Below are 115,343 nucleotides of genomic sequence, written 5' to 3'. Positions count from 1 at the left end.
AATCAATGTATATACATCCATTTGGTTGAACTTCAGCATAAAAAATTTCTTCGATAGAATGAATGCCTTTTTCTTTCAGTCTTTTCATGAGCCATTCTTTGGTTATATTTAATTCATGCAAATTTTCATTTAATATTTTACCGTCGGATATCACTTCGGTTGGGATGTGATGATGTGACAAAGAATGAATATGTAAATCCTTTTTAGTGGCATTTTGTTGGTCGGCCTTTTTCAATATACTTAGTTTACCGTCCGGTTCTAGGACTGCATAGTGTACATCTTGAGTAGAGAAAATACCTTGTTCTCTTAGCATCATGCTTAAATCATCAATGTTCAAGCGAACCGATTTCATGATATGCTCAAGAATTTTTCCTTCTTTAATTATGATGGTAGGTTCATCATCAATTAAAATTCTAGCTTTCCGAGAGATTAACCCAATATATCCTACAAATATAGTTAAAGAAGACCACCAAATCAAAGAAATTATTCCGTTGAAAAAAGGTGTCTCACTTTCACCGGCAATGTCTGCAGCTATAGATCCGACAGTAATGCCTGTGATGTAGTGAAAAAAAGTAAGCTGACTAAGTTGTTTCTTTCCTAAGAATCGTGCTAATACAAGTAGGATAATGAAGGTTAAGCTTGTTCTCAAAATTATCTCCCAAAAATCTATTTGAGAAAATTCATCTATGTTCATTATAATAAGACCTTCTTTTTATTAATATGATAGCTATATTGATGAACAATTGTTTTTATGGTATCGCATGTCTTCTGTTTCTTTCTTAGACTGCTCTTTTATGCCTATGAATATTCATAGGCATAAAACTCTTCTTTTTAATAAATCAGTTGAAAAATTAAATAAGCCACGTACACGGCCTGTGCGAAAAATAAAAAGCCCCAAAAGCGTGCTGAAAGATGGGTAAGCTGTTTTAAACTCGTAGCGTCACCCGCATCGTTTGGGTATTTGATACTTAACACAAAAATAATAAAAGCAGAAAATAGAGATTCTACGAGTAACAGTGCACCAACAAACATCATGCTGTAGCGCATAAGCTGTGGATCTTGCAGATAATAGATGCCTCCGAGGATTAAACCGATAGAAAATAGCCATACAATTCCGTATCCGTTACGTACCCAAAGCAGTAAATTAATAACAACAACACTTCCTAACCCGTAAAAAAGCCAGTCGTAGTGGTTGTGAACGAGCAGGTAGAAAAACAAATAAGCCATTGCTGAGCTGAACGGGTAGCCGGCTAAGGCAATAATGACGCGCGGCAGCCATCCACGGGATCCCGCGTAGGTGGCAGTCACAGCTACACCTTCATTATTGGTGTAAAGCTCAATGCGATTGACCCCTTTTCCGACAATAAGCCCCATTAACGCATGGCCATCTTCGTGAAACATCGTATTTAAATTTGAAAAATAACGTCCAATATGCCGAAGCAGCTGATTAATGCTAGGAGCAAATGAACCTATAAATGGAATGCCTCTTGTTAGCACAAAAGCTAATAAAATAAATAAGAAAAGCGTAGTAGATTGTTCCATCGCGATAGTCCTTTTCGTAAAATGATATGTTTCTACTTTACTCGCAAACGTGCTAAAAGGGAAATGAAACGGCTAGTTTCTCTAGGAAAAGAGAAGTTGGGAGACTTACATAATATTAGTGTAAACAGACCTGACACATTCATTGACCAACTTATTCCAAATTTTATATTCTAAACAGATATAAGAAATGGGGAGATGGTTGAATGAAAGATACGTGGAACGCATTTGTAGACAGTGACCTTTACGTACCTCCAACGGGAACGGGAATGCTAAATAACTTGAGTTTTGCGTTAAAAGACGTATTTGATGTACAAGGACATATATCAAGTGCAGGAAATCCGGATTGGCTCGCCACGCATCAGCCTGCAAGCGAACATGCAGATGTAGTAGCTGCTCTTTTAAAAGAAGGAGCTGCACTGAAGGGAGTTACGCACACGGACGAGCTTATGTACGGACTAAATGGAGAAAACGCGCATTATGGAACACCGGTAAACCCAAAAGGTGCAGATCGAATTCCGGGAGGTTCTTCGAGCGGATCAGCGGTTGCTGTCGCAGCGGGAATAACTGATTTTGCGATTGGAACAGATACGGGAGGATCGGTTCGAATTCCGTCAAGCTACTGCGGTATTTTTGGGTATCGTCCTTCTCACGGACGCATTTCTACAAACGGTCTAATTCCACTTGCTCCAAGCTTTGATACAGTTGGTGTAATGGCTAGAGACGGCCACACTCTGCAAAAAGTAGGAGCGGTTTTATTGAACTCAACGTCGCGTGCTAGCGGTTTTACAAGACTTTATGTAGCAACAGACGTTATGGAACTTGTGGATGAACAAAGCATGCAAGCTCTTGCACCACCTATTAAGCACGTAATGAAGTCTTTTTCTACTACAGAAGAAATAGTAATTGCCCCCCAGGGTTTTTCTACATATATGGAAACTTTTCGTTTGCTGCAAGGAAAAGAAATTTGGCAAACGCACGGAGAATGGATTCAAAAAGAAAGCCCAACGTTTGGAGACGATATCGGAAGCCGCTTTCAATGGGCGAGCACTCTTACCTTATTAAATATGAATTATATAGAAGAAAAGCGTCGTGAACTTCGCTATTTTATGTACTCACAGCTTGGAGAAGACGGAATATTAGTGCTTCCTACAGCTCCAGGACCCGCGCCTGTAAAAGATGCAAAAGGACCGGAGTTAGAAAACAGAAGATTGCGAACGCTTCAAATGACGTGTATTGCCGGACTAAGCGGACTTCCGCAAGTTACGATACCTGCAGGAGAACTAGACGGTTTGCCAATCGGCTTATCTTTTATTGCAGGATACAACCAAGATGAAAAATTATTAAATTGGGTAAAAGAAAACAGCGATCATATCATTCAAGCATCGGTAAGGAGCGTATCATGAAGTTAGTAAATATAATAGAGCAAGGGAAAGAACAAGCAGCTATTTTAGACAATGACAGCATTCTGCTTATAGAAGATATTAATGCTAAATATTTAACAAACTGGTCTACAACAATTTGGGATCTTATTCAATATAAAGAACTTCGCCACCTTGAAACATGGTACGCCCATAATAAATTTGGTATGAACAGCTCTTTTCCCGCACTGCACTTGCAGGGCAGAAAAACAGCTCCTATCATTAGTAATCCGTCAAAATTGTTAGGCATTGGATTTAATTATGCAGCTTCTGAAGAAAAACTAAAAGACTACGACCGTGCCATTGATCCAGTTAGTTTTTTAAAACCCGCAACCGCCATTATTGGACCAGATGACAGCATTCGTATTCCAAAGCAGTCCTATAAAACGACGGCTGAAGCGGAACTAGCGGTGGTAATCGGCGAAACGTGCAAGGATATAGAGCCAGATGAAGCCATAAACGTAATTGCTGGCTATACGTCAGCCATTGACGTAACCGCAGCTGATATTCACGCGGCGAATCATCGCTACTTAATGCGAGCAAAAAGCTTTGATACATTTTGCAGTATAGGCTCAGAGTTTATCACAAAAGAAAGCATATCAAACGTGAAATCACTTCAAGTACGCACATTGCTAAACGGAGACATGCAGCATGAAAATACCGTGTCTAATATGATTTACGACATCGCATACTGTGTTTCATTTTTCTCAAAAGTCATGACGCTGCACCCGGGAGATATCATCTTAACCGGAACGCCGGGACCCGCTGTTATTGAAGACGGGGACTGTATTGAATGTCATATTGAAGGCATGCTGCCATTAAAAAATAAAGTTAAAGATATGAAGAAAGTGCCTCAGCAAATCTAAGAAAAAAACCCGTTGCCTACACGCACGGGTTTTTGAGCAGAAACGAATATCTTCACACTCAGTTCACAATTAGTAGATATACTAATTAAAAGAGACAGCTGCGTTATCATATATTGAAAAATGAAATATTTACAAATGGAAAAGAAACGGGTACGATATCTGTAGCGACACTTAATAAAAAGGAGCTGACTGACAGTATGATTTTAGTCATCGGAGGAGCAGGCTATATCGGAAGCCACCTAGTAAAAGAATTAGTGAAAACAAATGAAGTTGTGGTACTTGATAATCTATCAACGGGTCATCGCTGGGCAATCGATGAGAAAGCGGTATTCGTAGAAGGAAATCTAGGTAATGAGAAAGATTTAGAAAGCGTATTCACAAATCATAAAATTGATGCTGTCATGCATTTTGCTGCTAATAGTTTAGTAGGGGAGTCAGTAACAGATCCTCTTAAATATTATCAAAACAACGTAGCTGCGACGTTAACCCTTTTACAAACGATGATGAAGCACAATGTGAAAAAGTTTATTTTTTCATCTACTGCTGCTACATACGGGATTCCTTCTGTAGATATCATTACAGAAGATACGGCAACAAACCCAATTAATCCGTACGGACGTTCAAAGTTAATGATCGAACAGATTTTAGCTGACTTTGCAAGTGCTTACGACATGGAATATGTTGTGCTTCGTTACTTCAACGCAGCGGGTGCTTACGAAACAGCAGAAATTGGCGAGTGCCATGATCCTGAAACGCACTTAATTCCAATTATTCTTCAGCACCTGCTCGGTGAACGTGAAAACATCTCTGTATTCGGCTCAGACTACGATACTGAAGACGGAACGTGCATTCGTGACTACATTCACGTAACGGACCTAGCAAATGCTCACATTTCAGCGCTTCAGGCACTGTTAGACGGCACGAAGAAAACAGCAACGTACAACCTTGGAAACGGCCTTGGCTACTCTGTAAAAGAAGTGATTGAAACGTGCGAAAAAGTAACGGGTAAAAAAGCGAATGTCGTAATGGCAGACCGCCGCGCTGGAGATCCGGCACGCTTAGTCGCATCTTCTGATAAAATTCACGCAGAATTAGGCTGGAAAGCGCAAATTTCATTAGAAAAAATCATCGCATCAGCTTGGAAATGGCATCAAAACAGCGCAAAAGTAACAAATTAACAAAAAGGCCTCTTTTTTCTTTGAAAGAGGCTTTTTTGTTACGATTAAGTTGATTTATGTTCTAAATAATCATTTTTAAAAGCCAGTGTTTTAGCCCACGAACAAGCCTTCTTCTTTTCGGACATTTTCCCTAAACAAGCACGACTTTTGTTCTTTTCCATATGATGTAGGTAAATATACCATTCACAACTATCCCCGTTTATAAAATAGCCCGCAAGGAGGTTATGATATGTATTACTGTGTAAGATGCTCCAAATTTCATGACGAACAGGAAAAAGAAAACATCTTTCAAAATGGTTTTTACATTGATCCCTATTTGCTTCAAAAAGTTCATTTAGGCATGTGCGTACACAAATCCCCGTCAATCAAACAAATAAGAGCCGTAGAACGATTCGAAACGAAAAAGATGTAGAATTCACATTCACCAATAAGAAGCTAGATCTAATCAGGTCTAGTTTTTTCAGTGGGAAACAGCTTTCTTCAGCTATCTTTCATGTAATATTAAGAGAAATTTAAGACAAGCCCGCTATACTAGTTAGTAGACGTATACATAGGATATGGTACGTTAAGAAATTGAAACAGCAGTCCGTTTTATAAACTAGAAAGGATGGCGTCAAATGATTTCTGAAAAACGATCTCTTTTGTTGAAAGAACAAGCAAAGCTTCTCGCATTAAAAGAATATAAAGGCATTGTCAAATCCATATCGCTGAGTAAAATACTCACTCTTCCTATTTATATAGTAGACATCCTTACGTTAAACGGAGAAGAGCACAAAGTAAAAATTAACGCCCAAACCGGCAGTGTTTTGAAAGAAAAAACGATTCCTTTAACTAAAAGCCGTGCAAAAGCATATGCATTAAGACAGCATAAAGGTATTATCGAATCGGTTGTTCTTGCTAACAAGCAATATGAAATTGTAATTCTTGGACTTGATGGAAAAAACCACAGCGTGAAGATTGACGCTGAAATAGATGTGCTGGCGCAAGAAGAGCGAAACATTCAGTAAATGACCTATATTATGTAATCAACCTCACTTTGTTGAAAGTGGGGTTTTCTTTATTGAGAGAAATCATTAATAAAGGTAACAATGATAAAAAAAGAAGTGATTATTTCTTTAATAGAAAGGGTAATTGATAGTAAAAAATAACCACTTCCTAATTATGGTTCTTTGATTCGTTCTGCTTATGACTCTCCCATTATAAGTATGATAGTATCGAACATGTATAAAACATAGGTTATAACATAACTAAAAGGGTGTGCGACAATGAAAAAACGTACGAAGACCATTATTGCAGTAATTGCAGGAGCTGCTATTTTAATAGGAGGAATATGGATGATAAACGAAAGCCGATACCCAAACGTCCCTGCTTTTGATGATCACTTTACGCGTGAATTCTTAAACAAAGATAAAAAAGCGGACGATGGATTTTATGAGTTTAAGTCGAAGACAGGGCAGTATACGATGTGGTTTCCGGAGGAGTATCAGTTGATTCATGAAAATAAAGAAGACTATGTTGTTAATGGCAACATGTACGAAAGATGGGTAGCATCTTATACTGAAAAGTATAAAAATGACAGTCAAATCAATTCCATCAGTTTAAAATTATCAGAAGGAAGAGATCCAGAAGATGAGTCTTTTAGTGTAGAAAGTCTTATGAAAAATCGTTTTAATGTGAGTGAACCAAGGTTAATAGAAACTTCTAATACTAGAATATACTATCAATCTGCTTATATTTATTTCAAAGGACCTAAAAAGCATGTGGTAAATGACAATAAAAAACATGCCCCTAGTACATACGTAGCGTATGTGGCTGATAAGAACTCGACAAAAGTAATTCAATTGTCAATAGATCAGGTAGGAGATCTTAGGGAAGATAATGAGCTTGGAAAGAATGCATGGATTTTAAAAATCTTAAAAAGTATTCATTTTAACGAGGGAAAAGCAAATGGCTAAAGCACCTTTATTGGATAACAATTTAAGAAATAAATTAACTCAGCTTGAATATAAAGACTTATCTAGTAGAAGTAAAGAGATTAAGAAAATATATAAAGATACTACGGGAGAAAACCCTCCTAATTTTAAAGTTTATACTAGTAAAGATATGGGTGTAGGAAACAAATCTGGTTTTGATGGAGCAGCTATTCATTTTTATGATAAGGAGCATCACATCAATGAAGTATACTATATTTTTAGGGGAACAGAACCAAATAAAGATTTCGGAGATGTAGTATATGATGCGCTAGGTATAGGTAGCGGAAAAAAAGATACCCAACTTGAAGATGCTTTGACTATGTATGATAAAGTCGAAAAGAAAATCAAAAAATCGGATATAGAAATTAAACGCTACGGAGATGGCCATTCTCTGGGTGGACATCTTATAGTAACACTGGGGTTATTGAAGAAAAATTTTGTAAGTATAAGAGGGTTAAATGATGCACCAGCAAATGTTAAACAATTGTTGAGGGTAGATAATGATTTTCAAAACTATGTACAAACAGAAAAAGGGAAGATTAAGAATGTTTCTTCCTCTGATCTAGTTCAATTAGCTAATTCTTACTACCAAGAACAGAAAGCCACAATTAGCCATACTTGGGTAAAAGGTGAACCTATGCATGCGCAATCTTTCCCTGGCAGTTGGTATGTAGGTAATAAAGTAACCATGCTTGGAGATATGGATACAGAAGAAATGATTAATATTGGAGAATATCCTCTGAAAAGGTTAGCAAAATGGAACTTATTTTTAAAACTTGACGAAGTCAGATATAACTCTGGAGTATCCAATATAATTGGAGGATTATCTTTGGCAAACGCCCATGTAGACGACAGTGTTCTTCTCAATATTCCATCATATGTTGATGACGTTAAGGAAAAGCCGCTTAAGCATCTTCCTGGGATTGTGCTAGGAACAGAAGGCGCATTTTTCTTGACGAAACGGGCGATAAAAAGTCCTGGAGTTTTAGTACAAGGGATTAAAGGAATATCTCAAAGAAATCAAGCAAAACTCCACGGAATTAATTACGTTGTCAAATACACAGAAGCTAATGCTATGAAGACGTATTATCAGGTTTTTGATTCAGGATCTCAGGAAGAAATCTTGCTAGATTATGAACAAATGAAGAAGTTTGTTTATTACTGTGCTAATGCTATTAAAGACAAAGAAGCAAACTTAAATGCGCTAAAGCAGTATTTACATAGTGAAATTAACGAAGTCTTCGAAGCTAAGAAGAAAAAGTTAAAAATGAAAATATCCAGAGAAGAAGCTTCTCCCCAGTCATTTATGGAAAAGGCAGATAAAGACGGCGCTACTCTCGCATGGTTTGGACAAAAGCGTGTGGCTGAAAAAGTGACGTTTGACAAAACGTTTGACCCGCTAGACGATAGTGTATTTACCCCTGTTGAAGAGATTATTTCTTCTATTCAAGAGGAAGTTACATACTATCAAAAGTTTCTTGAAGCGTTCTTCCAAAATTTCGAGAAGATGATGGAAGCAGACGAATCGGTAGCTTCAGATATTAAAAGCATGAAAGAAGTAGTAGGGGGGATTTAATTGTTTGATTTTGATTTTACACACACAGGAACAACGAGCGGTAAATACACGTTTGAATTTGATGGTGATGACTTCAAAGACGAGCAGGCAAAAAGGATTAAAGAGTTAATCAAAAAGGATCAAGAAGTGAATGAAAAGCTCTGGCATGCTAAAAGCTATTTAGAAAACCAAACGGGTGAGTTTGCGGATGCGGTTAAAAGTAAATTAGAAGCAGCTGAGCGGGGATATACGCTAAGGGCTCAGCAGTATGATACTGGAGCATTTCAGCATATTATGAGTTTTATGCATTCTGTTAAAGATATGCATAAGAGAGAGTACGAACTTCGATATAAAGAATCAATGGATGAAAGTGAATTAACATAAGGGATACTGCTATTCCTCAGACAGTGGTCTGAGGGATTTTTATATGTTGAACAATTTACATTAAGTCCCGTTTATTTCAAAAGAGTAATAAAGGGAGTGTAGGACAATGAAAAAACGTACGAAGACCCTTCCCGCAATCATTACAGGAGTCGCTATTTTAATAGGAGGAATATGGCTGATAAACGAAAGCCGCTACCCCAATGCCCCAGCTTTTGATGACCACTTTACACGTAAGTTCTTGAACAAAGATAAAAAAGTGGACGATGGTTTTTATGAGTTTAAGTCAAAGACAGGTCAGTATACGATGTGGTTTCCAGAGGGGTATCAAATGCTGCATGATGCTTCAGAGTATTACTCTGTAAATGGAAAATCATATGAAAATTGGTCTGCTTCATATAGGAAGATTGCTGGAAAAAACAAGTCAATATACTATATAAAAGCTGAGTTTTTAAAGCATGATAAGAAATTTGAGCCTATTTATGTGAAGGAATTGTTCCAAGAGCAATTAAAAGATAGTAATCCTAAAGAAATAGAAACTTCACATACTCGCATATATTATGACTACGCTTATGCATATTTCAAGGGAACTGAAAGGCATGTAGTACATAACAGTAAAGTCCATTTACCTAGTACCTATACAGCATATGTAGCAGATAAAAGTTCTAATAAGGTTATAGAATTTTCATACGACAGTATAGGTAAAGGTACAGAAACTAGCCAAGAAAAAAGGAAGTTATGGTTTTTGACAATATTAAAAAGTATTAATTTTAGCGAGGGTAAAAGTCGTGAGTGAATACCTTTATTAAGTAACTATATAAGAAACAAAATAACTCTGCTTTAGTACAGTGGATTATAGGGATGAAAGTGAATGAATATAAAACTGCTATTGCTCAGACAATGATTTGAGCAATTTTTATATGTTTAATAACTACAAATAGATGAGTAAGCAGTATGTAGCATACATAGCAATAGATTTAAATAAAACTATTCAAATTACATTAAATGTGGTTTATTTCAACCAATGAAGGGAGTGTGTAACAATGAAAAAATGTACCAAGGCCATTATTGCAGTTATTGCAGGAGCCGCTATTTTAATAGGAGCCATATGGCTGATAAACGAAAGCAGCTACCCAAACGCCCCAGCTTTTGATGACCACTTTACACGTAAGTTCTTGAACAAAGATAAAAAAGTGGACGATGGTTTTTATGAGTTTAAGTCAAAGACGGGGCAGTATACGATGTGGTTTCCAGAGGAGTATCAAGTTTTACATAAATATCGCGAAGATTACACTAGAAATGGCGAATCATATGAAAATTGGTCAGCCTCTTATATTAAACCCTACGAAAATGATCAACAAACTTACGCTATCAAGGCTGAATTTTCCGAGAACGACACAAAATCAGAATCAATTTATGTAGAGAGTTTATTTAAAGAACAATTAGACAGTAAAAAACCTAAACAGTTAGAAACCTCTCATACAAGAATTTATTATGATTATGCCTATACATATTTTCGTGGTACTAACCAACATATAGTACATGACAGTAAAGAAAATCCACCCAACCTTTATGTCGCATATGTAGCAGATAAAAACTCTGATAAGGTAATCAAATTAATATACGATAGTGTAGGCGAAAATACAGAAACAAATAAAATGGATAGAAAGAAATGGTTTTTTAAAATGTTGCAAAGTATTAAATTTGTTAAGGGAAATTAATTATAAGCAAAAGCTTTTTTTAGCATAAGGGCAACAAATCAAAATGCTAAAGACTATTCAATATATAAGGATTAAAGTTTGTTCCAAACGATAAAGTAGAGGGGACGCCGATGAAAAAACGTTCGAAAGTTATCATGATAGTTATCACAGGAGCCGCTATTTTAATAGGAGCAATATGGCTGATAAACGAAAGCCGCTACCCCAACGTTCCAGCTTTTGATGATCACTTTACGCGCAAGTTCTTAAACAAAGATAAAAAAGCCGATGATGGGTTTTATGAGTTTAAGTCAAAGACAGGGCAGTATACGATGTGGTTTCCAGAAGAGTATCAAGTTTTACATAAAAAGAGAGAGGATTATGCTGTAAATAATGATTCCTACGAGAGCTGGTGGGCTGTCTACAATGAAGAAGTTGAAGGTAAAACACAAGCGAATTATATAAAAATTGAGTTTTTAACCAGTAATCCTGCAGATGAGAGTATTCACGTTGAGGCTTTATTTAAAAGAAGATTTGGATTAAGTGTTACTAATAAGATTGAAAATTCACAGACGAGGATTTACTATCAATCAGCTTATATTTATTTCAAAGGAACAGAAAAGCGTGTAATAGTAGATAAGAAGAAACATATTCCTAATACATACTTGGCATATGTAGCAGATAAGCATTCTAATAAAATAGTACAGATTTCCTTCGATAGTAGCGATAAATATAAAAGCGGTGATGAAGAAAAAAAGCAAGAATGGTTTTTAAAAATGCTAAAGACTATTCATTTTAACGAGGAGAAATAGTAGAGAATTTATAGAGAAGAAGAGGTAACAAGTTAAATGAAGAAAGTTATAGGATTTGCTTTAGCTATTAGTATATTAGCTGTAGGTATAATGTTTTTTGGTAATGCTGTATATAGGCTATTATCGTTGATTTTCCAACTAGTATCTATTTATCAACATGAGCAATTTGTCTATGATTACAAACTAACGATAAGAGGTTATTGCGCTAAGTATATGGTAAACGTAAATTTCACATATTAGATGCTTCTAGCGATTGATTGGAGGGCAAGGCGAAGACTCCTGCGGGAAAAGCGGAACAGGTGAGACCCCGCAGGAGCGTAAGCGACGAGGAGGCTCAGCGGCCGCCCGCGGAAAGCGAAGCCTTGCATGGAAATCAACCGCGGTGTCACAAGCAGTCCAGCTCCTTTATCCAATTTGTTCGTTTTAGATGAGATTGATTTCGCTCTTTTTTGAAACATCCTTTACAGCCTATCTATCAAAAGCATAAAAGCCTCTAAAACACTTCTTTGTTGCTATCATAAGCCTCCAGCAAGTCCCAAAATACTAAATCGCCTAATGGAATATCTTACTTTTAATGGACAATTATCTGTTTTTAGGATATATTTTTATAAGTTTAGGTTATGGAAGAAATAGTATATTGAAAACGAAAGGTGATTAAACGAAAGAATGGATGCTCATGTTTTAAAGGAACTGACGTATGAAGACTTTCAGTTTGTATATCAGCCTATTTATGCGCTGGATTCGTGGGAGACGCTGGGTTTTGAGGCTTTGCTGCGCACGGCTTTCGCAAAAGGGCAAATTGAAGAGTTGTTTTCACTGGCAAGACGCCATAATTATTTGTACAAGCTTGATACGATGGCAATTGAAGGGGCTATAAAGAACTTTCCGTTTGAGGTATTGAAATCTGAGGATTTATTTATCAATGTGTTTCCCTCTACTCTTCTCCACCCGCATTTCCAACGGTTTTTAACATATCTGTTGAACACCTATAAAAATGCGAAACATCGTATTGTATGGGAGTTAAATGAAACGCTTCATGAAAAGATTTTATGGGAATCACCTGCTCTTTTTGCCCGAGTAATGAGTTTGAAAGAGGCCGGTTTCAAAATTGCGATTGATGATTTTGGAGCAGGAGCCGCGGCGATGAGACAGGTAAGCATGTATGAGCCTCACTATATGAAATTGGACCGAAGCTATGCGGAAGGACTAGCCGACTGCAAGCAAAAGAAAGATCTGATTGATTTGCTTGTTAACTATTATCCGCATACGAATCTCATTTTAGAAGGCGTTGAACGAGATAAAGATTTAGCCGCAGCGATTTCGTTAAACCTACATGCTGCTCAAGGCTATTTGCTGGGCATGCCGCAGTCGATCTCTTCCTACTTAACTTATAATAAGTACCGCAGTTTATTCAGACGAGAAAGGCTGCTGAATTCTTAAACTCTACACTTCACTCAATAGATAATTTATCGTGATATAAAAGCGAGTAATTAGATCTATATGAAACATAGATGCCTTGAATTTTTATAAAATTATGTGATTTTGTACGATTGTTAAAATATTTTAAAGGATAAAGAAGACGTGTTGGTTTGGGAGAATGAGTGAATGGCATATCAAAACAAGACGTTTAGTGAAATTCCAAAGGCAGATGGAGGATATTTAGTATGTATAGTGAAGGGGTATTCCAATTTTATTTTATGAATATGCCGCAGCCTGTTATTTTAATTCAGCAAGAAAAACATCAGCTATATTATAAAGAATGTAACAAAGCAGCTCAGCAATTCTTTGACAAAATGGAAAACGAGATAATCAACAAAGAAGAAAATCTGCTTTTTTACACACTTTGTGAAAAAGCCATTGCCACGAAAGAACCGATTCAATATCAACACATACAGCTTTTTCAGCCCGACCGGCATGCATATGAAGTAACTTTTACTCCTCTTTTTAATCAAGCGACAAACCCTTCACATGTCCTTGTCATGGCTCAAGAAATTCATTATAAAAAAACACAGGAAGAGAGCACGCGTTTACTCGATGCGTTTCTAGAAAACACGGTAGACGCCATTCTAATTGCTGATTGTGATGAGAAGGTCTTAACAGTCAATGGAGCATTTGAAAAGCTATTTCAGTGGAGAAAAGAAGAAGCTATAGGAAAAAGCCGTCAAGAGATGAACATCGTGTCAAAGAAAGAGGAACAAGAAAACCTTAAATTAATAGCAGAATTAAAAAATGGTAAGACGCTGTCTCCTTATGAAACAGTCAGGTACAAAAAAAGCGGCGAAAGCGTGTGTGTATCTGTCAGCTGTTCACCGATTTATGACCATCAAAATCAACTGGTCGCCTATTCAGTGATTTACCGAGATATCACAGCTATTAAAAGATTAGAATTAGAGCTCATAAAAAGCAAACAGTGGTACAAATCGCTATTTACAAACCACCACCACGCAGTTTGTATGCTGAATTTGGACGGTACGATTTTAAATATTAACAGCGCATTCTTAGAAACGCTGCAGCTTTCTGCAAGCGATGTGCTGCACCAAAATTACCGAAATGTTGCTAAAAGACTGGGAGCCTGTAATTACAAACGTTGGAATGTATATGAAGAAATTAGCTATAGTACAGAGATAACATTCCGCAGAAGCCAACATTCTATACAACATGTGTATATTACAACGATTCCTGTTAAAGTAAATAATCAAACGGTTGGCGCCTATGCAATCTTACACGATATTACGCCTCAAAAAGAAGCAGAAGAACAGCTGGCTTATACGCTGAAAGAACTTGAAAATATAAAATATGCGCTTGATGAATCAGCTAGCGTTATGATTATAAATGCAAATGGAACTATTACCTATGTGAATGATATGTATGTACAGTATTCAGGTTATGAAAAAGAAGATTTAGTAGGGAAGTATTATCGAGATGCAGGGCTTAATCATGACCATCATGAGCTGCTTGAAACAATAAAAAGCGGAAAAGTATGGCGAGGACAGCTTGAAATGGGGACGAAGCATCATCAGTCATACTGGGTATCGAAAACAATTGTGCCGTTAAAAGATATAGACGGAAATATTACTCATTATGTATCCATTCATAATGATATTACTGAACAAAAAGCGCTAGAAAATAAACTTCATTTTGAAGCCACTCACGATAGTTTAACAGGTCTTCCCAACCGGGCAATGTTATTAAAAGAGTTAAACAAAGTAATTGAAAAAGGGCAGCAAAAAAGCGATGAGTTTTTTGCGCTTTTGTTTCTTGACTGTGATAATTTTAAGCAGATTAACGATGAATATGGCCATCATATAGGCGACGAATTTCTAAAAGCATACACGAAGAGATTAAAGAGCTGTGTGAGGAAAGGTGATCGTATTTATCGTTTGGGCGGAGACGAGTTTATCATTATTTTAAACGTAACAAATGGACGAGAAATTGAACAAATTGCTAGGCGAATTCACGTATCTCTTCAGCAAAGCTGGAATGTACGGGGCTATTGTTTGCGCACCACAACTACCATCGGCGTCTCTATTTATCCAGAAGACGGGGAATCGGCTGCTTCATTATTAAAAAATGCAGATGATGCGTTATATAAAGGAAAAAGAGAAGGGAAAAATAATTATATCCTCTATCAAACGTAAAAAAAGCCTCCAAAGAGGCTTTTTTATTTTATCCATGTTTTTGCCCACTTGCTGACGGGTCCTAAGATCATACCAAGCTCTGATCCTTTTTTAGTTAAGATATATTCAATACGAACCGGACGTTCAGGAATAACGTGCCGGATTACAATTCCTTCTTCTTCTAACTCTTTCATTCGTTCGGTTAACATTCGTTTACTTAAAGAGGGAATGCTGCTGTGAATTTCACTAAAGCGTTTAGGACCGCTCATCAGGACATAAATAATTAACCCGTTCCATCTTTTTCCTATTATATCAAACGTTTTCCACACTTTTGGACATAACTCATCAAATTCATTCATTCATGCCACCTACTTTATTGTATATAGGATATTAAAAGTAACCCTTATAATGTTATTATATACTAGCATTTGGATAATGAAAAGGCTATCTTTTTTTATTTTCAAAACTTTCAGTAGCTTGGAAACGCTGTATTGTAAAGTTTTAAAAAAAAGTCACAGAATCGACATATTATTATTGACGTATCAAGAAAAAAGGTCTAAGATTGGTTACATAAAGTTACCTAGTTAAATAAAAGGTACTTTAAATTTACAATTACATCAAGAGTTTGAGAAAGAAGGTTAGTATCAAATGGATATCCTTTTGGCTATTCTTCCTGCGATTTTCTGGGGAAGTATTGTCCTGTTCAACGTTAAATTGGGCGGAGGTCCTTACAGTCAAACGCTTGGGACTACAATTGGTGCGCTGATCTTTTCAGCCGTTATTTATTTCGTAGTTCATCCAGTGTTGACGCCGCTTATTTTTATTGTAGGAATCGTTTCAGGATTATTTTGGGCAGTTGGGCAAAGTAATCAGTTGAAAACGATTGATTATATTGGTGTTTCAAAAACCATGCCAATTTCAACTGGTATGCAGCTTGTGACAACATCACTATTTGGTGTTATCGTGTTTCACGAGTGGTCAACAACAACAACCGTTATTTTAGGCGTGTTAGCTCTTATTTTTATTGTTATTGGTATCGTGCTAACATCACTAGAAAGCGAAAAAAACCCAGAGCAATCTGGACAATTCAAAAAAGGGATTATTACCCTTATTGTTTCAACAATTGGATACTTAGTGTATGTAGTTGTCGCTCGTTTATTTAATGTAGACGGCTGGTCGGCACTATTCCCACAAGCAATTGGTATGTTAATTGGTGGACTTATACTTACTTATAAACACAAACCGTTTAATAAATACGCAATTCGCAACATTATTCCAGGCCTCATTTGGGCAGCTGGTAACATGTTCTTATTTATTTCTCAACCTAAAGTAGGGGTTGCAACAAGCTTCTCATTATCACAAATGGGAATCGTTATTTCAACGCTTGGCGGTATCTTCTTACTTGGAGAAAAGAAAACAAAGCGTCAGCTTATTTCAATTACGATTGGTATTGTGCTCATCATTTTAGGTGGCGTATTCCTCGGAATGGCTAAAAGTTAACGTTTACGTAAAAGTTAATGATAGTATGTATGAATAAATGAAAACACTAGGAGGATTTTATTATGTATACAGATTTAAAAGATAAAGTAGTTGTAATTACAGGTGGATCAACAGGTTTAGGTCGCGCAATGGCTGTTCGTTTCGGTCAAGAAGAAGCAAAAGTTGTTATTAACTATTACAACAATGAAGAAGAAGCTTTAGATGCGAAAAAAGAAGTAGAAGAAGCAGGCGGACAAGCAATCATCGTTCAAGGCGACGTAACAAAAGAAGAAGACGTTGTAAATCTTGTTCAAACAGCTATTAAAGAATTCGGTACATTAGACGTTATGATTAACAACGCTGGTGTTGAAAACCCAGTTCCTTCTCATGAGCTATCTTTAGATAACTGGAACAAAGTTATTGATACAAACTTAACAGGTGCATTCTTAGGAAGCCGTGAAGCAATTAAATATTTCGTTGAAAACGACATTAAAGGAAACGTTATTAACATGTCTAGTGTTCACGAAATGATTCCTTGGCCATTATTTGTTCACTACGCAGCAAGTAAAGGCGGTATGAAACTAATGACGGAAACATTGGCTCTTGAATATGCGCCAAAAGGTATCCGCGTAAATAACATTGGACCAGGTGCGATGAACACACCAATCAACGCTGAAAAATTCGCAGATCCTGTACAACGTGCAGACGTAGAAAGCATGATTCCAATGGGTTACATCGGTAAACCAGAAGAAGTAGCATCAGTTGCAGCATTCTTAGCATCATCACAAGCCAGCTATGTAACAGGTATTACATTATTTGCTGATGGCGGTATGACGAAATATCCTTCTTTCCAAGCAGGAAGAGGCTAATATAGTTTAGAATCGATGTAGAAAAAAGAGACATGGCAAAAAGCGCCATGTCTTTTTTTTCTATACCTAAGAGAATTTCACCCCCCTTTCGGGGTTGGTGAAATTCTCCTAGGTAAAAGCTTTTAAGAACTTTTTAAAACCTTTTTGGGAAGGTTCAAGGGAGCTTTTTGTGCTTCCCTTATAAGTTTATTGTATTAGCCAGCCATTTTTTTGTTAGACGATGGCTGGTTTTTGTCTTTTAGTTTGCTGAAGATAAAGGCTAGCACTGAGCCTGAGATGTTGTGCCAGACGCTGAAGATGGCGCTTGGGACAGCGGCTAGTGGCGAAAAGTGAGTGGAAGCAATGGTAACGCCGAGCCCTGAGTTTTGCATGCCCACTTCCATTGCGACCGCTTTTTGTTTGGCTAAATCCATTCCGCATAAGCGGGCAAAGAAGAAGCCAATTGTGAAACCAAGAATGTTGTGAAGCACGACTACGGCAAAAATGATACCGCCTGTTTTAGCAAGCTGCGCTTGGCTTCCTGCCACAACGGCAGATACAATCAAAACAATTGCGACTACTGAAACAAGGGGAAGAGCTTTGGAACTCGCTTCTGCAGCTTTTCCAAAAAACTTTTTGATCGTAAATCCAAGAGCAAGCGGAATGATGACAACTTGTATAATGGAAATAATAAGAGACATGATATCAATATCGACCCACTTGCTTGCAAATAATAAAATGAGAAGCGGTGTAACAATCGGTGCTAAAATGGTTGAAACAGAAGCGATGGCAACTGCGAGCGCAACGTTTCCTCGAGCCAAAAAGACCATTACGTTTGATGATGTGCCGCTGGGACAGCAGCCTACTAAAATAACGCCCACTGCTATTTCTTTTGGTAAATCTAAGCCAATCGCCAAACCGAATGCGAGAAGCGGCATAATGATAAAATGCCCCACCACGCCTAGTGCTACTTCTTTCGGTCTTCGAAATACTTCGCTGAAATCAGACGCTGACAGCGTTAATCCCATTCCAAACATGACAATTCCTAAAAGCGGAACGATATACTTTCCAATCCATACAAAGTGCTCCGGGAATGAATAGGCAATAACGGAAATTAAAATAACCCAAAGCGTAAATGTTTTTCCTGCAAATGTACTGATTTTCTCTATTGTTTTCATCTGTACGATACCTCCTGCGAACTATAAGAAGAAATTATACTATTTATTCAGAAAAATGAAAACAGTATTTTTGTAAAATAGTACAGAATATTTTATCTTTTGGAGATTATTTCAGCTTATATGCAAGCATTCCTTCATTGAATACACAGAATATGTGGTAATATAAAGAAGTTAGTTTTAGAAAGTCGGAGGAGTTTAGTCATGAAATTTATCTATATTTTGTCTGTCCTTCCGTTCGTAGGCATATTAGGTTTTCTCCCTTTTGTTAATCGAGTGACTCCGTTTGTTCTCGGTATGCCGTTCAATATGTTTTGGATGGTGATATGGGTGGTGCTTACGTCCATTATTTTAGGGGTTATGTATAAGCTTGATCCCAGAAATCGGGAAGGGGAAGAAGAATGAATAGTGCACTTGTTATTATTTTACTATTTTTAGTGGCAGCTATTTTTCTTGGCATACGATCAACCAAAGGCAAGGATATGAACTTGGAGCAGTGGACGGTAGGCGGACGCGGTTTCGGGGCTATTTTAGTGTTTGTGCTGATGGCCGGAGAAATCTATACAACGTTTTCGTTTCTAGGCGGAAGCGGATGGGCTTATGGAAAAGGAGCTCCTGCACTTTATGTCTTAATTTATATTAGCTTATCATATGTCTTATCATACTGGCTTCTTCCTGTTATTTGGAAGTATGCAAGAGATCATAAGCTCGTCTCGCAGCCTGATTTTTTTGTAAGCAAATATAAAAGCCCTTACCTTGGTGTGCTTGTAGCTGCTGTAGGAGTGATTGCGGTCATTCCTGTTATTGTTGTGCAGTTAAAAGGATTGGGGATTATTGTATCACAAGCATCATACGGCGCCATTTCAATGCCGGCAGCCATTTGGATGGGAGCTATCAGTTTAACGCTGTATGTGATGATATCCGGTATCCACGGTTCTGCATGGACGGCCGTTATTAAAGACATTATGATGCTTGCGGTGATTGGATTTTTAGGCATTTATATACCTTTTCATTATTACGGAGGATACGGTCCAATGTTTGAAGCGGTGAATACAGCGAAGCCCGGGTTTTTAAAGTTTCCTGAGCAAGGATTAAGCGTCTCGTGGTTTATTTCGACCGTTATTTTACTAGTACTTGGGTTTTATATGTGGCCGCAGGTGTTTAGCTCAAGCTATACAGCGAAAAATGCAAAGGTATTTCGCAAGAATGCAATCATTAGTCCTCTTTATACCTTAATGCTGCTCTTTGTGTTTTTTGTTGGGTTTGCAGCTATTTTAAAAGTTCCTGGTTTAAGCGGAGGAGACGTAGATCTTGCGCTATTAAGGATCTCAATCCAAACGTTTGATCCTTGGTTTATTGGAATTATAGGAGGAGCGGGTTTGCTGACAGCGCTTGTGCCGGGATCGATGCTGTTAATGAGTGCGTCAACGCTGCTGGCGAAAAACATATACAAACCGTTTGCGCCTCAAGCAAGCGAAGCGCGTATTGCTCGTTTAGCGAAAAGCTTTGTACCGGTTGTGGCACTCATTTCCGTTTACTTTACGCTAAACGGGGGAACGACGCTGTCAACAATTATTTTGATGGGCTATAGTCTAATGACACAGCTGTTTCCATCTCTGCTTTTCAGTTTGAAGAAAAATAACTTTGTAACGAAACAAGGAGCAGCGTGGGGGATTGTTGCTGGAATTATTGTAGTGGCCTATATTACAATCAGCGGCTCTACGATTGGTACGTTATTTCCATCCCTGCCTCAGCAAATGAAAGATATCAACGTCGGGTTTATTGCGCTGCTTATCAACTTTATCGTAATGTGGGCAGTCAGTATGCTCACAAAGCAAAACAAAGCTGAGACAAAAGTATATTATACGAAGTGAAAAACGAACCATTGATCAACACGCTTGATTAGTGGTTCGTTTTTTTGTTAGGGTCAACGGTAGACCCTTCTAGCAGTTGATTGGAGGGCAAGACGAAGACTCCTGCGGGAAAAGCGGAACAGGTGAGACCCCACAGGAGCGCAAGCGACGAGGAGGCTCAACGGCCGCCCGCGGAAAGCGACGTCTTGCACGGAAATCAACTGCGGTGTCACAAGCGGTTCAGCTCATGTCTACCGTTTGTTCGTCTTTAGATTAGATTCATCTCATTATGTCTCAGCCTTGTTTTTTCTAATCAAACAGCAAAGAGCCAAAGGAATAGGATCATCCTTTGGCTCTTTACGTGGCTTTTAACCGATAATTTGTAAAATTTCCTACATCAACTGATTTACGCTAAAGCGGGAACTCGGTCGTTATAGTAAATAACTTCCGATAGGATCTTACACCCTTTAATCTCCTGAAATGTCTTTTTCGCCTCTACCTCTGATTCAAATTCAAACATAGTCGGACTTTGGTTTTTCGAGTAAACGGTAATGATCCACATTGTAAAATAAGCTCCCCCTGTAAAATAATAGTTTTCCTTTTTAGTGTAGCTATCAGGTGATGTAATAATAATTGAATAGTTGTGATACAGCCTCACATTTTAAAAGGTACTTCTACTATACAACAAAAATTACAAAATAAAACAAGAAAATCTAAAAAACTACAAAGAATAATGAAAGAGAATAAATAACCGTTTATATATGGGCTATATTTATAAATGGAAGTGGGAGTGTAAAAAATATAGGAAGAGCGATTGTCTTTTAGATTGCTAAACTATATACTTATGTTCAAAAAGTGCAGGACGTGAACGATGAAAGTTGATACGGTAGTAAAAAAAGATGTTTTACTCATTTTGGTGATGATAGTTGTTGTGCCGCTAGCAGGAGAGCTTAAATATTATCCTTTTCATGATACGTATAGAGTCAGCTTTGCTGTGCCCATTTTTTTCTTTTCACTGCTGCTTTTAAGAAAGGTATCTCCTGTAATACCAGGTATTTTAGTTGCGAGTGCTATAGTGGGCTTTCGAATGTACCTTGATTGGTATAATTACGAATCATTTGATTTTCTGCATTCTTTGCAGATCCGGTGCTCAGCAGGGATTTATTATCTTGTTTATGCCATTGCTTTTTCTTGGTTTAAGATTAACGATTTTCATTCAAAGCCGTGGATTATTGGCATATGGAGCATCATCATCGAAACGGTTTCAGGTGGCATGGAACTGCTTTGTATGTATGTGATGGTTCACCATCATATTGTGTTTCCGGAGTTCATGCAAATTTTTATTGTAGGCGTCTTTCGAAGTTTCTTTGTTTTATGTCTGTTTAGCATGATCAAGCTTTACGAAGGGCAGCTGAGAGAACGGCAAATCTCTCAAAAAAATGATCAGCTGCTTGTTGTGCTTTCAAATTTGTATGAAGAATCCATTCATTTGAAAAAAACGCTGCAAGACGCTGAGAGAATTACGAAAAAGTCGTATGATTTATATGAAGAACTACACGAAGCAGATATCCACCAGCTTACTTCGCTGCACGAATTTAGCCAAAAAGCATTACAAATTGCAGGGGAAGTACATGATATTAAAAAAGACAATCAGCGGATATCAGCAGGGTTGTCCAAGGTCATTACAAAAGAAGAATTTTCTGAGTATATGGAAATCGAAAGTCTGCTTCAAATCGTCATGCGCAGCAATGAAAAATATGCGGCGCTGTTAGCAAAAGATATTCATTTTTCATATTCGGTTCTAGGAGAGCATCCTCGCTATCACGTGTACTTGTTTTTATCATTAATTAATAACTTAGTAACGAATGCAGTCGAAGCGATTGAAAAAGAAGGCGCGATTATTATCGACGTATGCCGAGAAGAAGACCGCATTTTACTATATGTAAGAGACAGCGGTCCCGGTGTGAAAAAAAGGCATGAACGTCTCATTTTTAAAGCGGGATTTACATCCAAATACGCAAAGGACGGGACGCCTTCTACAGGTCTTGGGCTTGTCTACGTTAAGCAAATGACCGAGCAGCTGGGCGGGAGTATTCAATTTATTAATCTGTCTCCAAGCCCCGGTGTTCAATTTACTATAGATTTACCTATGTCTACGTTAATGGGGGATAAGGACTAATATGCGATTTTATATCATAGATGATGACGAAGTCTTTCGTTCAATGTTAGCTGAAATTATTGAAGATAATGATTTAGGAGAGGTTATAGGGGAGGCAGAAGACGGAATTGTCTTAAATGATCAATCTTCTCTATTGCAGCAGATCGATATTTTATTTATTGATTTGTTGATGCCCATTCAAGACGGAATCGAAACCGTGCGCAAAATAAAGGATACTTTTAAAGGCAAAATTATTATGATGTCACAGGTAGAAACAAAAGATTTGATTGGAAAAGCCTACTCGCTTGGCATTGAATACTATATCACGAAGCCGCTTAATCGTATGGAAGTGCTCATGGTCATTCAAAAAGTAATTGAACGAATTCATGTTCAACAATCAATGGAGAAAATTCAAGAATCGTTAAATACCGTACTTAATATAGGAAACCAGCAAAAAACGCCTGCTTCTGGTAAAAAAGAAAGCGATCCGGCAGAAGCGTGCAGGTTTCTTTTAAGAGAACTTGGGATTTTAGGAGAAAGCGGAAGTAAAGATTTAATCGAAATCATCAATTACCTGCATCAAACGGAAAAGAGCACGATGTATGAACAGCATTTTCCGTCTCTCAAAGAAATTTTTGAGAAAATTACCGTGAGAAAGCTTGGTTCACCTTTTTCAGAAGACGTGCTGCAAAAAGAAATGAAAGCAGCCGAACAGCGAGTCAGAAGAGCCATTTATCAGTCTTTAAATCATTTGACTTCTCTTGGCATGGTTGACTTCTTTAATCCTAAATTTGAAAATTACGCTTCTAAGTTTTTCGATTTTTCAATGGTGCATCAGCGCATGAGAGATATAGAAAAAGGAACGGGCAAAAGCAGTACGCCAAGTCGTATAAATGTAAAGAAATTTATTCAAATGCTCTATTATGAAGTCAAACAAACGCTGTAGTAAAAAAACTACAGCGTTTTCATTTTGTAATTTTCTAAAAACTTTTTGTTAGTTTCAGTAGGTTTTTGTTAGATTTTGTGATGCCTATGATAATGTAATCTTATGAATAAAAGAACTACTTAATAAACAGTTCTTAATGGAATTGTATCTGTTGAATACATTAAGTGCAAATAAACAGCTTCGAGCTGTTAGAAAAAAGAAGGAAGGTGCAAAGATATGTTCAAAAAGCTTGGATTAGCAGGACAAATTCTAATTGGTTTGATTGCAGGTATTATTGTAGGGGCCATTTTTTACGGAAATCCTAAAGCAGTTGAAGTACTGCAGCCAATTGGAGACGTATTCATTCATTTAATTAAAATGATCGTGGTGCCGATTGTTATATCTAGTATCATTGTGGGCGTTGCGGGTGTTGGTGATATTAAGAAGCTTGGTAAATTAGGCGGAAAAACAATTCTTTACTTTGAAATCATTACAACGGTTGCCATTGTTGTAGGCTTATTAGCAGCTAACTTGCTTCACCCTGGTACTGGTGTGGACCGCAGCGGTCTTGAAAAATCAGATATCAGCAGCTACACATCAACGGCAGAAGCTACAGAGCAAAAAGGATTTGTAGAAACATTTGTTCACATCGTTCCAACGAATGTATTTGAGTCAATTGCTGCAGGCGACATGCTGCCAATTATTTTCTTCTCGGTCCTATTTGGACTTGGAATTGCATCAATCGGTGAAAAAGGAAAGCCGGTTCTAAGATTTTTTGAAGGCACGGCAGAAGCGATGTTTTGGGTAACGAATTTAGTTATGAAGTTTGCACCGTTTGGCGTATTTGCATTAATCGGTGTAACCGTATCAAAATTTGGACTAGCGTCTCTGATTCCGCTTAGTAAGCTTGTAATTGTTGCTTACGGCACAATGATTTTCTTTGTATTAGTGGTACTAGGACTTGTAGCTAAATGGGCAGGCGTTAACATCTTCCATTTATTAAAAGTGCTAAAAGATGAACTGCTATTAGCATTTTCAACTGCAAGTTCAGAAACAGTATTACCGCGTATTATTGCGAAAATGGAAAAGTTCGGATGTCCTAAAGCAATTACATCTTTTGTTATTCCGACGGGGTATTCGTTTAACTTAGATGGATCTACTCTTTATCAAGCGCTTGCTGCGATATTTATTGCGCAAATGTACGGTATTGATATGAGCATCACACAGCAAATTTCACTGATATTAATTTTAATGGTTACATCTAAAGGAATTGCAGGAGTTCCGGGCGTATCGTTTGTTGTACTGCTTGCAACGCTTGGATCTGTAGGACTTCCGGTAGAAGGACTTGCTTTTATCGCTGGAATTGACCGTTTGTTAGATATGGGACGTACAGCGGTAAACGTAATTGGAAACTCACTTGGTGCAATCGTCATTTCAAAGTGGGAAGGTCAATTTAACGATAAAGACAAGGAAGCTTATATTAACGAAGTAACGAAAAAAGTATCGTAATTACAAACGTATTTTAGTTGAAGGAAGATCCGAACGAGTAATCGTTCGGATTTTTTCGTTTGAATTTGCTTTGAAAAGTTGGGAATAGTAACTAAAGATGAAAAACAAATGATTGATACAAGGAGGTCACAACATGGGAAGAGCAAATAATCACAAATCATCACATAACAACAAAGGGTCACTGCCTCAAACACCAAAAGAGTTAAAAATTGCTCCGGATCAAGCAAATGAAGAATTTTCACGCGAGTTAGCGCAGCATCATGATGCTAAAGCGAAACAGGACTTAATTTTGAAACAGCAAAAAGAAAAGTAAAAGAAAAAAAGCTGAGACATAATGAAATGAATCCAGGCTAAAGACGAATAAATGAGATACATGACCTGGACTGCTTGTGACACCGCAGTTGATTTCCGTACAAGGCTTCGCTTTCCGCGGGCGGGCGCTGAGCCTCCTCGTCGCTTGCTCTCCTGCGGGGTCTCACCTGCTCCGCTTTTCCCGCAGGAGTCTTCGCCTTATCCTCCAATCAACTGCTAGAAGGAACGAAACAAATAATACTATGTTCACAATCACAAAAAAACGAATCACTAATCAGACATGCTGATTAGTGGTTCGTTTTTCCCTAAGTGAAAAATGCTTTTGTCCCATCCTCTTTTTGATAAACAACTAAAGATAAAAATTCCTAAGTAACCATTTTGTAACATTATTTAATCATAGCGTAATAGTTTTTGAGGCTTTTTTCATTATAATTAAACCGAACACATTGAAAAATAGGTTCATAGAAACGTAACGTTCGGTTACATAATGGAGGAAAAAAATGAAAAAAGCCATCATTGGGTCTATAACGGCAGCTGCAGTTTTATTTAGCGGAGCCAGTCCGTTTATTGCACCTGCTCAAACAGTAGAAGCAGCGTCATATTCATACAAAGATACGGCTATTGCTACTGGTAAAAAATTAATAGGTGTTCCTTATAAATGGGGAGGCACAACAACAAAAGGTTTTGACTGCTCTGGATTTATTCAATACATTTTCAAAAAAGCTGGAAAAACACTTCCGCGCACAACGGAACAAATGTATCGAGTAGGGACAAGCGTTTCAAAAGCAAAGCTTCAAAAAGGAGATTTAGTTTTCTTTCAAACGTATAAAAAAGGTCCTTCACATGTAGGCGTGTACTTAGGGAACAATCAGTTTCTTCAAGCTTCTACGTCTAAAGGCGTGACGATTACATCTCTTAGCAACAGCTACTGGAAAGCACGTTATATTGGTGCAAAACGGATTTAATCATCCGTCATTTTTTTAGAAAACAACACTACACTATGTAGTGTTGTTTTTGTTTGCATATACATAACGTATTGCCGATATTATTTTTAACGTTTTATACAAAAAAAACCATATTATGTGAGATAATAACGTTAACACATTTTGTACTTTAACATAAGGAATATCCCACTCTATTCGAAAGTTTGGTGAGCGAAGATGAAGCGCTTAGTATGGAGTTATGGAATAGGTATTGTTGCAATAGTAGCAGTACTCTCATTTTTCTTTATGATGAAAGGTCAAACAGAGAAAGCCATCGTTAGCGGAGATGTACCAAAAGCTCATGCGCAGGGAGAAAGAGTGAAGCAGCCCATCTCACAGTTCCAAGCAGTACAGCCTCATGAAGCAGGTAATGAAGTAAAAAATGTAAAAAACAACATGCCTGAAAAAGCCGATCCTCCTCCGTTTTTAGTCTACATTGACCCTGGCCATCAAGCTCAGGCTAACCTAGAGAAAGAGCCAATCGGGCCGGGAGCAGCAGAAACAAAAATAAAAGTTTCCGGAGGTACATCAGGTGTGGTGACCAAGAAGCCGGAATACAAGCTGACGTTGGAAGCCTCTATGATATTAAAACAGCTTCTCGAAGAAAAAGGCATAACCGTAAAGCTTACTCGCAGTTCTCACGATGTGAATATCAGCAACCGGGAACGAGCGGAGCTTGCGAATAATTCAAAAGCTGACTTACACGTACGTATCCATGCAGATGGTTCTGAAAATACTTCTGTAAAAGGGTTTTCTGTGCTCACTCCTGCAGAAGATAATTCCTATACAAAGTCTATTTATCAAAGCAGTTTACAAGCATCTCAAGCTATTCTGACAGAGGTGGAAAAAGATCAGTTTGTCGAAGTGGACGGCATTCGCTATCGCAGTGATCTTTCAGGATTTAACTGGTCGACTGTACCCGTAACGCTAGTTGAACTGGGGTATATGACGAATTCAGAAGAAGACCGGAACCTGTCTGATCAGGCTTACCTTACAAAGCTGATGAATCATGTTGCAGACGGTATCGTGGCATATGAAGGAATGACAAAATAAAAGGTGGAAAGACCTATAAAAGCGTGTGACTAAATCAATTGATTTATGTCACACGTTTTTTTTGTCGTTCATATGATATAAAAAAGCGTTTTTTCGACAAAAAAAATGGACGAGCAGAAAAGAAAACTAGGTAAAATGCTTTAATTTTTATAGAACTGTGTCGATATAACGAGAGATATTAAAATGCGTTAGACAGTACATGAAAATGGGGGAACAAGATGAGAAAGTTAACGGCATTAGCTTTGGTACTAAGCGTACTGCTGTTTCAATTCACGCCGCTTGCTAGCGTGAAAGCTGAAACGGTAGAACCAGTTGTGTCTGTAAAATTAGTAAACTATTTAGGAGATCAGCATGCAATTACAATTAAGCCGTCTTATTTATACACTATTAAAAACTCGGATTTGGTCTTAAATGCAAATACAGAGTATACGGTAACCGCAACAACTCAAGGTGTCACTTTAAAACAAGGAAGCACTGTCTTAGGTGAATTTACAAGCTTTGAAATTACACCGTCTCTTTATAAAAATCCCGTATCTATTAACGGCAGACAGTACTTAGGTGACGTGGCGTTTACAAATGAAAAGGGAACGTATGTCAGACCTGTTAATACGCTCCCGATTGAAGACTATTTAAAAGGCGTTGTGCCAAATGAAGTCTATACATCTTGGAATCTGCAAGCTTTAAAAACTCAGGCGGTAGCAGCAAGAACATACGCAATGAGCTATGCAGGAAAAGTAATCAATGACACGGTAAGCTATCAAGTGTACGGTGGCTATACGTGGTACGACAGTACAAACCAAGCAGTAGATCAGACATTCGGACAAGTCGTCACATACAACAATAAATTAATCAACGCCGTTTTCTCATCAAGCAACGGCGGAAGAACCGAATCAAACAGCAACGCTTGGGGAGGGACTCAGCTTTCTTATTTCCCGGTGAAAGAAGATCCATACGATAAGCAGACGCCGTGGACGTTAGCTATTCAAAAAACGCAAATTGATTTAACAGGAAAAGATTTAGCTAACTATAGCGCTTGGTGGAATACGGTTTCTGAAAAAGATAAAACCGTTACAGATAATTTGAAGTCATGGTTAGTAGCCAATAAGCATCCTGGTAAAACGATTAAAATTACGTCTATTCCAAAGGTGAGTTTTTATGCTCCTTCATCAGGAGGTCGTGTGACTAAAGGTGCAATTACAGTGGACTACCTCGTTAAAGGAGATGTAGACAGTTCGCAAAAACTAGTGGTTCATCATTTGGAATTAAAAGATTTAACATCGACGAAGCTAAAATCAATGTTAAACAGCCGTGCGATGCTTAGTCTGCTTGTAACGGAAACAAATGAAACAAGCACATCAACAACTTTTAATGGTAAAGGAAATGGACACGGTGTTGGAATGAGTCAATACGGTGCTCAAAAAATGGCAAGCCTAGGCAAAGACTATCGTGAAATTTTAGATTTTTATTATCCAACAACTACTCTTTTAAGTTTTTATACAACAAAATATCCGCGAAAAGAGCAGGAGCAAGAACCACCGAAAGATACGGTTGCACCTGATGCACCTTCAGTTAATGCATTAGGAGATAACCAAACATCGCTTACGGGCGTGACAGAACCAAATACTTCTGTTATTGCAAAAGTGGAAAATGAAGTAATTGGAACGGGTCTTGCTGATGAAGCTGGAAAATTTGCAATTACGATTGCCAAGCAGCCAGCAGATACAAAAGTGTCTGTAACGTCTAAAGATGCAGCTGAAAATGAAAGCACGGCTACAGTAGTGAGCGTAACGGATCAAACGCCGCCTTCTGTTCCAATTGTAAATGAAGTAAGTGACCAAGATACGACCGTAACAGGCGTAACAGAAGCAAACGCCGTCGTGACGGTAAAAGCAGGCGATGCAACGTTCTCTGCAGTAGCGGATGGTAACGGTACATTTACTGTTTCAATTCCAGTACAAATAGGCGGAACAACAATAGCGGTAAGTGCAAAAGATAAAGCAGGAAACGAAAGCCAAGCGCCTTCTTTTGCGGTTAAATCTACGTTAAAAGCACCGCTTGCACCCAAAGTAAATGAAGTAAGTGATCAAGACACAATGATCAAAGGAACGGCTGAAGCAAATGCGACGGTCATCGTTAAAAACGGAAGTCTTCAGCTTGCAGCAGGCAACGCAGATGCCAAAGGAAATTACAGCATCTCGATTGCGAAACAAAAAGCAGGAAGCACGCTGTACGTGACGGTTCAAAATGCAGGTGGAACAAGTTCAGCCGCTGCGGTGACCGTACAGGATAAAACGGCACCAGCTGCGCCAAAAGTAAATGCAGTAAGTGATCAAGATACAAAAGTTACAGGTGCAGCAGAAGCAAATTCTACAGTTACGGTAAAAGTAGGAACTACAACTGTGGGAACGGCTAAAGCAGGTGCAAATGGAGCGTTTTCTGTTTCCATTTCTCATCAAAAAGCGAATACAAAGCTAAGCGTACAAGCAAAAGATGCAGCAGGAAATAGCAGTACTGTATCGACTGTAACCGTTACGGCAAAGCAAAAAGCTCCGGTCAAACCAACAGTGAATGAAGTGAGTGATCGAAGTACAGCCGTTACGGGTACCGCAGAAGCAAATGCAACGGTTGTCATTAAAAACGGAAGTCTTCAGCTTGCAGCTGGTAAAGCAGATGCTAAAGGAAATTACAGCATCTCGATTGCGAAACAAAAAGCAGGAAGCAACCTGTCTGTAACGGCTGGAAACACAGCGGGCGTGAGTCCAGCTGTAACTGTAACCGTGCAGGATAAAACAGCACCCGTTACACCAAAAGTGAACGCTGTAAGCAACCAAGATACAGTCTTAACGGGAAGCACGGAAGCGGGCGCGGAAGTGCATGTGAAAATTGATAAAAAAGTAATTGGCAAAGGAACTGCCAAATCGGATGGAACGTTCAGCATCATCATTCCAAAGCAGCCTGCTGCTACAAAATTAGCTGTTATTGCAAAAGATGCAGCTAATAACTATAGCTCCAATGCGTTTGTAACGGTTAGTGCCGTACAGACAAAACCAGCGCTTCCAACCGTTGCTACGCTTACTGAAAAAAGTACAGCTGTAGCGGGAACAGGAGAAAAAAATGCGTCTATTTATATTAAAGTAGGCGGAAAGATTATTGCGAGTGGGAAAATTGATGGGAACGGCAAGTTCAGCGTGAAAATTCCTGCTCAAAAAGCAGGAACAGAAGTGACGGCGGTACTGCAAAATAAAGTAGGATACAGTCCGTATAAAATTGTAAAAGTACAAGACACAACTCCGCCGGCACCTCCGGCAGTTGATGCCGTTACGTCTTTGTCCACATTTATCTCGGGAAAAACAGAAGCAAATGCTGTGATTACGATTAAAAGCGGTACAAAAGTAATCGCGTCAGGCAAAGCAGATACTAAAGGGCAATTTAAAGTAACGATTCCAAAACAAACAGCAGGCGTAAAGCTGGCTGTTACAGCAAAAGATGCAGCTAATAACTACAGCTCCAACACGTTTGTAACGGTTAGTGCCGTACAGACAAAACCAGCGCTTCCAACCGTTGCTACGCTTACTGAAAAAAGTACAGCTGTAACGGGAACAGGAGAAAAAAATGCGTCTATTTATATTAAAGTAGGCGGAAAGATTATTGCGAGTGGGAAAATTGATGGAAACGGCAAGTTCAGCGTAAAAATTCCTGCTCAAAAAGCAGGAACAGAAGTGACGGCAGTTCTGCAAAATAAAGTAGGATACAGTCCGTATAAAATTGTAAAAGTACAAGACACAACTCCGCCGGCACCTCCGGCAGTAAATGCCGTTACGTCTTTGTCCACGTTTCTCTCTGGAAAAACGGAAGCAAATGCTGTGATTACGATTAAAAGCGGTACAAAAGTAATCGGATCAGGCAAAGCAGATAGCAAAGGCCAGTTTAAAGTAACGATTCCAAAACAAAAAGCAGGCGTAAAACTGGCTGTGACGGCAAAAGATGCCGCTGGAAATACAAGTTCAGCAGTCAATATAAATGTTAAATAAAAACAAAAAAGAATTCTCTGCGGAGGATTCTTTTTTTAGTGATTTTTAAGAGGGATAGAAGGTTACTAAAAAGTTACCTTAGAACTTTGAAGTGCCTAACTTACTTTAAAGTGGGTTCTATCTTTTTCTTTTTTTCTGTTTCATAATAACAAATGTAAAGAAATTAGCAGGGGGTTTTTTATAATGAGTAATCATTTGCAAGATACAGTAACACTTCACAACGGAGTCAAAATGCCTTGGCTTGGATTAGGTGTATTTAAAGTAGAAGAAGGGCCTGAATTAGTGAACGCGGTGAAAACAGCTATCGTCAAAGGCTATCGCAGCATCGATACGGCAGCTATTTATGAAAATGAAGAAGGTGTAGGAGAAGGAATTCGCCAAGGTCTGAAAGAAGCAGGTCTTTCACGCGAAGACATTTTTGTTACATCAAAAGTTTGGAACGCGGATTTAGGCTATGAAGAGACGCTAGCTGCTTACGAAACAAGCTTACAAAAGCTTGGCTTAGAATATTTAGATCTATACTTAATTCACTGGCCTGTAGAAGGCAAGTATAAAGCAGCGTGGAAAGCATTAGAAACGCTTTATAAAGAAGAAAAAGTAAGAGCTGTAGGCGTAAGTAATTTTCAAATTCATCATTTAGAAGACTTAATGAAAGATGGAGAGGTTAAGCCTGTTATTAACCAAGTGGAATATCATCCTCGTTTGACGCAAAAAGAGCTGCATGCTTTTTGTCAAAAGCACGATATTCAGCTAGAAGCATGGTCTCCGCTTATGCAAGGAGAATTGCTAGATAACGATGTGTTAAAAGAAATTGCTGAAAAACACGGCAAATCAGTTGCTCAAATTATTCTGCGATGGGATCTGCAAAACGGAGTTGTAACGATTCCAAAATCAACAAAAGAGCATCGTATTGTTGAAAATTCATCGCTATTCGATTTTGAATTGGATACTGAAGACGTAAGTAAAATTAATGAATTAAACCAAAATCACCGAGTAGGTCCAGATCCGGACAACTTTGATTTTTAATAGAAGAACTAAGAGGCTGGGACAAACGTATTTTAGCCCAAGTGAAAAACGAGCCATTGATCAACAAGTTTGATGAGTGGTTCGTTTTTTTTTATGGTGAATACAGCTTCATCTGTTTCGTCCTTCCAGCAGTTGATTGAAGGGCAAGGCGAAGACTCCTGCGGGAAAAGCGGGACAGATGAGACCCGGCAGGAGCGCAAGCGACGAGGAGGCTCAGCGCCCGCCCGCGGAAAGCGAAGGCTTGCATGGAAATCAACGGCGGTGTCATAAGCGGTTCAGCTCATGTATCTCATTTGTTCGTCTTTAGGTTGGATTCAGTTAGTTCTGTCCCGGCCTCTTTTTATGCATTATTACATAAATTTAACATTTTCTTCACAGTAAGCTAAAGGACGGGCCGTATCATAAAGAAAGGTCGTGAAAGATAGAGAAATCATTTCATTTTTAAGCGTAAAATAGGCGGTGTAACGATGACGAAACAAGCTTACTCTCACATACAATGTAAAAAAACATCAATGATTGATTTATTGCTGGATGCAGGGGTTTATAAAAAAGGAAACAAGCAGCTATACGAGCTTACGCTTCAAGAACTAGAATCAGAATACGAAGCTGTTTCACAGCAGCGCATATCTCAATGAAATTTTGATACATTGCTAGAATTTGTTATAATAGAGGAAAGGATAGGAGTTGATTTATATCGAAAAGCACCCGACAGACTCGCAGCCCATCCGTATGGATATCCTCGATTCTATATTTGCTAAAATGGTATTAAATAAGGCTATCCGAGATTTTAGAAGAGACCAAATTTTACGTGAAGTCGATCAAACATTAGAAGAAAGAAACAAAGAAAAATTTTTTCAATTAATTGAAGAATTAAAATCAATTTCGTAAAGGGCGTTCGCGCGATAGAATTTGATTTTATCATTTTAGCATATAAAAACAGGTAAGAAGCGGCATGCTTAGTTACCTGTTTTTTTGTCGTTTTATTGTAAAACAAGGCCTTACATAAGAAGTGCACCTTGCTAGTAAACAGACAAAAAGAGCAAGTCTAATGTACTCACTCTTTTCAGAAAGGTATGGGTGTTAATGAGAAAATGAATGTCACTCTCTAAATGTTGCGTGTGGGGTTTAGAAAGTTCTATGCATCTGCATATTTTCTACTTCATTCGCTCTATGTATTGTTAAAGTAACAATATAACCATATCTTATCACATGAAGGAAATTCGATTCAATATATTTATTGATTTTCTTTTTAAATTGTTCTAAATAATTAGTGAATGTAAAAAAATGTTTTTATTGGGTGAATGTGTATCTATAAAAAACAATAGAAAAATATAGTGGGGTTTTTATGGGAGACATTTGTTTATTTCTGACGGACTGTAAGCTTCAAAAGAGTACAATCCGTCCTGTAAATCAGTATTAAGAAAAAATGAGCTGAACCCAGTAGAATAGGAGGAAAAGAGTAACGATCGTGGTAAGCGGAATAACAATAAGTGATACTTTTAAATAATCTTTCCATTTTATCTTGATATGATTTTCTTTTAAAATATGCATCCAGATAAGAGAAGCTAGTGTTCCAATCGGCAATAAAAGCGAGCCCATATCACTTCCAATAATATTAGCAAGATAAATGGTTTTAAGAGTAATAGGATCGAGCCCCATTTCAGTCAAGGTAATGGTTCCGACCATTAAAGCAGGGTGATTGTTAAACAAGTTAGAGAGAATAGAAACAAGTCCTCCCATGATAAAGCTTGCTTCAAAAAGTCCTCGATTTACGATTGGTTCGCAAACTTTTACAAGCAGCTCCGTCAATCCTACGTTATGCAGTCCGTAAATAATAACGTACATCGAAAAGGCAAAAACGAAAATGTGCCACGGCGTTTTCTTTAAAATATCAATCGGGTTTGTACGTAAGTGATACCATCTCCAAACAAGCAAGATCAGTGAGCCGAGTACAGCAACCAATTCGATTGGTATGCCGAAATAAGAGGCGACAAATAGGAGACAGCGCATAACAAACACAAATAATAAAACTTTCAGCATAAATTGTGTGCGTTTACGTTTTGTTTCAACAGAAATGCTTCCTTTTAAGGGGTGAAACTGTTTCGTAAAGAAACTTTCTTCTATATCTTTTGAAGCATGCGGCAGTTTTTTTGGCAAATGGCGTTTTACGACCGTATACATGAGCCAAGACATAAATAATAAACCAAGTGTCGCCGGTACAAACATCATCGCCGTGTGCATATAAAGCGACATATGAACAATTTTTAAGGCAATCAAATTGACAATATTACTTACACCTATAGGCGCGCTGGAAGCGGTAGCAATAAGCGCTCCACTTAAAAGGTAGGGGATCTGCTGGTGGGGTTTTAGCTGAAGGTTTTTCAAAAGTAGAATTAAAATTGGAGTGGTAATTAAAATACTGCCGTCATTATTAAATAGTAAAGTCATTAAAAAGCAAAGCAGTTGAATGTACCAATATAATCGGTACCCTGAGCCTTTGGATAAACTCACTAGTCGTGCAGCTGCCCAGTGGAAGAATCCAAAACTTTCTAATATGACGGCCATGACAATGGTGGCAATAATGGTGATAGAAGCGCCGCTTATCTTTGCAAAAATATCAACAATGTCTGATTTGGATACAATCCCTGTAAGCAGGATAATGGCTGCTCCTATGGCTGCCGGCCATGCTTCGTTGATGCCGTTTGGCCTCCAAAAAATGACGAGCATTGTCATTGTAAACACGAAAATGGCAATTCCAATTTCAATATTCATCAGTATGCTCCTTTCTTCTAAAATTTGTAATGAATATACCCTTGCATGTCCCTTACACTCTATTTATATTCATTTATTACTAGAAGGATTGTGCATAAGACCATTTTTGCTAATATGTTTGTTTATCTTGCCAAGGCACGTATCATCTCGGGAGAGGAGCCTATAAAAAAGGGGCTGGGACATAACTAAATCCATCCAATCTAAAAAGAAATCAATTGAATAAAGGAGCTAGTATGCGTTGCTTTTTACACCGCTGTTGATTTCCGTGCAAGACTCCGCTTTCCGCGGGCGGTAGAGCCTGGCCCTCCAATCCACAGCTAGAAGCCACTACATACATGAAACCTACGTTCACGTTTATCGTCACAATGAAAAGATCCGAACGGTGTACCGTTCGGATTTTCCTTCAACTAACATACTTTTGTTCCAGCCTGTTTAAGATTAGCAAGTATAGGTTTTTTCGTGTAAAGTTAGCGCTTTTATCTGATCGTGATCAGGTTCATAGCCAATGCCTGGTGTATCGGGAACGGAAATAATACCGTTGTCGACCGTGATTTCCGGATGAACAATATCACGCGGCCAGTATTTAGAGGATGCGGCCGTATCTCCGGGAAGTGTAAAATTAGCAAGTGTGGTAATGGCAATATTATGTGCTCGCCCTACACCTGATTCGAGCATACCGCCGCACCATACGGGAATACCGTGAGTTTGACAAAGATCATGAATTTTTTTGGCTTCGGTTAGTCCGCCTACCCGGCCAATTTTAATGTTAATAATTTGCGTGCTTCCAAGTTTAATAGCTTTTCGAACGTCTTCAGCTGAATGAATGCTTTCATCCAAGCAAATAGGCGTGCGCATGCGGGCCTGCAGTTCAGCGTGATCAATTAAATCATCATGAGCCAACGGCTGTTCAATCATCATTAAATCAAACTCATCAAGCTGAGCAAGGTGATTAGCATCTGCAAGCGTATAAGCAGAGTTCGCATCAACCATCAGCGGAATAGAAGGGAACGCGTTTCGAACCGCGCGCGTCAAGTTAAGATCCCAGCTCGGCTTAATCTTAATTTTGATCCGCTTATATCCTTCATTCAAGCCGGCTTCAATTTTGCGAAGCGTTTCGTCAATCGTAGGCTGAATGCCAACGCTGAGCCCAACTTCAATTTGATTTTTACTGCCTCCTAGCGCTTTAGATAGAGAGAGGTTTTGCCTGCGCGCATACAAATCCCAAACTGAGCCTTCTAACGCCGCTTTTGCCATGTAATTGCCTCGAATATGAGCAAAGCGTTGGGATACTTCGTCAGGATGCTGAATTTCTTTCTGTTGAAGCAAAGGAATTAAAAAATCCTCCATAATGTGCCAGTTTGTTTTAAGCGTTTCTTCTTTATAAAAAGGATCTGCGCAAGCTACGGATTCGGCCCAGCCGGATCGTCCGTCTTCGTCTTGAATTTCTACTAAAATAAAATCTCGATCCACTTCTTTTCCAAGACTTGTCGTAAACGGATGAAGTAAATCCATTTTTAAATGCCGTAAAATGACGCGTTTGATCTTCATTTTTGCACCTCTTTTTTCGTTAAAATGTAAAAATGAACGGGCGCGCTGCTTTCTGGATGCTTCATAAAACCTGTTACTTGGAATCCTTTTGCAAAACACGTTTGAAATACGCGTCTTGTTCGCATACGCCAGTCCAATGCAAGAGAAGGAGAGCCTTCTTTCATTTGCTGAAAAGCAGCTGGAATAGCTACAGCTACAACCTCATCATTTAACAGTTTTTCATCAATATTTGTAACAGAAGGAAACCCTTCATCCGTTAACGTCCATTGAGTAAGCGATGCCTCCATTATTTGATCTGGCGTATAGGGAGGCTGAGCTTGTTTTGTATCCTCTGCAGATGCCCATTCTACAACGAATCGATCAGAAGGCAAGTCAGCATTTAACGGATCATTCATATCTCCGTAGCAGTTTTCAATATATGTAGAACAAACGGCTCCAAGCTTTCCAATATTTAAATACCCGTTGGCGCTTTCTAACGGATCATACGTCCAGCTGATATATGAATAGCCCTTTTTTTTACTTTCCTGTCTCTGCGCATGCTTAAGTTTGGCACCGATACCCATGCTGCGATAGGCAGGGTCGACTGCTAGTATATGAGAACATAAGTAGACGCAAGTTCCATCAAACCCTGGAAAGCTATATTGAAAGCCAATCAGCTTTTCATCTAGAAACGCACCGAGCACAAGACCTCCGTTTTTAACAGCGGTCAAAGTTTGGTGAACAGGCGTTGCTTCTTCTTCTCCCCAGACGCGGCTTTCTAATGCGCGTACGTCTTCTAGTTCATTGGTTGTTGTAAGTGAACGAATCGTTAAAGCTTCAGTCATATGTTTACTTCCTTTCTTTTAATCATTTATTCTAAAAAGATGCCTTGCTCGGCATAGAGCTTTTCCAAGCGTTCCTGCCTTTTTCCAGCCGTTTTTTCATCTCTTTTTTGCATGCTGCTAATGACAACTTGTGATAGGGCAAGAAGTGATAAAATATGTTCGGTTGTGCCGGCTAAAAGCGTGATATCAGCGATTTGGCCTACCGGAGACAGACGGCGGTCTGTAATGGCAATGACTTTTGCTCCTTGTTTTTTAGCCTGCTGAGCTACTTCAAGCGCTTCTTTTGTATAGCGCGGCAGTGAAAATACAACAACAGCAGATTCACTAGTTAGATTGCATAGCGTTTCAAGCAAAAATCCAGTTGGAAAAGATAAAAGAACATGATTGCGAAGCTGATTCATTTTATAATACAGCCAGTAGGCTGCCGTATGAGATTCACGGAAACCCGCAATATACACTTGATCACTTTTGATAAGCGCATCTACAGCTTGAGATAAATCCTTTTCGTCAACAGGGGAAAGCCATTCACTAAAAGGTTTCTTTTCTTCCGCTGCAGAATCAGCTGCAGTCTTGTTAGCTGCTTCTTTTGATTCGGCAGAAGAAAGCCATTCTTTTCGCATTAGCTCCTGCAGATCTGAAAAACCATTTAACCCAAGTGCGTAAGCTAGACGAATAACGGTTGTTTCACTGACACCTGCTTCTTTACCAATTTGCCCAGCCGTGTACAGCGAGCCTTTTTCCATAAAATTAACGAGAAACTCCGCTACTTTTTTTTGACCGCGAGAAAGGTCAGGGAATTTATGTTTAATTAATTCTTGAAATGATGGATTCATATAGCCTCCTAAAAAAAGAAGTTATAACTTCATAAAAATATATTAATGCATTTTTAACTTCATTTCAATTACTGTTTCAAAATAAAAAGAAGCCCTCGTGATATAATAAATTGATTATTCAAAAATAAATGCCATTATTCAAAAACGAATTGTATTTTATTCAAAAATGAATAGAAAGCGGGGAGCATACATGAATTCAGAATGGAATGAAAATCAGTGGATCCTTCATTCATTAAAAGATGATTTGCTTGTGACGGATGAAAAAGGCATCATTGTCCGAATACATGAAGGAACGGGAAACATTTACGATGTAAAAGCTGAAAAACTGCTCGGAAAGTCTGTGTATGAACTTGAAAAACAAGGACTGTTTACCCCAATCGTTACCCCAATTGTGCTTGAAACAAAGAAGAAAATTACGCTTGTACAAACAACTAAACAAGGCAAGCAAGTGCTCGTTACGGGCATTCCGGTCAAAGATGAAAAAGGCGAGATTAAAAGAATCGTCAGCTATTCTCACGATGTGACGGAGCTGATGGAAATGAAAACATATCTTGATGCGATGGAAGGCGAAATGCAGCGCGTAAAGAGCGAGCTTATGCTGCTGCGGAACCAAAATCTATCAACAGAAGGAATTGTATGCAACAGCGATAAGATGCAGCACGTTCTTCGTACGGCCGTTCACGTTTCGAACGTAGACGTAAATATTTTGCTTTTAGGGCAGTCCGGAGTAGGAAAAACGCATTTAGCCAAGCTGATACATAACAAAAGTACAAGAAGCAAAGGGCCGTTTATTGAAGTGAACTGCGGGGCGATTCCAGATCATTTATTTGAAGCGGAACTGTTCGGATATGAAGCAGGGGCTTTTACCGGTGCATCTAAAAATGGAAAGGTGGGGCTGGTCGAATTAGCAGACGGGGGCACGCTTTTTTTAGATGAAGTGGGAGAGCTGTCACCGGCGCATCAAGTGAAAATTTTAAAGCTCATTCAAGAAAAACAGTTTTATTCCGTTGGAGGAAGAAAGCCCAAAACCGTGGACTTTCGCTTAATTGCAGCGACGAACAAAGATTTAGAAAAAGCCGTTGCTGAAAAAGAATTTCGAGAAGATTTGTATTTTCGTTTAAGCGTTGTACCGATTACCATTCCATCTTTGAACGAGCGTCCTGAAGATATTTTTCCGCTGCTCACACATTTTGCCGAGCAGTTTGAAAAGAAATACAACCGAAAAAGAACGTTTGATAATGCGGTTATTCACGCACTGCTTGCACACGAGTGGAAAGGAAACGTACGAGAGTTAATCAATGTGATTGAACACGCGGTGGTTGTGTCTTCACAAACGCTGATTACAATGGAGCATTTGCCGCATTCTCTGCATAGGAAAAAACGGGTTCAGCACGTTGAAGAACATGGGGAAATGAAGCTTAATGACGCGTTAAACGAGCTGGAAAAAGAGATATTAGTAAGAGCAAAAAAACAGTATAAAACGACAACAGAAATAGGCGAAGCACTCGGAATCAGTCAGCCTTCAGTTGTTAGAAAATTAAAAAAACATTCTGTTTTTTAACGTCTTTGGCACGCTCTTTGCATGTAAAACAAGTACAAACACATTACTTGATAGATTGCGAGGAGGAAGTCAGATGACGCAGGCATCACTTACACAGTTAATGAACAGTTTACCGGATTTACTAGCACCAAGCATGGCGAAAGATCATCCTAATTTACCGGTGGTAAAAGCAGAGGGCTGCTACTACTACGGAGCGGACGGAAAAACGTATTTAGATTTTACATCAGGTATTGCAACAGCGAATACAGGTCATCGTCACCCTAAAGTTGTACAAGCGATTAAAGAAAGCGTTGATCATCTTATGCACGGCCCGTCAGGTGTGATTATGTACAAATCTATTTTACAGCTGGCGGAAGAATTAAAAACAGTATTGCCAAGAGGCCTGGACTGCTTTTTCTTTGCCAATAGCGGAACTGAAGCAATAGAAGGAGCGTTAAAGCTAGCAAAATACGTGACGCAAAGACCTTATACGGTTTCGTTTATGGGCTGCTTTCACGGCCGTTCTCTCGGAGCGCTTAGCGTGACAACATCAAAAAGCAAATACCGGAAATTTCTTCAGCCATCGGGCTTAACGTATCAAGTGCCTTATGCAGACGTGACTCAGTGTCCAAAAGGAGAAGATCCGGAAATCTACTGCGTGGAAAAGCTGGAAAAAGATTTTGACACGTTGTTTAAGCATCAAGTAACGCCGGAAGAAGTGGCGTGCATGATTGTAGAGCCGGTTCTTGGAGAAGGCGGCTACGTGATCCCGCCGAAAGCGTGGCTGCAAAAAATAAGAGAAGTATGTGACAGACACGGCATTCTGCTTATTTTTGACGAAGTGCAAACCGGCTTTGGACGCACCGGCGAGTGGTTTGCAGCTCAAACGTTTGACGTGACGCCTGACATTATGGCAATCGCAAAAGGCATAGCATCAGGACTTCCGTTAAGTGCTACTGTAGCTTCTAAACAGCTCATGGAAAAGTGGCCGATTGGTACACATGGAACAACTTTTGGAGGCAACCCCATTGCTTGTTCAGCAGCACTTGCGACGATAGACGTATTAAAAGAAGAAAAGCTGATTGAGAACTCAAAAGCAATGGGGAAATATGCAGCGGATCAGCTTCAGCATTTAAAAGCGAAGCATGAAGTGATCGGAAGCATTCGTTCAGTAGGACTAATGATTGGAATTGAAATTATCAATCCAAAAACAAAGCAAGGTGACGGAAATCTTCTTCTTGAGATTTTAGACAAATGTTTGGAAAAAGGGGTGCTGTTTTACCTTTGCGGAAATAGCGGAGAAGTGATTCGAATGATTCCTCCTTTAACGATTACAAAGGAAGAAATTGATGCCGGGCTTCGCGTGTTAGACGAAGCATTAACAGAAATCACAAGTCTTCACGTGATCTAAAGCTTTAAGAAGCTCTTTGTTTCAACAAAAGATAAATTGACCCATAATAAGGAGGAATCTGTTATGAACGGACTGGATATGACGGTTATGTTTGTCTATTTTGGCGTATTGGTTGTAGCGGGTATCATTGGCTCATTAAAAGCAAAGTCATCAGAAGATTTTATTTTAGCCGGGCGAAACTTGGGGATGTTTATGTATTTAGGATGTTTGTCTGCCGTTATTTTAGGCGGGGCGTCAACGATTGGAACCGCTCAGCTTGGCTACGAGCACGGGCTGTCTGGCATTTGGTTTGTGACGATGATTGGACTTGGAATCATTACGCTTGGCACGATTTTTATTAAGCGGATTTCGTCGTTGAAAGTGACTACTATTAGTGAGCTGCTAGGAAAAAGATATAACGCTCAAGCGCAAATTATCAGCGCCGTTGTTGCCGCTATTTATACACTCATGGTATCGGTCACTCAAGTGATTGGAATGGGAACGATCATTCATGCGTTGCTTGGATGGAACATGACGGCCTCGATGCTAATTGGCGGTTCGATTGTTTTGTTCTATACGATTTTAGGCGGAATGTGGAGCGTAACGGTTACTGATATTATTCAATTTGTTGTGATGACGGTGGCGATTTTTGGATTTATGCTTCCGATGAGTGTATCAGAAGCAGGAGGTTTCAAAGCCCTTACCGGAGATTTACCATCATCGTATTTTGATTTTTCATCGATTGGATACGGTCAAATTTTTCAGTATTTCCTTCTATATACGCTTGGTATGGCAGTTTCTCAAGATATTTGGCAGCGGGTATTTACGGCGCGAACAGAAAAAATTGCGCGAAACGGCTCTATTTTTGCAGGGGTGTACAGCATTGCCTACGCAATTGCGGGAAGTGTAATTGGAATGTGTGCATATTTGCTGCTGCCAAACGCAGAAAGCAGTCAAAGCATTTTTGCGACGCTTGCGATTCAAATTCTGCCTCAAGGGTTATTAGGTCTCGTACTTGCAGGCGTTTGTTCGGCGCTGATGTCAACTGCTTCAGGGACACTGCTTGCGTCTTCTACGCTCATTAGCAACGATATCATTAAAAAAGTGTGGCTTAAAAATATTTCAGAGAAAAATTATTTAATTTTAACCCGTGTGAATACACTTATTGTCGGCGTGCTTGCTATTATTTTTGCTCTTTGGATTCAAGACGTGCTTGTTGCTCTAGACGTGGCGTATGCCATCTTATCAGGAGCGATTTTTGTTCCGTTTGTTGTCTCGCTGTTTTGGAAAGACATTCATCCAAAAGCCGGAGTTTCAGCGATTGTTGTTAGTACGCTAGTAGTGCTTGGAGGTCTATTGATTGAAGGACTTTCTTCTACTACGCCAATTCTATACGGCATTTCAAGCAGCATCATTGTAATGGCTGGATTTGCGGTTATGGCTCGAAACAAAGAACTGTCTGATCAAGAAAAGGTTCAAGAAGATATGTGAATAAGGGGGTAAAAAGCTTCTCATAGTAAAGTGAGAAGCTTTTTAGCATTTTGTATGCATAAGTATAGACAACGAACGGCAAGGAGGAGTACACTAGACGCTCAGATTATAGAGATAAGGAGATTGGTACATGAAGAGCAGAACGTCCGTAATGGTTAGTATTGTGCTGGCAATGCTAGTGGCTTCGCTTGATTCAACGATTATGAATACGACGATGCCCGTTATTGCAAAAGAGCTTGGAAGATTTGATTTGTACGCGTGGTCGTTTGCTTCGTACATGATTGCAAGTACGATTTTATCTCCGGTAGCGGGAAGATTATCGGATTTATTTGGCCGCAAAAAAGTATTTGGGTTTGGAATTATTGCTTTTTTAATTGGTTCGATGCTTTGCGGAGTGGCAAATACGATGATTCAGCTTGTTCTTTTCCGTGCGGTTCAAGGAATAGGAGCCGGGTTTATGGTGGCCTTTCCCGCTATTATTGCCGGAGACTTATTTCCAGTGGAGAAACGAGGGAAAATTCAGGCGCTCTTTACAACGATGTGGGGATTATCAGCTGTGTTAGCACCGCTTTTAGGCGCTTTTTTTGTGGATTATTTAACGTGGAGATGGATTTTCTTTATTAATTTACCGGTATGTATCGTCGCGTTTCTAGCGTTAATGCCGTATCAAGAAAGCTATGAGCCGAAAAGAGCAAAAGTCGATTACATCGGCGCTATTTTGTTTGGAGCGGGCGTTACCTCACTGCTGCTCGTAACAGTAGTGGAACAAAACCGAATTGTGTATGCAGTAGCGGGACTTATTTTATTGGTCATTTTTTATCTCCATGAACGAAAACATGCTTCTCCGATTGTACCGCTGTCTATGTTCCAAAACAAAACGCTGTCATGGATTAACATCAATGCGTTTATTGGAACGGTGGCTTTATTCGGAACGTCAAGCTACATTCCGTTATTTTTGCAGCGAGTAGCGCATTTGTCACTGTTTATGAGCGGAGTGGCGCTGTTAGGAACAGCGGTTGGATGGATGTCTGTGTCCGTGCCTGCAGGTAAATGGATTTTAAAACACGGCTACAGAAAGCTGTTGTTAATCGGGAATGTGCTGCTGGTTGGCTCAGGAACACTTCTGCTTATGCTAAATGAAAGTCACGGCTTCTTTTATGTGTTTTGCGTCATGATTGTACAAGGACTGTCGTTTGGTCTGCTTTCTACGGTTGGAGTCATTGGTGTACAGCAATTAGTAGGAGGACATGAAAGAGGTATTTCAACGTCATTTTTTATGTTTTGCCGAAACATGGGAACAGCAATCGGCGTTACGATTATGGGTGCGTTGCTGACTTCAGGCGGAAGCTTTATGGCAGGCATTCATCACTTGTTTTTATTTGGCTTTGCCGGAAGCATCGTGGCGTTATTAACGTCGTTAAAGATTCAAAACGATACGGAAACAAAGCACAATCGAGCTGCTAGTTGAGGGAATTTATTCTAAATATGTTTATTTCATAAAAAAACGGGAAGAAACCAAATAAGGTCATAGAATTGCCTGAGAAATCGTAGGCATATTCTTCTTCTTCTTTCACTTACTACATGTGGGACGCCGGGTATCGGCGTCTTTTTTTTTGCTGTAAAAGAGCTGATTATATAATCAAACGCATATACATAAATGATTTTGTTCAAATAATGGGACTTTTTACAAAAATAAGTCTTTAAATGGTAAGTAACATTAGGTATAATTTAGGAGTTATTTAGCATATTTTAGAAATGTTTGACTGAGTTTGTACGAAAAAGTGAAAGGGGATATTTCATGTCATGGCTCACCAAATGGTCCTTTAAAAACAAAGCGGCTATTACCATTATGTCTATTTTAATTTTAGCTTTAGGAGTTATTAGTTATTTTACACTTCCGATGGAGTTCCTGCCGACCGCTGATCAGCCTCAAGTGTCAGTAGTAGTTATGGGGCAAGGAACGGATGCGGATTCTATGGAAAAACAAGTTACGTCACCGATTGAAGACGCGGTAGCCGGTGTTAAAGGAAAAAGCAACGTGTATTCGACAACGGGAGACGGCTATTCCAAAATCGATATTTCATTTGAATCCAAAACGGATATGAAAGAAGCAAAAACAAACGTCCAAGAAGCGCTGTCTTCGGTGCAGCTTCCAGCCAGCGTATCAAAACCTAATGTTATTCAATTAAATACCTCTATGATTCCCATCGCAGATATTTCACTCACATTTAAAGAAGGATTAACAAGAGACAATCTGGATCTTGCAGAGAAAAAACTGATCCCTAAATATAAAGACATTAAAGGCATTGCCAGTGTTCAAACATATGGAACAGCGGATTCCTACGTGTCTATTAAAGTTGATAATAAAAAATTGTCACAAAAGAACGTGACGATTGATAAAGTCATCAGCGTGTTAGAAGGAAAAAACACGTCCCTTGCAGTTGGAGAAAAAGTCATTAATAACAAGTCGAGCAACATCAATGTAACAGGTAAAGTTGACAGCTTGGACAAAGTGAAAAAGCTGCCGGTTGCACAGGGTGTAACGCTAGGCGACCTTGCAAAAGTAGAGGTCAAAAAGCCTGAAGGCGTCGTGACGCATATTAACGGAAAAGATGCACTTTTACTTATTGTGACAAAAGACAGTCACTCAAACGCCGTTAGCATTACAAAAGAAGTAAAAAAACTTTCTCAGCAAATTAACAAAGACTATAACGATGTGAATGCTTCTGTATTTTTTGCAACAGGGGATAGCGTACAAAACTCTGTTCATTCCATGATGAAAGAAGTGTTGCTAGGCGCACTTTTTGCGACTATTGTCATCATGCTGTTTTTACGCAGCGTTCGCTCTACGTTTATCACAATTGTATCCATTCCGCTATCGCTTTGCTTTACGCTTTTCTTATTATCCAAATCAGGCGTCACGCTTAATATTTTAACGCTTGGAGGAGTAGCGGTAGCAATTGGGAGATTAGTAGATGATAGCATTGTTGTGATTGAAAACATCTTCCGGAAAATGCAAAAAGAAAAGTTTTCGCTTGGTTTAATTATTGATGCCACAAAAGAAGTAGGCTCTGCTATTACCGCTTCTACGTTAACGACAGTAGCCGTCTTTTTACCAATCGGCCTTGTAAACGGAGGGCTTCAGGACTTTATGCTTCCGTTTGCTCTAACGCTGACGTATTCGCTGCTATCTTCATTAATTGTGGCACTTACGGTTGTACCGTTAATGAGTGCAGGATTATTAAAAAATGAAAAAATTCGCAAGCACAAGCAGCCGGTTCGTTTTACAAAAGTCATTACGTGGTCGCTTAATCATAAATGGGTTGTGCTGCTGCTTTCGCTGCTTTTATTTGTCGGATCTATTGGCGCCTATACGATGATGCCTAAAGGAGCGGTTGATAACTCTTCATCTGATTTTGTAGGCACAACGTTAAGCTATCCAAATAATACGCCAATTAAAACCGTAGAAGGAAAATCACTGCAGCTTGAACGCTATATTTTAGCTCAAAAAGAAGTGAAAGAAGTATATATGCAGCTTGGTAATACGGCCGAAGGAGCCAAGTGGGGAGACGTTGGTTCGCCTACTGAAGCTACGTATACGATTACCGTAAAAGACGGTGAAAACACGGATTCGCTAATGAAACGAATTCAAAATCAAAAGAAGCTCTATGACGGAGGAGATCTGAGCGTCAGTGCTGCTTCACTAATGGGAGCGTCTACTACTTCCATTACCGTTGATGTAATTGGAAACGACATGAACAAGTTAGAAAAAACGGCAAGCAGCATTAAGAAAGAAATCAGCGATATAAAAGGAGTAGACAAAGTTTCTACGAACCAAGACGAAAAGAAAACCATTTACTCTTTAGACGTAGATCCAACAAAAGCAAACACGCAGCAAGTAGCGCAGCAGCTTGGCGTTATGCTAAATAAAACACCGATTGGAGCGATAGATTTAGAAGGCAAGCAAGCAAACGTACTTCTTGAATCTGTCTTAAATCCAACGTCACCAAAAGAGTTAAAAGATATTTCTATTATGACAGAAACAGGACCGTCACCTGTTTCAAAAGTGGCTTCGCTAACGCAAGCTGAAAAGCCGACCAATCAGTTTCATAAAAATGGAGACCCGTATATTCAAGTAACAGCGGATGTCAATCCAGAAAAGCTTTCAGAGATTAATAAAAACATCCAAACAGCGATTTTTGGAGACGGTAAGAGTAAAGGGTTATCCATTTCAAAAGATGTTGACGTTGTAATCGGCGGAGCAAGCACGCAGCAAGGAGAAGATTTCTCTGACTTGTTCATTACCATGCTCGTGTCGATTGGTATTGTGTTCTTAATTATGGTCATTACGTTTAAAACAATCCGCACGCCGTTTGCGATTTTATTCTCACTTCCGCTTGCAGCGATTGGTGCCATTTTAGGATTATTAATCAGCCGCATTCCAGTAGACGTAACGGCTTTACTTGGAGCACTGATGCTGATTGGTATTGTTGTAACCAACGCCATTGTACTATTAGACCGTGTGAAGCAAAATGAAAAGAAAATGATTATGCGCGATGCGATTGTTGAAGCAGCCGCTACTCGTATGCGTCCAATTGTCATGACGTCCGCTGCTACGATTTGTGCGATGCTGCCGCTTTTATTTAAACAAAGCGAAAGCGGAAGCCTCGTTTCTCAAAGTCTTGCAGTCGTTGTAATCGGAGGATTGGCCGTTGCGACTCTGCTTACACTTGTAGTTATTCCGGTTGTGTATGAACTGCTTCACTTCAGAAAATCGAAAAAGCAAAGAATACAGCAAAAACAGCAGGAAGACGTAACGCCGCTATAATGTTTAAAAGAGGTTAGGACATAAGTAATTTAGTTGAAGGAAGAGGCTGGGACAAAAGGATTTTAGACAAAGTGAAAACCGAACCATTAATCAAGATGTTTGATTCGTGGTTCGGTTTTTTTGTTAGGGTAAACATAGGTTTCATGTGTGTAAGTCTTTCTAGCAGTTGATTGGAGGGCAAGGCGAAGACTCCTGCGGGAAAAGCGGAACAGGTGAGACCCCGCAGGAGCATATGCGACGAGGAGGCTCAGCGGCCGCCCGCGGAAAGCGAAGCCTTGCACGGAAATCAACTGCGGTGTCACAAGCGGCTCAGCTCATTCTCTCATTTGTTTGTCTTTAGCTGGAATTGATTTGGTTACGTTCCAGCCTCTTTTTTATGAAACTTTTTGACTAGTCAAACGTATAGTTAGATAAAGAAATGGAGGGATAGTATGTTTCGAATAAAAGAGCGATGTTCCGTTTGTCAAAAAGAAATTCAGCCGAATGAAGAAGTATGGATGAGAATGAAGTATCCAAGTAAAAGAGGAATGACCGAAATCAAAGCTTTTTTACATCAAGAGGCGCAGTTTGTATGCATGGACTGCTTTGGAAAAACAAAAAAATGAGTCAAATGCACGTGTTCTCTTTTCAAAATATTGACATAGTATACTTTATAGTTTAATATTTAGATAATTATCTAAATACTTAAATATGATGGAGATGAACTTCAATTGAATGAAACGTTTAAAGCCTTAGCGGATCCTACTCGCAGAAAGATTTTAGAGCTGCTAAAAGAGCGGGATTTAACCGCAGGAGAAATTTCCGAGTATTTTAATATGACCAAACCAAGCATCTCAAATCATTTAAAAATCTTGAAGCAAGCGGACCTCGTTCAAGATGAAAAAAGAGGGCAGTTTGTGATTTATTCGTTAAATACAACCGTTTTTCAAGATTTAATCGGCTGGTTTTTCAGCTTTCAGAAAGGAGAGAATTAAATGAAAAAACACGTATTTCCTTTAGGTATTACTCTTTTAACACTACTTGCATGGCTGATTGCACTGCCGCATCTTCCAGCTACAATGCCCATTCACTGGGGAGCAAATGGAGAAGCAGACGGGTTTGCCACAAAGATAAATGCAATGATTTTAACAGTAGGAATCATGGTACTTATTTATTTTGTCATCGCCTTTGTTCCGCGAATTGATCCGCGTAAAGAAAACTATAAGTACTTTTCAAAAACGTATAATATCCTGTTAAACGCCGTACTGCTATTATTCTTTTTTGTAAATATGAGCACTATTTTACAGGGACTGGGCTATAACGTGCCGATGTCGTACATTGCTCCGATTATGGCTGGACTCGTTTTTATCATTATCGGAAACTACTTGCAGCGCGTGCGCTCTAACTATTTTATGGGGATTCGTACACCGTGGACATTGAGCAATGAAAACGTATGGAAAAAGACGCACCGGTTATCCGGAAAGATCTTTTTTATCGGCGGACTGCTGATTCTTATTAGCGCTTTTTTACCTGATGGATACAAGTCAGTTATCATGTGGGGGAGTATCGTTCTGTGCGTGGCGATTCCTTATCTGTATTCGTACCTGGCGTATAAAAAAGAAATGAATATGTAGTCATACCAAAAAATCCGGTGAACACACCGGATTTTTTTATGGATAACATATCAGCCGTAACGCCACCGTTCGTGTCACGCCGGCTGATGAGAATAAATACAGCATAAAGTATGAAACGCGTTTCAGGTCAAGAGCTGCTATGAAAAAACTTACATTTCTTTACGATCGCTTGCTTCAGGCGGCTTTTCAATCCAGCCGTTTTTAATCATCACTTCGCTGCATCGCCCCGCTACTTTTAAGTCTCTTAAAATACACGCTTCACAGTGCCCGACAATATCAAGCCTCATACTAGTAGTCATTGCCGTTGCGTAATAGGTAATGGCTACTTTAAACATTGCGCCTGCGTGAAACGTCATCAGCTTTTCTGAAAATGGCGCGTGCGTAGACGTGGTGATTTCATTATCCAAAAGCGGAGGCGTATGAAGGTTTTCTTCGTGCATAATGGAAGAATAAAGCTCAATATGCTTGTGAGCCACATCAAGCCCCGTCTCCATGACTTTCCGCACGTCTTTTCGTTTGCTCACTTGTTTAAAGGCAATTAAAAGCGCTTTGGTTGCCATGCTTTTGCGCAAATTAAAATAAATATTTCCGGCTTCCGTTGCGTTTAAAAGGCGCTGCTTTCCTACAAAATCAAGAGCGTAAGTCAAATCTGTGATCGGCTCTTGTTGTTTCGGATTTAAAAAATAAGGAGCCGGCACATAAAGATTTTTTGCTAAAAGTAGGTCGAGAGACCGATTATATACTTCCATCACGTCCAAATTACACTGATGATAATAATCTCGAAGATCTCGGCGAACGGACACGCTAAATGAAATGCCGTATCCTGCCAAGCCGTGAATCGTCATGTCGTGAAGATACTTCAGCCAAAACGAGTCTGTAAAAAGCGGAGGTGCGTGCAAGTCCACATCTTCATCTGTAAAACCTTTTGGCAGCGGAAAATGTTCAGCATGAAAAATGGCAGTCAGCAGCTCAATATGCTTTTTCGATAGCTCTAGCGAAAAGGCAAACAGCGACCGAATCTCTGCATCCGTGCCCGTTGCTAGAACGTGTTTCGCTACACAAACCGCCAGCGTATCCTGCTGATACTGCGCGCATAGACTCGTTATTTCAGGCGAAGTCAAACGCTTGCTTTCTGCGTTCAATTGGCTTTCCTCCTATCTATAAAAATGGTACGTATTTATAAAAAACAGATAAGTATAGTGTGAACAAGGGTGTGTTAAATTATTCCACATTTAAATTGAAATCAAAATAGAAAAAAGACCCGCCCGGTAAAGAGCAGATCTCTATGTATTGGTTTATTTTTTATTCATTTCTTTTTCAATTTTAGGGTAGGTAATGCCGTATTTTTTAGAGACGGTAACTAAACTGATAATTTCTTCTTCAGTAGGTGGTCCCACTTGCGGCAGAGGAGCATTTTCGGGAACGGAAGTACCGAGTTCTTTAACGAATGAATCAAAGCCGGCAGGAGAAGCAGTAAGGATAAATTCTGTTTCTTCTGGTCCGGTCACAAAGCGGTGCTGAATACCTCGAGGAGCAAAAACATAATCGCCCGCTTTTGCTTCAATTATTTCTTCTCCTATGTAGAAAATCATTGATCCGCGCTTTACGTAAAACGTTTCGTCTTCATGTTCGTGAAGGTGAAGCGGAGGACCTTGGTTTGCTGGTTTCACTACGTGCGCCACGGCGTAAGCTCCGTTTGTATCTTCACCTGATACAAGAAGCGTTACTTTTTCATCAAGAAAATGAAATGTGTTTTGATCGTGTGGGGTACGGTGAAAAGCGTTTGTTAGCTGATTATGAGTTGTTTCCATCCTTTTATCTCCTTAAAAAACATATTTTGAGATTATTGTATACTAATATGAACGTTTTGTGTGCGGAATAATAGTTAAAAAGAATTATTTATTTACATTTATTATATTTTTATAGTTCCATTGTTATTGTTTGTGGATTTTCAATAGAATTTTCCTCAATTCTACATGCTAAGAATTTCCTCTATCTATTTTCCAAAACCACCCAATATGCTAGCATAAATATAGACTCGTTAAATGGATAAGGTGTAAAAGGAGAGTTTTTATGAAGTTTTTTAAAGATGCGTCTAAACGGGAGCATCAAAATTGGAATAAAGCTGTGTCGGCAGGTTTTTATGTACTTTTATTGCTGCTGTTTGTGAACGTAATAATGTATGCCTATAATGGCGCCGAGTTAGTGTCGTCATTTTCGATGTTTTGGACAGGGATGATTGTGACGTTTGGCTATCAGTTCATTTTAAATAGAAAAAGTGAGAAAAAATGAAAAAACAGCCCTGGCACCGTTCAGAAAAATTTTTGATGCTGCTGTGCTTTTTTGCACCACCTATTGGTTATATAGCGGTGGTAGTGAATAAGAAAAAGCTAAGCCGAGAACAGTGGCTGAGTAACTTAACGGTAGCGACTATTATCATGTCCATATGGATGCTGAAGTTTTTACCTCATGAGTGGGGACTCATTATTTTATTAACGGGAGTTGGAATCTACTGGTATCACCGGATTTTGAAGAAGTTTAAAAAATAAATACGTCCCGTTATAAAAGGGTTTTATCCATTTTTAAACAAGCAGTATAAAATGTTTCGAGATAAATACAAAAAATGCTGTCTAAGCATTTTTTGTATTATTTTTTTGTTTTGTTAGTAGTATAATAGTAACCGTTGATAAATGAGTATATAGAATTATTTTTTTAAAAAAACAGTGTTTTTGAACGTTTTATTTCGTGATTTAATTATTTATACCATAGGTTGTAGGTGTAAATGACTTTTGACCTAATATAGTGAAAATACGACAGCTGAGGTACTCGGAAAATGAAAGATGCCATTATTTTTTTGCATGGAATTGTAGGAAATCAAAGTGTATTCGCTAAAGAGATGGACGTATTAAAGAAAAACTATTACTGCACTTCATATGATTTTTATCCTTTAAAAAATATAAACCTGGATGATTCGTTTTCATTGCAGGCGTTTGTTGATCAGCTCTATATGCACTACATACAAATGAATATTAAAAAAGCTCATTTGTGTGCACTGAGTTTTGGCTGTCTTATTGCTCTGTCATTTGTACAAAAGTATCCACATATGGTAGCCAGCTTAACGTTTGTAGGAGGCTACTGCTGTAACGTTCCTTCTGTATATCATACCAATCTCCTTCAGCTGATGAATAGAAGAAGACAGCTTAGTTATAATGAGTGGTTAAAAGAGTGCGTTCGAGCGCTTAACCCGAATCGAAAAGAAATTCTAGAAGACTCAGAAGCTATATTCTTGGAAAGTGCACGTTTGCTACAGCCTTCTTTGTTTGAAAGAATAGTGCAATTAAATTTGGAGGTAAACTCTGAATTTGTATTGCGTGAAGTGAACGTTCCTATTTTATGGATAATGGGAGAGTACGATGAGTTATATAAAGGAACATTAGTGAACTTAAATCAATACGTCCCTCACGTACAGTATGAGGAGGTTAAGAGTGCTGGTCATGTAGCACACATCCACCAGCCCCTTCAATTTATGCAGATTTTTAAACGTTTCCTTCGTCAACAATCTTTTGGAAAAATAAGTTGAAACCATTCTTTTTAAAACCTTAGACACGTATCAGACAAATTTTTCTCCTTGATATTTTAGAGAAAACAGTTAGAATATGATAAGAATATAAATTTGTTCTAAAGATGTAAATAAAAGTTTTTATTCATAGATTTTTGCATGTTTTATAGTGATTTTAAATTGAGCCAACCAACGAGGTTGGTTTTTTGCATGAATTCATTGTTTTGAGTGAAAATGTGAGCATATAGTCCGATGTAAATTTAGAACACATGAATATGTTTTTAAAAGAATTAGATCAAGTCTTTAACAACAGGAGGCCATCACGAGTGTCGATAAAGAAAAAGTTATCGCTATTTTTTACTTTGTTGGTATTGTGTATTCTACTGGCGAATAATACGCTGCACTACATTCGGTCAAAAAATAGATTGATAGAATTTAACCAAAAGGAAATTACGCTGGTGACAGAAGAAATTGGGTACGAAGTAGAGAATTCCAAAAACAGTGCTTTATATTTGGAAGATCGAATGGGGCAAGAATTAAGAACGGCTTCCATTGCGATACAAAATTCGTTACCTGCTGACTACCATGATATTAGCAATGAACAATTAAAACAATTAGCTGAAAAGGTAATGGTATCCCACATTACATTACTAGCCCCTGTAGGAGACGATATTGTAGGGGTGAGATCTTCTGATGCTGATGAAGTCAATATGTCTACAAAGGAGTGGGGATTTTGGTATACGTCTTTTAAACAGCTTCTTTCTAAGCAGCCAGTTACGACGACGCGAGGGGTAACTCTGCCTCATTTCTGGAGCGGGCCAATTGAAGTGGCTTCTAGTAACCCTGATCACATTGATAAATGGGGTTATTATTACGACGGGTCTACTAATTATATTATAAACCCTTATTTCCGCGATAATCATGTGTTTGATGTTGAAAAAAAGTTTGGTCCAACGAATGTTATGAACCGTTTCACCAAAAAACTTGATGGTGTTCTTGAACTAACTGTTTTTAACCCGGAAACGTTCGGAGAGAAAAATCAAAACGTATATTTGAATGGAAATAAATACATCAGAATAGATGATCGGCCCATTTGGTACGGAACATATATGTATCGAAACACCTCCCATGACAAAAAGTTAATTCACAATGCCTTAAAAACTGGGAAATCCCAAAGTTATCTCACTGAAATCAATCATAAAAAAATACTAAAAACATTAGTACCAATTAAAGAAAAGAACTCTCCAACCTATGTAATAGGCGTTGTCTATGACTACGGACTTATTGAAAAAGAACTGCAGCAAGAATTAATCAAACATTTATTATTGTCTCTTCCTTTTATCTTTCTTGTGCTCGTTACAAGCTCTATTTTCTCAACATCCATCACGCGGCCTATTAAACGTATCATGGGGCATGTGAATCAAATCGCTAAAGGCAACTTTGGCAAGGTGCTGAATACAAGAAGGAAAGATGAGTTGGGAGGGCTCGTGGCAAATATCAACGATCTTTCTCATTTTTTGAAAACATATGTGGACGATTTAAAAAAGAGTCAGGAAGAAAGCGAGTATCATGCATACCACGATTTTTTGACAGGATTGCCAAACAGAAGGTACTTTAAAGAAGAATTAAACAGGCGATTAATTGAGTCGAAGGATAAATCCATTGATCATGTAGCCGTACTATTTATGGATATAGATCGATTTAAAGATATTAACGATACATTAGGACATTCAAAAGGAGACAAGCTCATTCAAATAGTAGCTAACCGCATTAAAGAATGTCTGCCTTCTTCTGACAGCTTTCTTACAAGGCAAGGAGGAGATGAGTTTGTTATTTTGTTTAGCGACTTTGCTCCAAACGAAGTTAATTGTATCGCCGAGAAGATGCTTGCATATGTTCAGCAGCCTTGCTACATTGACAATGACGAAATTTTTGTCAGCGTGAGCAGCGGTTTAAGCTTTTATCCGAATCATTCTACGAACTTAGACACACTTATTACGTATGCAGACGTGGCCATGTATGCTTCAAAAAGAAACGGCGGAAATAAGGTAACGATTTACCACGACTCTTTAATTAAGAAGCAGACAGAAAGGGTACAAATCGAAACGCGCTTGCGAAAAGCTATTCAAAAAAGTGACATTGACGTTTACTATCAGCCGAAAATAGAAGGGAAGCGCAATGTGATAACCGGCGTAGAGGCATTAGTTCGCTGGAATGACGCAGAGCTTGGATTTGTTTCTCCGGAAGTATTTATCCCTATAGCAGAAGAAGCTGGTTTGATTCACTCCTTATGGGAAGTTGTCATGAAGAAAGCTTGTTCTCGAGTCAGCAAATGGAATAAGGATCTGAAGGAAGAAATAACGCTAGCGGTTAATTTTTCTCCGCGGCAATTTCAAGATCCGATTGTGTTGGTTAATAAAATCAACCAATTTCTTTCGCTCTATAATTTTAATCCTGCTTGGTTTGAAATGGAAATTACGGAAAGTACACTGGTGACGAACGCGGAAGAAACGATTAAAGCTTTACATTTATTAAAGAAATATGGTATATCAATTTCTATCGATGATTTTGGAACCGGCTATTCTTCGTTGAGTTATTTAAAAAAATTACCAATCGATTGTTTGAAAATCGACCGGTCTTTTATTCAAGATATTCAAGAAGATTACAGCAACAGTGAAATTGCCAAGGCGATTATCAGCCTGTCTCAAAGCTTAAAGCTGCAGGTAATCGCAGAAGGGGTAGAAGAAGAATATCAACAAGCGTTTTTAATAAAAAATGGCTGTGATCATATGCAGGGATACTTGTTTAGCAAGCCCCTTCCTGCAAAAGATTTTGAAGCAGCGTTTTTAAATTGCTGAAGCAAAACCATCATTTAAAAATAAACTTACTAAGAAAAGGGAAGAGGAAATAGAAATATGGCACTTAGTACACAAAATTTAATTGCTCAACAATTTTTAGAAACAGTAGGCACGAATTCAACTGAAATAGATAAAAAAATAGGTCAAGCTGACACGTTTATGAATGCCGTGAAAGAACTCATTGATTTATGCGGAGATAATCCGGAAAGAGACGGTCTTGAAGAGACGCCGTACCGCGTGTTAAAGGCATTTTTAGAATACACAGAAGGCTACCGAGAAGATCCGAAAGCTCATTTGGAAAAAACATTTGATGTGAATCACAATGAATTGGTGTTAATACGAGATATTGAATTTCACTCAATGTGTGAACATCACTTTGCGCCGTTCTTTGGCGTTGCTCACGTTGGGTATATACCCGATAAAAAAATTACAGGTTTATCTAAGATCGCTCGTACAGTAGAAGGATACGCAAAGAGATTTCAGGTTCAAGAACGTCTAACAAATGAAATTGCAGATGCAATCGAAGAAGTGTTAGAGCCGAAAGGAGTTATGGTAGTTATTGAAGCGAAGCATATGTGCATGTGCGGAAGAGGAATTAAAAAATCTTCAGCTTCTACAGCCACTTCATCCGTTCGGGGAACATTTATGGAAAAACCAGAGGTTCGAGGAGAATTTTTATCTCTTTTACAGCGACAAATGTAAAGAAACAAAAAGCCATATAAGCTGAGAAGCAGAAGCGAGGTGAGCTGTATGCAACATGTTGACGTACTGATTATTGGCGGAGGACCCGCTGGTATTTCTGCTGCCGTGTGGTGTAAAAGGCTAGGCGTTGAGTGCTTGCTTCTTGAAGAGCAGGCACAGTTGGGCGGACAGCTGTTTACGATTTATAATGAGATTATTGATTATCCCGGAATACAAGCGGAAAATGGAATTGAGATGCAGCGTAAAATGGTTCAGCATTTTATCGATATGGACTGCTTATATGAAGCGAATACAAAAGTAATTTCCATTGACGAATGTTCTAAAACAGTAAAAGTAAAGCAGCAAGAAACAGAAAAAGAAATTAGCTATACGTATCTTATTTTAGCAACGGGCTCTAGCCAGCGAAAGCTGGGAGTACCGGGTGAACAGCAAATGATTGACCGAGGAGAAGTGTATTCAGCCTCAGCAGACGGTGAACGGTTAACAGGTAAAAGGGTTGCTCTTATTGGCGGAGGAGACCGGGCTTTTGAAGGAGCATACCTTTTAGCATCACAAGCAAAACAAGTATATCTGATTCATCGTTCTACGCATTTCAAAGCAAGAGAGCAATACGTTGAAAAAGTTCTTTCCGATCCCCGTATTAAGGTAATGACTGATACTGAAGTGACGGCTATCCATGGAAAGCATCACGTCACATCGATCGATTTAAAGCGTAAAAACAGTGAATGGCAAAAATTATCAGTAGACGCAGTGCTGATTAGACTAGGCGTAGCCCCCAATGTTGAACTCATTAAAGAAAAAGTTACGACTACACAAAGCGGGCTTATCGTTATCAATGAAGTGCATCAAAGCAGCAATCCATCTATTTATGCCATTGGAGACGCGTGCACGACTCCCTTGTTTTCTAGTATCAGCTCTTCAGCCGGTCAAGGAGCGGTTGTGGCCAAGCATTTATCGAGTCTCTTGAATGAATCATAATATCAAAAAGCATCTATCAAATCGATAGATGCTTTTTTATGTAACATAGTAAAAGAAACACAAAAGAAGTACGTTCACAGGCAGACAAATCGTTTGGAAAAAAGCAATGTAGTTTTTAGGCGCAGCGCTTATTCTTTTTACCAGTATACACTCGGTGATGAAATTAAAAAGAACGATGATGCAAGACACCATTATATACGCCCAGACGTTCTGCTGAAACAAACGGGTAAAAAGAGGCGAGAAAAGAAGTAAAAAAGCAGTGGTTTGAAAAGAACCTCTAGAAAATAGATCATGTTTTTTAGCACTGTGAGTCACGCTATCCCTCCTTTACATGTTTTATTTTACTAAATGTTGAAGCTGAAAAAAACGTTTCAATTATCCCTACCTGATATGTTCCTTATTTAGGGAAAGTAGAGTAAAATATATCTCAAATGTAGCTTATTGTAATAGTATAGAAGAAATAGATAAAGAGATAAAAGGAGGCCGCATGAGACCTTGCCAGATAAAAATACGGAGAAGGAGCAGTCGATCATGATAATCAAACATCTTGATCGTTTGAATACACAGCTTTTAAAAGAATACAGTGAAGGTATTTTTTTAATCAACTGTGAAGGCGATATCATGTTTAGCAACCGAGCAGCCTTCAAGCTAACAGGAAACGAGCACAAAGAAAAAAGCCAGCAGCTGACAGCTCTTATACATAAATCAAAACAACAGCAAGCACAAGATCTCTTTCAACTTGCTTTAAAAGGAGAAAAAGTTCAGTTTTCGACGATAATCTATCACAAAACAAAAAAAGAACTTCATTTATATATCACTCTTATTCCTATTATCGTAAATGAACAAGTAGCGGGTGTTTATGCCGTATGCCGAGATGATTCAAAAGAGCAAGAGCGCTCCAATCACATTTCTCAATTAGAAACGCATTTAAAAATGGAGCAAAAGCTTGCGAATGTAGGAAGCTGGTATTATGACGTCATGAAAGATAAAAGCTACTGGTCGCCTCAGCTGTATAATATTTGCGGATTAAATCCTAATCAGCACTTTACTCCTTCTTTAAAGAACGTTCTTCAATTCGTCAATCGCTGTGACCAAAAAAGATTAGAAAAAGCCGTTATGGAGGCACTTTCGACGGGAGGAAGCTACACAATTGAATATACACTGCTGCGGCCGAGCGGTGAAGAACGTACGGTATTTGAACAAGCGGATGCGGTAGCAGACGAGCAGGGAAACGTCATACAGCTGATTGGTGTTGTTCATGACATTACAGAATCAAAAGTGATTACGAATGAATTAAAGCAAAAAGAACAGCAGTTTCAAACGATTTATAACAATTTAGAGGCCGGAATATGGTCTGTTGATGTGCAAAGCAGTAAAGTGATTGTATGTTCAAGTGGTGTAAGCAACATTTATGGAGAAGATGCGGCTAAATTTTTAGGAAATAGAGACCTGTGGGAAAGCTTTATTCATTTAGAAGATAAGCCAGCTGTTGCAAAAACGCAGCATCAATTACAAAAAGGAAAAATGATTCGTCAGCAGTATCGAATCTCCACAAAAACAGGAGAAATGAAATGGGTAAAAGATCGATGCATTCCAACGCTTGACGAGAACGGAAAGCTAGTGCGCATAGATGGGATTATTGAAGATATTACCGCAGAAAAAAAGTATATAGATCAAATCGAATATCTTGCAACTCATGATTATGTAACGAACTTACCGAATCGAAGAAAGTTTGAAAGGGAATTAAAAAACTTTATCCGACAAATGAAAAAAGAAAGAGATTCATTAGCAGTCTTTCATTTAGGACTGAATCGTTTCAAACATATTAGTGATACATTAGGCCATGAGGTTGGCGATCGCTTGCTGCAGTGTATTGCTAATCGCTTAAAGAAGTTCGTGACGCCCCGTGTGATGCTAGCGAGAGTAGGAGAAGATACGCTTGCGGTTTGCTTTTTATCTCTTGCACACATCAATGAATGCCAAAAGCTAGTTGCGGCTCTTTTTCAAGAAATCGAAAAAGAAATTACCGTTGATGACTTTTCTCTCTACGTCACAGCCAGTATAGGAGTCAGCATCTACCCGCATGACGGAGAAGATGTAAAGACGCTATTAACCAATGCTAACCTTGCTATGCGGCGTGCGAAAGAAATCGGACGAAGCGACTGGCAGCTGTATTCGCCGTTAATGGACAGCGAGACGTATAAAAGCTATCATCTGGAAACAGGACTGCGCAACGCACTTCTTAAAAATGAATTTTTTATTGAATATCAGCCAAAGGTTCATACAAACAGCAGAGAGATTGATAGTATTGAAGCGTTAATTCGCTGGAATCATCCGGAATGGGGACGCGTATCACCGGAAGACTTTATTCCTTTAGCAGAAGAAACACATTTAATTATTGAACTCGGCGACTGGGTGATCGACTACGTCTGCAAGCAGCTGCAGCAGTGGAAGAGTCAAGGCTTACAAGTCGTTCCTGTTTCAATTAATGTCTCGTCTAAGCATTTGCTGAAACGAGGGTTTGTAGAACACGTTCAACAAACGTTAGCCCGTTACAACATCAACCCTTCATTTATTGAATTTGAAGTGACGGAAAGCTCCATTATTCAACATGAAGAACATGTAAAAAAAGTGATGGAAAAGCTAAAGAAAATTGGCGTCACGTTTGCTTTAGATGATTTTGGCACTGGTTTTTCCTCGTTGTCACATTTAAAAGACTTTGAATTTAATACGCTCAAAATCGATAAAACGTTTATCCAACACGCTACGGATAAAGGAAAGCAGCAGGCCATTACAAAAGGCATTTTGTACTTAGCTCATGCTCTTAACATGAAAGTGATTGCAGAAGGCGTTGAAACACAAGAGCAGCTTGAATTTTTACAAAAGCATAAATGTTCCTTCATTCAAGGCTATATTGTCAGTCCGCCAGTTGCTTATAAACAAATTGCGAAATATTTAAAGAAACGATTTTTATAAAAGGTGATGTCTTATTGAGACATCACCTTTTTAGGTTTGAATATGGTTTCTAAGCGGTCAAATTAATAGACGGATACTTACTACCACTCTTGTTTTTTATAACTAAATTGATTGAGGGTATACTATATGACAAGTTTTTCGAATTCTATCATCATACTCAGTTTAACTGCTTTAAAAAATAAAATGGTAAAATTATAGGTTTTTATATCTATATTTAGATAAATATTGTAATATAAATAGGTATTTTATAATAATGGAGGTATATGGATGATTTTATCAGTACGAAAAATGATTTTATTCTGTGTTATCGTAGCTTTTAGTTTATTGGGAACTAAACCAATTTCTACGTATGCTGCGATTTCCAATGCTGTACCAATAGAAGTAAATAAAGCATATAGTGGCGCACTACATGAAGGGAAAAATGAAGAAGATTTTTATAAATTTTCGTTACCTAGTGACGGCAATGTAACCTTGTCTATGAAGCAAAAGGCAGGTGTTACATGGAATGTAACCATTTTAAATAATAAAGGTGAGGTATTTGAATCCCTGCAAACTGATGACAGTGAATTGATTGAAGGGAATGCTGCAGTTCAAGTTGGGCTCCCAAAAGGAACTTATTTTATTCAGATTAGTCCATATAGCTCTGACTCTTATAATCAACGTTATGAATTTAAAGTGGGCTTTGCAGTCAGTAATAATTATGAAAAAGAGTTTAACAATAGCTTAGCTACTGCAAATGCTATGAATGTAAACCAAAGCTATAAGGGAACTTTAAGTGATGGTAATGATCAAGATATTTACAAAGTGACAGTGCCTAATGATGGAAATGTAACGCTATCAATGAAGCAAAAGACGGGCATTAGATGGTACGCTTCCATTCAAACCAGTAGCGGTAAAGTGATGGAAGAGTTAACTACAGACGATAGCGAATTGATTGATGGATACGCTTCAAAAGAAGTAGGCTTACCAAAGGGAACGTATTATGTTCAAGTTAGCGATGATTCTTATTCAGAAAACGAACCATATGAAGTAAAAGTAGGTTTTGTCAAAAGCGATAATTATGAAAAAGAATCTAATAATAGTTTAACAGCAGCTAATAAAATGAATCTTAACCAAAGCTATAAAGGAAGTATTAATAGTTCAAATGATAAAGACGTATATAAAGTTGATCTTCCAAGTGATGGGAATTTGACACTTTCTATGAAGCAACGAGCTGGAGTGAGATGGAGCGTTAGTATTTTAAATCCTAAATCTCAAAACTTTGATAGCTTTATTACAGACGATAGTGAACTTATTGACGGATACGAAACGATGCAAGTAGGCCTGCCGAAAGGTTCGTACTATATTGCAGTCGAGCCTGATAGTTATTCCGAAGATGAACCGTATGAAATAAAGACAGCTTTTGCAGCAACCAATACTTATGAAAAAGAGTTTAATAACACTTTAACTACAGCTAATTCAATTAATCTAAATCAAGTATATAAAGGAACAATAAATAATAGCAATGATAAAGATATTTATAAAATAGTGGTACCTAACGATGGAAATGTAGCGTTATCAATGAAACAGAAAGCAGGAGCAGAATGGCACGCGCAACTTCAAAACAGCAGTGGATATGTATATAAAGATTTTATTACAAATGGAGATGAGCTAGTTTCTGGAAATGCTTCAGTCCAAACGTGGTTGAAAAAAGGAACTTACTTTGCTGTTATTGAAAACGATAGTTATACAGAAGATATTCCTTATGAATTCATCACATCTATGAAATCACCTGCTTTAAAAGCATCTCAAATTAAAGTGACAAATAATAAAGGAAAAGATGATGTGATTGCAGTTTCAGGAATTTCCAAGGGAGACATTGTGAAAGTATATAACACAAGCTCAAAAGGAACACTTTTAGCATCTAAAACATCAACAGGACCATCAGCTACACTCACAACAAAACAAGTGGGAGAGAAAGCTGGGAAAGTATATGTAACAGTTTCGCGTTCAGGAATGAGTGAAAGTGATCGAGTAGCAGTCGGGTTCTCTGGAGAGCAGTCTAATGCTTTATCATCATCACAAGTAAAAATAACGAACAATAAAGGAAAAGATGATGTAATTTCAGTTTCAGGAATTGCTAAGGGAGACATTGTGAAAGTATACAATGCGAATTCAAAAGGAACGGTTCTTGCATCTAAAACATCAACAGGATCATCAGCTATACTTACAACAAAACAAGTGGGGCAAAAAGCAGGAAAAGTATATGTAACAGTTGCACGTTCAGGAATGACTGAAAGTGTGCGAACTGCAATTTCATTTGCTGGAGAACAATCCAATGCATTACAGTCGTCTCAAGTAAAGGTTGTGAACAATAAAGGAAAAGTAGACAGTGTAACCGTAAGTAAAATTTCTAAAGGTGATGTTGTCAAAGTATATAATGCAAGCTCAAAAGGTACGTTGCTTGCAAGCAAGGAGTCAGGCGGAATATCAACAACGTTATCGATTAAGCAGCTTGGGCAGAAAGCAGGGAAAGTGTATGTGACGACTACAAACCCAGGCATGACTGAAAGTACACGAACAGCTGTTAACTATAGTGCAGAACGATAAGTCAGTTTATATTGGTGAGCTTTTTATTATGACTTCTAATATAAACAAATAGAAAAGAGTCTCCGTTACGGAGACTCTTTTTTAATACCAATTAACGTAATAATTGAAGTACGTTCTGCGGTTGCTGGTTAGCTTGCCCTAACATAGCTTGAGACGCTTGAGAAAGAATTGAGTTCTTAGTTTGCTCCATCATCTCTTTCGCCATGTCCACATCACGAATACGTGATTCAGATGCCGTTAGGTTTTCTGATTGGTTACTTAAGTTATTGATAGTGTGTTCTAAACGATTTTGTAAAGCTCCCAAGTTTGAACGTTGAGTAGAAACAGTATTAATAGCGTCACCGATTGTATTAATAGCAGATTTAGCTCCCTCACGAGTGCTCACATCAATACCGTTAATTCCTAACCCTGTAGTACCCATATTGTTAATAGAGAGACCTACTTCTTGGTCAGCGTTAGCTCCGATTTGGAATTTGGTTTCACCTGAAAGTACAGTGATTTTTTTGGTGTCAGTTTCATCACCAGCAATAGTATATCCTTCGTTGGTCTTCATTGTAATGCCTAAATCAGAGAAATTTAGAGTTTGAGCGCCATCTTTTAAAGATAAAGTTTGAGCTTTTGCATCTGCGCCTGTTAAAGTAATAGTGTTTTCCGTATTATCAACAGCAATTGTATATTCTTGAGCTTTAGAACCTGATGTTGTAATACTTGCTACTCCTGCTACAAAAGCATCTGTATTAGTAGTGTTAGTATCAATCTTAGAACCTAATGTACCATTTAAAAGTGTTTTTCCATTAAATTGAGTTGTGTTAGAAATTCTATCTACTTCTTCTTTTAAAGCTGTAATTTCAGAGCTGATGGATTCTCTGTCTACATCATCTTGATTTGTATCATTAGAACTTTGAACAGCGAGTTCACGCATGCGTTGAAGGATATCAGCAGTTTCATTTAATGCGCCCTCAGCAGTTTGGATTAATGAAACGCCATCTTGAGCGTTGCGCCCAGCTTGATCTAACCCGCGAATTTGTCCACGCATCTTTTCAGAAATAGCTAGACCTGCTGCATCATCAGCCGCATTGTTAATACGCTGACCAGAAGACAATTTCTCCATAGATTTTGCTTGTGCATTGTTAGCTGTGTTGTACTGACGGTACGTGTTTAAAGCTGTAATGTTGTGATTAATTCTCATTTTCCTTACCTCCGTATAATGGTTTTACTTCTTGGCTTACATCCTTGTATGCAAGAAGTTTCTCGCCCTTGGACGAGATAAAAGTAATTGAACATATTAAGAAAATACGTTCATACTATATATCGACTGAGAGGTAAGGTTGTTTAGAGCTTTCATTAATTTATTTAATGAAAGCTCTGTACATATATATAAAGAAAAACCAGCTCTTTTTATGAACTGGTTTTTAGTATTAATGAGTAGCTCCACCTGAAACTAAAATGTCATCTTCCGTTACGATAGTGGTTTTTACAATGGAAAACACTCCCTCCACAATCAAATCCAGCGACATACTAGCTTTCGCAGGATGATTCACAGCTTGTTCAGGAAGGTAAGGAATATGAACAAATCCTCCTTTAATACAGCAGTTTTGAATCATATTCATCAGTCCATAAAACACGTGGTTACAGACAAACGTTCCAGCCGTTTGAGAGACGCTGCTTGGAATGCCTGCTTGGCGCAAGTTTTCGACAGCAGCTTTGATGGGCAGTGTCGAAAAGTATGCGGCGGGGCCGTTTACGATAATAGGGCGGTCAATAGGCTGTTGACCGATGTTGTCAGGAATTCGCGCGTCGTCTACGTTAATGGCCACGCGTTCGACCGTAATGCCTTCTCGGCCGCCTGCTTGTCCAATGCAAATGACGATAGAAGGGCTGGTTTCTTCTATATACGTATGAAGCTTTGCGATTGATTCACCAAAAACAGTAGGAAGAGGTTTAGCGATAATGTGATAGTCTTCAACAGCTACGCCGTCTAGAGCTTTTACTGCTTCTAAGGACGGGTTAATACTTTCACCTTCAAATGGTTCAAAGCCAGTCAGTAATACAGTTGTCATTCTATTACTCTCCTTTAAAAGTGATATACAAGGTAGTACATTAATAACGTATTCACAACAAAAACGGATAAAGCGATCGGCACTTGCGCTTTAATCACGGCGTTTTTGTCTTTTAATTCAAGCAGCATGGCAGGCACGATGTTAAAGTTGGCTGCCATTGGCGTTAACAGCGTGCCGCAGTAGCCAGCAAACATGCCAAGAGCTGCCATAATCGCTGGATTTCCTCCGTGCATATGTACAATCAGCGGAAGTCCAATACCTCCTGTAATAACGGCAAACGCAGCAAAGGCATTTCCCATGACAATCGTAAATAGCAGCATTCCTAGACAATAAGCCAGCACAGCAACAAACGCATAGTTAGTCGGAAGAATGTCACTTACAATATCTGATACTACTGTTCCAACGCCTGATTTTGAAAAGATGCCGCCAAGCGCTGCGAGCATTTGCGGTAAAATAACTGCCCAGCCAACTGCTTGAAGCAAGCGGCTTCCTTCTTTAACAGGCACGTCCATTTTTGCTTTTGTGACGCCCATTGAAGCGACAAATGCAATAACAGCTGCGATTGCCAGTGAAATTAACGTGACTTTTTCTGGATCAATTAACGCCCAGTTTCCAAATTTAATTTTCCCAAACAGAAGGGTGCCGATAATTGTAAAAATAGGAATAAATAAAGCCGGTAAAAAGATTTTGTTTTTTAATCGCTGCGCGTGAGCCACTCGTTCTTCAGCAGGTGTTTCGGCTTCATTAGATTTAGTTACACGATTAAATGAAGCAAGCAGCACCATAATAATGACTAAACATCCTACATAAAAAGGCGGAATCACGTTGCCAAATAAAAACGTAACGGAAAACAACACCCAAAATAGAGAAGACCCTAAACGGTTAGGATGGTTGTGATCGCGTGCGATTCGAATCGCGATAAAAGCGACAATAATACCGAGTAAGTAGTAAATCGTATCGAGCGTCAGGATGCTTTTCATTTAGCTCGCCTCCGTCTTTGAAGATGATGTTGGGTTGTGTTTGGTCATTTTTTTGTGAATTCTGCGGTCTAACTGACGGAAGCGAATGGTGCTGATCAGCAGCGCTGCGATGGCTGTTGGAATGCCCCAAAGCGCCATATCCCAGACGTCGACATGAATCCCTACGGAGTCAAAAAATCCTTTCATTAAAAGAATTCCACCCGTTGCGATAAAGATATCTTCTCCGAAAAACCAGCCCGTATTTTCAGCCGCGGCTGCGTGAGCTCGAATATCTTCTTTGACTTTAGGCGGAAGCTCTCCGTATTTGGCACGAGCCGCACCTTCAGACATCGGCGCCACTAGCGGACGTACGGATTGAGCATGTCCTCCGATATTTAAGCCGACTGCGGCTGAGATTTCACGGATAAAAAGATATATAAGTAAAACATTTCCAGAAGAAGCGTTTTTCGCTTTTTTGATCAGGACTTCCGCTTGTTCCTTTAACCCGTATTTTTCTAACACGCCAAAGATAGGAAGAGTAAGTAAAATAGCCATAGACATATAGCGGTTATCGACAAAGAACTGACCAAACATCGTGATTACTTCATGCAGTGACAAACCTGACACAAGGCCCGTCACGATGCCTGCAACAGTCACAACAAGCAGTGTATTTAAACGAAATAAAAATCCCACTGCCACTAGCAAAACCCCAATTAATTTCAACATAAAAAATCCCCCTCCAGTATGTATAGACCGTGCTGCAAATTCACCTCCTTTGTTTTCCTAGAAAAACAAAGATGTTTCGAGTATAAACAATTCTGAAAATTAAAACAAGATGCTTAAGGCATAAAATAGTTTTATTGGTGAAACAAAATTATAGAAGGAAGATTTATATAATGTCCATGGACTCAGAAGTAAAAGAAAGAATTCTGCTAGGGAGTTTAGGTAGTAATTTTTTTAGTTGATCCGTTGAAAACACCTCTCCTAAAATACCAAAAATGGTGTATAATGCTAAAAGGTATGAATATAGAATTATATAGATTTTAATAAAACAAATCTATATGACTATATTTTAAACAATTTATTGAAGGGGGAAGGAGTATTTGAATTGTTCAAATTGCGGCCATTTTAATGAGGGCGGAAAGTTTTGCGTGAAGTGCGGTCATAAATTGCAAGAAGAGGTAGCTGTAAGCCAGGCAGCAGCAGCATCTGAATATCAGCCTCAGTCACAAACTGCGTATGCGCCTCAACAGCCTAATCAGCGTGTCCGTCAGGCGAAAAAAGTGTCAAAATCATTTTTTAGTTATTTTGCAGAAGGAATTAAAAATCCAACAGCTACAGCACAAGCAGCAGGGGAAAGCCAATTCGTTAATGCTCTTATCACCCTCATTCTTTATGCTCTTAGTATACCCATTATGCTGTATGTAGGCTGGAAGCTATTGTTGATTCAATTTGTTCGAAGCATGTTCAAGCTTCCTATTATCAGTGAAGAGCTGGCTCCATCTGACATGGAGGATTTTAATACAGGCGCTGATTTAATAAAAGCCACAGATATCAACAGCATCATTCACTTCAATTTTACCGATTTTGTCTTTAAACAAGGGATTTTCATTTTTATTGGACTCGCGATTATTATTGGGGCAACATATGTTGCAGCAAAGTTTGGAAAGGTAGACGTTTCTTTTAAAGGATTTTTCTCACGCTTTGGCACGTTTATGATTATTCCAACAGCGCTTCTTCTAATTGGACTTATGCTTGCATTTCTTCACGTTGAATACTTCTCTTATTTTATGAATTTTGGTTTACTGAGTATTTTCCTTGTGGTTCCATTTACGATTGCTAGCTTTAAGCAAAGCGGAACAAATGGGCTTGATCGTATCTATAGCACTCTTATTGTATATGTAGTCATTACGATTGTACTGACGTTCATTGCGAATGGTTTAGGAGAAGAAGCCAAAACCATTATTACAAGAATGGGAAACAGCAGTGAATTAAATGATCTGTTTTAAGTCTGCAGAAAGCATCGTTTACAGCGATGCTTTTTCATAACACTATAAAAGGAGTGTAGAAATTGGGATATTGTAAAGAGTGTGGACATCAGTTAACCAATGAGCATCAATTTTGTCCAGAGTGTGGACATCCCGTCGAAAGAAAAGAGACTTCTAGCCAAGGAGCAAAATCACAGCGTTATGTAGAACCTGCACCTTCAGTAGAGGAAGGGAAAGAATCGGTAAAACCTTCAAATAAAAAAATAAAGGTTATAGCCATTTCAGTTATAGCAGCAGCTGCTATACTTGGCGGCGCTTATTACGGAATAGATAAAACAATGATGTCGCCTAAAGCTGTGTCAGAAAAATTTATTGCTTCAGTAAAGGGCAATGATGTTGATAAAGTAAAAAAATATGTAAATGATGGTCAAATTCAACTAGAAGCCAACGATGAGCAAACAAAATCATTTATTACATATTTGCACGAAAATCCGGATGTAATGAAATCAATCTCTGAAGGGTTAGCGGCAGATAGCAGAGCGCTTGAAGCAGGGGTTCCAAGCGAAGATCACTCTTCATACGCTAAGCTAGAACAAGACGGAAAGAAGTGGGGAATCTTTGATCATTACACGGTACAAATAAACCCTGTATATGCAAAAGCTCAGTCTACAGAAGATGCGACAGTAGTATATATTGACGGTCAAAAAGCTGGAACGGTAAGCAGTGACTCTTCTAAAAAGATTGGTCCATTTTTACCTGGTACACATACTTTAAAAGGTGAAGTGCAAAATGATTACGGAAAAGTTGAAAACGAACAAGAGATTGAAGCCACCAACGGAGAAGATGTAAACGTTGAGTTTGATTGGTCAGATCATGCAGTATACATCTCTTCAGATTATGATGACGCGACGCTGTTCGTTAATGGTAAAGACACAAAAACAAAAATTAGCGATATTGATTATTTAGGGCCACTCCCGATGGACGGTTCAGTAAAACTATATGCAAAACGCGGAGAAAAGAAAACGGAAGAAGTATCAATTAAAAAAGGCATAGAAGATGTTGCGCTTAATTTTGATGAAAAAAATACGACAGCAGCTACGGCAAAAGCATCGGCTCCTTTTAAGAATCAAGAGACGACGGACAAAGGTTTGGAAGTCAATTCTGGAGTATCTACTAGTGAAGTTTCTAGTTTTATCGAACAATATATGTACGCTACAATTTCCTCAATTAACAGTGGAGACTTTTCTGTTGCAGCGCCTTATATCGATACTAACGGACCAAAATACAAGGAACAAAAAGATTATACAGCTTACCTAATCAAAAAAGGAATAACAGAAGATTTATTAAGCTTTAATGTAAATAGAGTAACAAAACTAGATGACTCTATGTATAAAGTATATACAACAGAAGAGTATGATATTTCGTATGGAGACGGATCTGTTAAATACAAAAAATTCAACAGTATTCATAAAGTAAAAGAATTATCTGATGGAAGTTTGGGAGTTTACCAGCTTATTAGTTCAACGGAAGTAAAATAAAAGCTGATAAATAGACCCTGAAATAGCAAAAAAGGCAGTAAGGAAAAATAATAAAAAAAGACGTCTTCTATGAGGAGACGTCTTTTTTATGTATCAAACCCAATACCTGGGATACTGCCGATCTTGAAATAAATTGTTATACACGGTAGAAATCAATACGACCACACATGCACAAATCATAATAATACCTAAATATCCCCAGCCTGCTTGAGTGTTAATGGCGACAATCGCGCTAGCCGCAGCAGGAGGATGAACGGTTTTAGTAAGAATCATTAAAATAAGAACAAAAGCCAGCACAATCGCAATCGTAATAAGACTTCGATGAAATAAACTCCAAATAATAAGTGCAGAAACCGTTGCTAGTAAGTGCCCTCCAAGCACGTGACGAGGCTGTGATAAAGGCCCTTTATGAGCTCCGAAAACAAGCACGCAGGTTGCGCCAATCGGAGCGAGCGCCATTGGATAACCAAGCGCTAGTGCAATCGCGCTGCTAATGATAATCGCAATTAAGCCTCCGATCGAAGAAACGACTGCATCTCTATAATTGATTTTCGGTTCTTCTTTTAGTTCTCCTTTCATCTTTTTAGCATAAGAGCTTAAGTAAGACAGAAAGGGACTTTTTGTTTGAGAGAAACTTTTTTCAATCTGCATTTCTTCTTTCCTTTCTCCTTTGTAAGTAAAAGTTGTTTGTCAAGTTGTATGTCAGAACATCTGCTATATTAAGTTAGTTTATAAGAAAACAAGGATTACTGGAAGAGGAAAAACGTCTTTTTTTAGTGGAAATTCTTTTTACGAACCAAAAAAGGCGTAATGGAGGGGAAAAGGGTCTCCGTGTGCAGTAAGTACAGGAGAGATGTATAATAAACTTAGAGGTGACTAAATTATGTATCTAGTAGACTACCATCATCACACGAACAATTCATTCGACTCACAGGCAGTCATGAAAGAAGTTTGCGAACAAGCTGTGAAAAACGGCATAAACGAAATTTGTTTTACCGAGCACTTTTCATTAAATCCATTAGCACCAACGTACGGTCATATGGATTTTGATAAATATGAACGAGAACTAGCAGAATGCAGAGATCAATTTCAAGGCCAGCTAGTAATTAAAAAAGGAATTGAAATTTGTGAACCGCATTATTTAAAAGAGAAGTATCAAGAAACGGTGAAGCAAGAGAACTTTGATTTTATATTAGGGTCGGTGCATAACATTAATAACATCAAGCTTCGTAAACATTTGGAGCTGAACGATAAAGAAGCAATTTACCGCGCTTATTTTAATGAAATGTATAAGCTAGTAAGCGAAGCCGACATTGACGTATTGGCTCATTTAGATTTAATGAAGCGCTATGCGTTTGAGCAATATGGTATTTACGACTTTCATCAATTTAAAGATGTTCTTGCGGAGATTTTGAAAACAGCCATTGATCGTAATATTGGAATTGAAATTAACACTTCAGGTATAAGAGGGAAGCTGGGCGAAGCATTGCCGGCACTTGAAGTTGTTGGGCTGTACCGCGATTTAGGCGGAGAAATCTTAACGATTGGATCTGATTCACACTTTGCTGAAACGGTAGGAGCTCATATGAAAGAAGCGGTTGAAATGGCGAAACAGTGCGGATTTACGGAGATTTATACGTTTGACCAGCGTCAGCCAAAAGGAATTCGTATTTAATAAAATGGTGTTTCACATCTGCTTCAAGCGTTTTTTATACACGTGTTTCTATGAGGAAATGGTAGAAGAATAATGAGCATAAAATACAAAAAGCACGCTCTGATCTGAGCGTGCTTTTTGTATTCAATTCTGCTTAAACTCTTTTAAAAACGTTCGGACTTCTTCTATGGTCAGCCCCATTGCGCGAGCTGTTTGCATAAGACTTATCCATTCCTGATCGATCGACAGTACATTCTCTTCTTTCATTACGATTCATCCACCCTTTGCCAGGGAACTCAGCCGTCATAGCCAAAATAGGCCTTAGACCCGAAGCTTTGCGTCACTATTTTTCAATAATTTTGCCTTTGTCTGGATAATTTGTAATAGTTACCATATATAACCTATGTTCATTATATAGTATGTTTGTCATGAATGCTGTCGAAATAGGTCGATTGTCATAAAAAAATCAAATAATTAGTCAACTAATGTATTCATTTTTTTTCTGAATTTTAAATAGGAATGAAATTCAGTAAATTCCTCTTTGGTCATTCCATCGTTAATTGCTTCTTCTATTAAATAAAGCCACTCGTTGCTTAGAGATAGTTTTGAAGAAAATGCAAAATCTCTGCTTCCTGCTTCAATTAATTCATCGATTGTTGTATTAAGAGAAAAAGCTATTTTTTCTAGCATGTGAATAGACGGGTTATTGTTTAGGCCTTTCTCTAAATGAGATAAATATGACTTTGAGATACGGGCTTTTTCAGCTAAGCGTGTAATAGAATATCCGTTTTTTAATCGTAAAGTTTTAATTTTGGTTCCTATCACGTTAAGTTCATCCTTTTCTTATATCCTTTTTGTTCATTATAACGCATATTAGTTTATTTTTATGTATTTAATTATAAAAAAGGTTCTTTATAACGAATGACTTCTTGTTTTTAGAAGCTTTTTTAGTTCGAAAGTCTCTAGTGAAGTTCATAGTTGGTTCATAGAAATCCTTCACAATAAAGATAGAAACCTACAAGACAGGAGAGATAACCATGATCTGGAAAACTGAGTGGACAAAATGGAGCCATCACAGCGCGCTCCAAGTGACTTGCACAAACAAGTGACTAACGTGACCAAAAGTAAATGAGAAGAGTCCTTTTACAAACAGCAAAACATGACGCTTTATGATGGGCTAATAGAGCTTTATGAAACCTATGGCTATTACAACGAGTCTCTGACTTCGTTCACTTTAAAAGGAAAAGACGGAGCGGAACAAATTAGCCGTATTGTGAACGTATTCCATGAGCATCCTCCTGCAGAAATAGCGGATGCGACAGTTGAAAAAATAGAAGACTATCAAACTGGAATAAGAACCAACTTACTGACCGCTCAGCAAGAAAGAATGAACTGGCCTTCGGCAAATGCACTCAAATTTTGGCTGCAAGGAGGCTCTTGGTTTGCGATTCTCCTCTCAGGCACAGAGGCAAAAGTGAAGTTTTATTTTGGAGTGAATCAAGAGACGGAAAGTGAAAGTAAAAAGAGATTAAAAGAAGTAGAAACAAACGTCATCAATATGATCGAAAGCCTTGTGTACTAATGGAGAAAAAACGTGCTGATTGCTTCAGCGCGTTTTTTATTTCGATAAAAATTCAAAAATGTACTATGGATAGAACAAGCCTCATGACCGATAGATATAACGAAGTGCAAGGGAAAGAAAATCAGTGAAAAGGGGATATGGTATGGGGGTCTTGCGCAATTTAAGTATTTATCGAAAGCTATTAATCATGGTTATCATTTCGACGATTTCACTAATTACAGTAGCAGTCATCAGCTATTTCTACACGCAGCAAATTGCTGACAGCTCGGAGTCTATGTACAATGACCGCCTGCAGCCAATCAGGCAGTTAGGGCAAATTCGTACGAATAACCGAGCAATTGATGCGAATACGCTTGAAATGATTTTATCAAAAGGTGAAAACTATCAGCGTAAGCGTCTCGATGAAATTCAAGAAAAAGAAGCTGAAAATAAAGAGCTCATGGCACAGTATAAAAAAACATTTTTGCTAGATAGTGAAAAAGAAAAATTAGCTGTATACGAAGAGAATATTGGCAACTTAACACAAGCAAGAAGTGAAGCTATACAGCTTGCTCAAGATGAAAAAGGAGATGAAGCCTATAACGTTTTTTCTAAACAAATCGTCCCCCTGCGTACAACCATAAACAACACGCTAGATGATCTTCAAACGATAAACAATGACGAAGCAAAAAGCATTTACCAAAAAAATAAGCAAAGCGCAAAATCAGCGGTTACTACTCTTTTACTCGTCAGCGCGTTGGTCATCCTACTTACAATAGGGATTGGACTTCTGATTGCACGCATGATTACAAAGCCTTTAAACGATATTAAAAACCTTATGGAAACAGCAAAAGACGGGGATTTTCAAGTGAAAGGCACCTACGAATCCAACGATGAAATTGGCTCCCTTACCGCTTCATTTAATAAAATGATTGGCGGATTAAAAGAAATGATTATGTCCGTTGGAAACATTTCATCAACGGTTGCAGCTTCTTCAGAAGAACTAAGCGCCAGCGCAGAACAAAACAACAGTGCGATTGAACATATTTCAGGCATCACTGAAAAACTAGCCTCAGGATCCAACCATCAAGTGAATCAAATTCAAGAAAGCTCCACCATTATTCACCGCATTACGAACCAAACATCAGAAGTTGTTGAAAATGTCGAGCAAATCACTAAGCGAGCACTCGACACGGCTGCGATTTCAAATAGCGGAACAGCGACCGTTGAAACAGCAGCCAAACAAATGAAATCAATCAACGAAAATGTCACCGAACTCTCATCTGTTTTTCAAGGTCTTAGCGAACACTCAGCTAAAATTAGTCAAATTAACGATGTCATCACAACCATTGCTGATCAAACAAATCTGCTTGCTTTAAATGCAGCTATTGAAGCAGCAAGAGCAGGAGATCACGGAAAAGGCTTTGCCGTTGTGGCAAGTGAAGTACGTAAACTAGCAGAAGGTTCATCCAACTCAGCGAATCAAATTAAAAATCTAGTTGCACTCATTCAAAGCGAAACAGCTCGAACGCTTCAATTTATGACGGTCACCACCAAAGAAGTAAAAGAAGGCCTAGCAGTAGTGGAACAAGCGGGTACGTCATTTCTGCAAATTAACGAAGCTGTGCAGCACGTAGTGAATCAAATTCAGCAGATCGGAAGTGCTATTCATAATCTAGCCAAAGGTACGCTTGAAGTCCAGCAGGCGATTCACGAAGTTAACGGCATCGCTGAAGAAGCGGCAGCCGGTGCGCAAAACGTATCAGCTACAACTGAAGAACAGCTTGCTTCCATGGAGGAAATTGCTTCATCGGCAATGGACTTAGCAAATATGTCGGAGGAACTGCAAGAATTGATTGCAAGATTTAAAATATGAGAAAAAGCATGGAGCCAGCGCTCCATGTTTTTTGTATGAAGTAGGCTTATTTAAGCTACAAAGTACTCTCTACCATAGTTCTGTGCTCTTTCTTCAACAGTGAAGTTGCAAAGAATTGATATACCCGTTATCAAAAGAAGGTGATAAGATTTAACTAACAAGAAAACGTTTACAAAAATAAAAACAAGTACACGTTACAATCCATGATTTATAAAAAAGGGGTTTGTAGAAATGGAGATGTTAACAACACGACAAAAGAAGTTATTACAGTTAATTATTAGCGAAGAAGAGTACAAAACGATTGATTTCTATTCTCAGAAAATGAAAGTTTCAGAGCGAACGGTGCATAATGATTTAAAGCTAGTTTCTGGCTATTTATCAAAAGGAAGCGCCACTCTTCATAAAAAACCTGGAGTAGGAATTAAAATCAAGGCCAAACCAGATTATAAGCTCATGCTGTTAAATGATTTAGATCTAAAGAAAGAAGAAATTGATCCTCTATCAACTAAAATAAGAAAGATGAAAATTATACTGCAGCTGTTATATGCAAATCAGTCGACTTCTCTTCAAAAGTTATCAGAAGAATTTATGGTAAGTAAAACATCGATTGTAAAAGACTTAGAGAAAGTAAAAGAATGGTTAAAGTCCTACGGCTTACTTTTAGTAAAAAACCACGAAGGCACAAGGGTAAAAGGAAATGAAGAAAGTACCCGAAGAGCAATTGCTGGTATTACAAATGAACTTTTAAATTTAAATTATCAGCAGGATTACGATATTCAATCCAGCAGCAGGCTGGATGCCGCGACTTTCTCAGGACTATCCAACTTGTTTGAAGACCTTGAAGTCACACAGGTAGAACACATCATTGAGCGTGCAGAGAAAAAGCTTCAGTATCGCATCAGTCATACGTATTTTCTGAATTTAGTTACACACATTTTAATTTTAATTAAGCGTGTTCGCTCTCATCAGCGTATAGCAGCTGTTAATGAGCCAGAGTTGCATCATCAAACGGATTACGTTTTGAAAATGTATACCATTGCTAAAGAGGTAAGTGAAGAAATATCTGAATGTTTCGATATCAGTATCCCGGAAAATGAAATCCACTATATAAAGCAGTATTTATTATGTTCCGGTATGGAAAAAGATATTTCACCAAGTAATGTTGAACTATTTGTAAACCACGCGGATAGTTCGTTAAAAGAGTTAGTAGACGAGATGGTTCAAACTTCGACCAAGGTAATGAATCTGAATCTGCAAGGTGACAAAGAGCTGTACACAGGTCTGCTCATGCATATTAAACCGATGGTTAACCGCTTGAAATATCAAATTAACATCAAAAACCCGCTTCTAGAAGAAATCAAACATCAGTATTCCGCAACATTTGGCATGACGTGGCTTGTTTGTTCCATCATCGAAAGAAAATTGAATGTAAAAGTAAATGAAGATGAAATTGGATATGTAACGCTTCATTTTCAAGCAGCAATCGAAAGATGCGTAGGGCTAAAAAGAGCAATTGTCGTCTGCCCCGGAGGTATTGGCACATCTCAGCTAATCGCAAATCGAATCAAGCGGCTTATTCCTCAGCTGGAAATAGCAGAAGTTATCTCTTTAGGCAGGCTATCTCACTTTGATTTAAGCAACATTGATTTTATTATTTCAACCGTTCCTTTACATATTGAAGTGAAGCCGGTTATTACAATTTCTTCGCTCGTAAGTGAAGTGGACATTAAAAATATTAATAACTTTTTTTGGGAAGATACATTTTCGAAAAAAGAAGCAAGTATAACATGTGCCAATTTATTTAAAATGCTAGATCCGCAGTTGATTTTTCCTCAGGTGAATTTTACAGATAAAGAACAGCTAATTGATTATTTATGTCACCAGCTTCAAAGCAAAGGATACGTGAAGGAAGGTTTTAAGCAATCAGTTGTTCAACGTGAAAACATAGCTTCTACTTCACTAGGAAATTCAGTAGCGATCCCTCACGGAGAAGATCAGTACGTAGAGCGTTCTAAAATTATTATTGCCACGTGCTCAAATGCGTTGGACTGGGAAGAAGGAGAAGTGAAAATTATCTTTCTGCTTGCATTAAAATTTGGTGAACAAATTGTTGTCAAAGATATACTTACAGATCTGTACAGTATCTTTGATTCTGAGAACACCCTTACTAGATTAACAGAATGTACAACGGCAGAAGAAGTGATGGAGCTGTTGGGAGAGGGGATGTAATGGTTATTAGTGAAAGCTTAGTAGCACTTGACTTAAAATCCAAAGATAAATTAGACATTATTAAAGAGCTAGGGCATTTAGCTTATTCGTCTGGGAAAATCAAATCAATCGATAAGTATATTGATAGCGTCTTAAAAAGAGAGGAAGAGTTCTCTACGGCTATCGGATATTCTATCGCCATCCCGCACGGAAAGTCCGATCAAGTAGTCGAGCCATTCATTGTATTTGGAAGAGTAAGCGAGCAAGTTGAATGGGATGAAGACGATGATAAAGAAGTGAAATTGATTTTCTTAATAGGCGTTCCTTTAGCTCAAAGCGGGGATGTTCATTTGAAAATTTTAGCTAATATTAGCCGGGAGCTTATGGACGAAGAATTTCGAGAAGAGTTAATTCACGCTCCTGGTGTAAGAGAAGTATGTTCAACACTTAAAGCAATAGCTCTATAAAATTTGAGGAGGAATAAACATGAATATTGTAGGAATTACGGCTTGTCCGACAGGAATTGCACACACATATATGGCTCAATCTGCTTTAGAAAAGGCTGGAAAGAAATTAGGACACAAGGTGATGATTGAAACGCAAGGAGCAATGGGCATTGAAAATGAACTAAAGAAAAAACAGATTAACTCAGCGGATGTTGTTATTTTAGCTGTAGGCTGCGCCATTGAAAGAGAAGAAAGATTTACCGGCAAAAAAATATTAAAAGTAGGAGTAGCAGAAGCCATTTCCAATCCTCAGAAAGTGTTGGAACAAGCAGAAAAGCTTATGACGCAAGAAGTATAAATGGAAGCGGGAGAGTGGTGCTATGAAAGAGTTTTTTAAAATCCTAAAAAATCATTTAATGACGGGTGTTTCCTACATGATTCCAGCGGTTGTAGTGGGCGGCATTTGCATAGCAGCTGCGTTAGCTACAGGAACACCTGGGGAAAATGGAATGGAAGTCACCAACCCTTTAATGAATAACATCTTAAGTATTGGTACAGCTGGATTTACGATGATGGTTCCGGTTTTAGCAGGCTATATCGCTTACTCCATTGCGGGTAAGCCTGGCCTTGTGCCGGGAATGATTGTTGGGTACATCGCTAACACACCGATTGGTGACAGTGAAGTAAAAGCAGGATTTCTCGGAGCGATTGTTTTAGGATTTTTAGCCGGCTGTTTTGTTCAGTGGGTAAAAACCTGGAGAGTGCCGACTATGCTTCGGCCAATCATGCCTATTTTTATCATTCCGATTACTAGTTCACTCGTAATTGGTTTAGGATACATCTATTTATTAGCCAAGCCGATTGGGTATTTTATGACAGCTATGACGGAAACATTAAAACAAATGAATGGATCAAGTTTGATTTTATTAGCGGTTATCTTAGGATGCATGATTGCATTTGATATGGGAGGCCCTATTAATAAAGTAGCCTGCATGTTTGCCTTTGGAATGATGGCAGAAGGCGTGTATACGATTATGGGGATTATAGCAATAGCGATTTGTACTCCTCCTCTTGGTTTAGGACTGGCTACCTTATTAAGCAAGAAAAAATACAACGATCAAGAAAGACAAGCGGGAAAAGCAGCTCTTGCCATGGGGATGATAGGGATTACAGAAGGAGCCATTCCGTTTGCCGCAGCCGATCCTTTTCGAGTGCTGCCTTCAATCATGGTAGGGTCTGCCACAGGAGCCGTCATTGGCGCTCTTGCCAAAGTAACAGATCATGCTCCTCATGGAGGGCCAATTGTTTTATTGGTTGTCGATCATAAGCTTTGGTATATAGGAGCTATTTTAGCAGGAACAGTCGTGACAGCCGTCATGGTCAATGCTTTAAAGAAAGATGTAACAAAAGAAGTGCCTGAAGAAGAACCAATGGATCAACAAAGCATCAGCGTCTAAAAGTCAATAGCAATCCCTCGAATGAACAATATGTGTATACATATTGTTCGTTCCATTTTAAAGGGGTGTTAACCATAAAAGGAGGAAGTATCATGCAAAAAGTAAACATTAATGAAGTGGTAAAAGTAATGCTCAATATGCAAGACAAAGGAGAGGCGGTTACGCTTCTAGGAATTGGACCCATGTCTAAAACGTTATTAAAAGCTTGTTTTGAATTAGGAAAAGAAAAAGATTTTCCGCTGTTATTTATTGCTAGCCGCAATCAAGTAGATGCAGCAGAACTAGGCGGAGGCTACGTTTGTAACTGGAATCAAAGAACGTTCACTCAAACGATTGCTGAAACAGCGGCTGAAACAGAGTTTAACGGATTGTATTACACGTGCCGAGATCACGGCGGCCCGTGGCAGCGAGACAATGAAAGAAATGATCATCTAGAAGAAGAACTGGCGATGCAGTTAGGTAAGCAGTCATACTTAGAGGATTTGAATAACGGGTTTGATCTGCTTCATATTGATCCAACAAAAGATCCTTATGAAATGGGAAAAGTGGTTCCAATGGAAAGTGTGCTGAGTCGTACAATTGAATTAATTCAGTACTGTGAAAGTGAACGAAAACGCTTAGGGTTAGCTGAAATTGGTTATGAAGTAGGAACAGAAGAGACAAACGGGGGGTTAACTTCAAGAGAAACTTATGAAACGTTTATTCAAACGTTAAACAGCGAGCTGGAGAAACGACAATTGCCTACTCCAACCTTTATCGTAGGTCAAACAGGAACGCTTGTAAAAATGACAGAAAATGTAGGAACCTTTAATTCTAAAAATGCCCAAGAGCTAGCAAGCATCGCCAAACAGTATGGAGTAGGTCTAAAAGAACATAACGGAGATTATATTGATGATCATATTTTGCTGCAGCACTTGCCGCTTGGCATCACCGCCACAAACGTTGCTCCGCAGTTCGGAACGGAAGAAACGCGTGCGTACATCGAATTAGCAAAAGTAGAAGATCAGCTTGCTCGAGATGGACTCATTGAACATCAATCAAATGTTGAATACGTCTTAACGCTTCAAGCTATTAAAAGTGAAAGATGGAGAAAGTGGATGGTAGGTGATCAGCGCGAGCTGCAAATCGGAGATATCCTCCAGCAAAAAGAGCTCACTGATAAAATTTTAGATATTGCCGGTCACTATGCATTTAACCATGAAGAAGTAAAAGCAGAAATTCAAACGTTATTTCATAATTTACGACAGTGCAATATTGACGGAGAACGTTTTGTTATTAATCGGATCAAACGTTCTTTAAATCAGTATGTAGAGTGTTTTAACCTGGAAGGGAGCACAACAAAGATTATGAAAGAAATTGGTGTTGAAGTATAAGAAAATAGAAAGCTGAAGGAACTTTCTACTTTTCTATCAGGCTGTTGAGAAGATTTGTTCTCAACAGCCTTTTTTGGCGTAAAAGAACTCAATGATAATCGTTATACTCAGTCCCGAAGAAATATTTTTAAACAAACTTAGCTAAAAAGATTAAAAAATGTCGAAAGTCTGCCGATATAACGAAGGAAAACAGAAAAATAGACAAGGAGACAAGTAGACAGAATGAAAAAGATTTTACCCATTGTATTCATGTTAAGTTTACTGATTACGGTTAGCTATAGTGCTGCAAGTAAGCCTGTACAGGCAGCTGAAACAGAGCCGACGGTATCCGTGAAATTAAAAAATTATTTAGGCAATCAATCCAGTATTAAAATTAAGCCCTCGCAGTCCTATACGATTGCAGACAGCGAAGTAACGCTTCAAGCTAATACAGAGTACGAAGTAAAAGTAGCGGGGAGCAAAGTCAAACTACTGCATAACCAAGAAGCTCTTGGTGAATTCGATAGCTTCACTGCTAAACCATCTACATACGAAGCCTTCCTTTCTATTAATAACAGAAACTACTTAGGGAGCGTACAGTTTACCAACGAAAGCAGCAAATATGTCAGACCCATCAATACAATTCCAATGGAAGATTATTTAAAAGGCGTTGTTCCAAAAGAAGTATATACGTCTTGGCATGCTGATGCGTTAAAATCTCAGGCCGTTGCTGCGAGAACATACGCATTAAGCTATGCAAGTAAAATCATTGATGATACAACAAGCTTTCAGGTATACGGAGGATATGAATGGTACAACAGTACCAGCAGCGCAGTTGATGAAACGTTTGGAAAAGTATTAAAGTACAACGGGGCGTTAATTAATTCTGTGTTTTCTTCAAGCAACGGCGGAATCATTGAATCTGATTATAATGCATGGGGAAAAGCTTCTCATCCTTACTTCCAAGTGAAAACTGATCCGTATGATCCTCAAACAAAATGGTCATTAACAGTTCAAAAACAGCAAATTGACCTATCTACAAAAGATTTGAAAAACCCAAATTCATGGTGGAGTCAAACAAAAGAAGCGGATGAAAAAATTGCAGGAAAAATTAAAGCACAAATGCAAACAGCGACTCAATTTAAAGGAAAAGACATTAAAATTGTAGGCATTTCTAAAATTAGCCTTTATCAGCCAACGTCAGGTCAGCGTATGAGCAAAGGAGATATCAGCGTAACCTACGTAATGAAAGGCGAAGTAGATCAAGACAACAAGCTTGCGGTTAAAACATGGAGTCGAACTGGAGATAAAGCAGATAACATTCGATTTATGCTTGATGGCATCCGCTTTAAAAGTTTGATGGTGACTAATCAAAAGGCAGATACCCAAATCATTACTATTGAAGGAAAAGGAAACGGGCATGGAGTCGGTTTAAGTCAATTCGGAGCAAATTCCATGGCTGCTCAAGGAAAATCATATACGGATATACTAAACTTTTACTATCCAGGCGTAAGCCTAGTCTCTCATTACGAGGACAAATACCCTAAAATTACTATTCCAAATCCAGCTCAAGTAGATCTAATCAAGGCTGGCGATAGTAAACTATCAGGAACAGCTGAACCTAATTCAACCATCTACGTAAAAGTATGGCCGGATGTCATTGCGACAGGAAAAACAGACGCTGCAGGAAACTTTTCGTTTGACGTGCCAACACAACAAGCAGGAACGATGCTCCACGTACTAGTGAAAGGTCAAGGCGGCTACAGTACGTACACAAAAATTTATGTACAGTCTGATTCAGCCCCTGAAGCAGCAAAAGTAAATGAGTTAAGTGAAGGTGATACAAAACTAACGGGAACAGCAGAGCCGAACTCGACGATCTATGTAAAAGTATGGCCAGATACCATCGCGACAGGAAAAACGGATAATGCAGGAAACTTTTCGATTGCAATTCCAAAGCAGCCGACGGGCAGACAGCTTCACGTATTAGTAAAAGGCCAAAGCGGCTATAGTACCTACACAAAACTATTTGTGCAAACGGATCAGGCGCCGGAAGCAGCAAAAGTTAATGCCATTTCAAGCGAGGATACGAAACTTACAGGAAGTGCCGAGCCAAACTCAACAATTTATGTAAAAGTATGGCCAGATATCATTGCGACGGGAAAAACAGATAATGCAGGAAACTTTTCAATTACGATTCCAAAGCAAAAATCTGGAACACTTCTGCACGTGTTAGTGAAAGGCCAAGGCGGCTACAGCACCTATGCGAAAGTGACGGTAAAATAAAAGAATACGAGATTTTCAGCATAAAAAAAGCATGCGATTGGCATGCTTTTTTCTTACTTTGGTACTCTTACATTCGTTCTTCTCGCCCGATATAACAAATATAAAGCAATGGCTGCACCTAGTGAATCAACAGCTACATCTGTGATACGTCCATCCCGGCCGATAATAAACGCCTGATGCACTTCATCTAAAAATGCAAACGCAGCTACACATAGCCATGCTTTTATGTAACGATAGCTCTGCTTTTTTAAATTCCAGTAAAAAAGTAAGCCTAGCATGCCGAAAAAAGAAAGGTGGGCAATTTTTCGTACAATGAACTCAACGTTAAAGCCGTAGCTGTAGGCTGTGAAAAACTCACTGCCAGGGTGCAGTACAGACCAAAGCGTAGCGCTGTGATCCCAAACGGATGAATTCGTCCAGCTAGAAGGGTCCATTACCTCTAAATGCGGAGTGTGGGAGAACTTTGAGATAGATAATAGCAAAAGAACTAATAACACACGTTTTAAAATCATAAAAATACTCTTTTCTCTACAAAATTTTCACTTAATGATAAAAAAAGATGGTGAAAAATGCAAGGAATTAGTTAGAGTATATGACTCCATTGAGCCTTATTAACTACATAATAATTAGGTTAAATTAACTATTTATCGATTTTGTTTTCAATAAAAAAGCAATATTAAAGGCAATGGTTGCGTTTTCAATATAATGAACAAAAAATCGTATTTTTATCAGAAATTTAAAAATAAATAATTCTCTAGGCTCAATAAATACAAGGGTTTCGCTGATAGAATAGGTTTCGTGGAGTTAATTGGAATAAAATTCTTTTAAATGAAAATAGATCTAATTATTATAAAAAATTAGTATACAGTTATAACGTTTATCATGATAATAAAAGACTATTTCAGATACAAAAAACGTCATAATAAGAAGAAATTTAGTCATTTGATAATTTTCGACAAAATAAGACATTGAAGGGTTAATATGCCTATGGTAGTATTTCATAAGTATAAACTAGTTCATATAGCTTATTTGGAGGAAAAGGAGGAAATAAAAAATGATTGATCTTCACTGTCACATTTTGCACGGTATCGACGACGGTGCTAAAACCATAGAAGACAGCTTACAAATGGGCAAACAAGCAGTAAGTGAAGGGATTCATACGATTGTTGCAACTCCTCACCATCAAAATGGCCAATACATAAATGAAAAAAACGAAATTATACAGCGAGTGGAACGATTAAACACGCATCTGCATCAAGAAAATATCCCTCTTACGATATTACCAGGTCAAGAGTCTCGTATATATGGAGAGATTATCAAAGACTATCAAGATGGTAAAATACTCACTTTAAATCAAACAGATAAATACCTGTTTTTAGAACTGCCGTCCAGCCAAGTGCCGAAATTCACGGAAAATTTAGTCTACAATATTCAGTCGGAAGGGTTAACACCTATTATTGTTCATCCTGAGCGAAACAGCCGGCTTATAGAAGATCCCAATATTTTATATAACCTTGTAAACAAAGGAGTTCTTACTCAAATTACCGCATCCAGCTTAACAGGAAGGTTCGGCAAAAAAATTAAGAGATTTTCTATGGATTTAATTCAAGCTAACTTAACTCATATGATTGCTTCTGACGCACACAATCTATCAGGAAGAAACTTCTACATGCAAGAAGCAAGCGAGTTGATTTCATCTGAATACGGAATTGACACGTTATATATGTTTTATGAAAATGCAGAAGCTGTTATAAAAGGCTACGTTTGTTTTCAAGATACGCCCGAGCAAGTGAAGAAGAAAAAGTTTTTAGGAATTTTTTAAAAGACAGAATTCCTGACAACTTTCTTCTTTTTTTAGTGAGGATGGATTAATATTCAATAAAAGTTACAAATATTAAAAAATGGTGATATCTCCTAACCACTATCAAAGGAGATACTCGGCTGTACTGTGGGTGCTCAAACACCTTAGACACGATTGTTGTCAAGAGTATGGTGTGAGGACGGGTTAGATGCCCAAAATTTAATTGTGTAAATACTTATGAAAGAACTGTATATGTACAGCGTTTCCATAAGTATTTACATCTTGTACATACCTAAATCAGTAAAAAAAGAGAGAATGAGGGATGATGAATTGATGAAAAAAGTAAAAAAAGCAATTATTCCAGCAGCAGGACTTGGAACACGCTTCCTGCCGGCTACAAAAGCAATGCCAAAAGAAATGCTTCCAATTGTTGATAAACCGACGATTCAATACATCGTTGAAGAAGCAATTGCTTCAGGAATCGAAGACATTATTATCGTAACAGGTAAAGGCAAAAGAGCGATTGAAGATCATTTCGACTTTGCACCTGAGCTGGAGAATAATCTAGTTTCAAAAGAGAAGTTTGATATTTTAGAAAAAGTACAGCAATCATCGAACGTAGAAATTCATTACATTCGTCAAAAAGAACCAAAAGGGTTAGGGCATGCAGTATGGTGTGCACGTAAGTTTATTGGAGACGAACCTTTTGCTGTGCTGCTTGGTGATGACATTGTACAAGCGGAAACACCATGTCTTCGCCAGCTGATGAATGAATATGAACAAACGTTGTCTTCAGTAATCGGCGTTCAAACGGTGCCTGATAATCAAACGCACCGCTACGGAATTATTGATCCGGTTTCAAACGACGGCCGTCGCCATCAAGTAAATACGTTTGTCGAAAAACCGGCAGCTGGTACGGCTCCTTCGAATCTAGCAATTATGGGACGCTACGTATTTACACCTGAAATCTTTAAGTTTTTAGAAGAGCAAGAAGTAGGAGCCGGCGGTGAAATTCAATTAACGGATGCCATTCAAAAATTAAATGAAATTCAACGCGTATTTGCTTATGACTTCGAAGGAAGACGCCATGATGTGGGTGAAAAATTAGGTTTTATTGAGACTACCATAGAGTTTGCTTTACAGCATAAGGATTTAAGGGAAGATTTGTTAAATGTTATGAACGAAATAGTAAAAAAAGAATTAAATACGTTCGTTGAATTAAAATGAAGTATGAGGGGAGTAACGTATGACACAAATTGCCAAAAAAAAAGCAACCCTCAAGACGCATGCATCCCAGAATTTTGATGAACTTATCGGTAATGAAAGCTTAGTTTACTTAGTACCTAAGAGAACATTAGATATTATAGGTTCTTTAATAGGTATAATTTTATTATCTATTGTATTTATATTGGTAGCATTTGCTATAAAAATAGAGGATCCAAAAGGACCGGTATTTTTTTCTCAAGAGAGAATAGGGAAAAAAGGTAAAATTTTTAAAATGTACAAATTTAGGTCTATGGTTACTGATGCTGAAACGAAGTTAGCAGAACTTCTTCAGTTAAACGAGACCACAGGAGCTATGTTTAAAATGAAAAATGACCCTAGAGTTACAAGGATAGGAAGATTAATTCGTAAAACTAGTGTTGATGAATTACCGCAGTTATTTAATGTATTAAAGGGAGAGATGAGTCTAGTTGGACCACGTCCTCCTCTTCCGAGAGAAGTAGCAGAGTATACGAATTATGACAAAAAACGGTTAATTGTAACGCCTGGGTGTACAGGTATTTGGCAAGTAAGTGGAAGAAGCAATATAGGATTCAAAGAAATGGTTGAATTGGATTTGTACTATATCAAAAATCAATCTATTTTTATGGATGTTAAAATAATCTTTAAAACAATCGTACTTTTATTTGGGTCTAAAAATGCATTTTAAGGAGTATTTTTTGCATTAAATTATAAATTTTACAATGGAGGTATTTATGAAGATTTCAGTGATTGGAACAGGGTATGTAGGTTTAGTTACTGGTGTTTGCTTATCAGAAATTGGACATTTTGTTACTTGTATTGATATAGATCATAAGAAAGTAAACATGATGAAACAAGGGATTTCACCGATATATGAGCCAGGTCTAGAAGATTTAATGAAAAAAAATATTAAAGATGGCCGTCTTAAATTTTCAAGTAATCACAAAAGTAGTTTTATGAATAGTGATGTTATTTACATCGCAGTGGGGACTCCTCAAAAAGCAAATGGAGAAGCTGATCTAACTTATATAGAAGAGGCTGCTAAAAGCATAGCGTATTATATTAATAGTGACACAGTAGTTATTACAAAAAGTACTGTGCCAGTTGGGACTAATGATTATATTAGAAATATAATCATTAAAAATTTATCTAATGATGTGAAAGTAAGTGTAGTTTCTAATCCAGAATTCTTGAGGGAAGGTTCAGCAGTAAAAGATACATTCAATGGTGATCGGATTGTCATTGGTGCCGATAATAAAGAAGCAGCTGACTTTGTAGAGGGAATCTATAAAAATCTTGATATACCAGTGTTTAAAACAGATATTAGAAGCGCAGAAATGATTAAGTATGCTTCAAATGCTTTTCTTGCTACAAAAATTAGCTTCATTAACGAAATTGCTAATATTTGTGAGAAAGTAGGAGCTGATATTGAAGATATCGCGATAGGGATGGGTCAAGATAAACGTATTGGAACAGATTTTTTGAAAGCAGGTATTGGTTATGGAGGGTCATGCTTTCCTAAAGATACAAATGCTTTAGTACAAATTGCAGGAAACAATGAACATAACTTTGAACTTTTAAAATCGGTTATTAAAGTAAATAATAATCAGCAAAAAACTTTGGTTGATAGATTAGTAAATCGTTTCGATGAACTTAAAGGTAAACGTATTGCTATACTAGGCATCGCTTTTAAACCTAATACAGATGATATTAGAGAGGCTGCCTCTATAGTGATAATCAATGAACTTGCCAAGCTAGGAGCAGACATAATTGCTTATGATCCTATCGCAATTGGAAATGCTAAAAAGATATTACCAAAAGAAATAAGCTATGCTTCTTGTGTAAATGATGCTTTATCTGATGCTGATGCTGCTTTAATCTTAACTGAATGGGAAGAAATCAAAGAGATCAACCTTTCAAAACTTTCAAATACTATGAAAGAGCCAATTTTATTTGATGGACGAAATTGCTTTTCTTTAGAAGAGGTTAGAGTAAGTAACGTTGAGTATCATTCTATTGGACGTCCATCCTTAGAAAGAAAACTAGCTGCCCTTTAAAAAAATTTTTCTAATAAAAATAAGTGAGGCTTTCAAGCATGGAAAGAGAAAAGATTGATATTTTCGGCGTGAATTTTGATAATTTAGATATGGATAATGCGGTACAAGCTATTAATAGTTTAATTACTAGAAATAAAAAGGAAAACTCTACGAGTTTCGTTGTAACTCCCAACGTAGACCATTTAGTTAATATCAATAAAAATAAAGACTTCAAAAAAGTATATGAAAAGGCTAGTCTAAAATTAGTAGACGGCATGCCTATAGTGATTTTGTCAAAACTATTTAAAAAGCCATTTAAATCGAAAGTTTCTGGTGCGGATTTAACACCGAAACTGTTTGAATTAGCACGAATTGAAAATCATAGACTCTTTATTTTTGGTTCACAACCAGGAGTTGCGGACAGAGTTGCAAAAATGTATAAAGAGAAATTTGGAGATACCTTTTGCATCGATACTTATTCTCCTCCTTTTGGTTTTGAAAAGGATCCTATCGAGCTTAAACGTTGTATAGATAAAATAAATGATTTTGCACCTGATTTGTTACTGGTATCACTTGGATCACCTAAAGGAGAATTCTTTATTCATAACAATTCTCATTTATTAAAAGTTCCTGTGAGCATTCAAGTAGGTGCTGCTATTGATTTTATGGCAGGGACAGTTAAAAGAGCTCCATTATGGATGCAAAAGCTTTCTTTAGAGTGGTTTTATAGATTTATTAAAGAACCAAAAAGAATGTTTAAACGTTATTTTGTAAATGATATGTATTTTATGAAATTAATTGTTGAAGAGATAAGAAAAAAATGATTGAGCTTTTATAATAGAAGATAAGTTATTAAGTAGTTGTAAAAAGCTTTTTCAGGATGAACTCATTTACTAAAAATTATGAAAGTGGCGAAGTAAGGTGAATTCAGAAAAACAAAAAAATATTAAAGTGGTGATGGTAGGTTCTAGCCTGAAAGTTAAAGGCGGAATGACTACGGTAGTAGAATCTTTCTTGCAACACAAGTTTGAAGAAGGTATTACACTAAAATATATTCCAACTCATATAGAAACTAAAAATAATTTGTATAAAAAATTATTTTTTTTGAAAGGGTTAGTTCAGCTAATAAATGAATTAATTTTTGGAAAAGTAGAAATAATTCATATGCATATGTCGGAAAGAGGAAGCTTTAGTAGGAAATACATTATCTTCAAATTATCTAAGTTATTTAATAAAAAGGTAATTACTCATACACATGGTGCGGAGTTCGAAGAATTCTACAATCAAAGTGATGAACAATTAAAGGGGAAAATAAATAAATTACTAAAAGAATCTGATACAGTAATTACACTAGGAGAAAGCTGGAATAATATAATTAAAAGAATAGAAAATGAATCAAATACTTTCATATTAAGAAACTCTGTTCCCATTCCAGTCAAACAAAACGAACTCAATGATAAAACAATAAAAATATTATTTTTAGCCGTTTTGATAAAAAGAAAAGGTATTTTAGATTTAATAGAAGCCTCAAAAAAGATAATCAAAGAACTTGAAGCTAAAAATAAACAAGTAGAATTTATTATTGCGGGTGATGGTGAACTTGAAAGTTCCTCAAAGGCATTAGTAGAAAAACTAGGGGTAAGTAAACACTTTAGATTTGTAGGATGGGTTAACAATGAACAAAAGCAGGAACTTTTAAAGGAATCAGATGTATTTGTATTACCATCTTATAACGAGGGCTTACCTTTATCTATATTAGAGGCTATTAGTTATGGAATGCCTGTGATTTCCACAAATGTAGGTAGTATCAATGAAGCCGTTAAAAATGAAGAAAATGGATATCTTATAAATCCTGGTGACAAAGAAAAGTTAGCAGATTCTACAATTAAACTTGTAACTGATTCTAATTTTAAACATATGGGTCAAGCTTCTAGAAAAGTAGCGGTAGATCTGTTTGATATTAATAGTTATTTTAAAACGGTAGAAAATCTCTATTTATCCCTAGATCAAAGGAAGACATTAGGTAGCTCACATGGGACTAAGTAATTTATTAATGAAATTAAAATTAATAAGATTAAAAAAAAGAGGCTTGAAAATCGGGGAAAATTGTAAAATATATGATGCACATATTGATTATGGCCACTGCTTCTTAATAGAAATAGGTAATGAAGTTACTATTACCAATAGTTCTATTCTTGCTCACGATGCTTCAACAAAACAAAGTTTGGGAAAAACAAAAGTTGGAAGAGTAGTGATAGGGGATAGAGTATTTATAGGATGGGGAAGTACAGTCTTACCAAATGTTAAAATCGGAAAAGATGTTATAGTAGCTGCTGGAAGTATTGTGAATAAAGACATACCTGATGGAGTCATAGTAGCTGGAGTTCCAGCTGAAATAATTGGTAAAACTAGCGATTACATTGAGAAGAATAGATTATTAATGAATGAAGTACCTGTTTTTTCAAAACCTTGGGATCAGAAGACAGAAAATGAAATGAAGGAAATGTACGAAAAGTTAGAGAATAATATAGGCTTTGATGAGTAAAAACTATAAGCAAAATTAAATTGATGTAATTTTATTACTTTTGAATTATATCAATAAAGCAAAAAAGGTGCTGAACCTTAAATTAGTTGGCGGTGAGACTTTGAAAGAGAATATTGCATTTATTATACCTGCTTTAACGGGCGGGGGCGCTGAAAGAGTTGTAGCAAATTTAACTAAAGGTATCTCAGATGACTATAAAAAGTATATAGTTATATATCATGATACGGAAAATATGTATGAACACAATGGAAATATAATTAATTTGAATATTGGTTCATCTAATAATCTAATAGGTAAATCTTTTAATACAATGCGTAGAATCATTGCTCTAAAAAAATTTAAGAATAAATACAAAATAGATAAATGTATAAGTTTCTTGGATAATCCTAATACAATTAATGTTTTATCAAGAAGTAATGAAAAGTTATTTGTTTCTATTCGAAACCATCAATCCAAAGAATTTAATGGAATGACAAAAAAATTACACGCATTAATAGTGAAAAAGATTTATGCAAAAGCTAATAAGATAATTGCAATTTCTCAAGGAGTAAAATTAGATTTAATAAACAATTTTCATATAGATCCTAAGAAAATTGAAATTATATATAACCCTGTAGATATAGAAAGAATCTCTAATCTTAAAGAAGAATCATTAGAAGAAAGATACCAAACTATTTATAAAAACCCTACCGTTATTACAGTAGGTAGGCTTACATACCAAAAAGGGCAGTGGCACTTAATCAGATCATTTAAAAAGGTTGTCGGAAAAATTCCTAATGCTCAACTAATTATATTAGGAACAGGAAGTTTAGAAAAAGAGCTGAAAACTTTAATAAATGATTTGGGTTTGTCTAAAAACATTCATTTAATAGGTTTTCAGGAGAATCCATTTAAGTTTATTTATAATGCAGACTTATTTGTGTTACCTTCCTTATTCGAAGGTCTAGGAAATGTTATCTTAGAAGCAATGGCTTGTGGAACACCTATTATTTCGACAGATTGTAAATCTGGACCAAGAGAGATATTAGCCCCATCAACGACTTTAAGCACTGAAATAGATAAATTCAAAATTGAAGAGTATGGAATTTTAACCCCTGTATTTAAGGGAGGAATCCTAGGTGCAAAAGATCAAATAGTACCTGAAGAAACTGAACTAAGTGAAGCCATAGTATTATTATTGAAAGATGATAAACTAAGAGGTGAATTGAAAAATAAATCAATTAAAAGAGTAAATGAGTTTAGTTTTAAAAATATTTCCCAAAAATGGTTGGATTTATAGACACATTTACAATACGTGTTTAATCTAGACGAAAAATACATCAAATTAAAATAGTAATCTTACCGGTGTAAGATTAAATTATACTGTGAGGATTAACAAATGAAGCAAAAAAATTTAGCCTCTGATACTATTATAGAAGATAGGTATTTAAGACTACAAAATGGTTTTATATATATATTAATTATTTATACTTTTTTGTACTCCAATGTTGTAAGGTCAATGCTTACGAATTTAGTTCATGTTAATTTATTGTATTCCTTCTTGCCTACGCTTTTAATAATCGGATATTACTTGTACTTCTTTAAAAAGGCAAGTAAATTTGTTATCTATATTTTTTCATTTATATTTTTACTTAATATGACCAGTGTATTTTATTATCATATTGAAGTATCAAGATTTTATAGGTTTTTGTATTCAATTTTGATACCGCTTCTTCTGGTGGGAATACACCTAGAAAAACCAAAGTATACTATAAAAAAGTTTTTGTTATTATATAATATAGTAATAATAATTAATGTAATTTACGGAGTTATGGATTTTATTTCAGGTAAAAAATTACAAATGATGCTAGCTAACTTATTATATAATACTAACTATTATACTAGTATAAATTGGGATATTCAAAGTCAAGTCTACCGGCTTTTTTCTATTCTAGGGCATCCTCTTACTAATATGTTTTTAATAGTTATTTTTATAGGCGTAAACCTTGCTTATAATTATTATTATAAGGAGAAAGCTAGTGTACCTATGTATATTATTTATGGTACCACTATTTTAGGGACACTGGTTTGCAATAGCAAATTTGGTATAATTATTGTCTGCGCTACCTTGCTTTCTATTATAATGGTAGGAAGTAATAAAGGTAGAAATTTAGTTCTCTTACTCATAACTTCAATTAGTATACTAAGTATTGGACCAATCAAACAAAATGTCGTCCAACGATTCCTAATGGCTTCTGAAAGTGGAGATCTTAGTAATGGTAGATTATCAGCTTTAGATTATTTATCAGATAGTAACGTACCACTGCCTCATCTTTTTACTGGAGGGGGAATGGGCGCATCTGATTCTTTGTTACAGTCGGTAAGCGATTTGAATAATATTGAAATGCCTTTTGTAATGTACATGTACGACTATGGAATCTTAGTCACCATATTAATTTATATAATATTCTGTTTATTTCCAATTATTATCTTTGTAAAAAATAAACACTTTTATCTATGTTATATTTATACGTTAATTTTTGTTTTTGCAAACTCTTATAATGGAATGGCTGTAAGTATCGGTATTACTCAAATCTTAACTTTTGTAGCGATGCTATTAATTAATATGTCTAATAAATTAAAGAAACAAATAGATTAAATTCTAAGTTTATATGTACCTAATCTTTAATTGACTAATTCTAATTCAGTTTCTTATTATACAAAAATTATAACTATCAAAAAGCTAATTAAATTAAAATTTAATTAGCTTTTTTTGGAGGGAGAATATATGAGAGATAAGCTCAAGCTTTTTTATTATAAGCTGTATAAATATTTTGGGAATAAACATACTTATTGTAATGATATTGCAATTAGGGAGGCAAAGCTAAGAGGAGTAAAAGTCGGTACAAATTGTAGATTTTTTTGTACAAACTTTTCTTCTGAGGAATATTTAATTGAAATTGGAAATCATGTAACCATTACTAATGGAGTACAATTCATTACTCATGACGGTGGAGCGTGGGTTTTAAGAGGACTGGATGAAAAATACAAATATACTAATATTATTGGCAAAATTGAGGTAGGAAATAACGTATTTATAGGAATGAATGCAATTATACTACCAGGAATAACGATAGGGGATAATTGTATTGTCGCTGCAGGAAGTATAGTAACAAAAAGTATTCCTTCTAATTCCATAGTAGGTGGAAATCCAGCAAAATTGATTTGCAAATTAGATGATTATATTACAAAAAATAAACATACCCTTATAGATACAAAACAATATACTGAGAGTGAAAAAAAAGCTTTTATATTAAATAATTTAGATGAGCTAGTTCTTAAAGCGAAATAACTTTCTAAAGGTATTTACTCAAAGTTTAAACAAGTGAAAAAGGACTGGATTCTATTATGAGAAAAAGTAGTTCAATCTTTTACTTAGTAAGCAGCATAGTATCGGGCATTTCAGGTTTTATACTTATTAGTATGCTTACTAAGAACTTTCTACCTGAAGAGTACGGATATTATTCTCTTATAATTACTACAGTAAGTCTGGCGACGACTGTATTAATTGGGTGGATATCTCAATCTTTAATTAGATTTTATGAAGAATTTGCAAATGAACAAAAGGGAAATTATGTGATTAACACAATAATTTTCACAACAATAATTGTAAACATAATAATACTATTGATAATTATGTTGGTAGTATTTTTTACAAAAGGAAGCAATATTGGAGATTATATCGGAAATTTTCTGACAGTATCATTTTTATTTTTTGTTTCTGAAAGTTTTTATCTTATATTGGGGACTATTCTTAGAGCTAAAAATAATTCTAAATTATATTCAATAAGTGTTATTCTCTATACTGTTTTTAAGCTCATCATAACTATAGTTTATGTTATGCAACATGGAAAAAATATTAGCAGTATTATTTATTACTATAGTATGTCAGGAGTAATTGTAAGTATTTTGATATTTTTAACACAAATAAAAAATATTAGAATAAGTATCAAATATTTTTCAACTACTATACTTGTTGATTTTTTTAAATATGGTATACCCTTAATTGGTCTTTCTGCGATGCAATGGATAATGGCGTCCTCAGATCGTTATATTATTGGAATATTTCGAAATTCTAAGGAAGTAGGTATATATTCTTTATCGTACTCCTTAGCAAACAATATTTTCAGTATATTGACAACGTTTCTCTTATTGAGTGCTTATCCTAAGATAATATCATCGATGAATAAACATGGTAAAGTAGGAGCTGCAAAGTCTATAAGTGATCAACAAAGATATTATTTTCTTATCATAATACCTCTATTTGCAGGTATTACGGCGTTGTCTAAAGATTTAATTTTATATATTAGTTCTTCTGAATACTTAGAAGGCCGAATGACTTTAATAATTTCCGCACTAGGAATGGTTATATATGGTATAACTTTTTATTATAATAAAACATGGGAACTATCTAAAGATACAAAAAAAATATTTTTACATGCTCTGTATTCTGGAGTAATTAATATATTATTAAACATAATATTGGTTCCCCGATATGGATATGAAGCGGCCGCATATACTACATTATTTGCTTATATAATGTATTTATTTATTACTGTGTATCGCTCAAACAAAGAAATGAAAATACCTTTAAAAATCAGGTCTATTTTTAAAATTGTTTTAAGTTCTCTTATTATGTATATATCTGTGTACGTGTATTGTGAAAATGTTAATGTAAAAATTTTACACTTAATCATATCTGCAATAATAGGAAGCGTAGTTTATACAGCTTTATTAGCGATTCTGGGTGAAATTTCAAATGAAATTAAAGTTATAAAAACTTCTATAAATAAATTAATATACAAGTCGAATAGATATTCTAAATAAAACTCTATTTTTTAAATAATAAACCAGTTTATTTTTTATATTTTACCATATTAGTGTTTGTAAAGTTTTTATCATTAGAGAATGCTTTTTAGAGTTAATAGAGGAGGATAACATTTGAAGTTTAAGTTAAATGTAATTATATTCTCTCTGACTTTAGCTTTAATCGTGGGGCTTGCAATTAATACTTTAAGAAGTACTGAATATAATGAAGTTTTTGAAGCTGAAGAAGCTAAATTATCTGGGGTTGAGGTTGATAATAAAATTAAGAATTACTCTGGCGAAGGCTATGTTACTAAATTTAACAAATCAGATGATAATATTGTATTTGACGTAAATGTACCTCGGCAAGGAATATATAATATCAGTATTAAATATTATATCCCCAAAGCCTCTGGTGAGAAATATACATTAATTAATGTAAATGGAGATTATTTAAGGAAATTTTCTTTACCCGCACTAAATACTTTCCAGGAAATTTCAGTGGGGAATTTTTCTCTTGAAAAGGGAAAAAATAATATTATGCTTATTTCCGAATGGGGTTTTTACAATATAGATTATATTAGAATTCAGGATTTCCCAGTGAAAGGTAAATCAACTATAAATGATGAACTTGTAAATAAAAAGGCTAACAATGAAACAAAAAAACTTATGAAATTTTTAGTTAGTATTCAAAAAAGTCGCATTCTTTCTGGGCAGCAAGGTCTAAAGGAAGTCGAATGGATAGATGAGCATTTAGGAAAAAAGCCAGCTGTTGTAGGTTTTGACTTTAGGGATTATTCTCTTTCTCGGGTAAGGCGAGGAGTAAAGTCAAATGAGACAGAAGAAGCAATAAAATGGCATCAAGAAGGAGGCATAGTAAGCTTTAGCTGGCATTGGAATGCACCTAAGGATTTAATAGATGAGCCAGGAAAGGAATGGAGCGAGGGTTTTCGAACAAAAGCAACCACCTTTAACATCCAATATGCTTTATCACATCCAACGTCAGAAGATTATAAGTTATTATTAAAGGATATAGATGCAATTGCCTTGCAATTAAAAAAATTACAACAAGCAAATGTTCCTGTACTATTCCGTCCATTACATGAAGCAGAAGGTGGATGGTTTTGGTGGGGAGCAAAAGGTCCAGAACCAGCTAAAGAGCTTTACCGCCTTATATACGATAGAATTACTAACTATCATAAAATAAATAATGTAATTTGGGTTTGGAATTCCAGTTCTAAAGAATGGTATCCAGGAAACAAATACGTAGATATCGTTAGTTACGATTCGTATCCAGATGCGGGTGATTATAGACCTCAAATTGAAAAATATGCTGAATTAATGTCACTAGTACATGATAAAAAGCTAGTAGCATTATCTGAAAATGGACCTATTCCTGACCCGGATTTGCTAAAAGAATATCAGGTTAATTGGAGTTGGTTTTTAACTTGGCAGGATAAGTTTTTAAAAGATGGCAAGACTAACAGCTTGGAACATTTATCTGACGTTTATAATAATGATTATGTAATAACATTAGATAAGCTTCAAAAATACAAAGTGTATAATTCAAAGTAAGTGAAGTAACCATTAAGGGCTGAGGAGTTAAGTTTAAATAACGAAGGTATATAAAATGAAAAATAGGGGGTAACAATTTGAAATTAATTTTATTGTCTGGTGGTTCAGGTAAGCGTCTGTGGCCTTTATCAAATGATTCTCGATCGAAGCAATTTTTAAAAGTATTAGAAGGCAAAAGTGAAGATAGAAGTTTAGAATCTATGGTTCAACGAGTCTGGAAGCAAATCACTAATGTAGGCTTAGCGAATTCAACAGTTATTGCAACAGGAAAATCACAGGAAGATATGATTAAAAGCCAGCTTGATAATCAAGCTGGCTTAATTATTGAGCCTTGTCGGAGAGACACGTTTCCAGCCATTGCATTAGCAGCTACTTATGTATATAGCGTTCAAAAAGCAGAATTAGATGAAGTGGTAGCTATTTTACCAGTAGATCCATATGTGGACGATAAATTTTTTGATAGGGTCAAAGATTTAGAGAAAGTTGTACAGGAAAGTAATGCTCAGCTTGCTCTAATCGGTGTTACTCCTACTTATCCATCATCTAAATATGGGTATATTGTTCCTAATTCTGAAAAAAGTAATAAAGAACATTTTACAGTAAATCGCTTTACTGAAAAGCCGAATGAAGAGCAAGCTATGTGTCTAATTGGAGAAGGAGCTTTGTGGAATTGTGGAGTGTTTGCTTTTAAGCTGGGATATGTAATTTCAATTCTTGAGGAAAAAGGATTCCCCACTGAATATGAAAAATTATTAAACCAATATGCAACACTTCCTAAGATTAGTTTTGATTATGAGGTAGTAGAAAAAACAGAAAATATTGTTGCGCTTCCTTATAATGGTTATTGGAAAGATCTAGGGACTTGGAACACGTTAACGGAGGAAATGGCAACAACTCAAATTGGTAAGGGTGTTATTAGTAAAGACAGTAAGAACATTCATTTAATTAATGAATTAGATATTCCAGTTACGGTAGTAGGTGCAACAGATTTAATTGTAGCAGCTAGTCCAGATGGAATTTTAGTATCTGACAAAGAAGCTAGTCCTCGAATTAAAGAATTAGTAGGGGAATTTGATAACCGCCCTATGTATGAAGAAAGACGTTGGGGATGGTATCGAGTACTTGACTATACAAAACTAGAGGGTGAAAAAGAAGTATTAACAAAAAGAGTTTGCATTACTTCAGGAGAAAATTTAAGTTACCAGCTCCATGATTATAGAAATGAGACATGGACTATTATTAAAGGAAAAGGCGAATTAATTTTAAATGATCGAATGCAGATAGTCAAACCAGGCGATGTTATACAAATTCAAGCTGGAGATAAGCATGCAGTTAAAGCTATTACTGACTTAGAAATTATTGAAGTGCAGATGGGTTCTCAACTAATTGAAGAAGATATTGTAAGGTTGTTTATGACTTGGGAAGAAATTCAAGACTATGTACTTAAAGTTAAAAAAATCTAGGTAACATGTAAAGTAGAGGAGATGCAAGAAAGTTGAAAAAGCCTATTTTTCTAGAAACATTATTTCAAGAGAGGATTTGGGGGGGAGACAGATTAAGTAAGGTCTATGGCTATCGAACTCCCTCTAATCAAACCGGGGAATGTTGGGCAATTTCAGCTCATCCGAATGGTCCGAGTGTTGTACGGGAAGGGGATTATACGGGCAAAACGATAAGCGAGCTTTGGGATGAGTATCCAGAGATATTTGGACATTTCGATAGCGAAAAATTCCCTCTATTAACTAAAATTTTAGATGCGAACGAAGATTTATCGATTCAGGTTCATCCAAATGATGAATATGCAAATGAATTTGAAAACGGCGAGTTTGGAAAAACAGAGTGCTGGTATATTTTAGATTGCGAAGAAGGTGCCACAATGATTTTGGGGCACCGTGCACAAAGTAAAGAAGAATTTATGAATATGGTGGATGAAGGTCACTGGAATGATTTATTACAGCGTGTAAAAATCAAGCCCGGTGACTTTTTCTATGTTCCTAGCGGTACGATTCACGCGCTTTGTAAAGGTACGCTTGTACTTGAAACCCAGCAGAGCTCAGACACAACCTATCGCGTTTATGACTACAATCGTCGTGATCAGAACGGGAACCTGCGTGAGCTGCACTTGGAAAAGGCAATTGAAGTCACGACCGTTCCCCACATCACATCAAAAGTGGAGCCTGCGTTTATAAAAATGAGCGGTGGATCCATCGTTACGTTTGTAGAAGAAGATTATTTTACGGTCTACAAATGGGATGTGAAGACGGAAATGGAATTGATGCAAGATGCACATTTTCTATTAGCCAGCGTTATTGAAGGAAAAGGAACGCTTTGTACGGAAGACGGAGAATACGCTTTGCAAAAAGGTGATCACTTTATCCTCCCAAATCATGTAGATTCCTTCACCATAAAAGGAACCCTTCAGCTTATTGCATCTCATCCGAACCATAAAGGAGGTCAACATCATGAATTGGAAAACACAGCTAGACAAATGGCTAACATTTAATGCGCTTGATGCCGAGTTAAAAGAAGAGCTCCTTATAATGAAAGAAGATGACAAACAAGCAGAAGACGCATTTTATAAAAATCTGGAATTCGGTACGGGCGGCATGCGCGGAGAGCTTGGAGCTGGAACGAACCGTTTGAATGTATACATGGTAAGAAAAGCAACGGAAGGCCTTGCGTGTTATATAGAAGAAAGTGGAGAACAAGCAAAGAAAAAGGGTGTAGTTGTTGCTTATGATTCTCGTCATAAATCCCCTGAATTTGCTTTGGAAGTCGCAAAAGTGCTGGGGCAGCATGGAATTAAAACCTATGTATTTGATGAGCTTCGTCCAACGCCTGAGCTTTCTTATGCGGTGCGTTATTTAAATGCATTTGCGGGAATCGTCATTACCGCAAGCCATAACCCACCTGAATATAACGGCTATAAAGTGTATGGCGAAGATGGCGGTCAGCTTCCGCCGGCAGCTGCGGATAAGATTATTTCACATATGAATCGTGTTGAAAATGAGTTATCGATTTCTGTAAAAGAAGAGCAAGAGCTTTTAGCAGAAGGATTATTAACGTATATAGGAGCGGAAGTGGACGCTGCTTATACAGAGGACTTAAAAACAATTCAATTAAATCGTAAGCTTGTTGAAGAAGCAGGAAATGAGCTGAAAATTGTTTTTACTCCTTTGCATGGTTCGGGAAATAAGCCGGTTCGTGAAGGACTAAAGGCATTTGGATTTACTAACGTAACGGTGGTAAAAGAGCAGGAGCTTCCAGATCCTGATTTTTCGACTGTACAGTCACCGAATCCGGAAGAGCACGCGGCTTTTGAACTGGCCATCGGATACGGAAAAGAAATAGATGCCGATCTTTTAATGGCAACTGATCCCGATGCGGATCGCCTTGGCGTTGCTGTGAAGGATGGCAGCGGGGAGTATGTCGTTTTAACAGGCAATCAGCTGGGGGCGCTGATGCTTCATTACTTGTTGATTCAAAAGAAAGAACAAGGCGTGCTGCCTGAAAACGGAGCGGTTGTGAAAACAATTGTAACTTCAGAAATTGGCCGTGCCATTGCTTCGAGCTTCGATTTAAAAACATTTGATACGTTAACAGGATTCAAATTTATTGGCGAAAAAATTCATGAATTTGAAAGCAGCGGCGACTATCAATTTCAATTTGGCTATGAAGAAAGCTACGGCTATTTAATTGGAGATTTTGTACGTGATAAAGACGCGGTCCAATCAGCTGTGTTTGCAGCCGAAGTCGCGGCTTATTACAAAGCTCAAAGAAAGTCTCTTTATGACGGCTTGCTTGATATTTTCAGCAAATACGGGTATTACAAAGAATCACTTCGCTCTATTACGCTAAAAGGAAAAGACGGAGCGGAGCAAATTCAAAAGCTAGTTGATGCGTTTCGAGTGAATCCAGTTAAAGAACTGGGAGAAATCGCCGTTACATGTATCGAGGACTATCAATCAGGTGAGCGCGTGCATGTAAAAGAAGATAAGACTGAGTCTATGCCGTTTCCTGTCTCCAATGTACTAAAGTATCATTTTGAAGACGGCACGTGGTTTACGATTCGTCCGTCTGGAACAGAGCCGAAAGCGAAGTTCTATTTTGGTGTGAAGAAAGAATCATTGAGTCAAAGTGAGAAGTATTTAAGAAAAATTGAACAAATAGTCATGGAAAGAGTAAAAAAACCGATTGCGGTGTCGATATAAAGATTGAAAGTAAAAGTAAGAAATGTAAGGATTTCATTTAATTTACAGAAGAATATAGTAAATTTAGGTTTTGTCAATTATAATGAATAGTAGATTGAATTTTTTTGAAGTTACTAAGTTCGGAGGTCAACTATGGAAGAGAATATTAGTTTGCGAGACTTGTTTGCAGTGCTTCGTAAGCGTCTTTGGCTTATTGTACTCATTACCATTATCGCAGCAACTGTAAGTGCCGTAATTAGCTTTTTTGTTTTAACGCCTGTGTACGAGTCGAAAACGCAGATTTTAGTCAATCAAGCAAAAAATGATCAGCAATTATATAGTAATCAAACCGTTCAAACGAACGTGCAGCTTATTAACACGTACAATGATATTATTACAGGTCCGGCCATTTTGGACAAAGTGATTAAAGAATTGAGGCTTGATGAATCTGTTGCAGATTTAAGCAGTAAAATTCAAGTAACAAATGCCAAGGACTCTCAAGTAGCAGAGATTGTCGTACAAGATACAAGTGCGAAGCGTGCAGCTGACATTGCAAATACAACGGCTTCTGTTTTTCAAAAACAAGTGCCTAAGCTTATGAACGTGGACAATGTAAAAGTGCTGTCAAAAGCAGCGCTTGGCGAAAACCCAAGCCCTGTGAAACCTCAGCCTTTATTAAACGTTGCAATTGCTATTGTTGTTGGTTTGATGGTAGGTGTGGGTCTATCGTTCTTACTGGAATACTTGGATAATACGTTAAAAACAGAGCAGGATATCGAAAACATTTTAGAACTTCCTGTTATGGGAGTTATTACAACGATTAAAGATGTACCAAAAGCAACCAACGTACAGCGTCCGGATTTAACTGCTCGCGTACCGCAAAGAGGTGAGACGTTTGGCTCGTAAAACGAAAGAGCAAAGAAATGATAAAATGCTGACGTTAAAAAGACGTCTGCTCGCTCATAACAGCCCGAAAGATCCGGTGGCTGAGCAGTATCGTACGATTCGTACAAACATTCAGTTTTCAGGAACGGACGAAGAGATTAAATCTCTTTTACTGACTTCGAGCGGACCTTCTGAAGGAAAGTCCACAACAGCTGCTAACTTAGCTGCTGTTTATGCACAGCAGGGCTTGAACGTGCTGCTTATCGATGGAGATTTGCGAAAGCCAACGGCACACTACACGTTCCGTCTCGAAAATCATACGGGTCTTACCAACGTGTTAACGAGACAGTCAGCGCTTGGACAAGCGGTTCAAAGTACGGAAGTGCCGAATCTTTACGTCTTAACGAGTGGCCCGATTCCTCCCAATCCTTCTGAGCTTCTTGCTTCTAAGCAAATGGGAGAGGTGCTTGCTGAGATGAAGGAGCGATTTGATATGGTTATTTTTGATACACCGCCGATTTTAGCCGTAGCAGATGCTCAAATTTTAGCCAATCAAGTAGATGCTTCTCTTTTAGTTGTAAGCAGTTCAAAAACGGAAAAAGATGCAGCGTTAAAAGCAAAAGAATTGCTAACGCAGGCAAAGTCGAAATTGCTTGGAGCGGTTCTTAATAATCGTAAAATGGAAGAAGGAAATTATTACTACTATTATGGAAGTAATTAACCTAATTTCTTAAATAACAGGCAGACTTTTTGATAAGGCGTCGAAACCAAAGCGGTTTCGGCGCCTTATTTTTGTTTGCTGTTTTTCAGGCCTTTTTTAGGTTCTGAAAAGCTTCTTTTTTGGCTTAAAAGGTGTTCTGTTCCTAATTTTCCCTTAGCAATTTATATAAGGAAAGAAAGTGTTACATTTACTGAGGTAGAAATTTCGACAAAAAAAGACATAGAAATACTTACTGTAATGTGCTAATATGAATATTGCTTTTGTTAGGTCTTAAGGCATATGAAAGAAAGATGAAAATTTCATTATTATTTTAATTTGACACCTTTTTCCTATATGCATCCAGACTTATTACTTGATAAGATGGATGAAATTACGCTTAAAATAGCCATGTCAGAAGGTCTGACATACTGAAACGTGTTATTTTTCGTTTTAATATACGTAATGGCGTACTGAGGAAAAAGATATATTACTATATGTGTAGAAAAAAAGCACGTTTTGTAAAAGAAAAGATAGCTAGTTTGGACGGATTTACAAGTGCAAACCAGCCCATCCTTCTTTTTTGCTTTTAGTGCAAAATTTATCAAATGAAGTCAACATACGGGGAGCGGACGCGGATTTTAGCGGAAAAACTCGTATAGACACAACTACATAATAAAGGAGAACATAACATGCAAAAAGTAAGAAAAGCGATTATTCCAGCAGCAGGGTTAGGAACACGTTTTTTACCTGCTACAAAAGCAATGCCAAAGGAAATGCTTCCGATTGTAGACAAGCCTACTATTCAATATATTATTGAAGAAGCAATTGAGTCAGGCATTGAAGATATTATTATCGTAACGGGCAAAGGCAAGCGTGCAATTGAAGACCACTTTGATAACGCGCCTGAGCTAGAGCAAAACTTAGCTGAAAAAGGTAAATTTGAACTGCTGGAGAAAGTTCGCCAGTCTTCAAATGTGGAAATTCATTATATTCGCCAAAAAGAACCAAAGGGATTAGGGCATGCGGTGTGGTGTGCACGTAACTTTATTGGCAACGAGCCGTTCGCTGTTCTTTTAGGAGACGATATTGTACAGGCAGAAACACCTTGTCTGCGTCAATTAATGAATGAGTATGAGCAAACGTTATCTTCAGTGATTGGTGTTCAGACTGTTCCTGAAAATGAAACGCATCGTTATGGTATCGTAGATCCTTCTTCAAACAAAGGCCGCCGCTACCAAGTAGAGTCATTTGTTGAAAAGCCAGCAGCAGGTACAGCACCTTCAAACTTAGCGATTATGGGCCGCTATGTATTCACTCCTGAGATTTTTAAATTTTTAGAAGAGCAAGAAATCGGAGCGGGCGGGGAAATTCAATTAACTGATGCTATTCAAAAGCTAAATGAAATTCAGCGCGTGTTTGCGTATGATTTTGAAGGCAAGCGCTATGACGTAGGAGAAAAATTAGGCTTTATCCAAACTTCGCTAGAGTTTGCTCTTCAGCACGAAGATTTGCGTAAAGATCTTCTTGTATTTATGGAGCAGCTGTTAAAAGAGCAGCAAATCAAAGCTTAAACAGAGAAACCTGCCGGTAGCTTATGTGAGTAGGCTGCCGGTTAAGTAGTATTGGGGTGAAGCTTAATGACAAAAAAAGTACTTGTGATTTCTCAGCATTTTTATCCAGAAATCGGAAGCGCCGGAAACCGGATGAAAAACGTATATAAGCTCTTAAAAGAAAATGATTATGATGTAGATGTTTTGACAACTGAACCAACGTATCCCAATAAGAAAATTTATAGCGATAAGCAGTTTTGGGACGATGATTCATTAGATGAAGAAAATGATGTTACACGAGTGAAAGTAGCCAATCGCAAATACTCCAGAAGCATTATTAATCGCTTATGGTACTACTTAGAAATTGCGTTTCGCATGATTTTATTTATTTTATTTGACCGTAAAAAATATGATGTTATTTTTGTGACGTCGCCGCCTATTTTTATTGCGGTTGTAGGGTTAGTAGCAAAGTATCGGTACCGGACAAAAATGATTCTGGATATAAGAGATTTGTGGCCGGAATCACTAAAGGGAGTCGGAGTATTTAATTATCGGTTTATTATTTATATCTTCAGCAGGTTAGAAAAACTGCTGTATGTAAAAGCCGATAAAATTATCGTAAACAGTCAGCGCTTCAAAGATTTTATCATCGGTAATTACCATATTCCTCTAAACAAAATCTCTTTTATGCCAAATGCTGCTCGCCAAGAAGAAATTTCTCCGATTGAATCAGGTGACGGGCCTTTTAAAGTCATGTACGCAGGAAATATTGGCTTGGCTCAAGACGTCACCATCTTAATGGAACTAGCGAAAGAACTAAATGAGTATGATATTCAGCTCACGGTGATGGGTTACGGATTTAAAAAGAGGGAATTTGTGAAGTTTGCGAAAGAACATAATCTTTCTAACGTGAATTTCATGAAGCCTTCTACCCGTAAAGAATGTTTAAAGACAATTTCAACCCATCATATTGGAATTGTTACGCTTAACGGCAAGGAAGTATTTGAAACGGTATTGCCTGGAAAAATTATCGACTATATGACGTGCAGTCTTCCTATTGTTGGAGCCGTATCAGGTTATGCAAAAACGATCATTGAAACGACAGAAGCAGGAATTGTAGCAAAGTCCCATGAGGCAGAAGAAATGCTAAAACACATTCTATACCTGTATCAGCGTCCTTCTCTGCGTAGCGAAATGGCACTAAACAGCCGAAAGTATGTTCAGCAGCATTTTCTGTGGGAACGAAATATCAATGTGTTAATCAATTTGATTGAAAACAGAGTACCTGCATATGAAGAGGTGGCTCCTGTAGAAGCGAGAGAAAAAGCCGAAGTTTTATAATTACATAGACTCTTCACTATGAATATCTTAAAAGTAACGACGGAGGATAAAGATGTCTAAGAACGTATGTATGTTTGTGTGGAATCATTTTACCAATGATGCCCGCGTCTTAAGAGAATGTTCTTCATTGGTAGAAGCCGGCTACAATGTGGACCTTATTGCGATTCACGACCGGAAAAATCCACAGCTTAAAAAGAAAGAAGAGCGCAAGGAAGGGTTTACCGTTATTCGTGTAAATAACCAGTTTCCGTTATTACAAATGCTTCTTGGAGCCGCTCGACGTTTGAAAAAAAGTATTCCTTTGCAGCTGCTTGCATTAGTTATACTTGGTCTAGGGTTATGGAAGCTAACAGTCATCACGTTACTAGTAGCTGTTCTTCTTGGACTGTTTGTGACGCCAAAAGCTCGAACGTTTATGGTTCGAGGGTATATTGCAAGTCAAATGGTGAAATACGGATTAAAAAAGAAATATGATATTTATCATTCGAATGATTTAAATACGCTTCCTCAAGGCATTACATGTGCAAAAATTTTGCGCCGGAAAAAGCTAGTCTATGATTCTCACGAAGTGCAAACAAGCCGCACTGGGTACAACAGTCCTATTTACGGAATAATGGAAAAACTTTATATTAAGTTTACGGATGTGATGATTGCAGAAAATCATACGCGTGCTAAATATACGGAAGACTTGTATAAGTTGTATCCCCAGGTTGTTCATAATTATCCGTTTGTTGTGAAGCCAGAGCTGAGTCAATCTGTTAATCTTCATGAGAAGCTGGATATTCCTTCTACTGAACCAATCCTTTTATATCAAGGCGGTGTTCAAGTTGGTAGAGGACTTGATAAGCTGGTAGAAGCAGCACCGCTGTTCAAACGAGGCGTGCTTGTATTCATCGGTGACGGTCGTATCAAACCGCAGCTTCAGAAAATAGTAAAAGAGCAAGGACTTGAAGATCGTGTTAAGTTCTTACCAAAAGTACCGGTGGAAGATCTTATGCATTATACGAAAAACGCGTATCTTGGTTTCCAAGTCTTAAATAATATTTGTTTTAACCATTATTCAGCGTCTTCAAACAAATTATTTGAGTATATGATGAGTGCGGTTCCCGTTATCGCCTGCAGCTTTCCTGAAATTCAAAAAGTAGTAGAATCAGAGAAAGTTGGAGTGTGCGTTGACTCACATGATCCAGTGTCGATTGCCAATGGCGTTAACTACTTGCTTGATCATCCTGAAGAACGTGAACGAATGAGCCTTAATTGCTATCAAGCTCGTGAAAAGTACAACTGGAATAATGAAAAAGAAATTTTTATTGATATCTACAAAAAGCTGGCATAGTATGTCAGCTAGAATTTTAACCTTCTAAATGTGTGCAGCATGATCACTAATTTTTACAAGAATAGGAATGAGCAACTTGAGTAAATATAAAGTCACCGTCGTGATTGTAAACTATAATAAAGAACCCTATATTTCTCAATGTATTGAGTCTGTTATCAATCAGTCTCTGCAGCCAATTGAAATCATTATTGTAGACGATGGGTCAACAGATAACAGCGGCATCATTTCAAGCCGATATGCTGCAGCACATCCTCATGTTCGTTATTTCACTCAAGAAAATAATGGAGTAAGCTCGGCGAGAAACAAAGGCTTATCTTACGCACAAGGCGAGTATGTTGCCTTTTTAGATGCAGATGATTATGTACCGGCTGATGCCTATGAAAGGCTGTATAAAGCCGCAGTGAAATCGGATGCAGATACTGCTGTAGGGAACTTTGAATGTTTTAACGAGTACCGCACTTGGCACTTAGCCTATATGAAGAAAGTCTTTGCAAAAGGCCTTCCTGCCGTACGGCATATTTCTACCCATCAAGAGCTGCATCTTACGCCTTCTGTGAGCAATAAGCTGTTTAGAAGAGAATGGCTGCTTCAGCAAAAGATTGTGTTCCAAGAAAACCTTCAAATAGGTGAAGATTTACTTTTTACACAAAACGCTCTTCATCTTTCAAACAAGACGGCTATGTGTAATTACCCTGTTTTGTACTACCGGGTGAACGAAGAAGAACACACGCTATCTAAGCAAGCAACGCTGGCTTTTTTTGAACAGTTAGTCCTTGTTCAAAAAGAGTTAAAGCAATTGTACGATTCATTACATAGACAGAATGAACTTGTCCATATCGAAAAGCGCCAGCTTGATTTTTTTCTCAGCTCGCTTTTTCGAAAAGCCGCTGCTTTTTCTAAAGAACAATTACATGAGCTTCTTACTGTCAGCCATGCATTTGTTCATATTCTTACAGAAAAAAGCTTGCTAGATCAATTAGATAGCAGAAACAGGCTTCTCTCTCAGATAATTATACAAAAAGATTATGAACCCTTTGTTAAGCTTCTATCTAGCTTTTGTAAAGATTCGTTTACAAACGAACTTGTACAGCAAAATCAAAAAGTGTACAGCAAGCTTATAGAGGAGTATCCTGCCTACGCGCCGTGGCTGGAAATACACAGCTTGCAAGCAGAGCATCGCATTGAAGTAATCAGATTAGAAGGCGCAAATCTTACCATCGGGGGATATGCATTTGTAAAAGGCCTATCTACAGAGGACATACAAAAAGAAATTGTCTTTAAATCCAAAATGGAAACCAAAGTTATCTCGCTCGAAAACGAGCTGCGTACAGATGTAAGTTATTTATTTGCTCATAACAAAATTAACTATCATCATGCCGGTTTTCAAACAATCACAATTAATCTAGTAAACCTTCTGCAAAACGGCAGCTGGAACGTGTTTTTACGCTTGAAAGCTGGAGGGAAAGTAGTTGACGAGCCACTGCAGGTGATCCTGGCACAGCTTAGGAATCATGCAAAACCGAATATTACGCACAATGTAGAAGTCTCAGCTTCTTTTAGCACAAATTCACAGATGAGCGTTCGTGTAAAAAAAGTGAACTTTTTAGAGAAGTGTATATCAAAATTAACCGGGATCAAAAGAGCGGTAAGGTATGATATGAGCTTTCTTAAGAAAAGAGACTATCATACGTTTTCAGCCATTGTGTTATATAAACTGTTCAATCGGTTGTACCGAAATAAAAATATATGGCTAATCGGAGAAAGAAAAGATACGGCTCAGGATAATTCCTATCATTTATATACGTATATTCGAACCAATCATAAGCATCAAAATGCGTACTACGTAATCGATAAAAATGCAGAAGATTACCAGCGGATTAAGCACTTGGGCAATATTGTACACTTCAACAGCTTGAAGCATACCCTGTATTTGCTTGTTTCATATAAGACGATTAACAGTTACTCAGAAGCTTCAAATATGTACACGACCGCGTATAAAAATATTATTAAGTACTATCCCGAGTGGCAGCAAAATGAGAAAGTATTTATTCAGCATGGTGTCATCGGAGTAAGCCGAGTGAATCATGTGCTGCATAAAAATCGAATGAACTACAGCCAGTTTGTTGTGTCTTCCCCATTTGAAAAGAAACACATCGTGAAAGAATTTGGCTATGAAGATAATGAGGTGGTTGTGACAGGCTTGGCGCGGTGGGATGCCTTACAGGATACAAGTAAAGGAAAAGAAATTCTTGTCATGCCCACGTGGAGAAACTGGATCAAAACAGAAAAACAGCTGTTTGAGTCCGACTACTGGAATCGATACATGTCGTTATTTAAAAATCCAGACTTCAACCGAATTCTTGAAGAAAGAGACTTAACGGTTACTTTTTTTCCGCATTATCAGATGCAGCAATTAATCGAATCGTTTCCTGTACTTGGAGAGCGCATTCGAATCGCCAGACAAGGGGAAGAAACGGTTCAAAGCTTGTTAAAGCGGCACAGCATATTGATTACAGACTATTCAACCGTATCTTTTGATTTTGCCTATATGAATAAGCCGGTTTTCTTCTATCAATTTGATTATGATGAATTTTACTCAAAGCATTACAATGAAGGACCAATTAATCACAAAAAAGATTTATTTGGAGAAAGAGCGGAAGAAGAACAAACACTTATTAATTTGCTGGAAAAACATCCTGCATCAGCCAATCAACGAGCCAAGCAAATTTCTAATTATATTATAAAAGAAGAAGGGCGTTCTCACAGCCAGCTTTTATTCCAACAATTAAGCGGAGGGAAATAAAGGTGAAAAAACCACTAATATCAGTCATTTTACCAATCTACAATGTAGAAAATTATATTGAAGAATGCTTAGAATCTTTAGTTAACCAAACCATTGGACATGAAAAATTAGAAGTACTGATGGTAAACGATTGTTCAACAGATAATACTGCTAAGATCATAGATGAGTATGCAGCGCGTTTTCCTCATTTTAAAGCCATTCATTTACCAGAGAACACCGGGGCACCAGGTAAGCCAAGGAATGTAGGGATTGAACAGGCAACGGGGAAATATCTTATTTTCCTAGATCCAGACGATTATATTCCATTAGACGCATACGAATCTCTTTATCAAGTAGCACACGAAAATAATTCAGATTTCGTCATGGGCAAGATGATTAGCTTTGATGAAGAAGACGGACGGGAATATGAACATGTAACGTTCAAAAACTATTTGCTGCAAAAACAATACTATAACGTTACGATTAAAGACGCTCCTTTCTTTCTGCAAGTAAAGACAGCCGTATATTTAAAACTAGTCAAAACATCTTTTATTAAAAATCATGGTATCTCGTTTATCGAAGGGATGAAAAATGGCGAGGACAAATACTATGACATGCAGCTGTTCACCAAAGCTAAAAAGTTCAGCTATATTCCTAAAGTCATCTATATGTACCGAGCACGAAATGATGAAAAGAACTTGTCGCTGACGCAGCGAGATATCGTAAGCACGGTTGAAAATGACGTAAAAGCAGCTAAGCTGGTCAAGCCTCTTTTAAACGATGAGAGCTATGCATATTTTCAAATTAACGCGTTAAGATCTTTGTTATGGAAAATCTGCGACCCAGACTTTAATCGCCTCGAATGGGAAACGCGATTATATTTAATTCACTTAGTTACGGATGTTGTAAAAGATTATGATAAACGTTTAGTAGAGAAGTATTTAGCGCTTGAAGAGCCTTTCTTGAGCTTAATCAATAAAGGGTATATTCAAGAAGCGTTAGAATACAATAAAATGCTCGCTTCTCGTCGCTGGTGGTATAAGCAAGGAAGAGAACTGCAAATCGAATATAGAAAGCATTCAAAAATAAGAAAAAGCTTTTCTTGGAAGATTACTAAATTCCTGCGCAACCGCAACATACGATTAAAACAACTAATTAAGAGGAGATATATAAATGAAGGTAAGCGTAGTCACAATTTTGCAGGAAAGTAATATTGAAAATTTTAATAGTGGTCTAGAAGTGCTTAAAAAGCAAACACTTGGCTTTGACAATATGGAACTAATTGTTATTGATCAAGCTGAAAGCAAATCTGAAGAGCAAATTATTGAATTGGCCCAGTTAGCTAAAAAAGCTAACGTTCGCGTACAGCACGATAATAGCCTGAAAGTTGAAGAGTTGAGAGGGAAATATATTAGCTTTTTTGACTTTAATTACAGTACTTCCCCTCACTTGTATAAAAATCTTTGTCGGGAAATGGACAAGCATTCAGTAGATTTTGTTTCTGCTAATTTAATTACGTCTATTAGAGAAGATCGCAATTTAGCAGGAGCTGAAGAGGTAATCGGAGCGGGCGTTAATGCTATGGCCGGTTTAAAGCTCATAAATAAAGAAAGTTTATTAAAAATGGCAGGGGAAAATAAAATAGAGGTGAGCGACTCATTCATTGAGCTGCTGAATATTAATTTTTACCTTCGACCGTTTACTTTTAAATATGTAAACAAACAGTTTTATCGCAACAAGTTTACATTTAATGAATCCTACGTAAATAACTCAATTTCACATATTCGGTATATTGCGGAGCATGTTGATTTATCGGCATCGGAAAAATCCGTTTCATTGGTGAAAGTCCAGTTGTTAAAGCATCTAACTTTTTTATTGGACAAAAATATGTTTACAGATAATTTGTCGGAAGAAGAGCAAGTAGCTGCGTACGACGTATTACGAAATTTCCTTGGCCGTGTCAGTAAGAAAGACATTCAATCTAATGATTTAGATGGGTACACGCCTTTATTTAATATGGTAAATAAAAAGTTAGATGAAGAAGCGACTCATTATATTAAATTATTAAGAAGTAAAAGACACTGGTATGAACAAACGAACAAATATAAGCAGTACTTTGAAAAAAATCCATATGATTTAGAAGAATCTCTATCATGGAAGCTTACTAAGCCTCTTCGCTTATTCAGCAAATGGTTCGTAGAGATAAAGCAATGGTTTTATAAGGTGTTTTTGCTAACTTTAGCTGCAATATGGAAGCCCCTTACGTTCAATCGGAAAATTTGGCTGGTAGGGGAGCGGGAAGATCAAGCAGAAGATAATGGATATTTCTTCTTCAAGCATTGCCGTGAAAACTATCCAAAGGAGAAAGTGTATTATATCATCAGCAAAGATTCTCCTCATCTCTACAAGGTAAAGAAGCTTGGAAATGTTATCTATCATTCTTCTTTAAAGCATCAGCTTTATATGCTAGTTGCAGATACTTACATTAGCGCTTGGACATTCGATGAATGCTCATATCCAGCTCCTAAAAAACAGTTCATCAAAATGTTTGGCAAGCAGCTAGCGAAGAAGTTCACTATTTGCTTGCAGCACGGAGTTATTATTCACAATATCTCTCCTTATTTGCATAAAGATCGCTACAATCAAAACCTTATTATTTCTAGCTCTGAATATGAAAAGAAAATCATTCAAAATACGTTAGGATACAGCGACCAGGAAGTAGCTGTAACAGGATTAGCAAGATTTGATAATCTTCATGAATTATCGCTGAAAAAACAAATCTTAATTATGCCTACATGGAGAAGACATCTCTTTAAGATTAATAAAAGCAGCTTTTTAAGGTCCGACTATTACAAAGCATACCGAAATTTAATCAGTAATAAAGAATTTCTAGACATGATTGAACGTCATAATATTTCGGTTAAGTTTTATATTCATAATCAAATGCAAAAATTTATGGATAACTTTGTTGTAGAACATCCTAATATTGAATTTTTAGTAAAGAGTACAGCCACGGTTTCTGAGCTTTTGAAGGAAAGTTCTTTGTTAATAACAGATTACTCTTCTGTATCAAGTGATTTTCTATATATGAATAAGCCTGTTGTGATGTATCAATTCGATCCTCATAATAACCATCATGCACCTGTGAAGGAAATCCAATACAGCAATTTAGGCTCAATTGTTTCAAATGAGAATGAATTAGTACAAACTGTTCAAAGAATTGTAGAAAATGACTTTAAGGCTGATAGACAATATGTTAAGAATTCTCAGCGAATCTTTAAGTATAAAGATCAAAACAATTGCCAACGAATTTATGAAGTTATCAAACAGAAAACATCATAATTGAAACTATTGACCCAATTGAAGTGATACAATAGAATAGTATGCCATCACAGGAAGTGCAAGTTATACTTGCACTTCCTACATGTAAGATGACTTTATTAGAAATAAAGATAGCTATTTTGACATCGTTCCTAATAGAGTATATATGAATAAATTGTGCAGAAGGAATTGCTATATGAAATCAATTAAAATTGTTATGCAAGAACAAATCCGTAATTTGTATATGATTGGACGACTCTCCGGATATGAATTAAAAAAATCATATGCAGGCAACCTGCTCGGAAGTTTTTGGATTATCTTAAATCCGTTGTTTCAAATAGGTGTATACTGGATTGTATTTGGATTAGGAGTGCGAGGCGGGCGTGATGTAGAAGGCATTCCATTCTTTATATGGCTAATTTGCGGGCTGATTCCATGGTTTTTTATGAGTGCGTCCATTTTGCAAGGGTCCAATTCAGTCTATGCGAGATTAAATTCTGTTTCTAAAATGAATTTTCCACTAAGCGTCATACCGACATATGTTATTGTTTCACAAGTATATACGCATTTAATTCTTATGGGCATGCTGCTCGTCATTGTCATTGTGTCTCAAGGTTTTAGTCATTTAAATGTAATTAGCTTACTGTATTTTATGCTGTCTTCTTTTGTATTTTTACTTTCTCTATCGTTTATAACATCGACTTTATCAACGATGGTGAGGGACATTCATTTATTAATTCAGACAGCTACGCGTATGCTATTTTACATTACGCCAATTTTATGGATTCCCAGTGATAACACCCCGCAGCTGTTGAAGGAAGTATTTGCGATGAATCCTTTTTATTATTTAGTAGAGGGCTATCGTGATTCTTTATTAACAGGCGGCTGGGGATTAATTACATCTCCATACACAATTGTATTTTGGCTCATCATTTGTGGACTATTTGTTTTTGGTTCAGCAATTCATGTAAAGTTCAGAAAGCAGTTTGTTGATTACTTATAAAAGGTGAATGAAATATATGGGTTATAAAGTCAAGTTTCAGCAAGTAACAAAAAAATACAAAATGTATAATAAACAAACAGATAAGCTGAAGGATTTACTTTGGAACAGAGGAAAAGGCGAATACCACTATGCGTTAAATAAAATTTCCTTTGAAGTGAATGAAGGTGAAATTGTTGGAGTAATAGGCCTTAACGGCTCTGGTAAAAGTACACTTTCAAACTTAATTGCCGGTGTGACTATGCCAAATGAAGGAACGGTAGACATTAACGGAAGCGCCTCTTTGATTGCTATTGGTGCAGGTTTGAATAACCAATTAACAGGCCTTCAAAATATCGAGCTAAAAGGTTTGATGATGGGGCTTAATAAACATCAAATCGAAAAGATTACACCTAAAGTAATTGAATTTGCTGATATCGGAAAGTTTATTAACCAACCGGTAAAAACGTACTCAAGCGGAATGAAATCTAGACTGGGGTTTGCTATATCCGTCAACATTGATCCCGACATTTTAGTTATTGATGAAGCGTTATCTGTTGGAGACCAGACTTTTACAAATAAGTGTTTAGAAAAAATGAATGAATTTAAAGAAAATGGCAAGACCATCTTCTTTATCAGTCATTCGCTTTCACAAGTGAGAAGCTTTTGTACCAAAGCGCTTTGGATTCATTACGGACATGTAAAAGAATACGGAGATATTACTGAAGTAGCAGACCATTACGCTGCTTTTTTAAAAGAATATAACGCTATGTCGAAAGAAGAGCGAGAACAGCTTAAAGAGCAGCAGCTCAGCGAATCAGCGCACGGTCTGCTGATGTCAACAAGCGAAAAAAGCGAAAAGAAAGCCGATAGTAAAGAGGAAGAACCTAGATTTTCAAAAAGATCGCAGCGAATGAAGCAACAAAAAGACAAATCTGCAAAGAAAAGAAGCTCTAAGAAAAAGGTTCTATTATCAGCCGCTACCCTTCTGTTAGCAGGAAGTGCAGGTGTAGCTGCATATGCCGTCAAAAACAACGTTCCGCACGATAAGCGTGCTGTCTCTGAGCAAGCTGATCCGGCTTCTACTTCTCATAAAAATGATGTCGATAAGGTAGCGGTGAATACTAAAACAGCATTTGTACGTGACGAAGCGGACTTGAAGAGTAATCAAAAGACCATCCTGTCGTTTGGAGAAGTTTATTCCGTTCTTGATCGAAAAAAAGATCCTGATGAAGATATGGAATGGATTAAAGTAAAAGTAGGAGAAGGCCGAGTTGGATGGGTCAGTTCTTATCTTGTTGCTCCTTACAAAGAGGACAAGCAAGTTGTAGCGAAAGAAAATATAGAAACGCTAAATGAGTTTACAAACGTGAAATATGACAGTACAATAGCTAATTTATTACGTCCTTTAGGAGGCTCAGTTGAGCATTTAAGTCAGACGTTTACTAAAACGTTAACTAGTCAACGAGAATCTAACGATGGAAATCTACTGAATTATGGATCTGTACAATACGTATCGCTGAATAATGAAGTTGAAGAAGTTTCACTTAGAAACTTTGATGAAAGCAGCAGTAAAGTACTGGAAGCGTTAAAAGAAAAGCCGGTCTTTACAAATGAGAAAGAAGGATTATACTTCTATCAATCTCAAAATTATTATATAAAAGTGTATGAAGACGTTAAAACAAATAAAATCACTCTTATTTCATTTGTAAAACGTTCAAATACGTAGGTCTTTTAACAGGATATATCCATATCCTGTTTTTTTAAGGAAATTAACAGCTTGCAAAGCGAAAAATATGCTACTAAAGTACCTGTCAGCGACTAAAAAGTAAAAGGGCGGTTCAATTAACTTATGACATCTTTTATAAAGGATATTCAATTTAATTTACATACTGGCATTATTTATATAAAAGGAGAAAGTAGTGTACAAATTTC

The 115,343-nt window shown here is 37.4% G+C and carries 103 protein-coding genes and 1 riboswitch (2 of these 104 cut by a window edge); of the genes, 85 read left to right on the top strand and 18 right to left on the bottom strand.

Annotated elements, in window-relative coordinates:
- Both ACH6EI_RS19330 and ACH6EI_RS19325 read right to left on the bottom strand, forming a co-directional pair.
- On the bottom strand, nt 1-694 hold the 5' portion of the coding sequence (locus ACH6EI_RS19330) for a YetF domain-containing protein (RefSeq protein WP_108674441.1). Its footprint begins 17 nt before the window's first position; the window shows 694 of its 711 coding nt (coding positions 1-694); it begins with the start codon at nt 692-694; its stop codon lies beyond the left edge, outside the window.
- Between the two features lie 137 nt (nt 695-831).
- Nucleotides 832-1,542, bottom strand: a complete 711-nt coding sequence (locus ACH6EI_RS19325) for a M50 family metallopeptidase (protein ID WP_108674442.1) — start codon at nt 1,540-1,542, stop codon at nt 832-834.
- A gap of 203 nt (nt 1,543-1,745) precedes the next feature.
- Here ACH6EI_RS19325 and ACH6EI_RS19320 point away from each other — a divergent pair, with 203 nt between their 5' ends.
- The 14 genes from ACH6EI_RS19320 (at nt 1,746) to ACH6EI_RS19255 (ending at nt 15,060) form a co-directional block, all read left to right on the top strand.
- Nucleotides 1,746-2,945, top strand: coding sequence for an amidase (locus tag ACH6EI_RS19320; RefSeq protein ID WP_034269875.1), 1,200 nt, complete (start codon nt 1,746-1,748; stop codon nt 2,943-2,945).
- Entirely contained in the window at nt 2,942-3,826 is an 885-nt protein-coding gene (locus ACH6EI_RS19315; protein ID WP_108674443.1) for a fumarylacetoacetate hydrolase family protein, read from the top strand. Before ACH6EI_RS19320 ends, ACH6EI_RS19315 begins: the two co-directional genes overlap by 4 nt.
- A 197-nt stretch (nt 3,827-4,023) precedes the next feature.
- A complete protein-coding gene (gene galE, locus ACH6EI_RS19310; protein WP_098333748.1) occupies nt 4,024-5,004 on the top strand; it encodes a UDP-glucose 4-epimerase GalE in 981 nt (326 codons plus the stop codon).
- Between the two features lie 229 nt (nt 5,005-5,233).
- Nucleotides 5,234-5,416, top strand: coding sequence for a DUF3973 domain-containing protein (locus ACH6EI_RS19305; protein ID WP_028412270.1), 183 nt, complete (start codon nt 5,234-5,236; stop codon nt 5,414-5,416).
- Nucleotides 5,417-5,621: 205 nt separating this feature from the next.
- The gene (locus ACH6EI_RS19300; RefSeq protein WP_108674444.1) at nt 5,622-6,011 is read left to right on the top strand and encodes a PepSY domain-containing protein; all 390 of its coding nucleotides are present in this window, start codon (nt 5,622-5,624) and stop codon (nt 6,009-6,011) included.
- Between the two features lie 258 nt (nt 6,012-6,269).
- Entirely contained in the window at nt 6,270-6,959 is a 690-nt protein-coding gene (locus tag ACH6EI_RS19295; protein WP_108674445.1) for a hypothetical protein, read from the top strand.
- Nucleotides 6,952-8,553 carry a DUF6792 domain-containing protein gene (locus tag ACH6EI_RS19290; protein ID WP_108674446.1) on the top strand — a complete coding sequence of 534 codons (1,602 nt, stop codon included), beginning with the start codon at nt 6,952-6,954 and terminating at the stop codon, nt 8,551-8,553. The genes ACH6EI_RS19295 and ACH6EI_RS19290 overlap by 8 nt, the downstream gene beginning before the upstream one ends.
- The gene (locus tag ACH6EI_RS19285) at nt 8,554-8,916 is read left to right on the top strand and encodes a hypothetical protein (RefSeq protein WP_028412274.1); all 363 of its coding nucleotides are present in this window, start codon (nt 8,554-8,556) and stop codon (nt 8,914-8,916) included.
- Between the two features lie 106 nt (nt 8,917-9,022).
- A complete protein-coding gene (locus ACH6EI_RS19280; RefSeq protein WP_108674447.1) occupies nt 9,023-9,709 on the top strand; it encodes a hypothetical protein in 687 nt (228 codons plus the stop codon).
- 247 nt (nt 9,710-9,956) lie between these two features.
- A complete protein-coding gene (locus tag ACH6EI_RS19275) occupies nt 9,957-10,634 on the top strand; it encodes a hypothetical protein (protein WP_247807298.1) in 678 nt (225 codons plus the stop codon).
- 110 nt (nt 10,635-10,744) lie between these two features.
- Nucleotides 10,745-11,422 (top strand): hypothetical protein, encoded by a 678-nt coding sequence (locus ACH6EI_RS19270; protein WP_108674449.1) that lies wholly within the window; start codon nt 10,745-10,747, stop codon nt 11,420-11,422.
- A 253-nt stretch (nt 11,423-11,675) separates the two neighbouring features.
- Nucleotides 11,676-11,849, top strand: coding sequence for a hypothetical protein (locus ACH6EI_RS19265; protein WP_189643439.1), 174 nt, complete (start codon nt 11,676-11,678; stop codon nt 11,847-11,849).
- A 239-nt stretch (nt 11,850-12,088) separates the two neighbouring features.
- Complete coding sequence (locus ACH6EI_RS19260; RefSeq protein WP_028412281.1) at nt 12,089-12,862, top strand: EAL domain-containing protein; 774 nt, start codon at nt 12,089-12,091, stop codon at nt 12,860-12,862.
- 224 nt (nt 12,863-13,086) lie between these two features.
- The gene (locus tag ACH6EI_RS19255; protein WP_108674451.1) at nt 13,087-15,060 is read left to right on the top strand and encodes a sensor domain-containing diguanylate cyclase; all 1,974 of its coding nucleotides are present in this window, start codon (nt 13,087-13,089) and stop codon (nt 15,058-15,060) included.
- A 23-nt stretch (nt 15,061-15,083) separates the two neighbouring features.
- On the opposite strand, the gene ACH6EI_RS19250 is transcribed toward ACH6EI_RS19255, so the two are convergent.
- Nucleotides 15,084-15,398 carry a winged helix-turn-helix transcriptional regulator gene (locus ACH6EI_RS19250; RefSeq protein WP_013055757.1) on the bottom strand — a complete coding sequence of 105 codons (315 nt, stop codon included), beginning with the start codon at nt 15,396-15,398 and terminating at the stop codon, nt 15,084-15,086.
- Nucleotides 15,399-15,687: 289 nt separating this feature from the next.
- On the opposite strand from ACH6EI_RS19250, the gene ACH6EI_RS19245 reads away from it, so the two are divergent.
- On the top strand, nt 15,688-16,539 hold the full coding sequence (locus ACH6EI_RS19245) for a GRP family sugar transporter (protein ID WP_028412283.1): 852 nt from the start codon (nt 15,688-15,690) through the stop codon (nt 16,537-16,539).
- A 62-nt stretch (nt 16,540-16,601) separates the two neighbouring features.
- On the top strand, nt 16,602-17,387 hold the full coding sequence (gene gdh, locus ACH6EI_RS19240; protein ID WP_014461262.1) for a glucose 1-dehydrogenase: 786 nt from the start codon (nt 16,602-16,604) through the stop codon (nt 17,385-17,387).
- Nucleotides 17,388-17,581: 194 nt separating this feature from the next.
- Here the strand turns inward: gdh and ACH6EI_RS19235 are convergent, their stop codons facing one another.
- Nucleotides 17,582-18,544, bottom strand: coding sequence for a bile acid:sodium symporter family protein (locus tag ACH6EI_RS19235; RefSeq protein WP_013055760.1), 963 nt, complete (start codon nt 18,542-18,544; stop codon nt 17,582-17,584).
- 201 nt (nt 18,545-18,745) lie between these two features.
- Between ACH6EI_RS19235 and ACH6EI_RS19230 the strand changes: the two genes are divergently transcribed.
- From ACH6EI_RS19230 to ACH6EI_RS19160, 15 genes are all read left to right on the top strand, one after another.
- Entirely contained in the window at nt 18,746-18,946 is a 201-nt protein-coding gene (locus ACH6EI_RS19230; protein WP_013055761.1) for a DUF3311 domain-containing protein, read from the top strand.
- Nucleotides 18,943-20,415 (top strand): sodium:solute symporter family protein, encoded by a 1,473-nt coding sequence (locus ACH6EI_RS19225; protein ID WP_108674452.1) that lies wholly within the window; start codon nt 18,943-18,945, stop codon nt 20,413-20,415. Before ACH6EI_RS19230 ends, ACH6EI_RS19225 begins: the two co-directional genes overlap by 4 nt.
- A gap of 76 nt (nt 20,416-20,491) precedes the next feature.
- Entirely contained in the window at nt 20,492-20,671 is a 180-nt protein-coding gene (locus tag ACH6EI_RS19220; RefSeq protein ID WP_108674453.1) for a hypothetical protein, read from the top strand.
- Between the two features lie 594 nt (nt 20,672-21,265).
- Nucleotides 21,266-22,573, top strand: a complete 1,308-nt coding sequence (locus tag ACH6EI_RS19215) for a sensor histidine kinase (protein ID WP_108674454.1) — start codon at nt 21,266-21,268, stop codon at nt 22,571-22,573.
- A 1-nt stretch (nt 22,574) separates the two neighbouring features.
- Complete coding sequence (locus ACH6EI_RS19210; protein WP_108674455.1) at nt 22,575-23,498, top strand: response regulator; 924 nt, start codon at nt 22,575-22,577, stop codon at nt 23,496-23,498.
- A gap of 216 nt (nt 23,499-23,714) precedes the next feature.
- Nucleotides 23,715-24,986, top strand: a complete 1,272-nt coding sequence (locus ACH6EI_RS19205) for a cation:dicarboxylate symporter family transporter (protein ID WP_028407730.1) — start codon at nt 23,715-23,717, stop codon at nt 24,984-24,986.
- Between the two features lie 133 nt (nt 24,987-25,119).
- A complete protein-coding gene (locus ACH6EI_RS19200) occupies nt 25,120-25,299 on the top strand; it encodes a YfhD family protein (RefSeq protein WP_013055768.1) in 180 nt (59 codons plus the stop codon).
- A 51-nt stretch (nt 25,300-25,350) separates the two neighbouring features.
- The gene (locus ACH6EI_RS19195; protein WP_176521454.1) at nt 25,351-25,518 is read left to right on the top strand and encodes a hypothetical protein; all 168 of its coding nucleotides are present in this window, start codon (nt 25,351-25,353) and stop codon (nt 25,516-25,518) included.
- Between the two features lie 280 nt (nt 25,519-25,798).
- The gene (locus ACH6EI_RS19190) at nt 25,799-26,263 is read left to right on the top strand and encodes a C40 family peptidase (RefSeq protein ID WP_013055770.1); all 465 of its coding nucleotides are present in this window, start codon (nt 25,799-25,801) and stop codon (nt 26,261-26,263) included.
- A 195-nt stretch (nt 26,264-26,458) separates the two neighbouring features.
- Nucleotides 26,459-27,334 (top strand): N-acetylmuramoyl-L-alanine amidase family protein, encoded by an 876-nt coding sequence (locus tag ACH6EI_RS19185; RefSeq protein WP_108674456.1) that lies wholly within the window; start codon nt 26,459-26,461, stop codon nt 27,332-27,334.
- 218 nt (nt 27,335-27,552) lie between these two features.
- Nucleotides 27,553-31,365 (top strand): Ig-like domain-containing protein, encoded by a 3,813-nt coding sequence (locus ACH6EI_RS19180; protein WP_189643441.1) that lies wholly within the window; start codon nt 27,553-27,555, stop codon nt 31,363-31,365.
- A 183-nt stretch (nt 31,366-31,548) separates the two neighbouring features.
- Complete coding sequence (locus ACH6EI_RS19175; protein WP_108674457.1) at nt 31,549-32,391, top strand: aldo/keto reductase; 843 nt, start codon at nt 31,549-31,551, stop codon at nt 32,389-32,391.
- 93 nt (nt 32,392-32,484) lie between these two features.
- Nucleotides 32,485-32,661 (top strand): hypothetical protein, encoded by a 177-nt coding sequence (locus ACH6EI_RS19170; RefSeq protein ID WP_189643509.1) that lies wholly within the window; start codon nt 32,485-32,487, stop codon nt 32,659-32,661.
- A gap of 197 nt (nt 32,662-32,858) precedes the next feature.
- Entirely contained in the window at nt 32,859-33,026 is a 168-nt protein-coding gene (locus ACH6EI_RS19165) for a Fur-regulated basic protein FbpA (RefSeq protein ID WP_080754385.1), read from the top strand.
- A gap of 49 nt (nt 33,027-33,075) precedes the next feature.
- Nucleotides 33,076-33,279: an IDEAL domain-containing protein gene (locus ACH6EI_RS19160; RefSeq protein ID WP_016766443.1), complete on the top strand. Its 204-nt coding sequence runs from the start codon at nt 33,076-33,078 to the stop codon at nt 33,277-33,279.
- A gap of 528 nt (nt 33,280-33,807) precedes the next feature.
- Here ACH6EI_RS19160 and ACH6EI_RS19155 read toward each other — a convergent pair.
- The 4 genes from ACH6EI_RS19155 to ACH6EI_RS19140 all read right to left on the bottom strand — a co-directional run bounded on the left by ACH6EI_RS19155 (nt 33,808) and on the right by ACH6EI_RS19140 (nt 38,368).
- Nucleotides 33,808-35,163, bottom strand: coding sequence for an arsenic transporter (locus tag ACH6EI_RS19155; RefSeq protein ID WP_108674458.1), 1,356 nt, complete (start codon nt 35,161-35,163; stop codon nt 33,808-33,810).
- A gap of 438 nt (nt 35,164-35,601) precedes the next feature.
- Complete coding sequence (menC, locus tag ACH6EI_RS19150) at nt 35,602-36,711, bottom strand: o-succinylbenzoate synthase (protein ID WP_108674459.1); 1,110 nt, start codon at nt 36,709-36,711, stop codon at nt 35,602-35,604.
- Nucleotides 36,708-37,535 carry a GNAT family N-acetyltransferase gene (locus ACH6EI_RS19145; RefSeq protein WP_108674460.1) on the bottom strand — a complete coding sequence of 276 codons (828 nt, stop codon included), beginning with the start codon at nt 37,533-37,535 and terminating at the stop codon, nt 36,708-36,710. The genes menC and ACH6EI_RS19145 overlap by 4 nt, the downstream gene beginning before the upstream one ends.
- A gap of 26 nt (nt 37,536-37,561) precedes the next feature.
- Entirely contained in the window at nt 37,562-38,368 is an 807-nt protein-coding gene (locus ACH6EI_RS19140; protein WP_108674461.1) for a MurR/RpiR family transcriptional regulator, read from the bottom strand.
- A gap of 190 nt (nt 38,369-38,558) precedes the next feature.
- Here ACH6EI_RS19140 and ACH6EI_RS19135 point away from each other — a divergent pair, with 190 nt between their 5' ends.
- The 9 genes from ACH6EI_RS19135 (at nt 38,559) to ACH6EI_RS19095 (ending at nt 49,230) form a co-directional block, all read left to right on the top strand.
- Nucleotides 38,559-39,929, top strand: coding sequence for a sigma-54 interaction domain-containing protein (locus ACH6EI_RS19135; RefSeq protein WP_033578247.1), 1,371 nt, complete (start codon nt 38,559-38,561; stop codon nt 39,927-39,929).
- Nucleotides 39,930-40,002: 73 nt separating this feature from the next.
- Entirely contained in the window at nt 40,003-41,319 is a 1,317-nt protein-coding gene (locus ACH6EI_RS19130; protein WP_108674462.1) for an aspartate aminotransferase family protein, read from the top strand.
- Between the two features lie 63 nt (nt 41,320-41,382).
- On the top strand, nt 41,383-42,789 hold the full coding sequence (locus tag ACH6EI_RS19125; protein ID WP_034269962.1) for a sodium:solute symporter family protein: 1,407 nt from the start codon (nt 41,383-41,385) through the stop codon (nt 42,787-42,789).
- Nucleotides 42,790-42,919: 130 nt separating this feature from the next.
- Nucleotides 42,920-44,257, top strand: coding sequence for an MFS transporter (locus ACH6EI_RS19120; RefSeq protein WP_108674463.1), 1,338 nt, complete (start codon nt 42,920-42,922; stop codon nt 44,255-44,257).
- Between the two features lie 330 nt (nt 44,258-44,587).
- Complete coding sequence (locus ACH6EI_RS19115; protein WP_108674464.1) at nt 44,588-47,617, top strand: efflux RND transporter permease subunit; 3,030 nt, start codon at nt 44,588-44,590, stop codon at nt 47,615-47,617.
- Between the two features lie 166 nt (nt 47,618-47,783).
- Nucleotides 47,784-47,957, top strand: coding sequence for a hypothetical protein (locus tag ACH6EI_RS19110; protein ID WP_182028386.1), 174 nt, complete (start codon nt 47,784-47,786; stop codon nt 47,955-47,957).
- 91 nt (nt 47,958-48,048) lie between these two features.
- Nucleotides 48,049-48,222 (top strand): hypothetical protein, encoded by a 174-nt coding sequence (locus ACH6EI_RS19105; protein WP_033578251.1) that lies wholly within the window; start codon nt 48,049-48,051, stop codon nt 48,220-48,222.
- 105 nt (nt 48,223-48,327) lie between these two features.
- A complete protein-coding gene (locus tag ACH6EI_RS19100) occupies nt 48,328-48,591 on the top strand; it encodes an autorepressor SdpR family transcription factor (protein ID WP_013055788.1) in 264 nt (87 codons plus the stop codon).
- Entirely contained in the window at nt 48,592-49,230 is a 639-nt protein-coding gene (locus ACH6EI_RS19095) for an SdpI family protein (protein WP_108674465.1), read from the top strand.
- A gap of 149 nt (nt 49,231-49,379) precedes the next feature.
- On the opposite strand, the gene ACH6EI_RS19090 is transcribed toward ACH6EI_RS19095, so the two are convergent.
- Both ACH6EI_RS19090 and ACH6EI_RS19085 read right to left on the bottom strand, forming a co-directional pair.
- A complete protein-coding gene (locus ACH6EI_RS19090; RefSeq protein WP_108674466.1) occupies nt 49,380-50,372 on the bottom strand; it encodes a DUF3231 family protein in 993 nt (330 codons plus the stop codon).
- Nucleotides 50,373-50,525: 153 nt separating this feature from the next.
- A complete protein-coding gene (locus ACH6EI_RS19085) occupies nt 50,526-51,041 on the bottom strand; it encodes a cupin domain-containing protein (protein ID WP_108674467.1) in 516 nt (171 codons plus the stop codon).
- A 262-nt stretch (nt 51,042-51,303) separates the two neighbouring features.
- Between ACH6EI_RS19085 and ACH6EI_RS19080 the strand changes: the two genes are divergently transcribed.
- From ACH6EI_RS19080 to ACH6EI_RS19045, 8 genes are all read left to right on the top strand, one after another.
- The gene (locus ACH6EI_RS19080; protein ID WP_108674468.1) at nt 51,304-51,522 is read left to right on the top strand and encodes a hypothetical protein; all 219 of its coding nucleotides are present in this window, start codon (nt 51,304-51,306) and stop codon (nt 51,520-51,522) included.
- On the top strand, nt 51,519-51,779 hold the full coding sequence (locus ACH6EI_RS19075; RefSeq protein ID WP_108674469.1) for a hypothetical protein: 261 nt from the start codon (nt 51,519-51,521) through the stop codon (nt 51,777-51,779). The genes ACH6EI_RS19080 and ACH6EI_RS19075 overlap by 4 nt, the downstream gene beginning before the upstream one ends.
- A 284-nt stretch (nt 51,780-52,063) precedes the next feature.
- Nucleotides 52,064-52,810, top strand: coding sequence for an alpha/beta fold hydrolase (locus ACH6EI_RS19070; RefSeq protein ID WP_098627330.1), 747 nt, complete (start codon nt 52,064-52,066; stop codon nt 52,808-52,810).
- A 305-nt stretch (nt 52,811-53,115) separates the two neighbouring features.
- Nucleotides 53,116-55,647, top strand: a complete 2,532-nt coding sequence (locus tag ACH6EI_RS19065) for an EAL domain-containing protein (protein ID WP_098627331.1) — start codon at nt 53,116-53,118, stop codon at nt 55,645-55,647.
- A 57-nt stretch (nt 55,648-55,704) separates the two neighbouring features.
- Nucleotides 55,705-56,349: a GTP cyclohydrolase I FolE gene (gene folE / locus ACH6EI_RS19060; protein ID WP_394530565.1), complete on the top strand. Its 645-nt coding sequence runs from the start codon at nt 55,705-55,707 to the stop codon at nt 56,347-56,349.
- A gap of 48 nt (nt 56,350-56,397) precedes the next feature.
- Nucleotides 56,398-57,327 carry an NAD(P)/FAD-dependent oxidoreductase gene (locus ACH6EI_RS19055; RefSeq protein ID WP_098627333.1) on the top strand — a complete coding sequence of 310 codons (930 nt, stop codon included), beginning with the start codon at nt 56,398-56,400 and terminating at the stop codon, nt 57,325-57,327.
- A 531-nt stretch (nt 57,328-57,858) separates the two neighbouring features.
- Nucleotides 57,859-60,303, top strand: a complete 2,445-nt coding sequence (locus ACH6EI_RS19050; protein ID WP_394530566.1) for a sensor domain-containing protein — start codon at nt 57,859-57,861, stop codon at nt 60,301-60,303.
- A gap of 267 nt (nt 60,304-60,570) precedes the next feature.
- Nucleotides 60,571-62,892, top strand: coding sequence for a hypothetical protein (locus ACH6EI_RS19045; protein ID WP_394530567.1), 2,322 nt, complete (start codon nt 60,571-60,573; stop codon nt 62,890-62,892).
- Nucleotides 62,893-62,983: 91 nt separating this feature from the next.
- Here ACH6EI_RS19045 and ACH6EI_RS19040 read toward each other — a convergent pair whose 3' ends face one another.
- From ACH6EI_RS19040 to ACH6EI_RS19025, 4 genes are all read right to left on the bottom strand, one after another.
- A complete protein-coding gene (locus ACH6EI_RS19040) occupies nt 62,984-64,081 on the bottom strand; it encodes a flagellin N-terminal helical domain-containing protein (protein ID WP_098627336.1) in 1,098 nt (365 codons plus the stop codon).
- Nucleotides 64,082-64,310: 229 nt separating this feature from the next.
- Nucleotides 64,311-64,952: a pyroglutamyl-peptidase I gene (gene pcp / locus ACH6EI_RS19035; RefSeq protein ID WP_397377811.1), complete on the bottom strand. Its 642-nt coding sequence runs from the start codon at nt 64,950-64,952 to the stop codon at nt 64,311-64,313.
- A gap of 14 nt (nt 64,953-64,966) precedes the next feature.
- Nucleotides 64,967-65,932 carry a DUF979 domain-containing protein gene (locus ACH6EI_RS19030; protein ID WP_394530569.1) on the bottom strand — a complete coding sequence of 322 codons (966 nt, stop codon included), beginning with the start codon at nt 65,930-65,932 and terminating at the stop codon, nt 64,967-64,969.
- Nucleotides 65,933-66,637, bottom strand: coding sequence for a DUF969 domain-containing protein (locus ACH6EI_RS19025; protein WP_394530570.1), 705 nt, complete (start codon nt 66,635-66,637; stop codon nt 65,933-65,935).
- Between the two features lie 377 nt (nt 66,638-67,014).
- Between ACH6EI_RS19025 and ACH6EI_RS19020 the strand changes: the two genes are divergently transcribed.
- Both ACH6EI_RS19020 and ACH6EI_RS19015 read left to right on the top strand, forming a co-directional pair.
- Entirely contained in the window at nt 67,015-67,920 is a 906-nt protein-coding gene (locus ACH6EI_RS19020; RefSeq protein WP_394530571.1) for a zinc ribbon domain-containing protein, read from the top strand.
- Nucleotides 67,921-67,982: 62 nt separating this feature from the next.
- Nucleotides 67,983-69,437: a zinc ribbon domain-containing protein gene (locus tag ACH6EI_RS19015; protein ID WP_394530572.1), complete on the top strand. Its 1,455-nt coding sequence runs from the start codon at nt 67,983-67,985 to the stop codon at nt 69,435-69,437.
- Between the two features lie 93 nt (nt 69,438-69,530).
- Here the strand turns inward: ACH6EI_RS19015 and ACH6EI_RS19010 are convergent, their stop codons facing one another.
- Nucleotides 69,531-70,088 carry an HPP family protein gene (locus ACH6EI_RS19010; protein ID WP_322551807.1) on the bottom strand — a complete coding sequence of 186 codons (558 nt, stop codon included), beginning with the start codon at nt 70,086-70,088 and terminating at the stop codon, nt 69,531-69,533.
- Nucleotides 70,089-70,320: 232 nt separating this feature from the next.
- Between ACH6EI_RS19010 and ACH6EI_RS19005 the strand changes: the two genes are divergently transcribed.
- On the top strand, nt 70,321-71,112 hold the full coding sequence (locus ACH6EI_RS19005; RefSeq protein ID WP_099330687.1) for a histidinol-phosphatase HisJ family protein: 792 nt from the start codon (nt 70,321-70,323) through the stop codon (nt 71,110-71,112).
- A gap of 123 nt (nt 71,113-71,235) precedes the next feature.
- Here ACH6EI_RS19005 and ACH6EI_RS19000 read toward each other — a convergent pair whose 3' ends face one another.
- Nucleotides 71,236-71,358, bottom strand: a complete 123-nt coding sequence (locus ACH6EI_RS19000; RefSeq protein WP_080968635.1) for an anti-repressor SinI family protein — start codon at nt 71,356-71,358, stop codon at nt 71,236-71,238.
- 20 nt (nt 71,359-71,378) lie between these two features.
- Nucleotides 71,379-71,465, bottom strand: a riboswitch (cyclic di-GMP riboswitch).
- A gap of 100 nt (nt 71,466-71,565) precedes the next feature.
- On the bottom strand, nt 71,566-71,916 hold the full coding sequence (locus ACH6EI_RS18995; protein WP_221832756.1) for an XRE family transcriptional regulator: 351 nt from the start codon (nt 71,914-71,916) through the stop codon (nt 71,566-71,568).
- Between the two features lie 334 nt (nt 71,917-72,250).
- Between ACH6EI_RS18995 and ACH6EI_RS18990 the strand changes: the two genes are divergently transcribed.
- The 8 genes from ACH6EI_RS18990 to ACH6EI_RS18955 all read left to right on the top strand — a co-directional run bounded on the left by ACH6EI_RS18990 (nt 72,251) and on the right by ACH6EI_RS18955 (nt 82,277).
- Entirely contained in the window at nt 72,251-72,673 is a 423-nt protein-coding gene (locus tag ACH6EI_RS18990) for a hypothetical protein (protein WP_098627345.1), read from the top strand.
- A 142-nt stretch (nt 72,674-72,815) separates the two neighbouring features.
- Entirely contained in the window at nt 72,816-74,528 is a 1,713-nt protein-coding gene (locus ACH6EI_RS18985) for a methyl-accepting chemotaxis protein (protein WP_394530574.1), read from the top strand.
- Between the two features lie 231 nt (nt 74,529-74,759).
- Nucleotides 74,760-76,757, top strand: a complete 1,998-nt coding sequence (locus ACH6EI_RS18980) for a BglG family transcription antiterminator (protein WP_394530576.1) — start codon at nt 74,760-74,762, stop codon at nt 76,755-76,757.
- Nucleotides 76,757-77,203, top strand: coding sequence for a PTS sugar transporter subunit IIA (locus tag ACH6EI_RS18975; RefSeq protein ID WP_302892603.1), 447 nt, complete (start codon nt 76,757-76,759; stop codon nt 77,201-77,203). The genes ACH6EI_RS18980 and ACH6EI_RS18975 overlap by 1 nt, the downstream gene beginning before the upstream one ends.
- 19 nt (nt 77,204-77,222) lie before the next feature.
- Nucleotides 77,223-77,540 carry a PTS fructose transporter subunit IIB gene (locus tag ACH6EI_RS18970; RefSeq protein ID WP_394530577.1) on the top strand — a complete coding sequence of 106 codons (318 nt, stop codon included), beginning with the start codon at nt 77,223-77,225 and terminating at the stop codon, nt 77,538-77,540.
- Between the two features lie 22 nt (nt 77,541-77,562).
- Nucleotides 77,563-78,639 carry a PTS fructose transporter subunit IIC gene (locus ACH6EI_RS18965; RefSeq protein WP_121944582.1) on the top strand — a complete coding sequence of 359 codons (1,077 nt, stop codon included), beginning with the start codon at nt 77,563-77,565 and terminating at the stop codon, nt 78,637-78,639.
- Nucleotides 78,640-78,731: 92 nt separating this feature from the next.
- Entirely contained in the window at nt 78,732-80,012 is a 1,281-nt protein-coding gene (locus ACH6EI_RS18960; protein ID WP_394530579.1) for a class II D-tagatose-bisphosphate aldolase non-catalytic subunit, read from the top strand.
- A 222-nt stretch (nt 80,013-80,234) separates the two neighbouring features.
- The gene (locus ACH6EI_RS18955) at nt 80,235-82,277 is read left to right on the top strand and encodes a SpoIID/LytB domain-containing protein (RefSeq protein WP_394530580.1); all 2,043 of its coding nucleotides are present in this window, start codon (nt 80,235-80,237) and stop codon (nt 82,275-82,277) included.
- A gap of 53 nt (nt 82,278-82,330) precedes the next feature.
- Here ACH6EI_RS18955 and ACH6EI_RS18950 read toward each other — a convergent pair whose 3' ends face one another.
- The gene (locus tag ACH6EI_RS18950; protein ID WP_325090466.1) at nt 82,331-82,789 is read right to left on the bottom strand and encodes a VanZ family protein; all 459 of its coding nucleotides are present in this window, start codon (nt 82,787-82,789) and stop codon (nt 82,331-82,333) included.
- Nucleotides 82,790-83,331: 542 nt separating this feature from the next.
- Here ACH6EI_RS18950 and ACH6EI_RS18945 point away from each other — a divergent pair.
- From ACH6EI_RS18945 to ACH6EI_RS18820, 26 genes are all read left to right on the top strand, one after another.
- Nucleotides 83,332-84,099 carry a tyrosine-protein phosphatase gene (locus ACH6EI_RS18945; protein WP_394530581.1) on the top strand — a complete coding sequence of 256 codons (768 nt, stop codon included), beginning with the start codon at nt 83,332-83,334 and terminating at the stop codon, nt 84,097-84,099.
- 312 nt (nt 84,100-84,411) lie between these two features.
- Nucleotides 84,412-85,305, top strand: coding sequence for a UTP--glucose-1-phosphate uridylyltransferase GalU (gene galU / locus ACH6EI_RS18940; protein ID WP_394530582.1), 894 nt, complete (start codon nt 84,412-84,414; stop codon nt 85,303-85,305).
- A 19-nt stretch (nt 85,306-85,324) separates the two neighbouring features.
- Nucleotides 85,325-86,011 (top strand): sugar transferase, encoded by a 687-nt coding sequence (locus ACH6EI_RS18935; RefSeq protein WP_394530583.1) that lies wholly within the window; start codon nt 85,325-85,327, stop codon nt 86,009-86,011.
- A 46-nt stretch (nt 86,012-86,057) separates the two neighbouring features.
- The gene (locus ACH6EI_RS18930; RefSeq protein ID WP_394530584.1) at nt 86,058-87,380 is read left to right on the top strand and encodes a UDP-glucose dehydrogenase family protein; all 1,323 of its coding nucleotides are present in this window, start codon (nt 86,058-86,060) and stop codon (nt 87,378-87,380) included.
- Between the two features lie 38 nt (nt 87,381-87,418).
- Entirely contained in the window at nt 87,419-88,183 is a 765-nt protein-coding gene (locus ACH6EI_RS18925; protein WP_394530585.1) for a WecB/TagA/CpsF family glycosyltransferase, read from the top strand.
- Between the two features lie 97 nt (nt 88,184-88,280).
- Nucleotides 88,281-89,405 carry a glycosyltransferase family 4 protein gene (locus ACH6EI_RS18920; protein WP_394530586.1) on the top strand — a complete coding sequence of 375 codons (1,125 nt, stop codon included), beginning with the start codon at nt 88,281-88,283 and terminating at the stop codon, nt 89,403-89,405.
- Nucleotides 89,392-89,904, top strand: a complete 513-nt coding sequence (locus ACH6EI_RS18915) for an acyltransferase (RefSeq protein ID WP_394530587.1) — start codon at nt 89,392-89,394, stop codon at nt 89,902-89,904. The genes ACH6EI_RS18920 and ACH6EI_RS18915 overlap by 14 nt, the downstream gene beginning before the upstream one ends.
- 100 nt (nt 89,905-90,004) lie before the next feature.
- Entirely contained in the window at nt 90,005-91,183 is a 1,179-nt protein-coding gene (locus ACH6EI_RS18910) for a glycosyltransferase (RefSeq protein WP_394530588.1), read from the top strand.
- A gap of 99 nt (nt 91,184-91,282) precedes the next feature.
- Nucleotides 91,283-92,542 (top strand): hypothetical protein, encoded by a 1,260-nt coding sequence (locus tag ACH6EI_RS18905; RefSeq protein WP_394530589.1) that lies wholly within the window; start codon nt 91,283-91,285, stop codon nt 92,540-92,542.
- Nucleotides 92,543-92,671: 129 nt separating this feature from the next.
- Nucleotides 92,672-93,235 (top strand): acyltransferase, encoded by a 564-nt coding sequence (locus ACH6EI_RS18900; protein ID WP_394530590.1) that lies wholly within the window; start codon nt 92,672-92,674, stop codon nt 93,233-93,235.
- Between the two features lie 56 nt (nt 93,236-93,291).
- Nucleotides 93,292-94,770, top strand: coding sequence for a lipopolysaccharide biosynthesis protein (locus ACH6EI_RS18895; protein ID WP_394530592.1), 1,479 nt, complete (start codon nt 93,292-93,294; stop codon nt 94,768-94,770).
- Nucleotides 94,771-94,884: 114 nt separating this feature from the next.
- Nucleotides 94,885-96,324 carry a glycosyl hydrolase gene (locus ACH6EI_RS18890; RefSeq protein ID WP_394530593.1) on the top strand — a complete coding sequence of 480 codons (1,440 nt, stop codon included), beginning with the start codon at nt 94,885-94,887 and terminating at the stop codon, nt 96,322-96,324.
- A 77-nt stretch (nt 96,325-96,401) separates the two neighbouring features.
- The gene (locus ACH6EI_RS18885; RefSeq protein ID WP_394530594.1) at nt 96,402-97,787 is read left to right on the top strand and encodes a sugar phosphate nucleotidyltransferase; all 1,386 of its coding nucleotides are present in this window, start codon (nt 96,402-96,404) and stop codon (nt 97,785-97,787) included.
- Nucleotides 97,788-97,819: 32 nt separating this feature from the next.
- Complete coding sequence (manA, locus tag ACH6EI_RS18880; protein ID WP_394530595.1) at nt 97,820-98,827, top strand: mannose-6-phosphate isomerase, class I; 1,008 nt, start codon at nt 97,820-97,822, stop codon at nt 98,825-98,827.
- On the top strand, nt 98,787-100,535 hold the full coding sequence (locus ACH6EI_RS18875; RefSeq protein ID WP_397377800.1) for a phospho-sugar mutase: 1,749 nt from the start codon (nt 98,787-98,789) through the stop codon (nt 100,533-100,535). Before manA ends, ACH6EI_RS18875 begins: the two co-directional genes overlap by 41 nt.
- 132 nt (nt 100,536-100,667) lie before the next feature.
- Entirely contained in the window at nt 100,668-101,420 is a 753-nt protein-coding gene (locus ACH6EI_RS18870; protein ID WP_394530598.1) for a YveK family protein, read from the top strand.
- Nucleotides 101,410-102,120: a CpsD/CapB family tyrosine-protein kinase gene (locus ACH6EI_RS18865; protein WP_279400977.1), complete on the top strand. Its 711-nt coding sequence runs from the start codon at nt 101,410-101,412 to the stop codon at nt 102,118-102,120. Before ACH6EI_RS18870 ends, ACH6EI_RS18865 begins: the two co-directional genes overlap by 11 nt.
- A 668-nt stretch (nt 102,121-102,788) precedes the next feature.
- Nucleotides 102,789-103,670 carry a UTP--glucose-1-phosphate uridylyltransferase GalU gene (gene galU, locus ACH6EI_RS18860; protein WP_013055839.1) on the top strand — a complete coding sequence of 294 codons (882 nt, stop codon included), beginning with the start codon at nt 102,789-102,791 and terminating at the stop codon, nt 103,668-103,670.
- 66 nt (nt 103,671-103,736) lie between these two features.
- The gene (locus ACH6EI_RS18855) at nt 103,737-104,990 is read left to right on the top strand and encodes a glycosyltransferase family 4 protein (protein WP_099330704.1); all 1,254 of its coding nucleotides are present in this window, start codon (nt 103,737-103,739) and stop codon (nt 104,988-104,990) included.
- 52 nt (nt 104,991-105,042) lie between these two features.
- Nucleotides 105,043-106,326 carry a glycosyltransferase gene (locus tag ACH6EI_RS18850; protein WP_325075855.1) on the top strand — a complete coding sequence of 428 codons (1,284 nt, stop codon included), beginning with the start codon at nt 105,043-105,045 and terminating at the stop codon, nt 106,324-106,326.
- 76 nt (nt 106,327-106,402) lie between these two features.
- Entirely contained in the window at nt 106,403-109,129 is a 2,727-nt protein-coding gene (locus ACH6EI_RS18845; protein WP_108674498.1) for a bifunctional glycosyltransferase/CDP-glycerol:glycerophosphate glycerophosphotransferase, read from the top strand.
- Nucleotides 109,130-109,131: 2 nt separating this feature from the next.
- On the top strand, nt 109,132-110,319 hold the full coding sequence (locus tag ACH6EI_RS18840) for a glycosyltransferase family 2 protein (RefSeq protein WP_108674499.1): 1,188 nt from the start codon (nt 109,132-109,134) through the stop codon (nt 110,317-110,319).
- Complete coding sequence (locus ACH6EI_RS18835) at nt 110,282-112,450, top strand: CDP-glycerol glycerophosphotransferase family protein (RefSeq protein ID WP_108674500.1); 2,169 nt, start codon at nt 110,282-110,284, stop codon at nt 112,448-112,450. Before ACH6EI_RS18840 ends, ACH6EI_RS18835 begins: the two co-directional genes overlap by 38 nt.
- 175 nt (nt 112,451-112,625) lie before the next feature.
- Nucleotides 112,626-113,432, top strand: coding sequence for an ABC transporter permease (locus ACH6EI_RS18830; protein WP_097813282.1), 807 nt, complete (start codon nt 112,626-112,628; stop codon nt 113,430-113,432).
- Nucleotides 113,433-113,448: 16 nt separating this feature from the next.
- The gene (gene tagH / locus ACH6EI_RS18825) at nt 113,449-115,137 is read left to right on the top strand and encodes a teichoic acids export ABC transporter ATP-binding subunit TagH (protein ID WP_108674501.1); all 1,689 of its coding nucleotides are present in this window, start codon (nt 113,449-113,451) and stop codon (nt 115,135-115,137) included.
- 123 nt (nt 115,138-115,260) lie between these two features.
- On the top strand, nt 115,261-115,343 hold the 5' portion of the coding sequence (locus tag ACH6EI_RS18820) for a DUF6270 domain-containing protein (protein WP_108674502.1). 2,002 nt of this gene lie beyond the right edge of the window; the window shows 83 of its 2,085 coding nt (coding positions 1-83); the start codon lies at nt 115,261-115,263; its stop codon lies beyond the right edge, outside the window.

This window comes from Priestia sp. JSM ZJ58 (assembly GCF_044383985.1).
Classification (GTDB): domain Bacteria; phylum Bacillota; class Bacilli; order Bacillales; family Bacillaceae_H; genus Priestia; species Priestia zanthoxyli.
The sequence above is the reverse complement of the archived record's forward strand: the minus strand, read 5'-3'. Positions and strand labels throughout refer to the sequence as shown.

What these genes read in the sequence shown, in the direction of transcription:
- ACH6EI_RS19325 (WP_108674442.1), bottom strand. Translation starts at nt 1,542, where the DNA reads ATGGAACAATCTACTACGCTTTTCTTATTTATTTTATTAGCTTTTGTG.
- ACH6EI_RS19320 (WP_034269875.1), top strand. Translation starts at nt 1,746, where the DNA reads ATGAAAGATACGTGGAACGCATTTGTAGACAGTGACCTTTACGTACCT.
- ACH6EI_RS19315 (WP_108674443.1), top strand. Translation starts at nt 2,942, where the DNA reads ATGAAGTTAGTAAATATAATAGAGCAAGGGAAAGAACAAGCAGCTATT.
- galE (WP_098333748.1), top strand. Translation starts at nt 4,024, where the DNA reads ATGATTTTAGTCATCGGAGGAGCAGGCTATATCGGAAGCCACCTAGTA.
- ACH6EI_RS19305 (WP_028412270.1), top strand. Translation starts at nt 5,234, where the DNA reads ATGTATTACTGTGTAAGATGCTCCAAATTTCATGACGAACAGGAAAAA.
- ACH6EI_RS19300 (WP_108674444.1), top strand. Translation starts at nt 5,622, where the DNA reads ATGATTTCTGAAAAACGATCTCTTTTGTTGAAAGAACAAGCAAAGCTT.
- ACH6EI_RS19295 (WP_108674445.1), top strand. Translation starts at nt 6,270, where the DNA reads ATGAAAAAACGTACGAAGACCATTATTGCAGTAATTGCAGGAGCTGCT.
- ACH6EI_RS19290 (WP_108674446.1), top strand. Translation starts at nt 6,952, where the DNA reads ATGGCTAAAGCACCTTTATTGGATAACAATTTAAGAAATAAATTAACT.
- ACH6EI_RS19280 (WP_108674447.1), top strand. Translation starts at nt 9,023, where the DNA reads ATGAAAAAACGTACGAAGACCCTTCCCGCAATCATTACAGGAGTCGCT.
- ACH6EI_RS19275 (WP_247807298.1), top strand. Translation starts at nt 9,957, where the DNA reads ATGAAAAAATGTACCAAGGCCATTATTGCAGTTATTGCAGGAGCCGCT.
- ACH6EI_RS19270 (WP_108674449.1), top strand. Translation starts at nt 10,745, where the DNA reads ATGAAAAAACGTTCGAAAGTTATCATGATAGTTATCACAGGAGCCGCT.
- ACH6EI_RS19260 (WP_028412281.1), top strand. Translation starts at nt 12,089, where the DNA reads ATGGATGCTCATGTTTTAAAGGAACTGACGTATGAAGACTTTCAGTTT.
- ACH6EI_RS19255 (WP_108674451.1), top strand. Translation starts at nt 13,087, where the DNA reads ATGTATAGTGAAGGGGTATTCCAATTTTATTTTATGAATATGCCGCAG.
- ACH6EI_RS19250 (WP_013055757.1), bottom strand. Translation starts at nt 15,398, where the DNA reads ATGAATGAATTTGATGAGTTATGTCCAAAAGTGTGGAAAACGTTTGAT.
- ACH6EI_RS19245 (WP_028412283.1), top strand. Translation starts at nt 15,688, where the DNA reads ATGGATATCCTTTTGGCTATTCTTCCTGCGATTTTCTGGGGAAGTATT.
- gdh (WP_014461262.1), top strand. Translation starts at nt 16,602, where the DNA reads ATGTATACAGATTTAAAAGATAAAGTAGTTGTAATTACAGGTGGATCA.
- ACH6EI_RS19235 (WP_013055760.1), bottom strand. Translation starts at nt 18,544, where the DNA reads ATGAAAACAATAGAGAAAATCAGTACATTTGCAGGAAAAACATTTACG.
- ACH6EI_RS19230 (WP_013055761.1), top strand. Translation starts at nt 18,746, where the DNA reads ATGAAATTTATCTATATTTTGTCTGTCCTTCCGTTCGTAGGCATATTA.
- ACH6EI_RS19225 (WP_108674452.1), top strand. Translation starts at nt 18,943, where the DNA reads ATGAATAGTGCACTTGTTATTATTTTACTATTTTTAGTGGCAGCTATT.
- ACH6EI_RS19215 (WP_108674454.1), top strand. Translation starts at nt 21,266, where the DNA reads ATGAAAGTTGATACGGTAGTAAAAAAAGATGTTTTACTCATTTTGGTG.
- ACH6EI_RS19210 (WP_108674455.1), top strand. Translation starts at nt 22,575, where the DNA reads ATGCGATTTTATATCATAGATGATGACGAAGTCTTTCGTTCAATGTTA.
- ACH6EI_RS19205 (WP_028407730.1), top strand. Translation starts at nt 23,715, where the DNA reads ATGTTCAAAAAGCTTGGATTAGCAGGACAAATTCTAATTGGTTTGATT.
- ACH6EI_RS19200 (WP_013055768.1), top strand. Translation starts at nt 25,120, where the DNA reads ATGGGAAGAGCAAATAATCACAAATCATCACATAACAACAAAGGGTCA.
- ACH6EI_RS19195 (WP_176521454.1), top strand. Translation starts at nt 25,351, where the DNA reads ATGAGATACATGACCTGGACTGCTTGTGACACCGCAGTTGATTTCCGT.
- ACH6EI_RS19190 (WP_013055770.1), top strand. Translation starts at nt 25,799, where the DNA reads ATGAAAAAAGCCATCATTGGGTCTATAACGGCAGCTGCAGTTTTATTT.
- ACH6EI_RS19185 (WP_108674456.1), top strand. Translation starts at nt 26,459, where the DNA reads ATGAAGCGCTTAGTATGGAGTTATGGAATAGGTATTGTTGCAATAGTA.
- ACH6EI_RS19180 (WP_189643441.1), top strand. Translation starts at nt 27,553, where the DNA reads ATGAGAAAGTTAACGGCATTAGCTTTGGTACTAAGCGTACTGCTGTTT.
- ACH6EI_RS19175 (WP_108674457.1), top strand. Translation starts at nt 31,549, where the DNA reads ATGAGTAATCATTTGCAAGATACAGTAACACTTCACAACGGAGTCAAA.
- ACH6EI_RS19170 (WP_189643509.1), top strand. Translation starts at nt 32,485, where the DNA reads ATGGTGAATACAGCTTCATCTGTTTCGTCCTTCCAGCAGTTGATTGAA.
- ACH6EI_RS19165 (WP_080754385.1), top strand. Translation starts at nt 32,859, where the DNA reads ATGACGAAACAAGCTTACTCTCACATACAATGTAAAAAAACATCAATG.
- ACH6EI_RS19155 (WP_108674458.1), bottom strand. Translation starts at nt 35,163, where the DNA reads ATGAATATTGAAATTGGAATTGCCATTTTCGTGTTTACAATGACAATG.
- menC (WP_108674459.1), bottom strand. Translation starts at nt 36,711, where the DNA reads ATGAAGATCAAACGCGTCATTTTACGGCATTTAAAAATGGATTTACTT.
- ACH6EI_RS19145 (WP_108674460.1), bottom strand. Translation starts at nt 37,535, where the DNA reads ATGACTGAAGCTTTAACGATTCGTTCACTTACAACAACCAATGAACTA.
- ACH6EI_RS19140 (WP_108674461.1), bottom strand. Translation starts at nt 38,368, where the DNA reads ATGAATCCATCATTTCAAGAATTAATTAAACATAAATTCCCTGACCTT.
- ACH6EI_RS19135 (WP_033578247.1), top strand. Translation starts at nt 38,559, where the DNA reads ATGAATTCAGAATGGAATGAAAATCAGTGGATCCTTCATTCATTAAAA.
- ACH6EI_RS19130 (WP_108674462.1), top strand. Translation starts at nt 40,003, where the DNA reads ATGACGCAGGCATCACTTACACAGTTAATGAACAGTTTACCGGATTTA.
- ACH6EI_RS19125 (WP_034269962.1), top strand. Translation starts at nt 41,383, where the DNA reads ATGAACGGACTGGATATGACGGTTATGTTTGTCTATTTTGGCGTATTG.
- ACH6EI_RS19120 (WP_108674463.1), top strand. Translation starts at nt 42,920, where the DNA reads ATGAAGAGCAGAACGTCCGTAATGGTTAGTATTGTGCTGGCAATGCTA.
- ACH6EI_RS19115 (WP_108674464.1), top strand. Translation starts at nt 44,588, where the DNA reads ATGTCATGGCTCACCAAATGGTCCTTTAAAAACAAAGCGGCTATTACC.
- ACH6EI_RS19105 (WP_033578251.1), top strand. Translation starts at nt 48,049, where the DNA reads ATGTTTCGAATAAAAGAGCGATGTTCCGTTTGTCAAAAAGAAATTCAG.
- ACH6EI_RS19095 (WP_108674465.1), top strand. Translation starts at nt 48,592, where the DNA reads ATGAAAAAACACGTATTTCCTTTAGGTATTACTCTTTTAACACTACTT.
- ACH6EI_RS19085 (WP_108674467.1), bottom strand. Translation starts at nt 51,041, where the DNA reads ATGGAAACAACTCATAATCAGCTAACAAACGCTTTTCACCGTACCCCA.
- ACH6EI_RS19080 (WP_108674468.1), top strand. Translation starts at nt 51,304, where the DNA reads ATGAAGTTTTTTAAAGATGCGTCTAAACGGGAGCATCAAAATTGGAAT.
- ACH6EI_RS19075 (WP_108674469.1), top strand. Translation starts at nt 51,519, where the DNA reads ATGAAAAAACAGCCCTGGCACCGTTCAGAAAAATTTTTGATGCTGCTG.
- ACH6EI_RS19070 (WP_098627330.1), top strand. Translation starts at nt 52,064, where the DNA reads ATGAAAGATGCCATTATTTTTTTGCATGGAATTGTAGGAAATCAAAGT.
- folE (WP_394530565.1), top strand. Translation starts at nt 55,705, where the DNA reads ATGGCACTTAGTACACAAAATTTAATTGCTCAACAATTTTTAGAAACA.
- ACH6EI_RS19055 (WP_098627333.1), top strand. Translation starts at nt 56,398, where the DNA reads ATGCAACATGTTGACGTACTGATTATTGGCGGAGGACCCGCTGGTATT.
- ACH6EI_RS19050 (WP_394530566.1), top strand. Translation starts at nt 57,859, where the DNA reads ATGATAATCAAACATCTTGATCGTTTGAATACACAGCTTTTAAAAGAA.
- ACH6EI_RS19045 (WP_394530567.1), top strand. Translation starts at nt 60,571, where the DNA reads ATGATTTTATCAGTACGAAAAATGATTTTATTCTGTGTTATCGTAGCT.
- ACH6EI_RS19040 (WP_098627336.1), bottom strand. Translation starts at nt 64,081, where the DNA reads ATGAGAATTAATCACAACATTACAGCTTTAAACACGTACCGTCAGTAC.
- pcp (WP_397377811.1), bottom strand. Translation starts at nt 64,952, where the DNA reads ATGACAACTGTATTACTGACTGGCTTTGAACCATTTGAAGGTGAAAGT.
- ACH6EI_RS19030 (WP_394530569.1), bottom strand. Translation starts at nt 65,932, where the DNA reads ATGAAAAGCATCCTGACGCTCGATACGATTTACTACTTACTCGGTATT.
- ACH6EI_RS19025 (WP_394530570.1), bottom strand. Translation starts at nt 66,637, where the DNA reads ATGTTGAAATTAATTGGGGTTTTGCTAGTGGCAGTGGGATTTTTATTT.
- ACH6EI_RS19010 (WP_322551807.1), bottom strand. Translation starts at nt 70,088, where the DNA reads ATGCAGATTGAAAAAAGTTTCTCTCAAACAAAAAGTCCCTTTCTGTCT.
- ACH6EI_RS19005 (WP_099330687.1), top strand. Translation starts at nt 70,321, where the DNA reads ATGTATCTAGTAGACTACCATCATCACACGAACAATTCATTCGACTCA.
- ACH6EI_RS19000 (WP_080968635.1), bottom strand. Translation starts at nt 71,358, where the DNA reads ATGAAAGAAGAGAATGTACTGTCGATCGATCAGGAATGGATAAGTCTT.
- ACH6EI_RS18990 (WP_098627345.1), top strand. Translation starts at nt 72,251, where the DNA reads ATGACGCTTTATGATGGGCTAATAGAGCTTTATGAAACCTATGGCTAT.
- ACH6EI_RS18985 (WP_394530574.1), top strand. Translation starts at nt 72,816, where the DNA reads ATGGGGGTCTTGCGCAATTTAAGTATTTATCGAAAGCTATTAATCATG.
- ACH6EI_RS18980 (WP_394530576.1), top strand. Translation starts at nt 74,760, where the DNA reads ATGGAGATGTTAACAACACGACAAAAGAAGTTATTACAGTTAATTATT.
- ACH6EI_RS18975 (WP_302892603.1), top strand. Translation starts at nt 76,757, where the DNA reads ATGGTTATTAGTGAAAGCTTAGTAGCACTTGACTTAAAATCCAAAGAT.
- ACH6EI_RS18970 (WP_394530577.1), top strand. Translation starts at nt 77,223, where the DNA reads ATGAATATTGTAGGAATTACGGCTTGTCCGACAGGAATTGCACACACA.
- ACH6EI_RS18965 (WP_121944582.1), top strand. Translation starts at nt 77,563, where the DNA reads ATGAAAGAGTTTTTTAAAATCCTAAAAAATCATTTAATGACGGGTGTT.
- ACH6EI_RS18960 (WP_394530579.1), top strand. Translation starts at nt 78,732, where the DNA reads ATGCAAAAAGTAAACATTAATGAAGTGGTAAAAGTAATGCTCAATATG.
- ACH6EI_RS18955 (WP_394530580.1), top strand. Translation starts at nt 80,235, where the DNA reads ATGAAAAAGATTTTACCCATTGTATTCATGTTAAGTTTACTGATTACG.
- ACH6EI_RS18950 (WP_325090466.1), bottom strand. Translation starts at nt 82,789, where the DNA reads ATGATTTTAAAACGTGTGTTATTAGTTCTTTTGCTATTATCTATCTCA.
- ACH6EI_RS18945 (WP_394530581.1), top strand. Translation starts at nt 83,332, where the DNA reads ATGATTGATCTTCACTGTCACATTTTGCACGGTATCGACGACGGTGCT.
- galU (WP_394530582.1), top strand. Translation starts at nt 84,412, where the DNA reads ATGAAAAAAGTAAAAAAAGCAATTATTCCAGCAGCAGGACTTGGAACA.
- ACH6EI_RS18935 (WP_394530583.1), top strand. Translation starts at nt 85,325, where the DNA reads ATGACACAAATTGCCAAAAAAAAAGCAACCCTCAAGACGCATGCATCC.
- ACH6EI_RS18930 (WP_394530584.1), top strand. Translation starts at nt 86,058, where the DNA reads ATGAAGATTTCAGTGATTGGAACAGGGTATGTAGGTTTAGTTACTGGT.
- ACH6EI_RS18925 (WP_394530585.1), top strand. Translation starts at nt 87,419, where the DNA reads ATGGAAAGAGAAAAGATTGATATTTTCGGCGTGAATTTTGATAATTTA.
- ACH6EI_RS18915 (WP_394530587.1), top strand. Translation starts at nt 89,392, where the DNA reads ATGGGACTAAGTAATTTATTAATGAAATTAAAATTAATAAGATTAAAA.
- ACH6EI_RS18905 (WP_394530589.1), top strand. Translation starts at nt 91,283, where the DNA reads ATGAAGCAAAAAAATTTAGCCTCTGATACTATTATAGAAGATAGGTAT.
- ACH6EI_RS18900 (WP_394530590.1), top strand. Translation starts at nt 92,672, where the DNA reads ATGAGAGATAAGCTCAAGCTTTTTTATTATAAGCTGTATAAATATTTT.
- ACH6EI_RS18895 (WP_394530592.1), top strand. Translation starts at nt 93,292, where the DNA reads ATGAGAAAAAGTAGTTCAATCTTTTACTTAGTAAGCAGCATAGTATCG.
- ACH6EI_RS18875 (WP_397377800.1), top strand. Translation starts at nt 98,787, where the DNA reads ATGAATTGGAAAACACAGCTAGACAAATGGCTAACATTTAATGCGCTT.
- ACH6EI_RS18870 (WP_394530598.1), top strand. Translation starts at nt 100,668, where the DNA reads ATGGAAGAGAATATTAGTTTGCGAGACTTGTTTGCAGTGCTTCGTAAG.
- galU (WP_013055839.1), top strand. Translation starts at nt 102,789, where the DNA reads ATGCAAAAAGTAAGAAAAGCGATTATTCCAGCAGCAGGGTTAGGAACA.
- ACH6EI_RS18855 (WP_099330704.1), top strand. Translation starts at nt 103,737, where the DNA reads ATGACAAAAAAAGTACTTGTGATTTCTCAGCATTTTTATCCAGAAATC.
- ACH6EI_RS18850 (WP_325075855.1), top strand. Translation starts at nt 105,043, where the DNA reads ATGTCTAAGAACGTATGTATGTTTGTGTGGAATCATTTTACCAATGAT.
- ACH6EI_RS18835 (WP_108674500.1), top strand. Translation starts at nt 110,282, where the DNA reads ATGAAGGTAAGCGTAGTCACAATTTTGCAGGAAAGTAATATTGAAAAT.
- ACH6EI_RS18830 (WP_097813282.1), top strand. Translation starts at nt 112,626, where the DNA reads ATGAAATCAATTAAAATTGTTATGCAAGAACAAATCCGTAATTTGTAT.
- tagH (WP_108674501.1), top strand. Translation starts at nt 113,449, where the DNA reads ATGGGTTATAAAGTCAAGTTTCAGCAAGTAACAAAAAAATACAAAATG.